Below are 115,343 nucleotides of genomic sequence, written 5' to 3' on the forward strand. Positions count from 1 at the left end.
CAATGCAAGCACTATGGCAAAACTCGAAAAACAGAGCATAAAAATAAGTGCTGCCATAGGCAATATTTGTCTACGAAGTAACGGCCATTCAAGTAATTTAAAATAGGTAAATGTTGAAAAATTAAGTTGTGCCGCTAACTGTCTTTGTTCTATCGCAACACTGTTTAATGTTTTGTAAAAGAGCACACAAGCATAAGGAAAATTCAAAAAAACATGAGCCAACAAAATACCTTGCAAGCCATAAATAGGAAATGAAAATGGGATATGCAGTACTTGGCAAATGTAAGCCAGTAAACCTTGTTGCCCATATACCGACAACAACCCTGTCACAACCACCAAAGCGGGTAAAATAAAGGTAATTGGCATTATTTTTATCAGTAACTTTTTACCTTTAAAATCAATAAAGGAGAGCGCCTTAGCCATTAATATTGCTGATGCCAGCGAAAGTATTGTCGATAACAAAGCTTGATAAAAAGTGATCCAAATAATATGAAGCACATAACTATCAAGATAAATCGTCAAATTTCCTGACTCTAAGGCAAATCGCCAAATAGCAATAAGTGCCGAGCTTAAAATGATGAGTATTAAGCTCGCTGCACTCATTCCGGGTAATAACGATTTAAATTTCAACATTGGCGATACGGATCTATTTACTAATTGCCGATTGCCATTCTCGAATCCAAGCTTTTTGATGTTTTTCAATCTCTGCCGGCTCAAATTCTAACGATTTATTGACTGAATTAATTTGCGCAAAAGCATTAGGTAGATCCGTTTTGATAATCGGATACATCACATTTTTCTCAGCAAATTGGTGTTGGACTTCAGGTGTCAGCAAATAACGTAAAAATTGGCGCGCTAGGTCAATTTCTTGACTGTATTTAATAATTCCGGCTACTTCAACTTGACGATAGTGCCCTTCATCAAAAATAGCTGCTTCGTAGTGATGCTCGTTTTCATTAATGATATGTGCCACTGGCGATGTACTGTAACTAAGTACAAAATCCGCTTCGCCTTTTAAAAACATACCATAAGCTTCGCTCCAACCTTTGGTGACTGTCACCGTGTTTTTAGCGATTTGTTGCCACGCTTCTGCTGCTTTATCTCCATAAACTTTTTTTACCCAAAATAGTAAACCGAGTCCTGGTGTACTGGTTCTTGGATCTTGGTAGATGATTTTCCAACCGGCTTTGTTTTCAACCAGTTCATGTAAAGAATGAGGTGGATTTTTGACTTTGTTATTATTGTAGATAAAAGCAAAATAACCAAAATCATAAGGCATAAAACTATCATCCCACCAATTGGTGTTGAGATTGTCGGGTTTAGCGATTTGATGAGGAATAAGAATATTCGCTTGTTTGGCTTGCTCTAATAGGTTGTTATCTAACCCTAAAATAACATCCGCATTCGTTTTATCGCCTTCAAGGCGAATACGATTTAAAACCGACACACCATCACCTAATGTCACAACCTCAAGTCGGCAATTGCATTGGGCTTCAAACCCTTTTTTGATTGCCTCACCGGGTCCCCATTGTGACATAAATGAATTATAGCTATAAACCGTCAAAGTCGGCAGTTCTGCATTGGCTAATGGGCTAAAAAGTGAAAATAAAAAAATAACAGGTAGTAAAAAGTTTTTACAAAACATTTTGCCTCCAAAGAAATAGGTAAAAGACAAAAGGTTTGAGCAGATATAATAACTCAAATCCCTCCGCTGGCATTATCCAGTTCAGGTTCGACGAGTTATGTCAGTCAATCTGACACTCTCAGCCCACTAGGGCACCCCGTTGAGAACGACATTAGTTTAGAGGGTGAAGGTATAATTGTAAATAGTTACCCTCAACGGTTGCCTACAAACTTATCTATGATTTTGGAAGAGAGTAACTGCGCTTGATCAAACTGATAGCTTTATAAAATTCCCGCTTAGCCCCATTTGTAATCAGAAAATCGATTTCTTGCTTATTTAAGGAGTGAGTGAGTTTTGCATATTCATCCAAAAGGATATTTTCACCATGATTATCATACTATTTTGTCAATTGTGAATCTGAGTTGTTGCAGATGGCCTTGAGCAAACACCGAAGTTGAAAAGAGCAAAAGGATATTAATAATCAGTTAGTTAAATAAATTTCGGCACCTGTTTTCTCTTTATTTTTTTATCTATTTTATAATTGAGTTGATAGATTACATCTAAATAAAAAAATTTTCGTTTATAAAAGAATCAGCTATTTACTTGTCCTTAACTAATCCCACAGTGACAATTTATCAATTTATCAGTATTATATTGGGCATTTTATTTTAATCGATTAGGTTCAGTGTGAATATTCAACAACTATTAACACAACGTGTTTCTCAAGCAATGATTATGGCGGGTGCTGATAAAAACTGCGACGCTTTAATCAAGCAATCAGCTAAAGCCCAATTTGGTGACTACCAAGCAAATGGTATCATGTCTACCGCTAAAAAATTGGGAATGCCACCACGAGCATTAGCTGAAAAAGTATTACAACATCTTGATATTGATGATATTGCCGATAAAATCGAGATCGCCGGTCCTGGTTTTATTAATATCTTTTTAAAAGATAGTTGGATTGCTGAACAAAACGAAGTCGCGCTAAATAGTGATAAACTGAATATTACTTTACCAGCCAAACCACAAACTATTGTGGTTGATTACTCTGCACCAAACGTAGCAAAAGAGATGCACGTCGGCCATTTACGCTCAACTATTATTGGTGATGCTAGTGTCCGAGTATTAAGCTTTCTTGGTCATAATGTTATCCGTGCCAACCATGTTGGTGATTGGGGAACCCAATTTGGGATGTTAATCGCCTATCTTGAAAAAATGGAAAACGAACATGCCAATGACATGGAACTTTCAGATTTAGAATCGTTCTATCGCGCAGCTAAAAAACATTACGACGAAGACGAAGCCTTTGCCGAAAAAGCCCGTAATTATGTCGTAAAACTTCAAGGTGGTGATCAATATTGCCGTGAAATGTGGCGAAAATTGGTGGATATCACCATGACACAAAACATTGCCACATATAAACGCCTTAATGTCACCTTATCGGTTGAAGATACAATGGGCGAAAGCATCTATAACAGTATGCTACCAGGCATTGTTGCCGATCTAAAACAGAAAAAATTAGCGGTTGAAAGTGACGGTGCCATCGTCGTATTTCTAGATGAATATAAAAATAAAGAAGGCGAACCAATGGGCGTTATTATCCAAAAACGTGATGGTGGCTATCTTTATGCAACAACCGACATTGCCTGTGTAAAATATCGTTACGAAACACTTCATGCTGAACGTATTTTATATTATACCGATTCACGTCAACACCAACATCTAGAACAAGTTTGGGATATCGTACATAAAGCGAAATATGTACCAGAATCCTTAAAACTTGAACACCACATGTTTGGAATGATGTTAGGTAAAGACGGCAAGCCGTTTAAAACTCGCTCAGGTGATACCGTAAAATTAAACGACCTGCTTGACGAAGCAACAGAGCGTGCAGAAGCACTAATTAAAAGTAAAAATCCCGATCTTTCTCCAACAGAACTTGCCAAAGTGATTGATGCAGTAGCGATTGGCGCAGTGAAATATGCCGACCTATCCAAAAATCGTACCACCGATTATGTTTTTGATTGGGATAACATGTTGTCATTTGAAGGCAATACTGCACCTTATCTACAATATGCCTATACACGCGTACTGTCGGTGTTTAGAAAATCAAATATCAACGAAGATAGCTTAACTGGTAATATCAATTTAGGCACGGACAAAGAGCGAACATTAGCAATTCGATTAATTCAATTTGATGAAACCGTTTCAACCGTTGCTGCAGAAGGCACACCGCATTTGCTGTGCGCCTATTTGTATGATATCGCCACCCTATTTTCTAGCTTCTATGAGCACTGCCCAATTTTGGCAGCCGAAAATGAAGACTTGAAACATAGCCGTCTAAAACTGGCATCTTTAACAGCAAAAACCCTTAAAACCGGTTTAGATATGCTTGGAATTAAAACGGTTGAAAAAATGTAACAAAACCAGCCACCGATATTGTTCAATATCGGTGGTATATCTCCACTTAAAAACATCTTAAAAATTTCAGCGTTTAAAATTGAGGGTAATTTTATAAAACCAAATTCATCCCCCAAAAATCCTCAACTTTTTGATATAAAAACACAACTAAACGCCACAGCTTAAAGCTGGATTATTCATATAAAACAATATTAAAAAGTTGGATTTAGAACCTCAAAAACCCCGCTCCTCAACTTTTTTTGTGATAAAACACCTCAAAAATAAACCCGCGGGTAATTCAAACGTCGCTAAGCCACAAAATCGCTTTTATGGCTAAACGACGTTGACTCGTAGCTTACTTTTAATCACCTAATACTATTTTTTATCAATCCCACCCCCGTCCTAAGGATTATGGACGAAGAAATAAAAACTAAGGATAGGCACAAAGTCCGTCGCTGCCTAAGAGGTTCTGCCTCATCACATTACCATTGTGCGTACCCACGATAACCTGGTCACGACCAATGGAGTCACTAGTCCAGAAAAAAAGTTCGAAGGCGGTGCCAACGGTATTATAACCCCACTCAGTGAAAAAACCCGAACCTATATGACGCATAAAACTATTACCAAATGAGGAAGGAGTGGCACTAGGTACAACTAAATCTTTACGAACTGCATTGGTTAAATCCTTTACGCGAGGCATTCGATAACCGATACCATTACACCAAGATAAGGCAGGAGAATAATTGCCATTCCAAGAAACACGGTGGACGAACCACTGCTTCAAAGTAAAACCATATTTAACAACTGGATTACCTTGACCATCACGACCGACCAACTCGAAGGTCTGAGGCAAAGAAGGTTTGGAAATACGACTAGGATTGTCTGAATTAATCTGGAATCTAGTAGCGGAAGGACCAGTTAAAGTAACACGAACGCTTGTAGCTGTAGAATTAGTCATTTTAACTGTGATACCACCCTGAGATATTGGAGGCCAATACAACGCCTGACTACTGCCACTAATAAGTAAATCAAAATACAATCCATTAGCACCAGTAGTAGGAAAGTTTTGACCGTAAGAGGATGGCTCATTTGACTGAGTGAGAAAACCCTTAGTAGGGTCCCATATCAAAGCTGGGCCAGCATAACCACCTGAATTAGGTCTGGCAAAACAAACCATCGGCGTAACGTTAGGATTGATGTAATAAATTACACTACTTGCACTGAAATCACTACGATTGGGAACGCCATAACGTGTAGATAATGTGCCGTTAGTACTTGATAAGGTAAACTTATAAGGTGCCTTACAAATTGTTGGCACAGTACTACGTGATACAGCTTGACCATATTTATCGACGATAGATAAACTTACAGAACCTGTAGCAGTAACGCCAGAATCACCATCTTCATCCCCCCAATAATTATAAGGCGTACCGATAAGTGCACTTAAAGCGACTGAATTAGTATTAGTAGGGACCAACATACGAATATCAGCAAAACTTTGACCTGCAACCGGTAAGACGATTGGGGTTATAGATGAAGAATTGGTAGAAGGCGTATAATGTTTACCATCAGATAGTGTAATACCAAGCAGATCGTTAGTATTAACAATACGAGTACGACCACCGTCGAAAGTCAGATAAGGTGCACTACCCTGTATCGCATTCCTAGTTGTCTGTGAAGTTAATGCGTGCCCCGAAAAAGGAAGAAAAAGAGCCACAAAAAAGACAATTTGCCGGGATAATTGAGAAAAGGATCGAAAAAAGGATCGCGTGAAAATTCGCAGAATTTCACTTGATTGAGTAGAAAAATAAACGTCAGTGGAAAATTTAAGATGGGAGCTGAACTTAGACGAATTTAAATTATAGGTTGGCCAAGTTGCCTGTTGCCTGTTGCCTGTTGAAAATTATAATGCATATGTGACAATCCTGTCAAGTATATTTATGATTTATTTAATATTTTTCTATTTATTGTTTTAGCTATCCCGCTAAAATTTTGTAAAAAGTATAGTGACTGAAAAAACACGGTGCAATACTTTTTTTACTTTAGATCGTTAACTTTCGTAAAGATTATCATGAAATAACATGGTTAAAAAATAACTACCTATTGTTTTAATTGGAAATATAGCATTTACAAAACCTTAGTAATTATAATTATTGATCCTGAGAAATTTTATCTTAGCATTTAGAATTAATGATGTTGATCATTAAATAATTTTTAAGTGAAATTTAAAACCTCAAAAACCCCTCTCCTCAACTTTTTTTCGATAAAATACCTAAAAAATAAACCCGCCGAGGCGGGTAATTGTAGCGCCACTTAGCCACAAAATCGCTATTTTATGGCTAAATGACGTTGACTCTTAGCTTACTTTTAATCACCTAATACTATTTTTTATCACTCCACCCCCGCCCTAAGGATTAAGGACGAAGAAATAAAAACTAAGGATAGGTGCAAAGCCCGTAGTAGTAGCTAGTGTAGTAGCCCCAATCCACAAAACCGTTTTTTGTGTTCACAAGAAACCGGTAGTAATCAGCATTCGGGTCACTAGTCCAGCACCAAACGCCGCTGAAGCCTACGCCGGAGTAATTGAGCGCATTGCCCCACTCCGTGAAAAAGCCTGAACCTATATGACGCATGTAATAATTTTCGGGTGCGGAAGGGGTGGCGCCAGAGATAGTAGGACTTTTACGAACTGAGTTGGTTAAATCCCTTACACGCGGCATTCGATAACCAATATTATTACACCAAGATAAAGTATCAGAATAATCGTCATCCCTAGAACCTCGGTTGACGAACCACTGCTTTAATCTAAAACCATATTTAACGACAGGATTACCTTGACGGTCACGACCGACTAATTCGAATGTCTGAGGCAAAGATGGAATAGAAACACGACCAGGATTTCTAGAATTATTATGCTGAGTTGTGGTAGCGAAAGGACCAGTTAAAGTAACGCGTACGCTTGTAGCTGTAGAATTAGTTATGGTAGCAGTGATACCACCACGAGACACAGGAGACCAAAACAACGGCTGACTACTACCGGTAATGAGTAGATCAAAGTACAGTCCATTAGCGCCAGTTGTAGGAAAGTTTTGACCGTAGTAGAGAGGGTCTGTTTTTTGTGTGAGAAAACCATTAGCAGGGTCCCACATAGAAGCCGGGCCAGCAAAATTACCTGTACCCACTTCCAAATTAGGTCTGGCAAAACAAACCACTGGTTCAGCCTTAGGATTGACGTAATAAGTCACACTACTGGCCCTGAAAGTACTACGATTAGGAACTCCGTAACGAGTAGATAATGTGCCGTTAGTACTTGATAACGTAACCCTATAAGGTGCCTTACAAATCTCAGGAACTGTACTACGCGATACAGATCGACCTCTTTTATCAAAGATAGATAAACTCAAAGAACCTGTAGCGGTAACGTTAGCATCACCATCATCATCCCCCCAATAATTATAAGGCGGACCGATAAGAGAACTCAAAGTGACTGAATTAGTATCAGTAGGAACCAACATACTTATGTCAGCAAAACTCTGACCTGCAACCGGCAAGACGATAGGTCTTGAAGAAGATGAAGTATTGGTTGAAGGCGTGTACTTAGTTCCGTCAGATAACGTAATCCTAAGCAGATCGTTAGTATTAACAACACGAGTACGACCACCATCGAAAGTCAAATAAGGTGCACTACCCTGTATATGATTTGCAGTTGTCTGTGAAGTTAATGCATGACTGGAAAAAGGAAGAAAAAACGCCACGAAAAAAACAATCTGCTGGGATAATTGGAAAAAACGAAAGGATCGGAAAAAAGATCCGAAAAACGATCGAGAAAAGGATCGCGGAAGTGATGGCGCGAAAATTCGCAGAATTTCACTTGATTGCGTGGAAAAATAAGTTTCAGTTAAAAATTTAAACTGGGAGCTAGACTTAGACGAATTTAAAAGATAGGTTTGGCAGACTGGCTGTTGGCTGTTGGCTGTTGAAAATTATAATGCATTTTAGACTATCCTGTCAAGTAGTTTTTTGATTTATTTAAAATTTTTAAGTTATGTTTTAGCCTAATAACTAAAACCGTGTAAAAAGTATAGTGATTGGAAAAACACGTTGCAACACTTTTTTCGCTCATTTGCGTTAACTTTAGTAAATAAGATCTAAAAAGGATCAAAATGATATTTGATTAATTCTTGTTTTAATTTAAGATGTTGCAATTACAAATCTTTAAAAATGTGATTATTGATCCTGAAAATTTTATCTTTGAGTTTAAAATCAATGACGTTGATCATTAAATAATTTTGAAATGGAATTTAGAAGATCAAAAACCCCACTCCTCAACTTTTTTATTAAAAAGATTATCTGTTTTCAACGCTTTTATGCTGTCTTTAGATATTATTTATTGGGATTAAGAATATTGTGTAAAAGGCGTTCACTGGGTTTAATGATTGTCTATTATTGTTATGACTTGGCATTTTCTAAAGATTTTACTAATTTTTCTGAATATCACCTTGATTAGTAAACATTGGCGTTAAATTTGGTCGCGCTTTGCTGAGTTTGGAATTAGCCCTTTTATTGCTTTGCCTTGATAAATTATTAAATTTGCAGTCAATACAGTATTATGACGGTATAGACTCCTCAATTATTTTTACATTGATAATGTTAATCTCATTTTTTCGACTCTCGTTAGTTATTATTAAATAATTAGTTAGCTAAGTTTGGGTTATTTGTTTAGAAACTATAGACTGTTGTATGGTGATTTGGTTGGGTTAAAATCTCAAAAATAATACTTTAACCATTTCATTTGTTTAAATATTTTTTAATTTAAAGTGCTTGATCTTATCATTCAAATGATTAGAATTCTCTGCAATTTATTCAAGATTAAAGTTAACTATTTATGACAAATTGTAATTTTGCAGTCCTAAACAATAATGAATGTAAAGTAGTTTGATCCTCCTTTTTGGGGGATTTTTTTTGTCCAATTAATTTTAAAAGTAACTCAATTGTAGAGGCCCATTATGACCGATAGTAAAACCCTGTTATCAACGAGTCGAGATCAAAGTTTAAAAGCATATTTGATGAATAAAATTAAGCAAAATGGTGGTTGGGTTAATTCACATATGCACGCAGACCGTGCTTTTACCATTACGGTTGATAGTTTTGATGTCTATCAAAAACAGACGTTGATTGAGAAATGGGATACGCTTGATAAAGTAAAAGCCGCTATGAGCGAAGATGATTATTATCGCCATTTTAGCATGGCTGTTGAGCGGATGATTGAGCAAGGTGTGTCAGCAATGGGGTCGTTTGTTGATATTGATCCGATTGCTGAGGAACGGGCGATTCGAGGTGCTCTGCGGGCGCGTGAGACGTATAAAAAAGATATTACCATTAAATTAGTGAACCAAACGCTTAAGGGTGTTATTGATAAAGAGGCGCGTTATTGGTTTGATAAAGGGGCTGATTTAGTCGATATTATCGGTGGCTTGCCTCGTCGTGATGAGCGTGATCATGGTGAAGGTATGGGGCTTCTCCATTTAGATGTGTTGATGCAAACAGGTAAATCATTAGGCAAAATGGTACATGTGCATGTTGATCAATTTAATTCATCAGATGAGATCGAGACTGAGCAACTTACCGACAAAACTATTGAGCATGGTATGCATGGTAAGGTGGTCGCCATTCATAGTATTTCGATTACTGCGCATAGTTTGGAATATCGCCAAAAACTTTATCAAAAAATGAAAGAGGCAAAGATGATGGTGATTGCTTGTCCATTTGCTTGGATTGATAGCCCTCGTCGTGAAGAACATGGCCCTACTCGTAATTCTTTAACGCCTGTGGATGAACTGGCTGCTGCGGGTATTCCTGTTGCTATCGGTACGGATAATGTGAGTGATTATATGTTACCTTTTTCAACCGGTAATATGTGGGAAGAGCTTAAATTACTCGTGACGGGTTGTCGTTATACTGATTTAGATAATGTGGTGAATGTTGCAACCAAAAATGGGCGAATGGTTTTAGGGCTTGAATAATTGCCTAGAAATCTGATTTTAAATTTTTATAAAATCTCACTTTTTGTGGGATTTTTTTGTTTATAGACGATAGTTTTCATTTCTCTTTATTTTTTTATTTTTAGCTTACTTACGTATCGTCTTTTCACTATTTAATCTGCTTTGATTAAAGTTGTAGAAATTTGAAGATAGATTATGCGTATAATTGTTTTAATTCATGGGTCTATTGATAAAAAGGGATCATCTTGATGAAAGAAGTTAAGACTGGTTGGCGGATTGATTTTTAACCCTTAAATAATATTTTATTTAAGGGTTAATCGCACTTTAAATGCGAGTTTTGCTTACGCGTTTATTCGTTCTTGGATTGAGTTTTACCCGTTTTGGAATGCGCTTTTCTGAGGTTGATTTGCTGGTAAAGCTTTTTACTTCCTCTGGTAAGCCTACTAATTGTCGTAAGTAATTAACCGAGTCTATGCCTAGTTCCATCCATGTCCCCCTAGATAAGCCTTTCGGTAAGGTGATATTACCATAGCGAATTCGGAGTAATCGGCTAACTTGGACACCTACGGCTTCCCACATGCGACGGACTTCTCGGTTGCGACCTTCAGTAATAACCACATTGAACCACTGATTTAAGCCATCCCCACCTTGTGGTTTGATGGAGTTAAATGCAGCTGGGCCATCTTCAAGCTGTACACCTTTGCGAAGTTGATTCAGTTGTTGGTCGGTAATATTGCCGAATACTCGTACCGCATATTCCCGTTCGATTTCATGCCTTGGGTGCATAAGGCGGTTGGCTAGTTCGCCATCGGTGGTGAAGAGTAATAATCCAGAGGTATTAATATCAAGCCGACCAATATTGATCCAGCGTGCGTTTTTTATTCGTGGTAATCGTTCAAATACGTTTGCACGACCTTGCGGATCATGGCGAGAGCAGATCTCCCCTTCTGGTTTATAGTAAGCCAGTACGCGACAGACTTCTTTTTCTTTGCTTCTTAACTGGACTAAGTGGCCGTTGATGCGAATTTTAGGGTTGGCATTGACGTCAACGCGATCACCTAGCGTTGCTATTTTACCGTCAACGCTAATTTTGCCAGCAACGATCATGGCTTCAATCTCACGACGAGAACCATTGCCTAAATTGGCTAATACTTTTTGTAATTTTTCAGAATTCAATTTTTTCATTTTGCCTCGCTACCTTCACAGGTATCTTTATCTAAAGTTGGTTTATTTTACCTTGGGTAAAAAACGTATATCGACATAATAACGTTTTGGGTTTGCTTCATCAATATAGACGGTTATTGTCTCTTGATTAATGAAAGGTTTTGGATCAAACCAAATGTTTTCACTTTTAAAAAGATGAATCTCATCGGGTGCTGTTCTGTCTTGCCACTGGCTATAAATGATGTAAGGAGAGCGACCTCGGACAGTTAATGAGGTATTTTTTTCAATCGAATTTATCTTGGCTTCAATTTGTCGGCCACTTGCTAGCAATGCACGTTTTAGTTTATTTTTTTTAGATTTAAAATAAAAATAACCACCACTTGTTAAAAATAGTAGGCTTGCGAGTATGCCTAAAATTATTTCTCCAAGCCACATTGAGAAAGTATCGTTAATTTTAGCATGATCAGCGTTTTGCGGATCATAGATAATATCAACCACATCACCTTTCTGATAAGCTGAAGGATTACTACCAACATTTGATTGAACCTTTCGGACTTGTTCCTGAGTATCAACAAATTGAAAGATAGGATAATAAGATACAGATCGATTGCCATTAGAATCTTTTGAATAGGACTCTTCAAAGTCAATAACGGTGCCGGTAGTACTTAGTGAAGAGTTAATAAAATTGATCTGTTTTATCGATAGATAGAGTACCAATGACATTAATCCAATACTTATAATTAAAATAAGTGCCATTATTTTCTTCATTTCTTTCCCTATATAATATTTAATTTTTTTTATTTAAAAGGTGAAGTATCACCACTTCCTTCTCGAATAATATCAGGATAATCGTGAGTTAGATCAATAACTGTGGTTGGTTGTTCGCTGATATAGCCACCATGAACGATGGCATCAAGTTGATGACCGATTTTATCTTCTATCTCTTCAGGATCAGACTGGGCTTCATTTTCGTTAGGTAAAATTAGCGTGGTGGTCATTAAAGGTTGTCCAAGTAATTCGAGAAGCGCTAAATCTATTTTATTATCGGGAATGCGTAGTCCTATGGTTTTGCGTTTTTCGTTCATTAAGCGTCGTGGCACTTCTTTACTTGCAGGTAAGATGAAGACGTATTTTCCTGGTGTATTGTTTTTTAGCAACCGAAAAGTGGTGTTATCAACGAACGCATAAGATGAGAGTTCGGATAGATCACGACACATTAAGGTGAAGTTATGGTGTTTATCAAGGTTGCGAATTTGGCAAATGCGATCTACACCATACTTGTTATCAAGCAAACAACCTAGCGAATAACCGGAATCAGTCGGAAATGCTATTACACCGCCGTCATTTAATATTTTGACAACTTGATCTAATAATCTTGTTTGTGGATTATCTGGGTGAATATAAAATGTTTGGCTCATAATATTCTTCTTTGTTGATTGCTGGTTAAAAAATGTGAGGAACGGGGTTTTTCATCACGGTTTAATTTATACCCAATCATGCCATATAGGTGTTACGCTACCCGGCAATGGTGTTGTTTTACCTAAATCAAGATAATTGACCAAATCATGAAAATCAGAGCCTTGCGAAGCCAATAACTCAAATTCATTAGCCAGTTTGGCTAGTTTTTGTAAATCATCTTGTGTTTGTCGGCTTTGTGAAACTTCAATCGCATCACCGCCGAATGTTTTAAATTCACTAATTAATAATTTTAATTTAGTTAGGGTCAAATCATAACGAGATGGGTGTGCTAATACAGCTTGTCCACCAGCAGAATGAATGGCATTAATCGCATCAGCAATACCGCAACAATTGGCCGGAACATAAGCATAACCACCTTTGCCTAGGTATTTTTTAAATGCTCGTTTCATATCTTTGACATAACCATTAGCCACTAAAAAGCGAGCAAAATGGGCTCGAGAAACGATATCGCCTTTCGAATATTGTTGGGCTTGTTGATAAGCGTCGTGAATATTGACTTTAGCCAATTTTTCACTAATGCTTATTGCTCGATCAATTCGGCCTTTTTCTTGGGCTAATAACAATTCAAGCAACTGCGAATTTTCAATATCGACATTCAATCCAACAATATGAATTTCGCTATTTTTCCATATCGTCGATATCTCTACACCGTAAATCAATTTTACTGGTAAGTTTTCACGCACGATAGTCTCTTTTGCTTCAGGCAAACCTTTGATCGTATCGTGATCGGTGATAGCTAGCATGTTGATTTGATTATCTGTAGCTCTTTTAACCAGTTCAGTTGGCGTTAAGATGCCATCTGATGCAGTTGTGTGCGAATGTAAGTCGACAATCACTTTTTTCTCGAAAATTATTTTTAAACGTGTAATATACCACACAATTTGCACGACCACTAAAAGGTATATTATGAAAGATCAAATTCAGCTTGCTCAGCAAGACACTCTTGCTATTATTCAGGAACTTTTAGAAGACGGTAGTGATCCACATGCTATGTATATTATTGAGCACCATATCTCATCACAAAACTTCGATCAGCTCGAAAAAGTGGCGGTAGAAGCTTATAAATTAGGCTATGAAGCAACAGATCCTGATGAGGATGTTGATGATGAAGGCAATGTTGTTATTGGTTTTGATATTATCGCTGAAAGTCCGTTAAATGCTGAGTCAATCAATAATCAAATTGCTCAGGTGATTACATTGGCAAACCAATTCGGGGTTAATTATGACGGTTGGGGAACCTACTTCGAGGATGGCAGTGATGATGATGCTGAAGATGTGGAAACTTTGCACTAATTAATCCCCTTCTTAATCACCCTTCAACTTTTTGGGATGTATTCTTATCCGCTAAAATAGCGGATAAGAATTATATTTTACATTTTTAAGCCTACAGCCCTACTGGTTCTTTTCTGATTTGGAGAGACACTACGAACCAATACATGTTCGACATTGTTAATGGCAACGGGTCCTTTATAACGCTGCCAACTTTCGCCTTGATTAGTTGAATATTCAATGGCTAATCCCGGATAGACGATATTAGCAATGAGTTTACCATTTTCAATTTTCGCCCCCGGTGTTGGTAAGCGATAAACAATTTTGGCTAAATCAAGTTTGGATAATTCGCGTTGTCCCACTAAATTAGCAAATAATGTCCAATCTTTAAGTAATTGGTTTTGATTGACATAATGCGTCGTTCCTTTCGAAAATTCACGATCTTTTTGGTAAGCAACTTCCCAATCAGCTTGATGCCATGCTCGTTCAGCGACCGCTATTAACCTTGGATATATCATATATTCCATCTGATTATCAGTACGAACAATTTCGCTCCATAGTTGTGCTGATAAGCCGTAACTGCCAGACCAATCTAACGTGCCTTTAGCATTGAATGGGTTTCCATCACGATCAACGGATGTTTCAGCATTTTGGGGTAAGTTATTTGGCGCGAAGCTAAATATTTTACGTTCATCATTAAAACGAGTAGCCCAATAATAACCGGGTTCTGACGTATTAACTTCGTAAGGAAAATCAAGATAAACATAATCAGGATTCGATATCACTATTTGATAACCTTTGTTGGTCCATTCACTCGCTGAATCAAAACCTCCCCAGTAAAGTGTGTCCCAAAAGTTAACAGTGACTTTATCGACAGCAAAGTCTTTGGCACTTTCGGCATATTTTACGCCGTCTTGCCATGCTTGCATGTGATTGATGCCATGATTTTTAACTATTTTACTGGCTTCAATAGCAAAATAACTCGGTAGATGTTTTATATCTTTGATGGTGCCTTGTTTAACCAATGTTTGGCAGGCTTGGGATTTTGCCCACGGTAGATCTTCAATGCTTTGATCGATTAAGCCTTTACCCGCCTCTTTTGCGTGGATATCTTGATATCCCGGACCAAGTCGAATATTTTTGGCTTCATCACCACCAAAGTGCCAAACAGTCAATGGTTGTCCTGCTTGGTTATGCATTTTGGCAATTTCAGTGATCACTTTATCGACAAAGCGTTTAGATGAATCTAAGCAAGGATTTAGGTAACTTTTTCGATCGTAAAATTGTACCGTTGTGGTATTTGAATCATCACTTGGATCAACTAAACGAAACTCATTAGCTTCTGCTTGTTTACCTTCTTGCATTAGGCGTTGATAACGTGCTTCCATAGACACAATTGCCGCTCTGGCATGTGCTGGCATATCAATTTCAGGGATCACCTCAATAAAGCGATCTTTAGCATATTTGACAATTTCAATGTAATCATCACGACTAAAGTAGCCACTACCTAAATTATCACTATCAGGTCCTGATCCTAATTGCGGTAATAGGCATTTGTTTTCGCTCAGATCATGACAACGCTTGCTACCGACCTCGGTCAATTCCGGAAGACCTGGGATCTCAATTCGCCACCCTTCATCATCACTTAGGTGAAAATGGAATTTGTTTAATTTATAACTCGCCATTTGATCGAGTAATCTTAACACCGCTTGCTTTGTTTTAAAGTTACGTCCGGTGTCTAACATAATGCCACGATAGTCAAAGCGTGGGTAATCTTCGACTTTTAGCATAGCAATGGTTGGGTTTTCGTTAACAGGAATCAACGATAAGATCGATTCTACACCATAAAAAATTCCCCGTTCATCAAAGGCAGTTATAGTCGCTTGCTTATCGCCAATATTCAGTTGATAAGCACCTGATACGCCATTTTTAAATTTGGTCGCATCAATATTTGCTAGAATCTTATAACCTTTATCCGTTAATGGGATATTTAAATTGTTAAATTGTTGATTGAGTACGGCTAAGCTGGCGTCATTAAGTCCTTTTAATTGAAGATGAATGCCATTTTTACCAAGCTGTATATCTTTTTCAGCAAGGGTAAGTTTCACCGGCGTTGGAATAATTTGCCCGCGCATGGCCTTTTTATCAAGTGGCTTAATATCGGCATTACGTTCAAATCGATTAACCGTCGTCATTAAAATATTATGATCATCGGGCGTGCGCTTCCACTGTTCACCAGTTAGGGAAACAAAATCATCCAATTCCGTATTACTGATCACTTTTGGTGTGGCGTCGGTTGATGTTACATACCAGCGAGGGATAACATCCGATTCGCTTAACTGCCAATACTCACCAATAATAGGTATATCTATGCTGGCTTTAGCCGGAAATCCGGTAAATTTTTCAGTTGGCTCTATTTTATGAAGATCACCGGTAAGATGAGTGATTTTGAATTGATCATTGTCAACCGCCAATATCATTCTGATACTACTAAAATAGATTGCCCAATCTTTGTCGTTGATAGCTTCGCCATCATTGTTTAACGAGATTGTGGCTTTGAAACAAGATGCCCAATCAGCACCTAAAATTGCACAATCAACACCATGTTCACCAGCTTGATTATCAACAATAGTATATTTGACACTAAGCTTTGAACTTATTTCATCAACAATTTTCTGAGAGGCGTAAGCCGAAGAAGCTACTCCAAAACTTAGCAGAGAAACGATTGAAGTAAACAATATTTTAGATTTTTTCATAATATTTCCCTATTTTTGCTTTGCTTGAAACACAGTGAAAGGTATTGTGACAATAAACTTGATATCTCGTTCATCTTGGAAAATGTTGCCATATCCACCACCCCAACTGTTGATATGATTTTCATGGTTATTATATTTGGTGTAATGTAATTGGAAAGAGGTGTCCTTAGCCCAAGTGTCTTGAATAGTGTAGCCTAAATCAAAATTGTAAGCTGATTCAACTAAGCGATTTTTTTGATTTTTTGCTATTGAATTTGGTTTTGCATCCCAACCAAAAGCATAAGATGCGCCCGTTCTCCAGCCGGTTAGATACGTTGATAGATTCCCTAAATCGTAAGTCACTTCAGCAAATAGGGCTTTTTCACCATTAGCATTAAAGTCCGATCGTGAGTTCCACCAAACATCTAGTCGTCCATTAGATGAAGCATAATCAGGCGTCATACGTTGTAAAAAGAAGCCTTGTTTACCTTCAGCCTTAATTGCTACCCCTTCAAGGCGTAGACCAACTGGTCCAACTTGGTAAGCTAATGTTGCCGCTTGTAACCATGCTAAGCCGTCATAGACCTTATCCCCTTTATGAGACTGGTCTTTAGCACCATAAAATTGATAACTCATGGTTAACGGATTATCAAGCATATCTGTTTTATAAGATGCTTTACCAAAATATTGATTCATGTAATTTTTGGCTTGACCAAAGGCGGTTTCTAACACTAAATCATTTTTAAAGTCATATTTCAAACCGGCTGAGTGTAGATAATCAATCTTCTTCCCTTTTCCCCATTGTTTAAATTCATAAAGGCGTTTGTACCATGGCGCTTTATATTTATCTGTCCACATATAAGACATCGATAAGGCACCAGCTTGATCAAAATCGAGCGTTGTGCCTAATTCAAAACCTCGATAAGTACCCGGTAATAAACTCCAGTGAGGGGCTAATAGTGTTTGACCAGATGGCTGAATAAAACCGGCTTTTAGCCAAAATAATTCATCTTGCTTAAAATTGACCTGTGCTTTATAAAAGCTCACACCACTGACATCTTTTTTCCAATCCTCACCCCAGCGGGTGCGTGCGCCACTAAAACCAATTTCATTAGGATGACCATTGCCACCGTTACTGACTTCCCATGCACCATATCCGCCCAGTTCAATACCAAGGTGATCAGCAATATAGCCTGATCTAAAATCTAAATTTGTGTTGAATGATGAGTGCCTGAGGTTTTTTTCATATTTATGTTCTTCAATATTTTTTCTTTCTCGATCGCGATTCCAAAAAAATACGTTACCGGTTAATGATGCATCATCAATAAATTCACTAGCATATTGAGCTTGTGCGGGGCATATGCTACTTAAAATGGTTATCGATAAAAAAAGTTTAGTAAAATGATTAAAACGATAGGGTAAACCAAGTGCATTATCCAGACTCATAATTTCATTCCCATATTTATATAACTGACCGCTAAATTGCTTTAATCGGATGCTATAAGCCAAACTAAATTCGTTATTACTTTGAATTGCTTTCTAAACTACGAAACATATTTAGGTGGAGATTGGACAAATATGCATTTTTATAATGCATAAACATATTTTAGTTCGCAAATTAATTAATCTAAATTCGTGATCTAAATCACCAAAATGATGAAAATTCGGCTTATTTTTGTGGGATTTTCGGCTCTTTTTTTATGTGATAAATTAATTAAGCTCTATTTTTTTGATGGTTTTTAAGTCATGAAATTATGGGCAGAATTAGTAATGAAATGAATAAGTTTAATGGGGTGAGTAATAGGTAAAAAAAGAGAAATGTATAACATTTCTCTTAGGAATTGATAGCGCAATTAGTTTTCAGTATCTAGCTCTTCAAAACTTTTTACTAATTCATCAATGGCTTTCATCTGTTTTAAGAATGGTTCAAGTTTTGCTAACGGTAATGCTGATGGACCATCACATTTTGCATGACTTGGATCAGGATGTGATTCTAAGAATAATCCGGCAATACCTACCGCCATCCCTGAACGAGCTAATTCTGTAACTTGACCACGACGACCACCTGACGCTGCTCCCATTGGGTCACGACATTGTAGCGCATGAGTTACATCAAAAATCACTGGCGAACCCTTGCTAACTTTTTTCATTACGTTAAAGCCAAGCATATCAACAACAAGGTTGTCATAACCAAAGCAGCTACCACGATCACAAAGGATAACTTGGTCATTACCCGCTTCTTCAAATTTTTCGACAATATTGCCCATTTGTCCTGGGCTAACAAATTGTGGTTTTTTGACATTGATTACCGCACCAGTTTTCGCCATTGCAACAACTAGGTCTGTTTGTCTTGCCAAAAAAGCGGGTAATTGAATAACGTCAACGACATCGGCAACGGGTTGGCACTGCTCTTCGGTATGAACGTCAGTGATAATTTTTATACCAAATTGCTGTTTTAATTCTTGGAAGATTTTCATCCCTTCTTCTAACCCAGGTCCTCGATAAGAGTGAACTGATGAGCGATTAGCTTTGTCAAAAGAGGCTTTGAAAATATAAGGAATATTCAGTTTATCGGTTACTGTGACATAATGTTCACAAATTTTCATGGCTAAATCGCGTGATTCAAGCACATTCATACCACCAAATAATACAAACGGTAAATCATTAGCTACCGTGATATTACCTACTTTTACTTTTTTTTGTTTAATCATAAACTCATTCCTAGTTAAGGTTTAAACCAACGACCAAGTGTGACTCTGTCATTGCCACTGTAATCGGTGAAGGTTTCGACTAATTGAAATCCGTGTTGTTTAAAAATAGTTTGCACCGCTAAGCCCTGTTTCCAACCATGCTCGATTAGCAGCCAACCATATTGATTTAAATGTTTAGTTGCGCCTTGTACAATGACTTTAATATCGGCAAGTCCATCATCTTCAGAAACCAATGCGCTACGAGGCTCATAACGAACGTCGCCTTGCGATAGATGAACATCGGTCGGGTCAATATAAGGGGGATTACTGGTAATCATAGAAAATTTACGATTTTTTATTGGTTTATACCAATCACCCAGTAAAAAGTAAACATTATTAACATCGATTTGCTTGGCATTTTTTTGAGCTAATATTAACGCATCTTTGTTTTTTTCGATTGCGGTAAATAAGCAATCAGGACGTTCAGTTGCCATGGCGATTGCTATCGCTCCGGTTCCAGTCCCCAAATCCAAGACTTCACAAGGTGCCTTTGGCAAATATTCTAAACCAAGTTCAACAAGCTTTTCAGTATCGGGGCGTGGGATTAATGTCGAGTTGGAGACATTAAATTTTAATGACCAAAATTCTTTTTCGCCCGTAATATAGGCAATCGGCTCACCTTCTTGACGTCTTTTTAAATAAGCATCTAACGCAATGACTTCATCGTCAGTTAATGATGTTTCACTAAAAGCCATTAAAAAGGTGCGTGTTCTATGAGTTACAAAACTCAATAAAATTTCTGCATCACGTTTTGGGCTTTCGCTTTCAGTTAAGGTTTGCGACGCAAATTTAAGCCATTCTAAATAGGTCATTCATCCTGTTCCGATAACGCTGCAAGCTGATCTGCTTGGTACTCTTGTACTATTGGTTCAATTAGCATATCTAATTTACCTTCCATCACTTCATCTAAGCGATAAATGGTAAGATTTATACGGTGGTCAGTAACCCGTCCTTGAGGATAGTTATATGTTCGAATACGGTCTGAACGATCACCCGAACCTAATAAGTTACGTCTGGTTGATGCTTCTTCTTGTTGACGTTTGCGCGCTTCGGCATCTTGAATACGTGCAACTAATACTGACATCGCTTTCGCTTTGTTTTTATGTTGTGAACGTTCATCCTGACATTCAACCACAATCCCAGTTGGAATATGGGTAATACGGATTGCTGAATCAGTGGTATTAACATGCTGACCACCTGCACCGGATGAACGGTAGGTGTCAATTTTTAAATCCGCTGGATTGATTTCTGGCATTTCTGCTTCAGGAATCTCAGGTAAAACAGCAACAGTACAAGCAGATGTGTGAATACGCCCTTGTGACTCAGTTTCAGGTACTCGTTGAACACGATGTCCACCTGATTCAAATTTTAAGTGGCCATAAACACCATCACCACTGACTAACATGATCACTTCTTTATAACCGCCATATTCACCATCATTTGCACTCATGATTTCAACACGCCAGTTGCGAGATTCCGCGTATCTTGTGTACATTCTGGCTAAATCACCAGCAAAGATTGCAGCTTCATCACCACCTGTGCCCGCTCTAACTTCAACAAAACAGTTGTAGTCATCATTCGGATCTTTCGGTAACAGGAGTACTTGTAATTGTTTTTCTTGCTGTTCAACTTGAGCCATGGCTTCATTTAACTCTTCTTGAGCCATTTCACTCATTTCAGGATCAGATAGCATCATCTTGGCAGTTTCGATATCTTCTTGAGTTTGCTGCCAATTAGCAAAGCACTTAACCACATCGGTTAATTGTGCATATTCTTTTGAAAGGGTTCGAAATCGGTTTTGATCGGCAATAACCGTTGCATCAGATAGTAATGCTTGAACCTCTTCATAACGCTCTTGTAGCGTTTCCAATTTACTGATAATTGAAGGTTTCATAACTCTATATATTTGATAATGATTAATTGAATTTGCCCGGCATTATATACTTAATTGCCTTTAAAATACAGTTTCTACTTACTTATGGCTAAGCTAAACAATATTGTTAATTGCACTGTATTGGTGAGGATATGATTATTAGATTGAATAAAAAATGTTACACGTGTCACAGATTTCAATTTTGGTCATTTTAAATTTACTTAACTCCATATAACATCATTTGTAAACGATGTCATCACGAATCAATAACGCTTTTATTAAGATTGAACCACCATTTTGCTTTAAATTTTGTTATCGCATACATAAAACTGTTGTTAAATATTATAACTATTCAAGGAGTTAATTTTATGAAGAAGATGTTTATGTGTAGTCTGATTGGGTTAAGTTCAATGGCAAATGCGGCTATTCAATGGGATACTCCGCAAGGACAATTAAAGTTATATGGAGACGTCGAATTTAATGTGGATGCCGCTAGTAGCAAACAGCAACTTAGCTCTTTGAGGGAGACTGCTGATAAAAAAAATAAACCTTCTGATAAAGATCGTTGGGATATCAATGGTCGTATATTGATTGGTTTAGATGGCTATCGTGAAATTAACAACAAAAACTTTGCTGGATTCGTGGTGCAACCCTTAGCAGATTTAGGTGGTGATGTGAATCTGGATGATGCGGCATTTTATTTTGGTCAGAAAAACGAGTGGAATATTAAAATTGGTCGTTATGAAGCTTATGATATGTTCCCGCTTGGACAAGATACCTTTATTGAATATTCAGGTAATACTGCCAATGATTTATATGAAGACGGCTTTGGCTATATCTATATGTTGAAAGAGGGTCGTGGACGTAGTAATAATGGTGGCGGTATTCAATTAAATACACCGCTATTTGATAATGTCAATTTTGAGTTAAATGCATTGGTCAATAATGGCGAGAAAATGTTTAATAAATCGGCTTATCATGGTTATGAAATTGATAAGAAGAAAAACGTGGTCTATTTACGTCCAGTTTTATCATGGAAAAATGAAAGCATTTCAACCGCAATTGCTGCCGAAACCAATGTGGTAAAAAATGCTTACGGTTATCATGATGATAACGGTAAATTCCGCGATCAATCACAAAGAACTGGTTATGGCGCGACTTTTTCATGGAACAATCAAGGCGATTGGGATGCAGCAGGATTCAGATTTAATGCCAGCTTTGCTTATATGAATGCTAAAGATGAAAAAGATATGACCATTGGCACAAATATTGTTTGGGAAAAAATCGGCTTAGGTTACTTATTTGCGAACAATGATATCAAAAAATTTAATCCATATAATCGTGTTAAAGATGGCCATATAAATAGCAAAGGTAAATATAAAATTCATACTGTTAATGCCTCATATCTAATTGATGATGTGTTAGATATGGATAATTTTAATATCTATTTAGGTGCTTATTGGTCATTACTTGATAGAAGTAAATCTCATGGCGATAACACCGATGATCGTTATGGTGCTCGTGTAAGATTTAAATACTTCTTTTAATTAGTTGAAGTAAATTCTCGATTAAGCCAGTTTAATGCTTATTTTTAAAACTGGCTTTTTTATTGCTTTTGGCTAGTTGGTGAAATGATCAACCAATTAATAATGATATTAAAATCAATTTTTTCTTATCAATCAGAAGACTCTCATTATAAAAAAGAATTTTAGCTACATTTTTATTTTCCATAATTTTGCTAAAAACACCTTCAAAAACCCCGCTCCTCAACTTTTTTTGATATCGTAATTTATCATTTTGCGAATCATTAGAGCATATTTAATAAATAGGATTGTTGAAATTATAATTTTTTATTCGTACTTTTCTGATAATGTGAAAAGATTTAGCGGTTAAAAATTGCAAGATATTAAAATCAAATCTTCCCTATCAATTAGAAGACAATCATTATAAAAAAGAATTTTAGCTACAATTTTATTTTCTATGATTTTGCAAAAAACACCTTCAAAAACCCCGCTCCTCAACTTTTTTTGATATCGTAATTTATCATTTTGCGAATCATTAGATCATTTTTAATAAATAGAATTGTTGAAATTGTAAGTTTTTATTCGTACTTTCCGATAATGTGAAAAAATTTAGCGGTTAAAAATTGCAAGATATTAAAATCAAATCTTCCCTATCAATTAGAAGACTCTCATTATAAAAAAGAATTTTAGCTACATTTTTATTTTCCATGATTTTGCAAAAAACACCTTCAAAAACCCCGCTCCTCAACTTTTTTTGATATTGTAATTTATCATTTTGCGAATCATTAGAGCATATTTATTAAATAGGATTGTTGAAATTGTAAGTTTTTTATTCGTACTTTCCGATAATGTGAAAAGATTTAGCGATTGAAAATCGCAGGATAATAAAGTAGGTTAGATTATTCTGATGAATTAGATAGTTATCTCCCCTTTTTTACTCATTTAATCGGGAAGTTTGGGATGTCAATGTTCTCAAGCAAGAAAAATAAAATGCCGTTAGTAAGCTAACGGCATTATTTCAATGATAAGAGTAGATATTACTTATTTTTTAACGGCCTTTGGATTAGGTAGATCGGTAACCGTACCTTCATACACTTCGGACGCGAGTCCAATTGATTCATGTAAGGTTGGGTGAGCGTGGATGGTTAGTGCAATGTCTTCTGCATCACAGCCCATCTCTACAGCAAGAGTGATCTCTCCAAGTAGTTCACCACCGTTCGCTCCAACTACCGCACCACCAAGAAGGCGATTATCGGCTTTGTTAAAGATTAGTTTAGTCATCCCTTCTGAACAATCAGACGCAATTGCTCGCCCTGATGCTGCCCATGGGAATATGGCGACCTCATAATCGATACCTTTTGCTTTCGCTTCTTTTTCAGTTAATCCTACCCAGGCAACTTCTGGCTCGGTGTAAGCAATGGATGGTATGGTTTTCGGATCGAAATAATGTTTTTTACCAGCTATCACTTCAGCTGCAACATGCCCTTCATGAACCCCTTTATGAGCCAACATTGGTTGACCCACAATATCACCGATCGCATAGATATGTGGAACGTTAGTTCTCATCTGTTTATCGACTTCAATAAAACCACGATCGGTCACATTTACTCCAGCTTTTTCAGCATTGATAAGTTTACCATTTGGCGCTCGACCTATCGCCACTAGTACTGCGTCGTAAGTGTGAGTTTCGATTGTTCCATCTTTCTTTTCCATGGTGACATAGATTGCATCATGTTTGGCTTCGACCGTATTTACTTTAGTTTCTAAGCGTAAGGTAAATTTCTTTTGAATTTGTTTGGTAAAGACTTTTATCACATCTTTATCCGCAGCTGGGATCACCTGATCTAGCATTTCAACCACATCCACTTCTGAACCCAATGCGTGATATACGGTACCCATTTCCAGACCAATAATACCACCACCCATTAACAGTAATTTTTTAGGAATAGTGGTTAATGCTAACGCATCGGTTGAGTCCCATATACGAGGATCGTCATGTGGAATGAATGGTAAGGTTATTGGTCGAGATCCTGCTGCAATAATAGCATTATCAAAGGTAATTTTAGTTATACCTTTGGCAGAGGTAACATCCATTGTGTGACTACCGGTGAATTGCGCTTCACCTTGAATCACATTAACTTTACGCATTTTGGCCATGCCTGCCAGCCCGTTAGTAAGCTGATTGATTACCTTTTCTTTCCAAGCACGAACTTTGTCGAGTTCTAACTTTGGCGTTCCAAAATGGATGCCATGTTCGGTGAGGGATTTTGCTTCATCCATCACTTTAGCAACATGCAATAATGCTTTAGAAGGAATACAGCCAACATTAAGGCAAACACCACCCAAGGTTGAGTAGCGTTCGACTAATGTCACATCTAATCCAAGATCGGCGGCACGGAAAGCAGCGGAATAACCCGCTGGCCCGGCACCTAATACAACAACTTGTGTTTTGATATCTTGACTCATAACTGATTTCCCCCCCTTACATCACTAGTCGACGTAAGTCGGATAAAACATTAACAATATGGCTTAAGAAGCGTGCACCATCTGCGCCATCAATCACTCGGTGATCGAAGGATAATGATAAAGGTAACATTAAGCGTGGTGTAAATTCTTTACCATTCCATACTGGTTTCATACTTGAGCGAGATACACCAAGTATGCCCACTTCTGGCGCATTTACAATCGGGGTAAATGATGTCGTTCCGATGCCACCAAGACTTGAAATAGTGAAACAACCACCTTGCATATCACTACCTGTGAGTTTACCGTCTCGCGCTTTTTTGGAGATTTCAGCAAGTTCACGTGAAAGTTCAATAATGCCTTTTTTATTTACATCTTTAAATACAGGAACAACTAAACCATTTGGCGTGTCAACTGCCACACCGATGTTGATGTATTTTTTAATGATAAGGGTTTGTGCATCTTCTGACAATGAACTATTAAAACGCGGATAAGCAGTTAAAGCACTCGCTACGGCCTTCATGATAAACACGAGCGGAGTAATTTTGAGGTCGAGTTTTTTCTTTTCTGCTTCAGCATTTTGTTGCTTACGAAATGCCTCTAGTTCAGTGATATCTGTTTCATCAAATTCAGTAACATGAGGAATCATCACCCAGTTTCGATGTAAATTTGCACCGGATACTTTTTGAATTTTGGTTAATGGTAAAGATTCAATTTCACCAAATTTACTGAAATCGACTTTTGGCCATGGTAATAATCCAGGGAATGCACCAGATGATCCACCGTTTTCAACTTGTTTTACGGCATTTTTGACATAGTTTTGGATATCTTCACGAAGTACACGATGTTTAGGGCCTGTAGGTTGGATTTTTGCAAGATTGATACCAAATTCTCTTGCTAATCGTCGAACTGATGGTGTGGCATGTGCGTAAGCATCGTTTTCTACAAATTCATTTGCAGTTGGTGCAGGTTTAGCAGTCTCAGCAACTGGTGCAGGAGCTTGAGCTTGAGCTTGAGCTTGAGCTTGAGCTTGAGCTTGAGCTGGAGCTGGAGCTGGCGCAGGTTCAGCTTTAACGGGTGCACTATTCGTTTCAAACTCCATTATTTTGGAGCCAGTTTTGACTTTATCACCAATTTTAACAGTGATGCTTTTTACTGTACCAGCTATAGTTGCGGGTACTTCCATTGAAGCTTTGTCACCTTCAACGGTGATGAGTGAATCATCAACTGAAACAGAGTCACCAACTTTAACTAATATTTCAGTCACTTCTACTTCATCGCCACCAATGTCTGGGACATTGACATCAACGACTTGGCTACTATTTTGTGCTGGCGCTGGTGCTGAAGCTGGAGCTGAAACTTCTGGAGCAGGCGTTTTTGACCCGCTTGCGCCCTCTTCGTCAAATTCCATAATACTAACACCTGTAGTCACTTTATCGCCAACTTTGACAATGATTGACTTCACAATACCAGCCTGTGGTGCCGGTATTTCCATCGATGCTTTATCGCCTTCAACAGTCAATAGTGATTGATCTACATCAACTTTGTCGCCGACTTTAACTAGGATTTCTGTTACTTCAACTTCATCGCTTCCGATATCAGGTAATTTTATTTCAATACTCATTATTTTTACCTCTTATGCAATACGTGGATTGAGTTTGTCAGCATTGATTTCGAACTTTTTAATCGCGTCTTCAACAATACTCGGTTGAATATCACCACGTTTAGCTAGTTCTCCTAGTGCTGCAATCACAACATAAGATGCATCGACTTCAAAATGATGACGTAAATTTTCTCGGCTATCACTACGACCGAATCCATCTGTACCGAGTACTCGGTAGCTTTCTGCTGGTACAAATCCTCGAATTTGTTCTGCATAAAGTTTCATGTAATCAGTGGAAACAACGGCAGGATTGTTATTCATTATTTGAGCAACATATGGCACTTTTGCTTCTTCGCTTGGATGTAACATGTTGTAACGTTCGCAATCTTGACCATCTCGAGCAAGTAAGGTAAATGACGTTACACTGTAAATGTCAGAACTGACGCCATAGTTTTTAGCAAGGATATCAGCCGCTTCACGAACATGACGTAGTATTGATCCAGAACCTAATAATTGAACTGTTGGTTTGCCTTGTTGGCCTTCAACGGTATCTAACTTATAAATACCACGACGAATCCCCTCTTCTGCACCTTCAGGCATTGCAGGTTGGGCATAGTTTTCATTTAGTGTGGTGATGTAGTAGTAAACATTTTCTTGTTCACCATACATACGACGTAAGCCATCTTGCATAATAACCGCGACCTCATAAGCGTAGGCTGGATCGTATGATAAGCAGTTAGGGATGGTTAATGCTTGAATATGGCTGTGACCATCTTGGTGTTGTAAGCCTTCACCATTTAATGTAGTGCGACCAGAAGTTCCTCCAATCATGAAGCCTCGAGCTTGTTGGTCACCCGCCGCCCACATTAAATCACCAATGCGTTGGAAGCCAAACATTGAGTAATAGATGTAGAAAGGAATCATCGGTAAATCGTTATTACTATAAGAAGTAGCAGCCGCTAACCATGATGCAGTCGCGCCACATTCGTTAATACCTTCTTGGAGAATTTGACCTTTTTCATCTTCACGATAGTAAGCAACTTGCTCTTTATCTTGTGGGGTATATTGTTGACCATGTGGGTTATATATACCAATTTGGCGGAAGAGACCTTCCATACCAAACGTACGCGCTTCGTCAGCGAGAATTGGTACTAGTCGCGGTGCTAAATCTTTATCTTTTAGCATGATGTTAAGTGCACGCACAAAAGCGATAGTGGTTGAGATTTCTTTAGATTGTGCTTCAAGTAATGGCGCAAATTCGCTTAAAGGAGGGATAGAAACCGTTCCTGAGAATTTAGTTAGTCGTGAAGGCACATAACCATGTAATGCTTGACGTCGTTCATGAATATATTTGTATTCCGGGCTATGTTCTTCGAATTTGATATAAGGTAATTTTTCGAGTGCTTCATCAGTAACTGGAATGTTGAAGAAGTCACGAACATGGCGAACGCCATCCATATTCATTTTTTTGACTTGGTGTGCAATGTTTTTCGCTTCTGCGGCTTCACCCATTCCATAACCTTTAATGGTGTGGGCTAAAATAACTGTTGGGCGATCTTTTGTCTCTTTTGCTCTTGCAAATGCAGCAAACATTTTTTCGGGGTCTTGACCACCACGGTTTAGTCTAAAGATCTCTTCATCAGACATATCTTTGACTAATTCAGCCGTTTCAGGATATTTTCCAAAGAAGTGTTCACGTACATAAGCGCCGTCTTTTGATTTGAAGGTTTGATAATCGCCATCAAGAGTTTCATTCATTAAACGAATTAATTTTCCTGATTTATCTTTTTGCAATAATTTATCCCAACGATCGCCCCAAAGTACTTTAATCACATTCCAACCAGCACCAGCAAACACACCTTCTAGTTCGTTCACTATTTTGCCATTTCCGGTTACCGGACCATCAAGACGTTGCAAGTTACAATTGATAACAAAGACTAAATTATCAAGTTTTTCACGTGTTGCAACTGTGATTGCACCTTTTGCTTCTGGCTCATCCATTTCACCATCACCTAAGAACGCGTAAACCGTTTGTTCAGTGGTATCTTTTAAACCACGATGGTTTAAGTATTTTAAAAAGCGAGCTTGGAAGATTGCACTAATTGGTCCTAACCCCATTGATACGGTTGGGAATTGCCAGAATTCCGGCATTAATTTTGGATGAGGATAAGATGATAAACCTTTACCGTGAACTTCTTGCCTAAAGTTATCAAGCTGTTCTTCAGTTAAACGACCTTCAATAAAAGCGCGTGAGTAGATACCCGGTGAGATATGACCTTGGAAATAGATTAAATCCCCACCATCTTTTTCATTGCGAGCACGGAAGAAATGGTTAAAACATACTTCATAAAATGTAGCAGCAGATTGGAATGATGCCATATGACCACCAAGCTCTAAATCTTTTTTAGAAGCTCGTAAGACCATCATAATTGCATTCCAACGAACAATTGAACGGATTCGTCTTTCAATTTCCCAATCACCTGGATATGCTGGTTGTTCTTCGACAGGGATTGTGTTTATATAGTTACTGGTTGAAGAACCAAATAGTAAAGGTACACCACCATCTCTAGCTTTATTGACAATCTGTTCAATAATATATTGAGCACGTTCGACGCCTTCTTCTCGAATAATAGAATCTAAACTTTCCAGCCAATCCTTTGTTTCGACTGGATCGATATCATTCATTTGCATGTCCGACATATAAAACCTCTTTTTTGTTTAAAAAATGCAGTTTTTGCTATCCTTAGCTATAACAGACGCCATAACTAAAATTATAAGCTTCAACTTTGCATTACGGATGCTTAATTGATATCAGTCTGCCAGTTTCCATTAAAAAGTAAAGCAAACCACCGCTCTGAAAAGAATGTTAATTCCTATTAAATTAATCAACTATTTCAATTATTAATATAAATAAAAAGATAATTATTTGATATAAGTCAAATTTAACTCATGAGATTGGAAAGAATACTGCGTTTTGAGTTATACCTTGAATAGTTAGCGGTTGTCAAGTTATAGTAAAATCTGCTATATAGTTGTTAATTTATTGTTAAATTAAGACTGAATTGACTGATAATATGCCAAGTAAAAACGTCATTATTAAAGAGTTAAACACTATGCCTTATTGGCATACTTATCAAGCTATGCATGATTTTACTCAGCAGCGTGATAAGCAAACTCAAGACGAGATTTGGCTAGTTGAACATCCTCCGGTTTTTACTCAAGGTAAGGTTGGAAAACCTGAGCACCTGCTTACTAAAACGGATATTCCTGTTGTGCAAACTGATCGTGGTGGTCAAATTACATACCATGCGCCTGGACAACAAATTATGTATATCTTATTGGATTTAAAAAGGCGTAAAATAGGTATTCGTGATGTCGTCAATTATTTAGAAAATAGTGTTATTCAAACATTAAAACACTATGAGATAGTCGCCTATTCAAAACAAGACGCTCCGGGCGTTTATGTCAATCAACAGAAGATCTGTTCTCTTGGATTACATATTAAGCGTGGCTGTACCTTACATGGATTAGCCCTTAATATCGATATGGATCTCACTCCTTTTAATTATATTAATCCATGTGGTTATGCTGGATTAGAAATGACGCAGTTGAAACAATATGTTTCAAAAATTGATCGCCAAGAGATTAACCATTTATTGACTGATTATTTTATTAATCAGCTACCAAACTATTAAGATGTGAATTATGCAAAATACTGAAATCCGCAGTTCAAAATATCGTGATGCCGAAAAAACGCGTCTAATTCCCTCAATCACTATAGAGGATACAGCTCCTTTAAAAAAACCTGATTGGATGAGAATTAAGTTGTCGGCAAATACAGAAAATATTACGCATATTAAAAATACGATGCGTAAACATGGGTTACATTCGGTTTGTGAAGAGGCTTCATGCCCTAACTTGGCGGAGTGCTTTAATCATGGGACCGCGACTTTTATGATTTTAGGGGATATTTGTACTCGTCGTTGTCCTTTCTGTGATGTTGCTCATGGTCGCCCTTTGCCACCAGACCGTGAGGAACCGAATAAGCTTGCGCAAACAATTCAAGAGATGAAATTGCGTTATGTTGTGATCACCTCTGTTGATCGTGATGACTTGAAAGATGGCGGAGCAAGTCACTTTGCTTCATGTACTCAAGAGATTCGTTCATTAAGCCCGAATATAAAAATTGAAACTTTAACTCCTGATTTTCGTGGTTGTGTTGATGAAGCCGTTGCGGTTTTAAGTGAAAACCCTCCGGATGTGTTTAATCATAATTTGGAAAATATTCCTCGTTTGTATAAAAAAATACGCCCAGGAGCAAGTTATGAGGGATCGTTACAATTACTTGAAACGTTTAAACAAAAACACCCCGAAATTCCGACAAAATCAGGATTGATGGTTGGTTTAGGCGAAACCAATGAAGAACTTATTCAGGTTTTAAAAGATTTGCGTAGCCATGGTGTTACCATGCTAACTTTAGGTCAGTATCTCCAACCAAGTAAGTATCATTTGCCAGTGGAGCGTTATGTTTCACCTGAGGAATTTGATGAATTAAAACAGATGGCGCTGGCTATGGGATTTACCCATGCAGCTTGCGGACCATTTGTGCGTTCATCTTATCATGCTGATCTACAAGCAATGGGAAAAGAGGTGAAGTAATATTCACCTCTTTGGAAAACATTGTTTAATTATCTACCACAATAAAATGACGATTTTCGGTGACAATTTGTAAGAATGTAGGTAAGTTTATCTTTTCATCTTTCAATTGATTACCGTTTAGATCATAGATTTTAGATCGTCCATACGCATCAATTACCACGGTTTTATTACCATAAAGCGCTGCAACCTGATTTTCACTTCCAGCTAGAATCCATTCACGCTCTTGAAATAGATTTTGACCTTGGCTATACTGTTTTGCAGGTGTAGTGACGTTGAGAGCATCTTGCATTAATGTTCTTAATATATCCGTTTCAGAAGTTATATTATCAACTTCTTTTGCCTCTTTACCTGGCCACGAAATAATTAATGGTACTTTTAAGGTATTTCGATTAAAGCTAATTTCATCATTACGTAAAGCAGATTTTTTAGCATCATCTATTTTTATGTCATTAGAACCGGTAATAATAATTATGGTGTTTTCGTATGCATTAGATAATGTTAAATATGCAATTAAAGATTCTAAATATTGGTCGAGTTTTTTTGCATCTGTTTCTAGTTCGGTTATTGGCATTTTTTTATTTTTGGCACCCAGTGAATATTGGATGACAGAAAATAGAGGAGCGTGGTTTTCGAGTTGATTTTGTTCATCATGCCATGCCATCCAATTATCAGTGGTTTGCTTGTTAGACTGTTTTTTACCATCTGGGGTAGTAAAATTAGACAATAATGCATAACGATAAAGTGGTTCAGAAAAACCATCAGCAGAAAATAGACCAACGTTATAATGTTGTTTCGTTACAGTTTCGAATAATACCGATGGCTTATGCCCTGCCAAGATACTATTATAATAATTCGGGTCAAGGCCATAGAATAATGAGAAGTTATTTAAGTAGGCTTGGCTACTTGCGCCATAATGATTAGTAAATTGTATATTTTGGCTAGCAAATTCTTTCAGCCAAGGCATATTATTGGCTAATAGTCGATCATTCCAGCCATTAATATCAATAATCAAGATATTCGGTTTATCTTGATTTTCATTAAATGAAATTTTATCGAGTGGGTATTCAATAGCGATCGCAAATGGGTTACCTTCTTGAATTGCGCGATTACGATAACCATTCTCTTCAATAAATCCATAACGCTCAAGAAAATGACGCGCCGTTAACGGATACGACAGCGGTAAGCTTGATCGTTGCATCGTAATTGGACGATAGAAGTTAGCATCGGCCCAAATATGAATCAAATGTGATGAGACAAAGCATAGAATAAAACCTATTACTACAGGTCTGGCAAAACGTTTGCGTTTACTTAAACTGCGTTGCTTTTTCCAACTCCAAATCGAGAATAATATTTCAACCAAAAGAATAAAGGGTATTAATATAAATGCACTATTGAGAAAAGATGCTTTATCCGAGGTAAATAGTTGCCAGATAGATAAATTTAGATGCATTCTAAAATGCGAGAAAACTTCAACATCAATAAGCAGTAAACTAATTCCTATCGTTGCAACGATAGTTGCAATAATCCTTTGCCATCGTGAAGAGTGAATAAGAAAACTTAACGGAAAAAGCAATATCAAATAAACAATGAAAGTAAGAAAACTAAAATGCCCAATCGCACTAATAATTGCATAAAAACGCCCCATGAATGTTCGGGGCCAATCAGCAATGAGCAAATATTGGCTACCAAGTAAAATGACTACCAGAATATTAAATAGCGTAAACCAATGCCCCCAACTAACTATCTGCGAGGTTTTATCGTCTTTGATATGATTGTTTTTGAGTTTGAGCATATTTAATTGTAGTAATTACCAAGAAAAACTTAATTGAAATTTACGTCACAGTTTAACTGATTTTTTAAAATCTTTCCGTAATTTTTTTAGCATAAAGCCTTTGGTTATTTGTTGGCGTTGCTATCGATACTTGTTATAATTTGCTTTAATAATATAGCTAATTAAAAAGATACTAACTTTGGCAATCAAACAACTCAACTCTCAAGAAGTCCAACCTAACGTAAATGACATTGTAAATAATAGCGATATTAAAACAAATTTATGCAGTGATGGATTAACCAATTTGTTATCGTGGCAACCTCGCGTTGCTGCTGCTGTATCCTTATTGTGCAAAAATCATAATACGCAGTATCGTTCACGCTTTGTGCTTTTAAAAGCATCTGAAAGCGAGCTTTTTTTTGATTTATTAAAGCAGTCGGTAAAGCGTAATCTCACAACGACCCATTTAGGTTATAGCTATTACTTTAGTGATAATAAAATTACCTTAACTGAAGCGAAAAGTAAGCAAGATAATTTTGCATCCCAAGATAATTGTCTATCAGCAACAATCGTTGATATGGAAAAACTATTTGGTTGTGTTAGGCAACCTGAAAATAGTCCAATCAAATTACAAGCTGGTTTAGTTCATGATGCTAATGGTGGTGTTTTAATTTTAGGATTGCGTTCACTGCTTGCGCAACCAGTAGTTTGGGCTAAGTTAAAACAGATGGTTCTGTCACAAACTTTTGAATGGTTTTCAGCTGATGATTCTCATCCATTACCATTATCTATTCCTGCCATGCCGTTGGATTTACGCATTATTTTAGTCGGAGATAGACTCTCTCTAGCTGAATTGCAGGAATTTGAACCAGAATTTTATTCATCATCTATTTACGCTGAATTTGAAAGTGAAATGCATATCACTGAACCTCAGCGAATTAATGATTGGATGAATTATTTACAATTTATAAGTCACCACTTAGCGCTACCCAAAATTGAGCAATCTGCTTTTGCTAAAATTTATAAACACGCAACAAGGTATACGGGTGATCAATATTATTTACCACTTAGCGTTGAATGGGTGCAATCGATTCTGCTAAATTCATCTTATTTTATAGAAAATCAGAATATTGATGCTTTAGCCGTCACAAAGGCTTTAGAACAAAAAGCATGGCGAGAAAATTATTTAGCTGAGCGGTTCCATGATGAGATTTTTACCAATCAAATTTTGATTGATACTCAGTCACAAGTGGTTGGGCAGATTAATGGGTTGTCAGTTATTGAATACCCCGGTTATCCAAAAGCGATTGGTGAGCCAACACGGTTAAGCTGTCTTGTCCATTTTGGTGACGGTGAATTAATTGATATTGAACGTAAAACCGATCTTGCTGGCAATATTCATTCTAAAGGGATGATGATTATGCAAGCGTTTATTATGTCTGAGTTTGCAATCAATCATCAACTTCCGTTTTCTACATCATTAGTATTTGAACAATCCTATAATGAGATTGATGGCGATAGCGCTTCACTGGCGGGGCTTTGCGCGCTGATTAGTGCGCTATCTAATCAACCTATCGATCAGCAATTAGCTGTGACAGGATCGGTTGACCAATTTGGCCATGTTCAATCTATTGGTGGCGTTAATGAGAAAATAGAAGGATTTTTTGCTGTTTGTCAGCACCAAGGTTTGACAGGCCAACAAGGTGTTATTATTCCTGCTAGTAATCAGCGCCATTTAAGCTTAAGCGATGACATTATTGAGGCAATTAATAATGATAAATTCTCTATTTGGACTGTCGAACATGTCGCCGATGCGCTCTATTTGTTAACTGGTATTCCTTACAAAGATGAGAATAATATTAGTCTTTATAAGTTGATTCATGCTCGTATGCAATCAATGCTAATTCAAGATAGAAGACGTGATGGTTGGCTTAGTCGCTGGAAAAAAATTGCAAAAAGTAACAATACACAATAAACTTGAGACCAAAATTTCATTGATGCGATTAATGAAATAATCATGTAAAACTTTACAGCTTAGGTTAATTATTAGTTTTTTAATCAATAATGATTCTATAAGCAATTATGTAATGACAACAAAATAAAAGGTTTTTTTATGACATTTGAACGTAAATCTTCGTATGATAAAGCAGATCTAATTAAATCAGGTAATAGTGAATTATTTGGTCATGATGGACCGCCATTACCGTCTGATTTGATGCTAATGATGGATCGCGTTATTGAAATGAATGAAGACGGTGGTAGTTTCGGTAAAGGTTATGTTGAAGCTGAGTTTGATATTAATCCTGATTTATGGTTTTTTAAATGTCATTTCAAAAACGATCCGGTAATGCCTGGTTGTCTTGGTCTTGATGCTTTATGGCAATTAGTCGGTTTTTATTTAGGCTGGATTGGCGGTAAAGGTAAAGGCCGAGCGCTTGGTGTTGGTGAATTAAAATTAAAAGGTCAAATATTACCTAATAACAAAAAAGTGACTTATAAAATTAATTTTAAACGTGTTATTAATCGTAAATTAATCATGGGAATCGGCGATGGTGAAGTTTACGTTGATGGTAAATTAATTTATGAAGCAACTGATCTTAAAGTTGGTTTATTTAAAGACACGTCTGAATTTTAATTCAATATAATCTTACACTCCTTGCTCACTATTATTAATTATTGATAATTAGCAAGGAGTAGCTTTTTTTACGCTACTATTTTAAGAAACAATCCGTAATGTATTTTTTAAGAAAATCTCTACTAATCCTCTTATTTGTTGTAATCGGTCAAGCACAAGCAGACTTTAATGGTAAAGTTGTAAAAGTAATTGATGGTGATACCGTTGATATATTAACAAATAAAAAAATTCGCGTCCGGTTACTCGATATTGATGCTCCAGAAAGACACCAAGCATATGGTAATGCATCAAGAAAATACTTAGCATCGTTGATTGCGGGTAAAACTGTTTATGTTAAAGAAAATAAAAAGGATATTTATCAACGGACATTAGGCGTCATCTATCTAAAACAAGTCAACATTAATGCTAAGATGGTGGAAAATGGCTTTGCGTGGGCTTACCGCTTCAAAGGCGTTGCTAGTAATAAGAATATGGTAAAGCTCGAATTAAAAGCTAAACAAAACAAAAAAGGACTATGGAAAGATAAACATCCAATAGCCCCTTGGGATTTTCGCTATCGTAAGAAATAATAGCGTCTAAACAATGACTTTATTTTTTAGCTGGGATTGAAGCTTCTAGTTGTTTTAATACTTCAGTTGCTTGTTTACAGCCTTCTTCTTGATTTGCAGCAGGCATTGCTGAAATTTGTTGTTTAGCTGTTTCTAAATTTTGTTTGATCATATCTGTTTGTTGTTTAGTTGCAGCATCTTCAGGAATGGCTTTAACAAAGCTATCAACTTTTTCAAAGTAAGTTTTGCAAGATTCTGATAACTCAGCCATAGCAACAGAAGATAAACCTAATAATGCAACAGATAATACTAATTTTTTCATTGTTTCTTTTCCTTAAAATTATAAATATTTAGAACATAAAATATGTTATTGAATTACTTCGGAGGGATAATATAAGAATTGCTAAGGAAAGTCTATAATTTAAATGTAAAAACTCTTATCAGTATTTGAATACTGATAAGGTTATATGAGAATACAATTAGATAATTGTAACATCAGCAGCAGCAGGGCCACGAGGACTATCTTGGATAGAGAACTCAACTTGTTGACCTTCGCCTAAAGTTTTAAATCCATCGCCAGAGATTGCAGAAAAATGAACAAACACATCTTTACTTCCATCAGCAGGTGAAATAAAACCAAAACCTTTACTTTCATTGAACCATTTAACTTGACCAGTTTTTTTAGACATAAAAATCTTCCTATAAATAAATTAATTACAGCCATCAAAGGCGAAACATTAGAACATAAAACCTAGACTACTTATTAACAAACAGAAGAGAAGACTGAAGAGAACTAATACAAATGTGATTAAAGTAAACTACAAACTGCATAAATCTAAATGTTACAAAATATATCTGCATGTAATATGCTGATGACTATTAACTCATAAATAGATGACTAACACAAGCAATGATTTGCTATTATTTACAATTAAAAATGAAATGAACAATAACTATTTGTTATTGTTCATGTTAACAATCTTTAATTTTTTGACAAATCTTTGGATTTTTGAATTGAAGCCTCTACTGCGTCAATGATAGCTGCTCGAAAGCCTTTTTCCTCAAGTACTTGCACGCCTTCAATTGTAGTACCGGCTGGTGAACAAACCATATCTTTTAATTCACCTGGATGTTTTCCTGTCTCCAGCAATAATTTAGCTGAACCCATCACTGTTTGTGCCGCAAATTTGTAAGCTTGTTTTCTAGATAAACCACCTTTAACTGCACCATCAGCCAATGCTTCAATGAACATAAATACAAATGCAGGAGAAGAGCCACTTGCCCCAACTACGGCATCAATTAAGTATTCAGGTACAACTTCTGTTTCACCAATACAATTTAATAAAGTTTCAACAATTGTTAATTCTTGATCAGTAATTTCTGTATTAGGTGTGATAGAACACATAGCGGCATTAACTAAAGCTGGAGTATTTGGCATAACTCTAACAATTTTTTGTTCATAGCCTACACATTGCGCAATAGTTTTAATCGTTACACCGGCGGCAATCGAGATAACAATAGTATCTTTTTTTAACTCTTTTTGAATATCATTTAATACATCCACAATAACATTGGGTTTAACTGCTATGAAAACAATATCTGATTCTCGTGCAACATCTTTTGCCGATTCTAAATTATTTATTGAATGAGTTTGATTAAGTGCTTGGCCCTTTTCGGGATGAGGATCATAAACGTAAATTTGCGTTCTCGGCACGATATTACTTGCTAAAATACCTTGTAAAATAGCATTCCCCATATTACCAATACCGATAAGACCTATACGCTGTTCCATTTGTTTATACCTTTATGAATGAAATACTATAAAGATTATAAAATAAATTTTTGAATAAAACTTATAAAATTTACGAGTAAAAAGAAGACGAAATTTTTACTATTTAACTTAATCCAGCATTAATTGCATACCAACTTGTTGACCTGTTTGCATTAATGATAATATCTGCCTTGTTTTACCCTCGTTGATCAAATTGCTGACGGCTGGGGTGTTGATCAGAACTTCAAAAATAGCTTTTCGACTTTGTTTATAAGGTATTAATTTTTGACAGACTATCGCTTTTAAACTATTTGATAGTTGAGTGCGAATTAATGCACGTGTTCCCTCTTCAAAGACATCAATAATACGGTTGATTGTCTGTATTGCGGTACGTGTGTGCAATGTAGCAAGAACTAAATGACCGGTTTCAGCAATAGTTAATGCAGCTTGAATGGTCTGTTTATTGCGTAATTCACCCAATAAAATGATATCTGGATCTTGCCTTAATAAACTATCAATTGCATCACCAAAATGGTTAATTTCGCGTTGTTGTATAAGTGATTTATCACTTTGATAAATGAACTCAATAGGGTCTTCTAATGTGATAATATGTTTAGCTAACGTCTGATTTATATGATTAATTAATGCAGCTAAAGTTGTCGATTTTCCACTACCTGTTGCGCCAGTAACTAAGATAATTCCAGATTCTGCTTTTGCTAATTCATTTAGTACATCAGGTGCCTGAATATCAGTTAAGCTTGGTATTTTTTGCTTAATAATTCGAAATACGGCTGAAATACCACGTTTTTGAAAAAAAATATTTACCCTAAAACGGCCTATATCTTCAAGATGATAACCAAAATCAATTTGTCGATGCTGTTGTAATAGCCCCTTTTGATCGTCATTTAATAGATTAAATAAATCAATTTCAAGTTTTTGTGGCGATAATTTATCTTGCGCAATAGGTTTTAGCTCACCATTAATACGAATCCACGGTTTTTCACCACTAGAAAGATGCAAATCAGAAGCTTTTTGCGTTACACTAAAAGCCAACATTGAATTTATCATTTTCACTCACTATCCATTAGTTTATTGGGAATTAATATGAATACAGTACATGACAATTTAATCAAGATTAAAAATGAAATACATAAAATTGCCTTAGATTGCGATCGAAATCCCAATACAATTGAACTTATTGCAGTAAGTAAAACCAAGCCGGTCACATTAATCGCTCAAGCAATTGATGCAGGCCAATTAGCCTTTGGTGAAAATTATGTTCAAGAAGGTGTTGAAAAGATTGCTTACTTTAATAAAAATATGCCGGATACCCCGATTACTTGGCATTTTATCGGGCCATTGCAATCAAATAAAACTAAGCTAGTTGCTGAAAATTTTGATTGGATGCACACCATTGAACGTTTCAAAATTGCTCAGCGTTTAAATGATCAGCGACCTACAGATATGGATAAGCTAAATGTTCTTATTCAGGTAAATATTAGTAATGAAGAGAGTAAATCTGGAATTGCAGTAGATGAAGTCGCCGATTTGGTTAAGCAGATAATTACATTACCTAATTTAAGGTTACGTGGCCTTATGGCTATCCCCGAGATAGAAAATGATTATGCCAAACAACTTGAGGTATTTGAACAGATGACTCAGCTTTTAGAATCATTGAAAACGGATTATCCTTTTTTAGATACATTATCAATGGGCATGTCAGGCGATATGAAAGCAGCTATTGTTGCAGGCAGTACAATGGTTCGCATTGGTAGTGCAATCTTTGGTGCACGGCAATATGTGTGATATATTGCAGATCATTTTAGATTTTAGGAGTATTAAATGATTTCGTTAATCTTCTTAGGAAGGGCTATTTTCACTATTTGCTTATACATACTTATTCTACGTTTGTGGATGCAGTATGGGCGAGTAAATTTTCATAATCCCTTTACTCAATTTATTGTTCGTATTACCCAACCGATTATTGGTCCAATGCGAAAACTTATTCCATCTATTGGCCTTATCGACACGGCGACATGGATTCTCTTTTATGCAGTTGCATTACTAAAAATTATGTTTATTTTCCGTTTTGAGGGATATAACGCACCGTTGTTTAGCCCTTATTACTTATTATTCGCCTTGGCTGCAATGGCTCATGCGGTTGGACACCTCATTTTTTGGTTATTATTATTTAGAGCTATTTTAAGTTGGGTTAGTCGTGGACAATCTTATACTGATGAATTACTTGCTCAATTAACAGAACCACTTATTGCACCTATTCGGCGCATTATACCGCCATTAGGTATGATTGATATTTCATTTATGATATTTGTTTTTATATTAATGTTTTTAAACTTATTAGCTGTCGATTTTCTTGGAAATTTATGGCTTATACTATAAAAATAAAAGAGAGCCTAGGCTCTCTTTTTAAATAATATGATCTTCCCAACAAATCACATCTTTTTCATACACAATTCGATTTTTGACTGATATTTTTAATTTGTGCATTAACTTTTTATTTCCAACAATTAATGGGTGCCATTGCGGTAACTGCCCTGTTTCTGAAAAATAACGATAAGCGCAAGTTGCTGGTAACCACTCAATTGTCAGTAAATTTTCTCTTGTTAGCTTGATGCAATCAGGCTCATATTTAAAACGGTTGTGGTAATGTCTGCACTGGCAGGTATTTGAATCAAGCAAATTACATGCAACATTGGTATACAGTATTTCGTCAGTATCCTCGTCCTGTAATTTATTTAGGCAACATTGGCCACAACCATCGCATAGTTGTTCCCACTCGTCATCACTCATTTGATCTAAAGTTTTATATTCCCAAAATGGTTCAATCATACTTTAAAATCGTCTTCATTTAACATTTGTAAGAAAAATCCATCCGCTTTAATTTTTTCCTCAATTTCCTGTGCTGTTCCTACCACAAAACGCCGTTTACCATCGAGTAAGACTTTCATGACAAAAGCTGGCGTGCCAAAAATTGACATAATTTTTTCAGGAATTGGAGAGAAATCGTTCTCTTTTTCCATATAAAGATAACAATTTTCTTTTTTTGTGCTTCTATAAATATAACACCACATCATAAACTAAAATCCTATTTCTCAATTATCTCAGGCTATTTTGCAAATAGACACCTGCACCAAATAATCCCGGATCTTTATGAGTAATCACATAAACAGGAATTTTTTTAACTAAATAAGACATACGACCTTTATGTTCAAATGCTTCTCTAAATGGTGATGATTTAAAAAATTCTATAAATCTAGGCACAATACCGCCAGCAATATACACACCGCCTTGAGTATTAAGTGTTAAAGCTAAATTACCCCCAAATCGCCCCATAAAAGTACAAAAATGAGTTAATGTTTCTGAGCAAATTGGGCAACTATTTGATAATGCTTTATTCACAATAATATCTGGGGTGATATCTTCAACTGGTTGATTATTGATCTGTAACAAAGCTTGATAGATATTAACAATACCATTACCCGATAAAAAACGCTCTGAAGAAACTCGACCAAATTTTTTTCTTAACTGAGCTAAAATTCGATCTTCTTGTTCATTAACCATAGGTAATTCTGTATGACCACCCTCGCCTGATAGGCTAATCCAATAACCATTAACTTTAACTAAATGAGAAACCCCTAACCCCGTTCCGGCACCATAGATTGCTATTGGATAATCAAGATTCGGCTCCTCACCACCAATTTTAACCACATCTTGCGCGGATAATTGAGGAATAGATGTTGAAACTGCAGTAAAGTCATTAATTACTTCTAACTTAGTTAGTTTAAGTTCTTTGATAAGTTCTGAACGAGAAAACGACAAATTATTATTAGTCATTTCAATCAAATCACTTTCATTGATTGGGCAAGCTATGGCAATGCAAGCCATATCCACTGTTACCGCTTGGGATTTCAAATAGTTTTTAATTAATTCAAGTAGTACATCATCTTTTGAAATGAGGATTTTAGTTATTGCGGATAATTCATTAGTTGCTAAATCATAAAGTGCAAAACGAGCGTTGGTTCCACCAATGTCCGTAACTAGTGCATATTGACTCATGTTATTCCCTTTTTCTAAAAATAAAATCTTTCTATATGAACAATAGTTCAATAAATATTAAAAATAAAACTGGCAATATTATGGACTATTTATAATGATTTAACTAGATTGCTTTAACAGAATTTACTATTACCGCTAACAAAATTGTTAGCGGGTAATTTTTAAAAAGTTGAAAGGAAAATAACCACTAAAGCCATTTTTTGAGTTTAAAGTAAATGTAAGGAGCGACCCCTGCTATTAACATCAACAATAAAGATAATGGATATCCATATTCCCATTTTAACTCAGGCATATTTTCAAAGTTCATACCATATGCTGATGCAACTACTGTTGGTGGTAAAAATACCACAGAAACAACCGAGAAAATCTTAATTATTCTGCTTTGTTCAATATTTATAAAGCTAGTAGCTGCTTGCATTAAAAAGTTAACCTTTTGGAATAATGACTCATTATGGGGTACCAATGATTCAATATCTCGAATAACTTCTCTCGCTTGTTCTAACTGTTCAACAGGCATCTTAGCACGACGAACTAAATAGTTAACCGCACGCTGACTATCCATTAAACAGAGACGTACTTTCCACGCCGTATCTTCGAGCTCAGCTAAGGAAGTAATCGCTTCATCATAATGCTCTTGAGCGGAACGATCCATAATAATTAAGCTCAATTCTTCTAGCTCACTATATATGTTTTCAATTTGATCGGCTAACTGTTCAACTTTAACTTCAAATAAATCTAATAAAACTTCATACGGATTCCCATCATTCATTCCCTGATAACGAGAACGCATTCGGTATAGTCGAAACGCAGGTAAATCGCGTTCACGCAATGTAAATAAACGTCCATTATGCACTGTAAAAGCGACGGTAGAGTTACCGGCACGATCTTCTGCATCTTCATAAAAAAAGAAGGAGTGAACATGTAGTCCTTCATTATCTTCGAAAAAACGAGCTGATGCTTCAATATCGTCTAATTCGATACTTGTTGCTAAATTTTGACCTAAATTGGTCAGGATGAATTCACGATCAGCTTCTTCCGGCTCGATCAAGTCAATCCAAGTCGCATTCTTTATATCGCCTTCATTAATTTTTACTAATTGTTTGTTTTTTAATCCAAACGCATTAATCATAAGGCCTCCAGCAGAAAAATGTTTAAGATATGAAATGGGTGGCATTATACTCGTTATAGGCAAAAATTCCTATGTCTAAGCCAATCTTTCTGAATTTTTAAAATTTGGATACAAACTTCCAAATTTAAATTAAATTCGGTGATGTTATTTCAGTCTCATGTTACAATAGCGCAATTATATATATGCAATTGTTAGGAGTTTATAATGGCAACCCGAGGAATTAATAAAGTCATTTTAGTTGGTAATTTAGGTCAAGATCCAGAAGTACGTGTCATGTCAACTGGTAATACTGTCGCAAATTTTAATGTTGCTACATCAGAAACTTGGAAAGACAAGCAAACTGGCGAGAATCGAGAAAAAACAGAATGGCATCGAATTGTCGTATTTGGTAAATTAGCTGAAATTACTGGTGAATACATTAAAAAAGGAACACTCGTTTATATTGAGGGGCAACTACAAACTCGTAAATGGCAAGACCAATCAGGTCAAGATCGTTACACTACAGAAGTTGTTATCAACCCTATTGGTGGCGTATTGCAAATTTTAGGTAACCGCCCTAATAATGACTCTTATAATGAAGGTTCAAAAAGTTGGGGACAAAGTGCAAATAATACATCCTCTGCGCCAACTACTCCTGCAGCACCTCGTGCTTCATCAACTGCACCAGCAAGTCAACCAGCTATGCCAGAACCACCAATGGATTTCGATGACGATATTCCGTTTTAATCGTTATTTACTCAATTCGTTTTTATATAGGCGTATAAATTACGCCTTTTTCAAATAATATTGCATTTATACCTCTTGCTATACCAAGCACCACTGGTCTAGGAACTATTTCGATGATTATCAGTATGTCCTCAACTTTGAAAAGTGGGGGATATAACCTATCAACTTGGGTAGTTTATGCATCATCTATTCCATTACTATTATGTATTATTTTATAGTTCTGTATGCGTAGCGCAGGCAACATAATGCGGTTTATGGGAAAAAGTGGCATTGAAGCCACTTCAAGAATTATGGTTTTTTTATTGGTTTGTGTGGGTACCCAGTTTATTATAAATGGTGTTAAAGAATTAATATTAAGCTTTCCAAATATTTGAGGAGCGCTATTTTTCATAGCTATTTTACAGATTTGGAATGTTTTTAATCATTTCAACCCGCATTAAATAATCATATAGTGGTAATAGTTGTTTAAAACCTTTAGCAAGTTTATCCGCTAAGTTACCATCTAATACATCTTCAATATGATTATTGGTTACCATCACGGCAAGATTTTTTCGGTTGTACCATGTCGATATTTTTTCATCTTTGATTAAAGGTCTTTTGTAAGACTCACCAACTAATTCAAATGGCTTTTTAACACAGCGAATAACTTTTAGAAATTTTTCGGTATCATTTAAAATTTCTTCACGAAATATATCCATAGTCTGTTTCGATGCACAATAATAACCTAATCCGTAACGATAACAATCTGGACTGATTTCAAAAAAATAGGCTGGCGCCTCTTTCCAATCACGATTTGGGCGTTTGAAAGTTAACCATAGTCGGCTACGATATAACGATTTGTCTTTTGAGAATCGAGTATCACGATGAATACGAGATATGGTTTTACCAATAGCGGGACGCGTTTCAAACCACTCATCAATTTTTAGCATAGCTGGCGTTAACTGCTCAACTAATAATCTAAAAGGTTTTACTAAATCATTGTCATAAATAGCTCGGTGTTCATCAAACCAAGCCTTACTATTATTAATCCATGCATCTTGTAAAAAGTTTAATCCTGCCTGAGTAAAACCTGTAAACGTTGCCATCATCTACTCCTTAAATAATGTTCTTACTTTTTCTAAATCTTCTTGAGTATCGACACCAATTGCTGGAGGTTCTTTAGCTACAGCGACATGAATTTTTTCACCATACCAAAGTACACGCAGTTGTTCTAGCATTTCAATTGACTCTAATGCCGAAGGTGCCCATTTTATATACTGCCTAATAAAACCAGCTCGATAAGCATAAATTCCTATATGACGTAAATAAAAATCGCCAATTTGATCTACCTTACCTTGCTCATTTAAATTAGCAAAACGGTCTCGCTCCCAAGGAATAGTCGCTCTTGAAAAATAAAGTGCATAACCATCTTTATCTGTCACGACTTTTACTGCTCCCGTATTGAACGCCTCTTCAACGCTATCAATAGGAACAGCTAACGTTGCCATGCCAGTTTTGAATTTCACTAGATTTTCGGCTACCTGATCAATAATAACTGGGGGAATCAAAGGCTCATCACCTTGAACATTAACGATAACTTCATCATCAGCAAATTTGTAACTATCAATTACTTCCGCTAACCGTTCTGTACCGGAATTATGCTTATCGCTAGTCAGAATTACTTCACCATTATAGCTTTTGACTACATCAAATACTTGTTGGTTATCAGTTGCAATAATTACTCGATTAGCTGACGATTTTTTAGCCTGCTCCATAACTCGAATTATCATTGGTTTGCCATGAATATCTGCAAGCGGTTTTCCTGGCAAACGACTTGAAGCATATCTTGCAGGAATAATTACCGTAAAACTCATAAAATTACCTCTAAACTTTTTTATTCTTTATCACAATGAGATGGAACTAATTGCTTTGCTTCGCTTGCTAATAAAACCGGAATACCATCTTTAATCGGGTAAACCAGCCGATCTTTTTGGCAAATTAATTGTTGATTTTGCTTATCATACTCCAATTGACCATGGCATATAGGACAAGCAATAGCGCTTAATAGAATCATTTTTTTTCTCTTAGTGATTTTTTTTCTACAAACAGTGAATAAATCTTATCAATAGCTTGATTTGGTATTACTGCATCAATGGGTAAATACCACCAGTTAGGTAATGCAAATTGACGACATTTTACTGCATCTTTTTCAGTCATTAAAAGTGTTTGATTATTTTCTACTACTTTCTCTAATAACGGAAGTGTAAAATTCTGGTGATCAGCAAAAGATTCTGTATGAGCTAAATCAGCTTTCATTTTAATTAACATATCAAAAAAACGCTTTGGATTACTGATACCTGCAATTGCACAAATACGATGAAGTGATGACAATTCACATTGTTGGTTAGTTAAGAGATTAACTACATGACCAGGTAATAATTGCATGATGAAGGTTTTATCTGGAAATTGATTTACTATATCACCTGTGCTATCTCCATTGATTATAATTAAATCAACCGATTTTAATCTTTCTCTTCTTTCTCGCATAGGTCCAGCAGGTATCCACCACCCATTACCAAATTGGCGTTTCCCATCTACCACAACAATCTCAATATCACGAGCTAACGCATAATGCTGTAGACCATCATCGGTTAAAATCACATCCAATTGATAAGATTCTAATAACGCTTTAACTGCGTCAACTCGTTTTGGCGCGACTGCTACCGGTATATGGGTTCGCTGAAAAATTAATACAGGCTCGTCACCGGCTTGTTCAGTTCCAGTATGTTCATCTAAGACTAATGGATAGTGATCAGATTTTCCACCATAACCTCGCGAAACTAATCCTACTTTTAGCCCTTTAGATTTCAACGCCTCAATTAAACTAATGGCAAGTGGCGTTTTACCATTACCACCCGCCGATAAATTTCCAATAACAATAATTGGAACAGGAGACTGCCATGATTTTAATACACCAAGTTTGTATAGTTGACGACGAACGGAAGCAATAAATCCATATAATAATGAAAATGGCAGTAGCAACCAAAATGATTTATTTTTACCATACCACAGTTTTTCAATCATCATATCGCCTGCTATTTTCAATCATTTTTAAACCTTTAGTGACCCTATTTAAAGTACTTCCCTTATTTTACTCATAAAACGGTAAACTACCAAACCAATCATGATACCATCTTGGATTAATGTCATGTCGCAACGTTTTTTGCTGCCATGAAGTAGGATAAAAAAACAGACTTATTTGCCCCTCTCTTCCTGTAACAAAATAATTAATATTTAACTCTTTATAACGAGCAGTGATTTTATTTGAAGGGAGTTGCCAAGGGTTATAACGTGAGGTTGAAGTTAATGCATTAACTGGATTAACGTAGTTTAAAAATGGGTAACTTGACGAAGTATTACTACCATGATGTGGAGTCTGTAATATTGTTGAAGATAAATTTTTCTTATGTTGCATAACTAAATCATACTCTTGCCTTCGTTCTAAATCACCGGTTAACAGCACTGAAAATCGACCATCAGTAAGTTGTATTACACACGAATCATCATTTTCCGTGTTATCAACTAATTTAGTCGGCCATAGCACTTTAAGATTTAAGTGTTTCCAATAAAAATTATGCTTAGCTAAGCAATTATAATCATTGCGTAAACTTAAAGATGAACTCATAAGCCAGGCATTGGGATAACGTTGTTGTAAATAGGATAATCCTCCAATATGATCATTGTGACTATGGCTAATAATAATTCCTTCAAGCTGGAGGTTATGCCATTGCAGAAAAGGAGTAATAATTTGCTCTGCTGCTGAGCTGTTTTCCCATTTTGCACCCGTATCATATAAAATAGCTGATTCACCATTGTGAATTACAATAGCAAGACCATGCCCAACATCTAGCATATCCATTCGCCAAAGATAATCTGGTTGTTTATAGAATGGAGAAAAAGCCAGCGTCAAAATAATGAAAAGTGTAAAACTAAACCTTCGCCAAACTGCTGCTCTTATTATTATAAAGGCTAACCAACCAATAAAGCTTAGAAAGTAAAAATCCATTGAGATAGTTAACCACATATAATTTAGACAATCTAAACAATGAAATAACCATTCAAGCGAATATTGGGCAACAAACCAAAACCATAAAGCAAGATAAAAACAGTTGATTAAACTAAATACTAGTCCCAGTAAAATTGCTGGGAAAGTAATTAGAGAGATAATAGGAATAGCAATCAAGTTAGCAACCAGTGAAACAACGCTTATACCATGAAAAACATACAATTGGATTGGTAGAAGTAATAGTGTCAAACCAAATTGTAAATGTAATAATCTAAATAAATACCACCGTTTTTTATTTTTCATCGCGTTAGGTAGTGGTAACCAATCAAACAAAAAAATTAAACTAACAACAGCATAGCAAGACAACCAAAAACTTTCGGACAATATCATTAACGGATCAATAATTAATAGTAATGCAATAATACGATTAACTTTTTGCCATGCACTTATTTGATTATTCTTATAACGCAAATATATCCAAATCGATAAAGCAAAAATCGCTCGTAATGCTGGTGGATTAAAGCCGGTTAACCACGTATAACCAATACTGCACAACCAACCTACTATAATCGGTAGGAAGAAATAAATATAACGTTGTGGTAAGCAAAAAACGAATCCTTTAGTTATCCCAAAGCAAATATAAAAGACTAATAGAATATGCATTCCAGAAATAGCCATTAAGTGAGCAACACCTGTTTGCATCATTGTTATTCGATTATGAGTTTCAAGTTGTGAGCGATCACCAAAACCAAGTGCTAATAAAATATCTCGATAACTAAATAAATTAATATAAGGTAGGCATTTATCTGCAATGAGTTGTCGAAAATTAGATTTATCCTCGATTAGAACTGATTTGATGACTTTGGCTTTTAATAAAGATTTATTGGCTATCGCAAATCGTTGTTTATCAAATCCTCCTTCATTTAAATAACTATGGACTACTTTAGTTTTTATGGTTAATTGCCAAATTTGTCCAGCTTTTATTAATTCGGGTTGTTCCCAATAGATAATGACAGGTATGGGTGAAGGCAAAGGTTGATCGGAAATATTGGTAATTGAAAATTTTACATAATGGGGAGTCATGGTTTGAATTTTAGCAGGAGCCTGTGTATTAATACTTTCAACTTTTGCCGTTATTGCTAATGTTTGGTCAATATAAGGTTCAATTGAACTGAGATATTGCTTTGCTATAGCGGTCGACCAGAGAAAGCTTAATCCAAGGATGATTATAAAAGTAAAATAACGTTGAAATTTAGCCGCTAAAATAATCAGTGTAAAAGCTAAAATATACCAATCTTGATCATTGGGTAACGATGGTAAAAAAATTAATGGAATGCTACCTAATGAAATTGCTATTGCCATTAAATCTATTGAACACCGCATCAACTTCTACTTCTTATATTGACTAAACAGCCAATCTAACATGCTCAGATTTTTTTGAAGTTAATTTATAATTAATATTAGATCTCTATTCCAATTTACAGATAACTCTTTCACTTTTTATATTAAAGAAAATAACTTATTCAATAACAAAAAAGCCTTTGATTTTACTCAAAGGCTTTTTTGTTATTAACTAAATTTAATTATGCTTTAGCTGCATTATTTACGCGTTCACGTAGCTCTTTCCCTGGTTTGAAATGAGGAATATATTTGTGTTTAACTTCAACATTTCCACCTGTTCTAGGGTTTCTTGCTTTACGTGGAGCACGATAATTTAAGCTGAAACTACCAAAACCGCGGATTTCAACACGATCGTTAGTCTCCATCGCTAATGCGATTTGCTCAATAATATCTCTAACAGCATCATCAACCAGTTGCACAGGAAGGTGTGCCCGCCAGTTGACTATTTTTTCAGCTAAATCGGATCTGTTCATGGTCACTCCTAATTTAATTTATGTAGTATATAATTTATTCATTTTATACCACAAAAGAAAAAGAGGGCAAGCCCTCTTTACTCTTTCAATAGATATTTTTTACTCAGTTTTTGACGCAGCTTTGAATGCTTCAGCCATTGCGTTAGTAAATGACGCATCTTCTTGAGGTGCAGTATTATTTACAGCAGCAAGTGCTTCTTTCTCATCAGCTTCATCTTTAGCACGGATAGATAAAGAAATTGCACGAGTTTTACGATCGATATTTACAATCTTCGCTTCAACTTCATCACCAACGTTCAATGCAGTAGTTGCATCTTCAACACGTTCACGAGCAATATCTTGTGCTTTTAAGTAACCTTCGATACCTTCAGCAATTTCGATTGTTGCACCTTTAGCATCAACAGCGGTAACTTTACCTTTAACAATTGATCCTTTTTTGAAGTTAGATGCAAAACTGCTGAATGGATCGTCTTCAAGTTGTTTGATACCTAATGAGATACGTTCACGCTCAGCATCAACTTGTAAAACAACGGCTTCAATATCATCACCTTTCTTATAAGCTTTAACTGCTTCTTCACCTGGCATATTCCAAGAAATATCAGAAAGATGAACTAAACCATCAATACCACCGTCTAAACCAATGAAGATACCAAAGTCAGTGATTGATTTGATCTTACCGCTAACTTTATCACCTTTATTGTGTGCTTCAGCAAATTGTAACCATGGATTTGGTTTACATTGTTTAAGACCAAGAGAAATACGACGACGTTCTTCATCAATTTCAAGAACAACAACTTCAACTTCATCACCTAAGCTAACCACTTTAGATGGGTGAATGTTTTTGTTAGTCCAATCCATTTCAGAAACGTGAACTAAACCTTCAACGCCAGTTTCGATTTCTACGAAACAACCGTAATCAGTTAAGTTAGTTACTTTACCAGTTACTTTAGTACCTTCTGGGTAACGTTTAGCGATTGAAACCCATGGATCTTCGCCTAATTGTTTTAAGCCAAGAGAAACACGTGAACGATCTTTATCGAATTTAAGAACTTTAACAAGTAATTCTTGACCAACTTCAACCACTTCACTTGGGTGTTTAACACGTTTCCAAGCCATATCAGTGATATGAAGTAAACCATCAACCCCACCAAGATCAACGAATGCACCGTAATCAGTAAGATTTTTGATGATACCTTTAACTTCAGAACCTTCTTGTAGATTTTCAAGAAGTTGTTCTCTTTCTGCGCTATTTTCAGATTCAATTACTGCACGACGAGAAACAACTACGTTGTTGCGTTTTTGATCTAATTTAATAACTTTTAATTCGATTTCTCTATTTTCAATATGAGAAGTATCGCGTAATGGACGAACATCAACAAGCGAACCAGGTAGGAACGCACGAACGCCATTAAGATCAACCGTAAAGCCACCTTTAACTTTACCATTGATAACACCTAAAACGGTTGCAGCATCTTCAACTGCTTTCTCTAATGTTAGCCACGCTTCATGACGTTTAGCTTTTTCACGAGATAAAATTGTTTCACCAAAGCCATCTTCAATTGAGTCAAGAACAACGTCAACAACGTCGCCAACTTGAACTTCTAATTCGCCTTGGGCATTTTTAAACTGCTCTACTGGAATTGCTGATTCAGATTTTAAACCAGCATCAACTAAAACAACATCTTTGTCGATTGCAACGACAGTACCACGGATCATATTACCAGAACGAGTGTCTAGTTGATTTAAAGACTCTTCAAAGAGTTGAGCAAAAGATTCAGTCATATTTTATTTACTTTAAGTTTAATTTAACGTCCACATTACTTCATGTCTTGTGGGGTTGTTTACGATACTCCACTCATCCTTGTAATGGAGCTTGGTTCACGCCAAAGTTTAAATATAAACTTACAGCGCAAGTTTTTCTTTAATATACATAACAGATTGATTAAAAACATCTTGAATTGAAAGCGATGTTGTATCAATTATTAGTGCATCAACCGCAGGCTTTAATGGCGCAACAACTCGATTACGATCTCGTTCATCTCGCGCGGTTATCTCCTGCAAAATTTCGGCGAATTTAGCATGAATTTGCTTATCTTGCAACTGTTTCATTCTTCTTTCTGCCCTTGATTGTGCACTAGCATCAAGAAATAGTTTAACTGGGGCATCAGTAAATACCACTGTCCCCATATCACGACCATCAGCAACTAGCCCTGGCATCTGTCTAAAGTCACGTTGTCGCTGTAATAAAGCAACTCTAACTTCATTTATTGACGCAACTTTTGAAGCGGCTCCACCAGTCTCTTCTGTTCTTATCTCGCGAGAAACATCCACATCATCTAACAAAACTTTCACATCATCACTACTGGTATCAAACGTAAGCGGCAGGTTAAGAGCCAATGTTGCTAATTGTTTAGCATCATCTAAAGCAATATTTTGTTTCAAAGCAGCAAGTGCAAGCACACGATAAATTGCACCAGAATCTAAAAGGTGCCACTTAAAATGATTCGCTAATGCTTGACACAAAGTGCCCTTGCCAACTCCACTTGGTCCATCAACAGCAATAACCGGAATATTTTTAGTCATGTTATATTTCGCTTAATCGTTTAAATTGTTCAAAATAATCAGGAAAGGTTTTCATTGTGCATTTTGGGTCTAAAATTGTGACTGGAGTATCAGACAGTGCAACTAATGAAAAACACATTGCCATACGATGGTCATTGTAAGTTTTAATATCAGCATGATTTAATTTAATTGGAGGAATAATTGTAATATAGTCATCCCCTTCCTCAACGGTCGCACCTACTTTACGTAGCTCGGTTGCCATTGCTGATAAGCGATCCGTTTCTTTAACACGCCAATTGTAAATATTTCGAATAGTCGTTGGACCTTTAGCGAATAACGCAGTAGTTGCAATGGTCATTGCTGCATCAGGTATATGGTTCATATCCATATCAATACCATTTAATTCATTGCGAGTACATTCAATATAATCATCAGCCCAAGTGATTTTAGCGCCCATCTTTTCAAGCACATGTGCAAACTGGGTATCGCCTTGTAAACTCTTTATACCAATACCTGTTACGCGAACAGTGCCACCTTTGATTGCTGCAGCAGCTAAAAAATAAGAGGCTGAAGAGGCATCACCCTCAACCAAATAATGGCCTGGTGATTGATAAGTTTGATTAGCTTTAATGATAAATTTTTGATATTTTTCATTAATAACCGAAACACCAAACATCTCCATCATTTTTATCGTGATATCAATATAAGGTTTAGAAACCAGATCACCAATAATAGTAATTTCAGTATCGTTGGCAGCTAGCGGTGCAGCCATTAAAAGTGCGGTTAAGAACTGGCTTGATACCGAACCATTTACCTCAATCTTTCCACCGGTGAAACCACCATGGATATGTAATGGAGGATAACCTTCGTTTTCAAGATAATCAATCTTAGCCCCACCTTGACGCAAAGCATCAACCAAATGGCCAATTGGACGCTCTTTCATACGAGGTTCGCCGGTTAATACAATATTGTTATCAGCTAAACACAACGCAGCGGCTAATGGACGCATAGCGGTCCCAGCATTACCTAAAAATAGCTCTAATGGATGAGTAGAGTGTAATTTGCCACCTACTCCTTCAATATCACAAATTGTTCGATCACTTGATAATTGATATTTAATATTCAAAGCTTTTAAAGCATCAAGCATATAGCGCACATCGTCACTATCAAGTAAATTAGTTAATCGTGTTTTACCATTGCTAAGTGCAGACAAAAGTAAGGCACGATTTGAAACACTTTTAGAACCAGGTAGATTAATCGTACCACTAAATTTTTTTATCGGTTGTAATGTTAAAGATAACATAGTAACTCTCTTTAATAATTTCAATATTCTTTAGAATTTATCTAAGGTGGCTTTCAATAAATTTATCGCTTGCTGATCTTTGGCACTATCTTGCCACAATTTATCAAATAAATGACGATAACGCTTAATCGCATCTTCTGATGAAGTTATTGAGGCGATACCAGTTGTAATATTAGGTAACTCACCTAATCTAAACGGGCTCATAGCTAAAGCTAACGCATTATCATTTTGATAAAATATTTGGAAAGCAATAGATGGAATAGCTTGCTCAGTAATAGCAATTGTTGGTGCATAAGCTTGATCTTCAATTAATTCGATTAAATGATAGACCTCCTTGCGCGCCAACAACATTCTTTCAGACTTTTTACCCGGCGAAATAGTCAGATTGCCAACTAAGCCGATATGCAAAAACCGTTCAACATTACGTAAGCTAATTAAATTAATTACTTTAGGGACAGATTGATAAAACTGAGTTTTGCGATCATGTAAAATAGATAAAGAAGTCGCATATCTTTCAGCTTCAATATTATCACTCGATTCTCTTAACATCATCCCTAAATGAGACAAATAATCAGGCGAAGTTAAAAGAAAAGAAAAGGGATCGAAATGAGAAAAGATATGAGTGGACTGCTCTTCGAGTTGACGCATACGCTCAAAAAAACCATCACCACTTGAATAATATTCTGTATCAATGCCAAGTAAACTAGCAAATGACGTATCTAACAAAGAAGCTAATCGTTCAAGCGTTTCTATTTTAACGATTTCGCCTTTTTCTAAACGGTAAACCGCAGCTCTTGAGATCCTAAGACTTTCAGCAACCTCTTCAGCCCTAAGAGAGGCAGCGATACGATAAGCTCGTAACCGCTGTCCGATAGCAAAATAATCAGTCGATCCAGTAATCATAATTTACTCAAACTATTGGGATTTCGGCAGTGTACCATATGATAAGTACAATGCCAATTTAATGTAATGATATTTCAGATCGAATCTATGTTTAAGAATATTATTTTAACAATTCGTCTTGTAACGATGATGCATTTTTGAACTCAGTATAATCGGTAATCGCTTCAGGTTGTTTTTTACCATCCTCTGGTTGACCTAATACTTGCGATGCTATTACCAAACCTTTTTGTTCAATAACTGCACTTTTATAAAATTCAATTAAATCCTCTTTAGTGAGTTTCTTAAGTAACTCTATTTTTTTATCACGCGAATCGAATTGGAAACGAGATAAGCGATAGTCTGATCTCAAACGATCAAACTCTTCATCTAAAGATTGTGGTGGCATTGTCTGCTCTTCGATGATACTTCTCTTATACTCCTCAACATCATCATTAGATAATGCTTCTAGTTTAGTTAACATTGTTGGATAAAACGCTTGGTAACGTTTTAATAAATAAGCAGGATCATATTGATTACTTTGAACAGCAAACCCTAGTCCTACTGATTCACTTATGTATGATGGAAAAACACCAACCAGATAACCTAATTGTTCATTGCTACGCAGTTGATCAAAAAACCAAGAATACATAATGTTAGCTAAAGTATATCCAACTATTTGACTCTTAGTGGATTCATAATTGATTGGAAAATAGGTCATTAACAACGCATTATCTGTGCTTTTTGCTTGTTGGGTTATTCTAGCTGTAAAGGCAGTTTTAATTTTAATATCATCTAATGGTGTAAATTCAACATCACGCTTTAAAGTCTTTTGAATGGCATGATAAAGATCTAATGAATCTTCATTTGAGATATTACCCAAACTAATCATATAAGGAACTGATTGAGTCATCAAACTATCGCGATAAGCTTGAACATCACTTACAGTGATATTATTGGTAATTTGTCGTCTTTCACCTCGCTCATAATAGTGAGGCATTTTAGATAATGCGAGAACAGGCTCTGACGCTAAACGCACACTTTCAAAATGGTCAGCTCCATCAAGTCGTTGAAGATACCATGATTTAGCTAATTGTAGATTTTGCTCATCAATGGTCACTTGGCGATAACTATTAAGAATAGCTAAAACCATATCCGGTAAATGTTGATTAAAACCATTAGCGGTTACCATCAAACCATTATCAAGACCCGTTGATAATGATATTCCAGCATTACCTGCTTGAAATTGTAATTGCGTCAAATCTCGACTCACGATGTAATCAAGCAACTCAAAAGCAACTGACGATTTTGCATCTTTAAACGCCTGATTATTGCGTAAAGAAACAGCAATTACAGCCTTAGGATCGTTACTAAAGTGACGACTAACAAAATGGATATGATTACCCCGTTTACTAAATGTAGCGGGTTGAATCTGATCATTATTTTGTTTCACAATATCAAAGTTATCAGGAATATACGGATTCAACTCAGGCAAACTAAAAGAAAACGCTTTACCTAAATCGGTCCAAGTTGTTTTTAATTCATCAGTAATATTATCAACTTTATAAGGTGCATTAAGAAAATAGGCCGTTTTATCTGTAGTTTGATTTGGGGCAATTAACCACACACGAGCATTTTCTGGAGTAAAACTTTTGATTCGATTGATAACCGCATCTTTATTCAAATGTTCAGCAACATAATCAGAATCTAATACATTTTTAACTGGATAAAGAAGCATCTGATCAGATAACCATTCTACATAAGACATATCACGGTTAACATCTTTATACTTAAAGGATAAAGCAAAGACCTTTTTTATCTCATCATAATACGCATCAGAAATACCTTGCTTCTCAATTAATTGTAAATAATTAAAAATCGCAGCAATAACCTTATCTTTCTGAGCTAAGCCTTCATCGGTTAAAATAACATTAATATTAAATGTGCCACTATTACCATAATATTTACTATCACTAGTGGCTTGAATGGCTTCAACTAAGCCCTGTTTTTGTAGCTGATCAGCTAACGTATTTTTACTATTATTACTGATTAGATAAATAAGGTACTCATTAGTCTTATCAGAAAATTTGTCGATATCATTTTCAATCGGAAATTTTAACGACAACATTTTTCTAGGTTGTGCTGGTATCATAGTAATTTCTTTACCAGTAAACTCCTGAGTAACAGCTTGTTGAGTAATTGGCGAAACAGTTATATTTTTATTAGGAATTTGACCATAAGTAGATTCAGCCAACGCTTCTAAATTTTTGATCGGTTGATTACTATAAATAACCCCAACCATAATATTAGCTGAATAATATTTATCATGAAAATTAACCAATGCATCTTGCAATTTACTATTATCTTTATCACGTAAAGTTTCTAAATTCCCACCAGAAAATTGTGATGCCGGATGATCCGGATTAATCGTCTCAGCGTCAACCTGCTGAATTCGAAAACCATCACTAGAGCGGTATAACGTCATCTCAGCATTAACAGCATTACGTTCTTTATCAGCAAATTTAGGATCAAAAATTGGCTCAGCAATGGCATCGGCTAAATAATCTAACGCCTTATCAATTACACTATTTTCAACTTCAAAGAAAAATGCGGTGCGATTACCGCTAGTTGTCGCATTGTAGTTACCAGCATGTCGAGCCAAAAATTCTGTAAAACTTGATGGTTGTGGATATTTTTTCGAACCCATTAACACCATATGTTCTGTGTAATGGGCTAAGCCTTGTTGAAGGGCTGGATCATATAATGAACCAACAGGCAATGCGATAGAGCCGAGTGATTTGGTTGCCTTAGGATCGGAAACTAATAACACACGCATTTTATTATCAAGTTCAATCACTTCATATTGACGATCATCTCGTTCGCTTTGGTGAACTTTATCTAATAAAACAGAATGATCATGCTTATTTTCAATAGCAAATGAATTGTTAAAAGAAAAAAGAGTTAATGCAGTAAAAAATAGTGTTCTTGTTTTCATATTATTCATAGAATTCTTTCCAAATAAGCGTTCATTATATTCCGAATTAATAAATAAAACGATTAAAAACCAACAATAAAAGGACATATGTCAAATTTCAAAAAACATACTTAATTTTTATATGTATTTTATTATCTGTTTCATATATAATTCGGCCCAATACGTTTATCGTATTAATCTAGTAAAAATACGTTAGACGCTACTCAGTCCCAAACTTTCCCAAATTTGTCGATTTTATCGACGCATAAAGATACACATTAGTTTTTGATATTTAGAAATAATTTAATGGATTAAGGTAATTATATGTACTATAAGTTTGTCTTAATTGTCAGTATTTTGTTTTGCAGTTATCAAACATTAGCAACCACAAATAGAGATAATGATGCAATAAAAGCAGATCAATTATTAAAAGAAAGTATTGATGCGAAAAAAACACAAAATTTTGAATTAGCAATATCAAAATTAATAAAAGCGAATCAACTACAGCCAAATAATTCCGATATTCTTGTCCAACTAGGTTTCAATTATTACGCACTAACTCAGTTAGAACAAGCAAAAAAATCGTTTGAATCCGCACTTGATATCGCCCCCAATTACGTAGATGCGCAATATGGTTTAGTTAGTGTTGTTTTAGCAAAAGATCCTAACCATCCCGAAAAAGCCAAATTGTTGCTTGATAAGTATTTAAATCTAACACCTAATGACGAACAATTACTGTCCCTACAGGCAAACATTGATAACATAAAAAAAAATACACATTACTGGAATATTGTTCTATCTGGCACACATAGTCGATTATCTAAATCTTTGCCGAATTGGAATGAAGTGGATTTAGCACTATCTTATCGGCTATCACAGCAAAATACCATAACCGGCCATTTTACCCAAGCAAACCGTTTTCATAGCAACGACCAAAAAATAGGCCTCACTTATTGGCACACATTCAACAATAAAGCGTATGGTTATCTATCAGGTTCTGTCGCCACATCTAAAAAATTTTACGCAACATATACAATAACAAGCGGTGGGGATTATCAATTATTTTCCCCGTATAATGATGAAATAAATTCATTCCATATCACCCTCGATGCAAAGTTGGACCACTATAACGATGGCAACATTAAAACTATTTCACCGGGTATTGAACAATTTTTCTTTAATGATCGTTTATCCATAGCAGGTAAATGGTACAACACATTTGATCAAGACAACCATCATATGAGTGGTTATTTATTTAAAACCACCATATCACCTACAGAAGAATTACATCTATTTGCAGGATATGCAAATAGTCAAGAAACATCCGACCGTTCGATAAAATTTAATCGTTCATTAATTAAAGTCAAATCTCATTTTATTGGATTGTCATATGACATATCTAATTCAATAACTGGGTTTGTAAACTATAATAATGAAGAAAGAGTTCAAACCAACCACAGCCGTAAGTTATATACTAAAAAAACACTAGGATGTGGAATAAAATGGACATTCTAACTCGATACCTAAATTTATATAATGCCTGTTTCATTTTTATTAGCTTTATTGTATTGATAGTAACCATTGCAATTTACATCAAACGTGAAATTCAATTTAGAAGACACAAGAAATTAAAATTACAATTGCTAAAAATTTACAAAAAAGCATTGAAAACTGGTGATGAATCTTATTTTAAGCAAGAGATAACAAAAAAATTATCGCTAAATTGCGTAGCAATAATTGCTGCCTATTTTTTCGAGAAACATCGCGAAAAACATATTTTAACTTATTTTGATCTGGAACCATTCCAAAATAAACTTAGGTTACTATTAAAAAAAGGCACAATAAAACAGAAAATTGATGCAGCTAACATGTTAGCATATTATCCTTGCGAAAAAACGAATCAAGCGTTAATTCAGGCTTGTAACAGTTCTCGTCAAGAAGTCGCCATTGCTGCAGCATTGAGTCTAGTTAAAAACGCTTCAGGTATTTCGATAATTCAGATAATTATTACGCTATTTAACAAGATACCGCAAAAAGGCGTATTTTGCTTTTTTAGGCTTTTACCTTCTAATAAATTTCTAGAGCTTGAATCGCTAATCAATTGTGAAGAGTTTGCCAATCACCAATTTTTTACTATCTTAAAAAAAATTTCTAAGAACTACATTACCCCCTACTTTATTCTTGCAAAAGAAGATGAGCGTACTTATATGCAAACTTTTTTTGAAAACTTACTGGAACTACAAACAACACCACAAGGGATTATACACAGTTGTTATCTTCTTAATTTCATTAATGAAGAATGTTACATAAAGAAATCATTAAGCATTGAAAAACTAATAACAGAACATTTTGATTTAAAAAGCAAACTATTTATCGATAAAAATTAAATAATTCTTAAAGCAAGAAATGTGGGTGAAACAATGAGTGATTATATAAACAACATAATGATGTTCGGTGTTAAATTCTTAGTTATAACGATAATGCTAATTGGATTAGTGCAAATATTCATCTATTTTGTGCAGCTACTAGTAACAATTTATGTGTTACTTAAAAATCCAAACAAAGAGAGAAAAATCCAGACCGAAAATGACGGTATTTCACATCCAATTACCATCATTTTACCAGCTTATAATGAAAGTGTAACTATAATTGATAGTATCGAATCAACATTAGCAACTCATTATCCTAATGTTGAAATGATAGTTGTAAATGATGGCTCAACGGACAACACTTTTTCAAAAGTGAAAGAATACTTTGATTTACAACCTATTGCGCATCACTTAAATGAACGTAATCAACTCTCTCATGCTAAAATAAGAGATGTTTATGTATCAAAAAAAGATAGCCGGCTTCGAGTTATCGATAAAGAAAATGGTGGCAAAGCAGACGCACATAATGCAGCAATTAATTTAAGTAATTCCCCAATTATCTGTCTTATAGATGCTGATTCAATTTTAGCACCTGACGCCATTAACAAAGCTGTAGTCCCTCTAATTGACGACCCAAAAACAGTTGCAGTAGGTGGAGCTGTGCGAGTTGCTAATAGTTGTTCTATTAGAAATGGAATAATATCTAAAATCAATTTATCTAAAAGATTCATCGTACAAATTCAAATTCTTGAATATATGAGAGTATTTCTCTTGGCAAAAATTGCTTGGAATCATTTTAATACTTTACCGATAATTTCAGGTGCATTTGGTTTATTTAGACGAGATTTTGCAATAAAGGTCGGTGGTTTTTGTGTCGGTTCTGTTGGTGAAGACTATGATATTACTCTAAAATTGCACAAATATATTTATGACTCTAATGTTGATTACAAAATTGATTATGTACCAACCGCCATATGTTGGACCCAAGTGCCTGAAAAATGGAAGGTATTAAAAAACCAACGTATACGATGGCATATAGGCGCACTACAAACTTTTATAAATTTTAAGTCGTTAACTTTTAAACTAAAATATAAAAAGTTAAGCCTTATGCTATTACCTTTTTCAATATTAACCGATATTTTAGGTCCAATTGCTGAACTGCTAGGGTACTTTTTAATACCGCTGATTTGGTCTCTTGACATGATAGATAGCAACGTAATGTTATCTTATTTTTTAATTGTTTTTGGATACAATAGCCTTATAAGTGCTTTTGCTATAGCGATTGATGGTGTGTTATTATCAGGATTAGATAAAACTAGATATCTACTAAAACTATTTATTACTGCATTACTAGATAACTTTGGTTATCGACAGTTATACCTATATTGGAAGCTTAAAGGCTATGCTAGATTAATAAAAGGCAATTTATCTTGGGGAAAAATGGAGAGGGTAAAATTTGACAAATAAACTTAAAATCATCTATTTATTATTTGTGATAAGTTTTATGAGTCCTGCAACATTTGCTGAAAATTTAGCATTAAATATTAGCTCCATCAATTTAAAACATTGGTATTACTTAAGTACTCATGAAATCAAAAAAAGTGCTACCTTAATATTAAAGCTACTTGAAAAAAAAGATTTCATAAACACTAATTCGGTGCTTAAAAATGCCAATGTCTATTCAAATATTAATCAATTAAATGCGGATAAGATGAAGTCAAATTATACCTCTTTGCCCAATCAATATAGATCCGATATCAATATTTCGATGTGGAATTGGCAAACTGAAAATTGGATTCATTCACCAAGTCAATTTCTGACTAAACTAAAACAAAAAGGTATTAATCAAGTTTATCTCCAATTGAATATTGTAAATGGGCATATTCAAAATCAAGATAAGCTATTTCAGCTACTTGATATCGCAGCTAAAAAGAAAATGAGCATTATTGCTGTTGAAGGAGCACCTGATATGATTACTGATTCAGGTTTAAAAAATGCCATTGAACGCAATAAAGTCATTAAAAAGTTATGCCAAATACACAATCCTTGTCTTGCGGGAATTCAATATGATATTGAACCATACTTATTGGCTGAATATGCACAAAATAAAAGCCACATTTGGCAAAGATGGAATAATGCAATAAAAACATTAAGCGAAACTTGGCATGATAAAATTGAAATAGTCTTGCCATTTTGGTTACTTGATATAGAAGACGGAAAAAATATAGTCGAAAAGACACTACCATATAGCTCAAAATTAATTATTATGGCTTATCGCACAAAGTTAGCACAAATTTATACGATTTGTTCTCAATGGCTAACTTGGGGAGAGCTCAACAATAAAAAAATTGTTATCGCTCTTGAAAGCAGCATTATTGAAGATGAAACATCAGAAAATTACAATCAATATCCACAAAGTGACGAATTACAAACCACAAGCTTAAATCAATCTATTAGCTTTATGGGGGAAGAAAAAAAATTATTTAGCACGATTAACCAGCTATCAACCTATTTTTCTCAATGGTCATCATTTGAACGATTTGCTTTGAATGGTTTGGAAAGTAAATAAAAGAGACAGCGTCTCTTTTATTACATAGCATATTAATGTTCGCGAGTTTTTCTGAACTCAACATCCGGATAACGTTCTTGGGTTAAATTTAGATTAACCATACTTGGTGCAATATAAGAAAGATTATCACCACCATCTAAAGCCAAATTCTGTTCACATTTGCGTTTAAAGTCTTCAAGTTTCTTAGCATCGCTACACTCAACCCAACGCGCAGTGGTGACGTTTACTGGCTCATAAATTGCTTCAACGTTATATTCAGATTTCAAACGGGCAACCACCACATCAAACTGTAACACCCCAACTGCCCCAACAATTAAATCATTATTAGCAATTGGTCGGAATACTTGAACAGCCCCTTCTTCTGAAAGCTGAACTAAACCTTTTAACAATTGTTTTTGTTTAAGTGGATCTTTTAAACGAATTCGACGGAATAATTCCGGTGCAAAGTTAGGAATACCAGTAAATTTAAGATCTTCACCTTGGGTAAACGTATCACCAATTTGAATCGTACCGTGATTATGCAAACCAATAATATCACCAGCATAAGCTTGCTCAACATGATCACGATCGCCTGCCATAAAGGTTAATGCATCAGAAATATTAACATCTTTAGCAATACGAACATGGCGTAACTTCATACCTTTTTCATATTTACCTGAAACAATGCGCATAAATGCAACACGGTCTCGGTGTTTAGGATCCATATTTGCTTGGATCTTAAATACAAAACCGGTAAATTTTTCTTCGCTTGCTTCAACTTCTCGTTTATCTGTTTGCCGAGGCTGTGGTGCTGGCGCCCAAGCGGTTAGACCATCAAGCATATGATCTACACCAAAATTACCCAACGCAGTACCAAAAAACACAGGCGTTAAATCACCAGACAAAAATGCATCTAAATCAAACTCATTTGATGCACCTTGCACTAATTCTAATTCATCACGAAGTTGTTGGGCCAAATCATCACCAATGGTGCTATCAAGTTCAGGATTATCTAATCCTTTAATGATTCTAACTTCTTGAATGGTATGACCTTTACCGGTTTGATAAAGATAAGTTTCATTTTTAGCTAAATGATAGACCCCTTTAAATAACTTGCCACAACCAATTGGCCAAGTAATTGGGGCGCACATAATATTAAGCTCGTTTTCAACTTCATCTAGCAACTCCATCGGATCACGAATATCACGGTCGAGCTTATTCATAAAAGTTAAAATAGGTGTGTTTCGTAAACGTGTAACTTCCATTAATTTACGCGTTCTGTCTTCGACACCTTTTGCTGCATCAATCACCATCAAACAACTATCAACTGCGGTTAAAGTTCGATAAGTGTCTTCCGAAAAATCCTCATGCCCGGGGGTATCAAGCAAGTTTACCAAACAGTCATTATAAGGAAATTGCATAACGGAGGTCGTAATTGAAATACCACGCTGTTTTTCCATCTCCATCCAGTCTGACTTAGCGTGCTGCGCATTAGCACCACGCCCTTTTACTGTTCCCGCAGTTTGAATGGCTTGTCCAAAAAGCAAAACTTTTTCAGTAATGGTTGTTTTACCGGCATCGGGGTGAGAGATAATTGCAAAAGTACGACGAGCATTCACTTCGTCTAAATAAGCTTGTTCTGTCATAAAATTAATTAATTTAGCTAAGCAAAAAAATGATGCGGTATTCTAGCAGGTCTCTATCTATATTGCCATTGATGAACGCTATTTTGCTATTTGCCTGATATCTATGCATAATAGAGCAAATAAAATCGAAGATGATATAATTAATCAATTATAACGGTGTCTACGCTAAATATTTCTCAATAATTAAATAGATATGAATATTCGTGACTTAAAATTGTTTTTACATCTATGTGATACATGTCATTTTGGAATAAGTGCCGATGCTATGCATGTAAGCCCTTCCACCCTTTCAAGGCAGATCCAGCGCCTTGAAGAACAATTTGGTCATCGATTATTTATCCGCGACAACCGGCAAGTTCAAATTACCCACGAAGGTGAAAAAGTAAAACACTTTGCCCAACAAGTCATTAATCTACACCAACAATTAAAACAAGAACTAGACCAAGCCGATCAACGATTAGTTGGTGAATTAACCTTATTTTGCTCGGTCACAGCGGCTTACAGCCATCTACCTGAAATACTTGATCGCTTTCGCCTACACTACCCATTAGTAGAAATTAAACTATCTACGGGAGATGCAGCCGATGCTGTAGAAAAAATTCAATCTCATCAAGCTGATTTAGCTATTGCAGGTAAACCCAAACAACTACCATCTGGTGTTGAATTTATTAAATTAGGTGAAATTGAAATGGTATTACTCATACCTAAACTTAATAGTTCATTCAGTGACAAATTGCATCAAAAAGCACCAGATTGGCATAATATCCCATTCATATTGCCTGAGCACGGTCCAAGCCGACATCGAATAGATTTATGGTTTAAACAACAAAAAATCATCAGCCCCAAAATTTATGCAACGGTAGCTGGGCACGAAGCCATTGTCTCCATGGTTGCTTTGGGATGTGGTGTGGCTTTATTGCCTAAAGTGGTAATGGAAAATAGCCCTGAAAGAGTAAGAGAACGCATCACAGAATGGTCAACCAATTTAATGGAACCGTTTGATGTTGGCATCTGTGTGCAAAAAAGACGATTATCAGAAAAAATTATTTCAGCATTTTGGATTATTAGTAACCCAAATTTACCAACCCAATAATAAATTATATAATAAACTGTAGTTAATGAGTAATAGCAGTTAAGCAAAATGTAGGGAATGAATGTAATGCCAATAAAATTAAAAAAAACAAGCACGTTATCCACCTTACTCTTTTTAACAATATTTTCAAATCCTAGCGGTGCTGAATTAGGTGATCCTGCAAACCAAAATCCAATTAATCATAAACCCCAATGGTTGGTTGTTCATAGCTCAAACTACTATGATGGTGATAGTGATGATCTTGTTACCGCTGGAATAGGGTTTACTGCCTTATCGAAAATGATCCAAAAGGTCAATTATGCCGATCCATCAAATCCAACCACCCAAGAATTACGCCGTGCAAAATTAAATCGATTTATTGATACAAAAACCGGAGAAGGCTCTCTATTTGGATTCAAAAGTGAAGAATTGTCGCCTTTATTTGATGGAAAAATTGCAGGCACAGAAATTTTAGCCACCATAAAAGATGAAAATGTTGGCTTACTATTACAAGTTCCCATCGATTTTAATAAGAAAAAACCCTGTATTGTTGCCGTACCAGCTTCTGGTTCTGATGGACTATATAACGCCAAAGATATACAAATCCGTGGATTGTGGGCTCTTAAACATAACTGCGCAGTAGTTTATAACGACAAAGGTTTAGGTACTGGTATTTATGATATTACCAACGAACAAGGCTTTACTGTTGATGGTCAAGTTGCTAAGGACAACATACTCTTCAAGCCAACTATACAAAATCAAAAAGAGTTTATCAAAAATAATCCGCACCGTTATGCAGTAAAACAGCTCCATTCAAAGCAAAATCAAGAAGCAAAATGGCCAACATATACCTTCTATTCAATTGTTTTCGCCTTGTATGAATTAAACGAACTATTTCCAGAACCAAATAATCTTTACTTTAACGATACTAATACCATCATATTAGTCTATGGAGCTGAGGATGGTGGAGCTGCGGCACTTAAGCTAGCTGAATTACGTTTAAGAAGTAGAATTAATGGTGTGGTTGCAGTTAATCCACAAATTCAAACAAGTTTAGTAAATAGTAACGAAAACATAAGCTCTCGTTCATTACCCGATTATAGCTCCTATGGGGCACTTTATATTCCTTGTGCCATACCGGCAATTGAACCGAATAAACAGGACAAATACGTCCCCGATGCCTCTAAATATCTTTTTTCACAAAACCGTTGTGATGCATTAAAGCAAGCCAACTTACTATCAACCGGCACGCCGAAAGAGGCATTAAACAAGCTGTATGATTATGGTTGGAAGCCTGAAATGAGCATCCAATTACCTTATTTCTATCTTAATGAATCAATTGCCTACCCTTATAAATATATTAGCGCCTATGGTCGATATGATGTAACTGAAAACATGTGTGACTTTTCAGTGGCAAGTACCCAACAAGACCCATATTACAATTCTGGTGAAGTAAAACCACTAAAACAAGTCAATTTTGCCGAAATTTGGGGATTATCTAGTGGCCAGTTACCAATCTGGGCCAACCCTGATGCCACAGCTATTGACCTTGTTGAAAATAAAGATGTCACCTCTCCTCGACGTGAATGGTATTCAAGTTCTACCATTGAACATCAAATAGATTATGGAACTAAAGGTGCCATCTGTTTAAGAGAAAAAATAAAAGATCCACGCGTGATTAAAGGTTTAAAAGAAGTCCAGGCAACAGGTAACTTAAACAAAGTCAAAACCTTTATTGTTCATGGTAAAAATAACCCTAAACAACTTATCGACTACACATCTCGACCTTATGTTGCATTAAACAGTAAAGTGGAAGGAAAAGAGTCACAACTCCGTTATATTGAAGTTGAAAATGCAAGTTATCTTGATGGCAAAGCGCCTTTTGACAATACGCTATTACCTATTGACTATTATGGTGATGAAGCCATGGAATGGTTATGGGCTAATATAACCAATCAAACCACTTTACCGGAAAGCCAAATCATTCGCACAAAACCGAGAGGAGGCATAAGTGGACAAGCGCCACAAGCTACGGCTGAAAATCTAATCCCAATATCGCAAACTCCAGATACCAACAATCTAATCACTGTCGATAATGGCAAAATTATATTTCCGCAATAAAATCAAATTCACAAATGACTATCGAACAAATCAAGTACGATTCGATAGTCATTTAATCATCTATATTCGATACTTTAATAAGTGAACACATTTTAGGATAAAGCTCGAAAAACAATGTTTTGAGTGGCGTATAATTTTGTTCAAAATCAATAAAGGTATCGCTTAATAGATAGAGCTTAGGTCGACGCTTTGCCATACCGTTTAAAACTTTACCAATAAAATCTACCGAGGCATAATTTACCAACCATTCACCACGCCACATTGCCCCCATAAAATCTTGATAATCAACTGGGTAATTTGCGATATAAGGCTGAATCTGCCGCTTAGTAAAGGTATTAAATGATGAAAGAGATTGCTTAGCGTTAAATTCCACCCAATATTTTGACAAAAAATGGTCCCAAATAATATCCAAAGTGATCGGTGCAACACGTTGATGTGATTGTCGAAAAAGCAATTTAGCTTGCTTAACTTCAGCAAAACTATCAATCAAACGATCAATCCTACGATGTAACATAATCCCATCAGAAATCTCTTTAGGATATTGTCGATAAGCATCACCTTTAACAAAATCAGCAACTGTATTACCAATCAACGAACTATTCGCCAAGGTTGCCAAATGTAAATGTGCAAGAATATTCATGGCTAATCTCGATGTTTAAACTCCCCTTCAGCAAAACCTTCTCGCCAATAACTAGTAATGTGGACCGAACTAGGTTGCAAATCGACATATTTATCTTTAATTGCCTGACGTAATTGCCGAGCAAGCGAACACTCTAACCCGCCCCAAAACAATAGATTATCCTGCTGACTCAAATCCCAACTCATCACCGCATCAACTAATTGATTAGGATGATTGGCATCTTTAATCAACCATTGAACAGTTAAATCAGATGGCAGTTCAACGATATCGCTCTTATGATTAACCTCAATAAAAGCAACTGCTTTATGATTTGCAGGTAAATGTTCAAGGGTATAACAGATGGTTGGCAGAGAAGACACATCACCCATCAAAATCAAATATTGATTATCAAATTCTAACTTACCTGCTGTCCCAACTATACCGATTTGATCGCCCACTTTTGCCTGTTGAGCCCAAACCGTCGCTAAACCGCTGTCGTGAATCGCAAAATCAATCACAATTTGATTGGACGACTCATCATAAGCACGAATACTATAACTGCGAGCAAACTGTCGAACTTTATCACTCACTAAAATTTTATTATTTTCATCTAACATCGGAAAAACAATTTCACCGGTTAACGGATCAGCAAATAACAACTTTAAATGAGGGCAAATCCAATTCGGATTAACTGCTAAAGGCTTATCACAACTAAAATGTAACCGAAAGTAACTCTCTGACGGCCTTTCAACTTTAATCACCGTCAATAAAGCATTAATAATGTATTTTTTTGATTTTTCGTGCATTTGGTGTTCTCTTCTATTCCTCTAATATCGCATCACTATCATACAACATAATTGAAATAAAAAAGGGGAATTTTTAATCACGAGAAAGAGAAAAAAAACCACCCTAAATGGGTGGAATCTAAATCAATTGCAAGTATTAAAAGCGTAAGGCTCCAAACGCCCCACACCAATCCTGATCGAATTTAACCACAGCAGCATCGACGGCCGGATCTGAAATAAACAGCTCCGCCACATCCACAGGCAAGGTAATTGACTGACAACCGGCAAGCATGCAATCTAAAGCTTGTCTTGGCGTTCTAAAACTGGCTGCTAACACCATCGATTCAGGGCAATGCAAATCTAACAGCGCTTGTAGCTCATAAACCGTATCTTTACTATTACCACCTTGGGCATCAATACGATTGACATAAGGAGCAATATATTTTGCCCCAGCAAGCGCAGCCAAAAAGCCCTGACCCGCACCATAAACGGCCGTACCTAAAGTTGGAATACCCTGCTTGGTCAACTCCTTAATCGCCATCAACCCCTCGGCATTAACCGGGATTTTAGTCACAATCGATGGAATGACTTTACGAAGTTGCTCAGCTTCCTTAATCATCTCTTTAGCATTATGAGAAAGCACTTGCGCGAATAACAACTTATCAGAACCCAGAAAATCTTGTAATTCAGATAACAAATCAAAAATTGGCTTACCCGATTTAGCGACAATACTTGGATTAGTGGTAACCCCCTTTATTGGTAAAATTGCAGCTAAACGCTTAATTGCTGCAACATCGGCTGTATCTAAATATAATTCCATACCCACTCCTAATTAAATGCTTAATTGATGAGTAGCATAGTAAAAAAAAATTTAATTCAAGCCTAGAAGACAAAATCTCTATTTACTGGACTTTTGTACGATAAATAGCAAAATGCGATCTCGATCACATTTTTAATAATAATTAATAACACATTAAATTAAATAAATTTTTCAACTTTAACTCTACAAGCTATAATTAAACCAACTGCACATTACTTGGTTTACTAACAATATGACCACAAACCTAAAAAACGTATTAACTCAGCTCACTAACCAACAAATCAACCACCTCTATTTTGCCAATAACCAACAAACGGCACCGCTACATGCTTATCAAGTTGATTTTCCGAGGATCGAAGTGATTATAGAAGGTCAACAGCTTATGCAATGGGCTGACAGCAATGGCAAAATAATGACACAACAACTTGAAGTTAATGATCTGCTCTACATTACCGCTAACAGTTGGAACAAACCTATCCGCACAACCCCAATCACCTGGTTAAACATCTTATTTGGTAAACAGCAAATTGGCATCAGCATTGTTTATTGGGACGGCAACCAATTAATTCCGCTAGCACAAACCAACATACCAAGGCGAGGTCCACGAGTTGGCACCTTTATTATTCAAGCGCTATCTGAATTGACTTGGCAAAATCAACCACAAACTCAAACCGGCTACTACTTGATTCAAAGCCTGCTTAGTAACACCCTAGATTTACTCAATGCCGACATAAAAACCGCATCAAAAACCACCAGCTTATTCGAAGCAATACGCCAATATATTGATACTCATTTTCGGGAAGATATAAGCCGTGAATTTCTAGCTAAAATGTTTTATATCTCACCCAACTATTTATCCTATCTATTCAAAAACGAAGGCAAAATTGGCTTAAATGAATATCTCAACCATATCCGGATAGAGTACGCAAAATCACTACTTAAAGATTACGACTTAAACGTCAAAGAAATCTCGCTTGAAGCGGGTTTTAAAGATAGTAACTACTTTTGCCGAATTTTTAGAAAAAAAACCGAACGAACACCCACTGAATATCGACGGCAATATCATAGTAAATTATCGGAAAAGTAAACTCAGTTAATTGAAAGTAAGACAGAAGTTTCTAATTGCAAGCAATTAAGGAGCCCAAAAACCCCGCTCCTCAACTTTTTTACTATAAAAACAAAAAAAATTAGTCCTAATCAAGACGGTGTTTTAAACACTTCAAGTCAACTATCTAATGGACTTATTGCTATCTCCAGTTTATTTACTCAAGTAATATGAACTATCGAATAAAAGTTAAGGAGAAACACAAAGTCCGTTGTAGTTGCGAGATCGGTCCACGAATAGCGTATTACCGTAGTACGAGCCCACAACAAACGGCTGATTATATGTAGGATTGGTATCAACTGTCCAATAATTTTTAAAGGAAAAATTGGCTTGTGAGTAATTTTTCATCAATCCCCACTCGGTAAAAAATCCTGCGCCGATTATACGCTGATAATAATTATCGATTGAAGAAGGAGTTGCACCGACTGAACCTCTACATTCATTATTTAAAGTACTATTTTCAGCACAAAAAGCATTAGTTAAATCTTTAACCTTAGGAACTTTGTAACCGATACGTTTACACCAAGATAATGTATTAGCATAATTGTCTTCAAAAGTACCTCGGTTGATGAACCACTGCTTTAACTCAAACCCATACTTAACAACTTCATTACCTTGGCTGTCACGACCGATTAACTCGAAAGTCTGAGGTAAGGAGGGGCTTGGTATATTTCCAGGATTTTTAGCTCTCCATTGTGATGAAGTTGCAACAGGGCCAGTTAATGTAACACGAACCCCTGTATTTGATGAATTTGTCATAGTAGCGGTAATACCGCCATGGGAGACCGTATCCCAAGTTAATGGCTGATGATTACCAGCAATAATTAAATCAAAAAACAAATTGTTAGCGCCTGTAGTGGGGAAGTTTAAATTATAAGATGACGAAATAAAAGACTGTGGAATAAAACCCTTATCAGTTTTCCACATAGTAGTTGGACCAGCATAACTATAATTACCGTAAGTTGTATCTGGCTTGGCAAAACAAACCGTTGGCAATTCTTTAGGATTAATATGATAAGTAACACTATTAGCATTAAAAGTACTACTATTAGGAATGCCATAACGAGTAGTTAATGTTCCACTTGTATTAGCTAATGTAACACGATAAGAACCATTACACAGTGATGGCACTGTATCACGTGATAAGAATATATAGTCTTCATCAACAATATACAAATTTAGGTCACCAGTAACTGAAACATCAGCATCTCCATCATCATCGCTCCAATAATTAAAAGGCGCAGCAATAAGAGTATTCAAACCAACTGAATAGCTATTCCTTGGCATTAACATATCAATATCAGAAAAGCTTTGACCAGCTACAGGCAATTCAATTGGGATTGTTGACGAATTATTTGTTGAAGGTGTGTATTTATCCCCATTAGAAAGAGATATCCATAACAGATCGTCAGTATTGATGGCTCGCGTGCGCCCTTCATCAAATGTTAAATAAGGCGCATTCCCTTGAATCGCATTTGATGTTATAGAAGTTAATGCATCACAAGAATACGAAGTTATAAACAAAAAGCCATACGACAAAAGCATTTGGCGAGATAATATGAAAGCATAATATAATCGTTTGGAAGATATTTGCAATGATCTACATAACGATCTTAAAATTTTGACGATTAATAAACTAGAGTTAAAAAAAAGACTTTTTGAGCTTAAATTAAGTAAGTGTAAATTATAAATTGAACAGATTTGGTCTTTGAAATTGCATATCATAACAAATACCTTATCAATTAAGTTTTATTTAAATTTTTATTTTTATCTACTGCTCCTTAACTAACAATAACTTCTCATTAAAATACTACTTACTAAACTGCGAGTAAAGGATAAAAATCTCCCACCCTATGCGCAATGTATTTCATTACTAAATAATTAATACTGTAACATTCTATCTTACAAATAGACATTTTAACAATGAGAATTGTGATTTTATAATACAACACATTCGTCAATAAAATCCATCATAGCCTAAAGGCCGATTATTGATATGCTTTACAAAATCGTTTTTTAACGCTTGGCTACATTGACTCTTTGAGTCAGCTAACTCATAACAACTTAAGGCTATATTTTCTCAACCACCTTCATTGAGCTTACAATTAGGCACAGCAAAACTCTAACCTGTAGCAGGCAAAACGATGGGGGTTGCAGATGAAGAATTGGTAGAAGGCGTATATTTAACACTATTAGATAACGTAATACCGTTCAGATCATTTGTATAAACCGTTCGAATACAACCATCATCAAACGTTAAATATGGAACATTACCGTGGATAATATTTGAAGTTTGTTTGGTTAATGCATAGCTGGAAAAAAAGACAGACAGCAAAATAGCTAAAATAGTCTGCCTGAATAATTGAGGAATTATCGCGTTTGAGATCTCTTGTATAAACGCCTTAAAAACATGCAAAACATCGGCATTTAACTCCATTTAATTTATAATATATATTTGCAATTAACATAGTGATTTGATTTATTTTATTTTTATGCCTTCTGTTTCATCTTTTAGCCATTAAGCTAAAATTGGGTAAAAAGTATAATCGCCACCCAAAATTGGATTTTTCAATTCGTTAACGAATATACTTTTTATATTTCCACCTCGCTAATGGCACTAAGGATAAGTGCAAAGCCCTACCGATTTATCATACGAGGGTTCAGCCCAATGTATATGACCATCTGTAGGAAAAACGACGAACCGACTCAAACTTTTTTCATCACTGGTCCAGTACCATCGGACGGCGTCAAAGTTGGTTCGATCATATTTGCCTATATTACCCCACTCCGCAAGCAAGCCTGCACCAATTGTACGCATATAATAATCACCTGATGATGAAGGTGTACCACCAGTAATTTCATAACGTTTTGCATTAGTTAAATCTTTAACTCTAGAAAGGCGATAACCAATACTTTTACACCAGGATTCCATGCTAGAATAGGTGTAATAGCTTTTACCTCGGTTGACAAACCATTGTTTTAATGTAAAACCATATTTAACGATAGCTTTACCTTTACTATCTCGACCAACTAACTCGAATGTCTGAGGCAAAGTAGGCTTAGTAATAGGACCTGGATTGCCGGAATTCCATTGGGATTGAGTTGCAACAGGGCCAGTTAAGGTAACTCGTGCGCTTGTAGCTGTAACATCAGTCATAGTAGCAGTGATACCACCATGCGAAACAGGAGCCCAAGATAGTGCCTCAGTATAACCAATCCGCAAATCAAAGAACATGTTGTTAGCTCCAGTAGTTGGAAAGTTTTTACCATAATCTAATGGGTTAGTTGACTGAGGGAAAAAACCAAGAGAAGGATTGAAAATTTCAGGAGGACCTGCTTTTACACCACCCTCTCCCTCATAAGATAAGCTTGGGCTGACAAAACAAATATCAATACCCACAGGTTTGACATAATAAGTGACATTATTGGAATTAAGACTACTACTATTTGGAAGACCATAACGAGTGCTTAATGTACCACCTATAGCCTCTAATACAATCCGATAAGGTGCACCACAAGACGTTAGCACTGTATTGCGCGATGATATAGTTCTACCGATTCTATCATAGATAGATAACCTTAAAAAACCAGAAATATTAATATCACCATCACCATCACCATCATCCCAATAAGGAAGTAGAATTCTGTCTAATTCGACTGAATCTTCTCCTCTTGGGATGAACATATTTATATCAGAAAAGCTTTGACCTTTAGCAGGTAACTCAATTGGTGTTGAAGATGATGAAGTATTGGTTGTAGTCGTGTATCGCTTTCCGTTAGATAACGTAATATTGAGCAGATAATCAAGATCAAGAGTACTAGTCCGGCCACCATCGAAAGTTAAATGCGGTGGATTACCATGAATCATATTCGTGGTTTTAGAGGTTAATGCATGGCTAGAATAAAAAGGTATTAACAAAAAGCCAAGCGGTAAAAAGATCTGCCGAAATAATTTAGATCTGAGAGTTGATCGGAATGATCTAAATGACGATCGAAATAACGATCGGTGCAACGATTCACTATGCGATCTTAAATTTTCGTCGATTAATAAACTGGAGTGAAAAAAAAGAGGTTGAGAGTTTAAATTTGGTGAATTTAAATTATAGGTTGGCCAAGTTGCCTGTTGCCTGTTGCCTGTTGAAAATTGTAATACATATTCGACTATCCTGTCAAGTAAATTTTTGATTTATTTACTATTTTATGTTTGTTGATAAAATTTTAGCTATTCAGCTAAATTGATCCGAAAGTATAATAACTGGAAAAATATGACGCAATAAATTTTTTACTTTATATTGTTAACTTTTGTAAATGCGATCAAAAAAAGATCCAAATAATTATTGGCTAAATTTTGGTTTAATTGATAAATATCAACTTTATAAATCTTTAAAATTATAGTTTTTAATCCAGAGAAAATTTAATTTTATTTAAATTTTGTTTATTTATTGATTTCTAGGTAGAGATTTAAATGCCAAAAACCCCGCTCCTCAACTTTTTTTGATTATCATTTTTCGCTCTTCTTGATCAAAAAACGTCCACGCAACAAAACGGCTAATTTTTTGCCCTTGAGCCATAGAGACAATTTTATATTCAGTTGCCACTTTTAGTTGTTTTTTTATTTTGCTTAGCGTCTCTTTTTTCGATACCAATGAGGTAAACCACAGGCATTGCGTTTTGTATTTGATACTCTCTTTTATCATTCTAGTGATAAATGCACTTTCTCCCCCTTTGCACCAGAGTTCAGCGTGTTGTCCACCAAAGTTGAGGATGAGATTATCTTTCGTTGAATTTACTTTTCCCAACTTTTTAAGTTTAGTGTAAGCACTTGCATGTGCTTCTTGTTCGGAGGAGTGAAAAGGTGGATTGCATAGGGTGGCTAGGTAAAATTCTTTAGGTTGAATGATATTTTCAAAAATAGCTTTGTTGTCAGGTTGTAAGCGACATTGTAATGTGTTTTTTAATAGATCATTAGATTGTGCTATCAATGAAGCAATTTTAATTGATGTTGGATTGATATCACTACCAACAAATGACCAACCATACTCTGCACAACCAATAATTGGATAAATAATATTCGCCCCAACCCCAATATCTAAAATGCGAACCTGTTTACCTGTAGGAATTTGGTTATCTTGCGCTAACAGATCGGCAAGATAGTGTATATAATCTGCTCGCCCCGGAATTGGCGGACATAGATAGTTGTCAGGAATGTCCCAATACGAAAGTTGATAATAGTGCAATAATAGCGCTTTATTTAGCATTTTGACCGCAGTAGGATCAGCAAAATCAATCGTTAACCGTCCATATTGATTAGGCTTTACAAAATTAGATAGCTCGTTCAATGTTTTGATAAGTAAATCAAATGGATAACCATTAATGTGTTTATTGCGGTGGTGTAAAGCTGTTTTTTTGATTGATTGCATGGATGATCCAACATAGAGAATTAATCACTATTATAACGTTTTTGAGCAAATTTGTGAAAATAGCGAGAGATTTTATGCTTCAAAAACCCCGCTCATCAACTTTTTTTATAATCGTTAAGTTATACGATTGTGGATGATTCGAAAATTAATTTTGAATTTGTTATAATCATCCACTTTAAATCCAACCGATAATACAATGAAAAATCTAAAAAAATTTTTGATATTCCCTTTTTTGAGTTTAATGCTTATGTCTTTTGATTCCTATGCGAGTGAGTTTAATGGACAGGCATTATCATTACTTTGGGTGATCCCTTTTGTTGGAATTTTGTTATCGATTGCTTTATGTCCACTATTTTTAGCCCGATTATGGCATTATCACTACGGTAAAGTTGTTGCCGTTTGGACGTTATTATTTTTGGGGTTTGCGCTGGTTTCATTTGGTTTAACGACAACAATTGAACTAACAGTACACGCCATTGTTCAGGAGTATATTCCTTTTATATTATTACTTTTGGCTTTGTTTACGGTTTCCGGTGGCATTCTGATTAAGAGTGATAAAATCAGCACACCAAAATCCAACGTTATTTTACTGATGATTGGCGTTGTGCTTGCTTCAATTATGGGAACAACTGGCGCTGCGATGTTGATGATTCGTCCACTACTTCGAGCTAATCGTCAACGGCAGTATGCTGTACACACGGTAATATTTTTTATCTTTTTAGTTGCCAATATTGGCGGTGGATTAACGCCTTTAGGCGATCCACCGTTATTTATTGGTTTTTTAAAAGGTGTCGATTTTTTCTGGACAGTTAAGCATATGCTGTTGCCTGTTGTGTTTACATCTGGGTTATTGCTAATTATTTATTATTTTATCGATCATTACTATTACGTTAAGCAGTATGGTGTGAATAGCAATCCAATTAGTGCTAAGCCTGTTAAGTTATATGGTCTAAATAATCTTGTATTATTATTGGCTATTATTGCTAGCGTGATTTTGTCTGGTGTGTGGCATTCATCGATAAGTTTTACTATTTTAGGTTCACAAATCGCATTACAAAATTTAGTTCGTGATGGTCTTTTTATTGCTATTACGATAATTTCAATAATGATTACCCCAAAACAAGTTCGAGCAGGCAACGAATTTAATTGGGAGCCGATAAAAGAGGTTGCTAAGTTATTTATTGGGATTTTTATTACTATTGTGCCTGTGCTAGCGATTTTACGTGCGGGTAATGATGGTGCGTTGGCTTCGGTCATTTCATTGGTGACTAATGACCAAGGTGCGCCAATAAATAGTATGTATTTTTGGTTATCAGGATTGCTATCCGGATTTTTAGATAATGCACCAACTTATCTGGTCTTTTTCAATCTTGCTTCGGGTAATGCTAGTAGCTTAATGACGACGTTTGAAAGCACTTTACTGGCCATTTCAATGGGCTCGGTATTTATGGGCGCTTTAAGTTATATTGGTAATGCCCCTAACTTTATGGTTAAAAGCATTGCGGATCAAAATAAAATCAATATGCCTAGCTTTTTTGGTTATATGAAGTGGTCAATCGGGATTTTGATTCCGGTTTTTATTATTGATAATTTGGTGTTTTTTGTGTTTTTTTAAGAAATGACTCTTTTTAGAATTCCCCAAGTAAAGTGCGTATTATTTTTACTTGGGGTGAATGTTAATTAGTCTTATTTAAAAGAAATATTTAAAACGGACCCTTGCGCCATAACGATTATCGTTACCTCCTCCTTGTTTTTCATCGCGCTCTAATCTAGATAAGTAAGTCCCTAAATAGATATTGAAGTTATCCATATCCATCACATTTGAAATTAAGTATGAGGCATTGACAGTATGTAATTTATATTTACCTTTAGCATAAATTTCACCATCACCTCGATAATTTGTATTAAATGCTTTTATATCATTGGCAGCATAGATGTAACCAAGACCAATACCTTTCCAAATACCATTGATACCCGCGGTAAAATCTTTTTCTTGTTCGGCATCTAAATAGGAGATGCTGCTATTGAGCAGTAATCCCTCAGATGATTTATCAAAATCACCTGCACTATTCCAACTCATCGTTAAGCCATACCCATTACGTTTTGACTGATCATGCCATTTGCCGTTTATATCATGATAACCATAAGCGTTATTAACAACATTACGCTCCATTGCTAGAGCTGCTGATATATCATTATTTCGGTAGGATATGATGGGACGTAAGTAAACGACGTTTTTATCTTTTTGCAACTTATATCCATGATAACGGCTATGATCAAATAAGGAGGTACCATCTTTTACCATCGCATTAACTTGCAAGTTCAAATCCCCCAACTCTTTGGTTAATTCGATTGCACCGCCGTTACTGCTACGCCCTCTACCCTCTTTCATCATATAGATGTAACCAAAACCATCACTATATAAATCGTTGGCAGTATTGCCAGAATATTCTATGAAGGTATCTTGCCCAAGTGGGAACATGTCATAAGCTTCATAGCGACCAATTCGTAGGCGCCAATCATCTTTTTTACCAAAATAGAAACTAGCATCATCTAGGTTAACTTTACCTCCCATGTCAGCAAGCGGTTGCACCGAGAATCCTGCATAGTTCTGATTCGCTAATTCTCTTTTCCCATCCAAGCCGAATAAAATACGGCCATTTATATCCCACTGATCTGTGTCATTAGCATCAAAGTCTTTGTTTGCCGATGTTCTAAGTGAGGTTAACTGCTTTTTTTTGCTTGCAGCATCAATATTAAATTCGACATCGCCATAAAGTTTAAGTGTTCCTTGTTCGGTCTGCCATTCAATGGATGCTAATGCGGATAAAGAATAGAAACAGCAGACTCCAGCTATTATTTTTAATTTCATCGTTATTTCCTTTTAATGTAAATTGATTAAACTTTTTGTTCATCATTAAGATTTTGGTTTCGGGCATCTAATTCAGCTCGAATTGAAGTATAACTGTCATCAAGTTTGTAGAACTTAGCTATCCAAATCATCGAGGCAATAATTAAAATGGCAGGTAAATATAAGTAACAGAGTTTGATTGCAAAAAGCGCACTTGGTACTTGAACTGCATTGGCAACATATCCACCAGATGAGAGTAAAAAACCGGTAATAGCACCAGCACCTGCCATCGCCACTTTGCCAAAGAATCCATTGATTGATGTCAAAATTCCGGCAGTATTAATACCGGTTTTCCATACACCATAATCAACCGGGTCAGCCTGCATTGAAAAATAAATAGCAAGGCGTTGCCCAGCACCGAGTGATAAGATAACCGCGCCGATGATAAGACCAAGATGATTCACGCCCGATAACATCATTATTCCCATACCAATTAAGTTGATAGCGCTTGAAAATAGATAGACATGTCGTTTTTTCATCTGATTGGCTAAGAATGGTACGGTAAGTGTGCCAATTAAGGGGACGAAAGTTGATATTCCCGCAATTATTGCGGTAAGGTTTTCGCTTTGTACGTAATAGTTGAAGAAATAGACTAAGGAGCCAGTTTGTAAAAAGAATGCGCCCCACATAAGAAAGATGTTAGTTGCAAAGATTTTCCATGGGTTGTTGTCTTTTAAACCTTTCCATGCTCTAGTTAAGGTCATTCGCTCTTGTTGTATAGTGATTTTTTCCTCAACATTTTTAAAACTGACTATCAGAAAGAAAGTCGCAATAATCCCAAAAACAATAGCGGTATATAAAAAGCCATGTGTTTGATCACCATTTCCCAATGTCGCAACTAGCGGTAATGTTGCAACTGCAACAATCGTTGAACCTAAGGAACCTAATAAAATTCTTACTGAAGATAAGGTTGTTCTTTCTAATGAATCCGCAGTTAAAAATGGCAACATTGCACTAAATGGTATGTTGACCAAGGTATAGATAAAAGAGAGGCAAAGATAGGTGATAAAGGCATAGATTAGTTTACCTGTCGTTCCAAAATCAGGCACATAGAAAACTAAAATACACAATATGCCAAACGGTATTGCGCCGATTAATAGCCATGGACGACAACGTCCCCAACGTGTGGATGTATTATCGATAACTAAGCCCATTAAGACATCAGCAACACCATCAACCAGCCGGGTAACTAAAAACATTAGACCGACATAATAAGCGGGTAGTGCCATTACGTCCGTATAAAAATACATAAGATATAATGAGATTAATTGCCATACTAAATTACAAGATAAGTCAGCAATCCCATAACCTATGCGTTGCCGCCAAAGAGAAAATAATGAATTGACCATTTTTTTATTCCTTATAAATTTTTAGTTAAAGTTTATTTTGTCGAATAAACCAAGCCGGTGTGCAACTCCAAGCATGACAGTAGCTATTGATGATTTTGCTACCATACGGTGAATAATTAAGGTCGTTTGGATCAAACAATTCCCAAAATGTATCTGCCCCAAATTCGACCATTTTTCCCCAATATGCTTTAATCTCATCAATGGCTTGTTGTTTCATGCCTGTTTTGAACAAGGCTAAGATGTAGTGATGTCGTAAGTAAGGCGTGTTCATGCCGATTTCTGGTGGAGTTGTTATTAATTGGGTTAATAATTTTTGTTGATGAGCTAAATCGCCTACATCAGCTAAAACCATCCAAATTTGTGTGGCGTAACTAATTTGTTTTTGTTCTCCGCTGGTGTAAAAACCGGCTTGCTCGTCCCATAATGTTTGTGCTGCTCTTTTAACCAAATCTAATTTTTGGTTAAGCGCCTGAGTTATATCAGGTTGAAAATGTTGGGAAAGTCGACATGCTTTGTCTAAACAGTAAATTAAAACACCTTGAGAAGCGCCTTGCTTATTGAGTTTTTCGTGCCAATCAATAAATGACCACCAATCATCACTATCTTGAACTAATCCTTGCGCGTCACAACGTTTTAGATTTATTTCAATTTGCTGTAATGCGATCGGCCATAGCTCTTTAACCGTTTGTCGATCATTAGTTTGATTAAAGTAGTCATAAAGGACATCGACAAAAAGAAGTGAGTAATCAAATAAGAACGTATCGTCAGCAATAATGTCAGGTTTAACAAAGACATTAGAGGAAACCAGACCATCTTCCCGACGATGGCTAGCAAAGAGGTATAAGCATCTGCGGACTAAATCGTGCTGTTGAAAAGTGACGTTGTTCACTAGGGCTTGTAAGCGTAAATCGCCTAACCACAGTCTTCTATCTCTTTTCGGACCATCCTCGAATACGTCTTGCATACAATTTCGAAGCGTGTGAATGGAGACTTGATCTATCTTCGTTAATAGCGGATCTGATGATTGATAGCTAAGACAGTGTTCTGGTGCTGAACTGACTGTGTTAAAAGTTATATCTTTAAATAAAATTTGGTATTTAGGCGATAGTGAGACAACATCTATTTTTAAGTATCTAAAGCAGTAGCGTCGAGATAAGTTGATTTTAGAGGGTAAAATATCAATGTATTCATCATGCTGTTGTAACCAGCTTTTGCTAAGCCAACCTTGATATTGACTGAATGGTTCAGCAATTTCACACAGTGTTTCACCAAATGTTAATTTTATATGCGCAGGAGCATCAGGAGGGCTACCAGTGGATTCGCACAAGAAAGAGAGGTAACCAACATTGTGTTGACCAAAATCAATTATAAAACTATCACCTGAATGAAAACTCTGATTGAGATAATCATTTGCATCACTCACTATTTTTGATGACCAATGATGAATAGCACTTGGATCATTGATGAGCGAAATAATCTTTTGGGGTGAGATCTTTTTTTGATAAATCTTTGGTTGTAATTGCTTTGCTTTCAGAATAAATGCATTATCTTTTACCATAACTGCATCAATATTTTTTTGAATTGCTTGTGCCATATTCTTCTCCTATAGAAAACATTTAGGAGTATAGCTATGCAAAACAAAAGCTAGCCACTAAGATACTGCCAGATTGCGTTTATAAATGGCAATATTAAAAAGCTTATACCGAGCAAGTTCACATTTTTAAGATTATTATTTTTTATCTCATGTTTAATTACTTTATTGTATTTATATGACGGATAAAAATTGTCTTTTATTTAGCGGGATACCTTGATAATAAGTTACCGTTGTAAGGATATAATCAATATGTATACTTTAAAAATTGACACTTATTTTAATCATAAATCAGATAAATTAGCGCTTTATAAGAGTGACCCTGAGGACAACGGTTGCGAGCATAATCATGAGTTCGACGAGTTAGTGATTGTTGAGCACGGTCATGGTTTACATGTTATTAATGGTAAGCCATTATTTATTCAACAAGGTGATGTTTTTTTAGTTAGGGGGCATGATTACCATTTTTATGATGATCTCGGAACGCTAAAGCTAACTAATATCCTGATTAATCCCAATCAGAATTTTACTTTTTTGAAGAATATGGAGGAGCTATTAAGGCCTATCTCCGCAAGTGATTTAAGTTCTTATATTTGGTTAGCGCCTAATATTCGTAAAGAGTGTAATTCTGTTATTGATCAGTTATTTAATTTAAATAATTCAATTGAGCATCGTGAGTATCTGTTTTTTAAATTGCTTATTATCATTAAGCAATATCAACGTCAGTCACAACAAAATAATACCCGCTATAAACTCCATCTTTTACTTAACCATCTTCAAGAAAATTGCTTTGATGAATATGATTGGAACAATATAGCACAAACGTTTCATTTAACAACGCGTACGATGTTTAGGCATATTAAACAAGCAACCGGCCTAACTCCTGAAAATTACATCAGACGATTACGGTTAATGTCAGCAAGATTAAAGATTAGAGAAAGTGATATGACTATTACCCAAATATCATTACTTTGTGGTTTTGTTAATAGTACTCATTTTACTACACTGTATAAAAAAACGTTTGGTATCACGCCATCTGAAGAGCGAAAATTTAACTAGATTTTAATATGGTTGGGTTTTAAATAACGATTAAGGATTTAAGTACTTGTGACAGTTTACACTGTCACAAGCATTAACTTAATTATTCAACGGATATTTGAGCCATGGGCTTTCTTCGGAAGTGGTACTTTGAGTGTAGATATCAAATAGACCAGAAAGCGATGCATCATCAGGCTGGTACACAGCACGACCTAGCATATAACTTTGACCAAATTCTTTCCAATTGGCAAAATTTTCTTTAACCGTTGGTAAAACTGAGTTAATCGATTGCCATGCTTGATCTTTGCTAATATAGCCCGCTATATAGCTTGCTCTGGCAATATAAACTAGGCGTCCTAAATCCCATGCAATTGAACCTCGTAGTAAAATTTGACGCAATTCGTCTTGGTCTTCAGCGACTTTGTTTTCAATCAGCATTGAAGATACTTGATCTAATCTTGAGCAATAGATTGTAATAATATCACGGTAATCTTCTGGAACTTGGTCATCAATACAACTTTGCCACTGCTCTTTAGGTACGTTTAGATAAATTTCAATCGCTATATCAATGAGTTTGTGAGTTGATCCAAAAGAGGATAAACATTCAGTAGCACTTTCCGGAGAAGTAACATCCCAAGCTGAACTTAAGCGATATCGCTGTTCTTTTTTACCAGAGTTTCGTGCATCACTTTCTAAGCTATCCCAACAAAACATATGCTGCTCAGCAATAATAAGTCCAGCTGATAATGCATTTTGCTGGTCAACTGTCAGTTGTTCAGTTTTTTGAGAATTTTGGGGAAAAGATTTGTGTTTTAAAGTTTTAATGAGAATCGTAATCACTCTATTGTATCGTACAAGTAGTGACACTAAAAGAATCAAAATTACAATTAATATTTCCATATGAACATCTTCTTTTTGACATAAATCAATTTAAATAAGCTGTGAGATAATAATACATAACACCTGCTAACAAGATAAATTTTTAGAAAAGTTTTGTAAAAAATTAAGCTGTTTCGTTGTTATATTGATAATTTTTTGAATGAAGTGGTTTTAAAAATGTGAAGCTTCGCACATTTTTAATAAAAATTCCTGTATAGCTATAATTTATTGCCAAAATATTATATTAGCTGTCCAAATTTTAAAGGTGAGATTTCGATTTACTTTTTAGAATGTGGTTGTAGATTTTTATAAGGAGTGAGGTTCAAAATGATTGAGATGTTACTTGATAAAGATTTTTTTTCGTCTAGCGATCAAAATATCACCGTTGAGCCTCGGGCGCCTCAACCCGTCTACCCTGAACATACGCATAATTTTAATGAAATTGTTATTGTGACAAGTGGATATGGAAAACATATTTTAAATGGGCGACTATTTGATTTATATCCAGGTATGATGTTTTATATTAAGGCTTCGGACTGCCATTTGTATGAGAACGTTAATAATCTACATTTGACCAATATTTTATTTAGAGATCCTGAGAATTTTCATTTTATTAATGGGATAAATCAGTTAATTCCAAATCCTGATCCGATTCATTCTCATTACTTTTTTGATAAAAAATCTGATGAAAATATTCAATCGATTATTAAGCAATTGACGCAAAATCAATCAAGTGCTGTACAGGAAAGTTTATTTTTACAATTACTACTTATTTTTAATAAGAATTTTTATGTCAATGAAGGTTCTGGATCATCTGATAATCGCGTTAAGCAGTTGTTGCGTTGGTTACAGATCAATTTTAAGGAGCAAATTGATTGGGAACAGTTAACGGCACAATTTTCATTGTCATTGCGCTCTTTTCATAGGAAGATGAAAAATGAGATTGGCATCACGCCTCAAAAATATTTAATAAAGTTGCGGTTAGCTAATGCTTATACTCAGTTAATTTATAGCAATAAATCTATTACAACCATTGCGCAAGAATGTGGTTTTAATGATAGTGCTTATTTTTCTACCTGTTTTAAACAAGAATTTACGTTTTCGCCACAAGCATTACGTAATAACCCAGATAAAGGTTATCATTAGTTGTTTTACTAGTAAGTCAGGAACAGTTTATGGAAAGATGTTTGCGTTTATATAAACAAGATTATTTTATTTCAAAGATGAATACTGTTACTGTCGAAAAACGTGATCATCAACACCCTTTTCCTTTACATGATCACGATTTTTATGAAATTGTGATTGTTTGTTCAGGTAATGGTTTGCATTATTGGAATGATTATATTTATCCAATTACCAGTGGTGATATTTTATACATTAATCCCAAAGATGTGCATGGTTATGAGTCAGTTAATGATCTAAAATTGGATAATATTTTATATTTGAGAGAGTCACTTTTTTTATTATCGACTATCGAGTCTTATTTACCTAAAGTGACAGCCAAACATAATGAGCGTTCTTGGCGAGTTCAACCTTCATACCTTAAACTTTTATCTCCTCTTATCGAAAAATTAGCTATCGAATCAAAGAAAAATAATTTAGCCTCCGTACATTTATCTGAGGCACTTTTTCTGCAATTAGTTATTTTGTTAGACCGGATAAAACAAGCACCAAAGGTAACGGAGCCGACTGCTACTCATCAGTTGGATTTATTGTTTACCGCGCTCCATAACAGTATTGCAACACCATTTAATGTTGATGTTTTTTGCAAGGAAAATCATATTGCAAGCCGTTCACTTAGTCGTTTATTTAAAAGCCAAACAGGGATGACCATTAGTGGTTATTTACAAAAAAGGCGATTATGTGATGCCATGTCTTTACTTCGTAATACTAATTATTCGATTAGTATGATTGCTGCTGAGTGTGGTTACGATGATAGTAACTATTTTTCATCAGTGTTTAAAAAGCAAACTAATCAAACGCCTTCAGAGTACCGGGCTAAATTTAATGATAAGAAGTGCTAGGTGAAGGTAGATTAAATATATATTCAATTTACTCTCTTTTAGGCTTTAAAAGAGAGTAATGTTTTATTCTAAATAAAAGACTTCTGCTAATGATTCACTAATTGGGCTGTTGTCTGGGTTGCTTGGCATGATATCTTTCATAAACGCCCACCATTTTTGACAAGCTGCTGTTTTAGCTACTGCATCCCATCGCTCTTCTGATTCGATTTCAACATAAGCAAAAAGTAGACTTCTTTTGCTGTCTAAAAATATTGAGTAATTGTGAGCGCCATGGGCTTTTAGTTCTTTTACCAGCTCGGGAAAGATTTCGTCATGCCGTTTTTTATATTCAGCATGTTTGTCAGGATGGACCTGCATTATGCTTGCTTTTCTTATCATAATAGCTCCTTTTTAATGAATTAGGTTAAATTTGCATTTAACCTATTTCATTATCACGTGTACATTCAATTTTTATTGGTAAATAGAATGATATAATTGCTCAATTTCTTTTACGTTAGTATCACGCGGATTGCCTCCGGTACAAACATCATCAAAAGCAGCTTGAGCTAACGCAGGGATATCCTCAAGTTTTACGCCAATATCTTTTAATGTAGGAGGGATACCAACATCTATGTTAAGTTGTTTAACAGCATCGACAGCAGCTTTTCTTGCTTGTTCGATCGTCATTTGTTCTGTTTTAGCCACTCCCATCGCTTTAGCAATATCACGATATTTTTCACCAGTAAATTCAGCATTGTAAGCCATGATATGAGGTAAAAGTACCGCATTAGCTACACCGTGAGGAGTTCCATAAAATGCTCCAAGTGGGTGAGCCATTCCGTGAACTAAACCTAATCCCACATTTGAAAAGCCCATGCCAGCAATATATTGGCCTAATGCCATGTCTTGAGAACCTTTTGCAATCCCTTTTACTGAGTCACGTAATGAACGAGATATGACTTCTATTGCTTTAAGATGGAACATGTCTGATAGTTCCCAAGCGCCTTTGGTTATATAACCTTCAATGGCGTGAGTTAAGGCATCAACACCTGTTGCTGCTTTTAAACTCGCTGGCATACTTGTCATCATATCGGAATCTATGATTGCGACAACTGGAATATCGTGAGGGTCAACGCAGACAAATTTACGTTTTTTCTCTTCATCGGTAATGACGTAGTTAATGGTCACTTCAGCTGCTGTACCTGCTGTTGTAGGAATAGCGATTGTGGGTACTGCTGGTTTTTTCGTTGGCGCTACCCCTTCAAGACTACGAACATCAGAAAATTCTGGATTGTTGATAATAATACCGATCGCTTTTGCGGTATCTTGTGGTGAGCCACCACCAATTGCAATTAGATAGTCGGCACCAGATTGTTTGAAGACTTCAACCCCTTTTTGAACAATACCAATCGTTGGATTTGGCATGACTTCATCAAATATTTGATAAGCAAAGCCATTGTCATCTAATAGTTTTGTTACTTTAGTTGCTACTTGGAATTTAATTAAATCTTTGTCAGTAACGACTAATGCTTTTTTAAAACCCCGTTTTTTTACTTCATCTACGATGTGGCTGATTGAACCAGCGCCAAAGTAAGACGTTTCATTTAGAATCATTCTATAAGCCATAATGTTTTCCTTTTAATTCGTCATGCCTAAACCAACAATGTTCGCTGCAACAATGATAACTAAGCAGCCAATACAAAGTATTCGTACTGGTTTTTTGCCAGTACCAAACCACTCTTTTAGTGCTAATCCAACAATACCACCACAAAGTACATAGAAACTCATATGTAACATCCAACTCATGAAACCATATTCAGTTGGAATATTTGCATGACCCCAAGCATAGAAGAAGAATTGGAAATACCACATTGCGCCACCTAAAATGGCAAATAGTATGTTGCTAATAAGTAGGGATTTGGCAACTGAGATATCTTTTTTAAATGAAAGTTCTTTTTTAGCGCAGAGTCGACTAATACAGAAACCTAGATTAATAATTGCACCACCACCCATAATAATGACATAGCTTGGGAGAGCTACGTATAGATGGTCTACGCCAAGTTCGGCAGCTTTTTCGTGCATTGGTACTGCTGCACTCATGGCAAATGACATACCAGCAGAGAAGATACCACACATGATGGCAAGAAGAAGTCCTTTCTTTAAATTAAAATCTTCAACTTGTACTCCGAGTGTTTTTTCTTTCAATAAACCCGCATAAGTTACGATAGCGACACCAATAACCGCAACAACGACACCTAATAATGTCATTTTTCCGCCAGTTGAAGCCAATAATTCACCAAATTTACCTTGTAGTATTGGCGTCATTAGCGTACCAACGATTAAGGTTATGCCAATCGCAATACCTATACCCATCGACATGCCTAAATAACGCATTGTTAATCCGTAACCAATGTTACCTACTCCCCACATGGCGCCAAATAAGAAAACTGGAATTAATATATCTGAACTAAACGATCCGTAATAAGACCAAAAGTCAGGCAATAAGAAGTAACTAATTGACCATGGCAATATGATCCATGAAAATAGTCCGGCTATTGACCACATGGTTTCCCATGACCAATTTTTTACTTTTTTAAGTGGTGCGTAAAAACACGCAGCAGAAGCGGCACCAACAAAGTGCCAAAATATGCCTAAAATAATTGAACTACCCATATATTTATCCTTATATTTTTGAAATATAATTTGATATTTTTATTAGTAGCTTTTACTGTTTTAATGCTTCTTCCATTGGGTTCACATCAAAACGCTCAGCTAATAATCTGAACTCTTCCGTGGATATGGTTTGACGTTTTCCTCCCATTGATAGGACTTTTACAAGAACTTCTGCTGATTTTTCAGCTGTATCAATCAAGCCGAAAGCTTCATCTAACGTTGGTCCTGTTCCAAATACACCATGGAAAGCCCATAACACTAAACTATGTTTTGCCATCTGTTTTGCAGTGGCATAACCAATTTCGTCTTTTCCTGGAACCATCCAAGGAACGACACCAACACCATCTGGAAATACAACTAAACATTCGGTACTCATTTCCCACAACAATCGCGTTATTACCGCAGTATCAAGTTCTAGGACATAAGTTAATGCAATTAAATTGGTCGCATGACAGTGCATGATCACGCGGTCTTTTCCTTGGCTTTGTTCGATTCTTACAATATGTGATTGCAGATGAGCAGCGAGTTCAGAAGTCGGTAATCCACCATTTATTAATCCCCACATGATGTAATAACCCTTGCCTTGTTCATCAATTTTGACAATGGCTAACGTATCAGCAGGATCTAAAATGACATTGCGGAAAAACTTACCTGATCCTGTGACAATAAAGTACTGGTTAGCAAGTTTAGTCACATCTTGTGTTAACGATACGTGACGGGGATTTTTATAAAAGTCACTTTGAAAAGAGACCACATCACTTTCAAGTAATCTTAAGCTAACATTACCACCATTACGCTCATCCCATCCTTTTAACCACATATCGTAAGTGGCTTTGATCATCCCTTTTACAAACCAAGAAGAAAGAATCTGTTGCATTTTGTTTTCCTTATGATCGTTTAGTTAAAACTGTTGTTTCATATTGACGAACTTCATCTAACCATCGGCTACCAACTGGGACGTCATTCAATAAACAGTACTGATCCCAAACTGCTTGCCAAGGTAATGATTTTTGTTCTTCGAGTAATGCTAGTCGTGAAGTAAAGTCACGATCGTGTTCATATTTTTTTAATTGTTCGGTAGGTTCTAATAGTGCTTTTAACAAGCATTTTTTCATGTTGCGAGTGCCAATTACCCAAGCGGCAATACGGTTTATAGAGGCATCAAAGAAATCTAAACCAATATGTACGCGGTCAAATAGTTTGTTTCGAATGATTTCGCTCGCGATATTTTGAGTTTCATCATCAAAGAGCACTACGTGATCACTATCCCAACGCACTGGACGGCTAACATGTAGTAAGAGATGTTCAACAAAAGGCATTACGGCAGAAATTTTGTCTGAAATGACTTCAGTTGGATGGAAATGTCCAGCATCTAAACATAGTGCAGTTTTACGTGATGTAGCATAAGCGAGATAGAATTCATTTGATCCAGCAGTATAAGATTCAAGACCAATACCGAACAATTTACTTTCGACTGCATCAATGTGATATTTTTGATCAATCTTTTCTCGAATAATTTCATCCAATGATTCAACTAAATGTTGTCTTGGTGCAAATTTATCGACAGTAATGTCTTTCATTCCATCTGGTAGCCAGATATTCATGACTGATGGTGTACCTAATTCTTTACCAAAATATTCTGATACTTTACGACAAGCTTTTCCGTGATCTATCCAGAATTGACGAATTTCTGGATTAACATGAGTAAGAGTGCCTTCGTTACTCAAAGGGTGTGAAAAATATGTTGGATTGAAATCTAGACCAATCTGATGTTTTTTAGCCCATTTGACCCAATTGGCAAAGTGTTCTGGTTTGACTTCATTACGATCGACTTTTTGATCTGATTCTAAATAAGAAGCATGTAGATTTAATCGTTTTGGTCCTGGTATAAGGCTAAAAGCTTTATCTAAATCTGATCTTAATTCATCTGCATTACGAGCTTTACCCGGATAATTACCTGTCGCTTGTATACCACCAGTCAATTCACCTTCTTGCTTTTCAAAACCAGCAACATCATCGCCTTGCCAGCAATGTACAGAAATCGGTAATTTTGCCATTGCTGCTATAGCAGCATCTGTATCCACACCGATTTCAGCAAATCTTGCTTTAGCGATCTGATAGGCATTTTCAATTGCGCTCATGAAATACTCCTTAATAAATATAAAATTTTTCTATAATTGGTTAATTACTTTTGGGTTGATAATATTTAGTGTCAAAATTCTGTGAAATGAGTTGTCTTAATGCGTTAACATCAGCAATTTCACCTAATGAAATTAACTGGTAACCCACATTGCCTAAGGCTGATGATTCAATGGGACCTGCGGTAACATTGACATTGCATAAGTCAGCACATAACTGGTTTAAAAAAGCATTTTGGCAACCACCACCGACAATATGTAATGTGTTAATTGGTTTACCACTTAGCATCGATAATTCGTTTAATACATCTCGATATAGATGTGCTAGGCTGTCAAAAATACATCTCACCAATTGAGGGAGATTTTTAGGAGCCTGACCAATGTTTTCTAAACATACCTGTTTGATGGTTTCTGTCATATCATCAGGATTTAGAAACCTTGGATCATTAGGATTAATGAGAAAAGCAAAAGGTTGCTCTTGTTTTGCCAATGTGATTAATTGATTGATATCTTTGACTTCGTGTTCAGAACAAACGCGTTGGAATAACCATAATCCCATGATGTTTTTTAACACTCGATAATTACCATTAACACCACCTTCATTGGTAATATTCGCTTTTAACGCTTCTTTTCCTGTGAAAGGTTGTTTAGATTCCAATCCCATAAGTGACCAAGTACCTGAACATAAATAAGCACTATGTTGGTCCATTAATGGCGCAGCAATAACAGCACTGGCAGTATCATGGCTTGCAATTGCAATTACTGGAATACGATCGCCCTTGGCACTTTGCCAATATCCAACTTGGTTTCCGGGCATACAAATATCACCAAACCATTTACGTGGTATGCCTAGATAATCAAGTAGATCTTTGTCCCAAGTTTGAGTTGCAACATTAACAAGTTGGGTTGTGGTGGCATTGGTATATTCACGATTTAAAACACCGGTCAATCGATAAATCAGATAATCAGGAATCATCACAAAATCAGATACTTGCGATAGCCAAGATGGTGATTCAAGCATCATAGCTTTGAGTTGATAGAGTGTATTGAAGGTTAAGAATTGAATTCCGGTTTTTTGATAAATATTTTCTGTTCCAATTTCATCTTGTACCTTTGACATGATATTGTCAGTACGATGATCGCGATAAGAGTATGTCGGTCCGACGATTTGGCCTTGCTTGTCAAGTAATACATAATCAACGCCCCATGTATCTATACCAATACTATCGAGTTTGATTCCTTGTTGAATAATTTTGTTTAATCCATTTAAGATTTCTTGTTCTAAATAGTTCAAATCCCAACAAAAATTTTTACCATCACTTTTATACCCATTACTGAATCGGTGGATTTCTGTTAATGTGATTTTTTGAGATTGATAACTCGACAACATAACTCGGCCACTAGATGCACCTAAATCAATTGCAGCAATATATCTATCTGCCATTATAACTACCCTCAATTTTGCTAATGGGGATAGTCTAGAGAACTATTTTGATAGACACTTTTAATTGACTGCCATTGTTAGTGAAGTTTGGCAAAATTTTTAAAATGCTTGTGATCTTTGCCACAAAATATGAATTAAGTTGTGCTATTTATACTTTCAGAATAAATATTGATATAATGCATTATTTCGAAAATAATTTGAGAGCTATCTATGTTAAATCAGTTAAAAGCAATTATTCAGTATCTTCTTCCAAAACAATTATTAACTACCCTATTTGGTTGGTTAGCTAACAGACGTTTAGGAAAAGTCACTACATGGATGATTATCGGTTTTTGTAAATTATATAAAATCGATTTAATTGAAGCTAAATTGACTGATGCTAAAGAGTACAAAACGTTCAATGACTTTTTCGCTCGTGAGCTAAAAGAAGATGCGCGAACAATCGATGATGCGGCAAATAGTATTGTAATGCCAGCAGACGGGATAATTAGTCAATTTGGTAACATTCAAGATAATCTTCTTTTGCAAGCTAAAGGACATTTTTATTCTTTAGAATCCCTGCTTGCTTGTCATCCTGATATGATTAAGTTTTTTAAAAATGGATCTTTTGCGACTACCTATTTATCACCTAAAAACTACCATCGTTTTCATATGCCTTGTGATGGTATATTGCGTGAGATGATTTATGTTCCTGGCTCGCTATTTTCAGTTAATAAAGCAACAACAGAAACTATTCCTAATATTTTTGCTCGAAATGAACGTGTAATTTGTCTATTTGAAACTGAATTTGGACCAATGGCACAAATTATGGTTGGGGCAACGATTGTAGGAAGTATTGAATTAAATTGGGAAGGCGTTATTACGCCTCCTCGCGACGGCATAATGAAACGTTGGACTTATTCTGGTCAGATTAAATTAGCGAAGGGTGAAGATATGGGTTGCTTTAAATTAGGTTCAACCGTTATTACGCTGTTTGCTTCAAATGCTGTTGAATTTGACAGCCATCTTAAACTTGGTGACGTTACTCGTGTAGGTCAAAAACTAGCTGAAAGGATCTAACTTTATGTTGATGCGTGGTTTTTTGGGTGGAATATTACTCCTTCTGTCTTGCTTTGCTTTTGCTGAAGAATCAATACCCAATATTGATAATGAAGATCAGCTTACCGAAGTTATTGCTAAGCTTAATGAAAAAAATGAAGATCTTCGTCAGAATATGGAGTATCAAAAAGCACATTTAACCAGCATCATCAATGAACAAAATAATATTAATACACAAATTTCCCATGTTCAAAATACGCTCGCAACCCTTGCTGAACAGGGCGAATGGTTAAGTTTTTCAACAGCATTAGGTGAAACTCTTCGCCAACAGTTATTACGATTACCTGAAAAACCTAAATCACAACCCCTTGATGCTGAAATCGCAGAAGCCAAAGTTCAGCAACTCAATTATTCAAATACCTTAGCTAGGCTAGATAGTTACCCTACGTTACCAAGTAATTTGAATAATCTAAAATCAGCTAGTCAATATCGCCGTTTATTAAGAGAACAAAGTGAGCTCATCAAAACGTTGATTTCGGGTACTGATACCACGATTCTTGAACTAACTAAATTAAAAATATCAAATAAGCAACTAACCAATGCTATCGATGAGGTTAATGATGCTGCACACCGTTACTTTTTCTGGGTTGCTGACGTCAATCCCGTTTCATTAAGTTTTATTCTTGATTTAGCCAGAGATGTAGTTTATGTCACCGTTCAAATTGATACGCTGTCACAACTATATAATGCTGGTGTTGAAGTACTTAGTGCGCCAAAACCATTGTTTTTCCTAGTATTATCTTTATTGTTTGTATTTGTACATTTCAAAATGCGAGGAAAATATAACGCTTTCTTAAATAAATCGGCGGCTCGGGTTGGTAAAGTCACCCAAGATAGTTATTCACTTACTTTGGAAGTGATTGTTTTGTCATTAATTATGGCATTGCCGGTTCCTATTTTATGGGCAGCTTTGGGTTATGCTCTTCAAATTAACTGGGATTATCCTGTAGCCGTTGCTCTAGGCTATGGCGTTAATGCTGCTGCTCCAATTTTGTGGGTGTTTATTATCACCGCGCATTTTGCGTCTCAAAATGGGCTATTTATTACTCATTTTGGCTGGTCAAAGAAAAATGTCCGTCAAGCTATGAAATATTATCAACTGTCGGTTTGGGTGGTTATCCCTTTAGTAATGGTTGTAATGAGCTTTGATCAGTTTAACAACCGTCAATTTGCAGCAACTATCGGTCGTACCGCATTCATTATTCTCTGTTTTGCACTCGTATTTATGACTAATTCTATTCATCGCGCTGGAGTTCCACTTTATATCGATAAAAAAGGATCTGGCGATAATTTATTAAGTCATATTCTGTGGTTTGTGTTGTTGAGTGCACCATGGTTAGCCATTATTGCTGCTTGTTTAGGTTATTTATCGACAGCTGAAGTGTTATTAGGACGATTAGAAGCTTCGGTCATTATCTGGTTTGGCTTGTTAGTGGTCTATTTTATGATACGCCGTTGGATGTGGATACAAAAACGACGAATTGAATTTGAACGTACAAAACAACGTCGATTAGAACGTATGCAACGCGCTAAAGGAATTGAAGAAGATCTCACCCCATTAAATGATAATATGGATGAACCTGTTATCGACTTAGATGCGATCAGTGCCCAATCATTACAACTAGTCAGGTCAATTATTATGCTAACTGCTTTAATTAGTATGATTTTACTTTGGTCTGAACTTCATTCCGCTTTTGCCTTTATGAATAATATCAAGCTATGGGGAACAAGTACCATTATTAATGGCAACGAAATTGAACAACATATTACCCTAGGTGCTGTCTGTATCGCGATCTTGGTTATGACCATTACTGTTCAGTTAGTAAAAAACTTACCTGCGCTGCTTGAGTTAGGCATTTTACAACATTTAGACCTCGCACCCGGCACTGGATATGCCATTTCAACCGTATCAAAATATATTATTTTGATGGTTGGTTGTATGATTGCTTTTTCATTTATCGGGATTGATTGGTCTAAGATTCAGTGGTTAATAGCGGCATTAGGTGTTGGTTTAGGATTTGGTTTACAAGAGATTTTTGCTAACTTTATTTCTGGCTTAATTATTCTGTTTGAAAAGCCGGTGAGAATTGGCGATACCGTAACTATTCGTGATTTAACAGGTAACATTACCAAAATTAATACTCGTGCAATAACGATTGTTGATTGGGATCGTAAAGAAATTGTTATGCCAAATAAGGCTTTTATTACTGAACAATTGGTCAACTGGTCTTTATCTGACTCAATTACTCGTATTGTGTTAACTATACCCGCTACGATTGATGCCGATAGTGAACTGGTTATGAAGCTATTACAACAAGTTTCAGAGGAGTGTGAATTTGTTCTTAACGATCCTGAACCGCAAGTTTTTTTAGTGGATATTCAAGAAGGTATTCAATTATTTGAGCTACGTGTTTTTGCAGCTGAAATGGGACATCGTATGAAATTACGTAGCTCAATACAAAAATTGATTCTTGAAGCTTATCGCCAACATAATTTGACATTGCCATTCCCACCTTTACAAACCAATTTAGAAGCGCTTGGTCGCAAAAGTGGGCGTCGTAGTTATACAATTGGTACCATTTAACCAAACAAGGTTTCTAACCATGGCACCCCAAATGCACCGGGTGCCAATAAAACAAATGCCCAGATTGGTGCTGAAGCAATATTGGCAATATTGAATTTTGTTGCTGGCATATGCATTGTTCCTGCAATTAATGGAACGATTGCACGCAATGGTCCAAAGAATCGACCAATAAACACGCCGAAAGTACCGTATCGCAGGAAAAATTGTTCAGCACGAAATATCATTTTTGGGTATTTATTTAAAGGCCATGAAGAGATTACCTGTTGGTGATAATGTTTACCTAACCAATAAGAGATAAAATCCCCTACAATGGCACCTAATGATGCCGATATCAAAACAGGGACAAACGAGATCACCCCTGTTCCCACTAATGCTCCTGCACCTAATAAAATTGCTGTAGCAGGTACCAGCAATGAAATAATCGCTAATGACTCGCCAAACGCTAATATGAAAATAATTGGCAATGCCCAAATTTGATGATGCTCAATAAATTGCATAATAGTATGCGTAATCTCATTTAATGACATAATTTTTTAGCTTCTATTTTTTTAGAATAACTCATTTTAACACAACAAAAGCAGTATAGTTCGACTAATCATTGGTAGAAACTAACAAAAGTAATAAGTTAAATGACAGGCTTTTTATTGATATCAACCTCAGTTATTATAATTGGAATTAAATTGCTAATAATGATGAGACATACCATGACAGTAGGCATTGAAAAATGTAATGTGAATAAATTTAAACAAGGTCAATTACAACCATTGCAAGAAGATACTGTCGCAATTGAAAAACCTGTTGCGCTTATTTATAACGGTATTTCTCACGTGGTAATGATGGCAACACCCAAAGATCTTAATTATTTTGCTATTGGCTTTTCATTAACAGAAAAAATCATCGAGTCTGTTGATGAAATTTATGGTATTGAGATCATCGATACTAAGCAAGGCATTGAAGTCCATATTGAGCTATCTTCACGACGTTTTATGCAATTAAAAGAAAAACGTCGAAATTTAACTGGTAGAAGTGGCTGTGGAATTTGTGGTACCGAACAGATAGAGCAAGTTTGCCAGTTTATTCCCCCCCTTTCTTTGAACGATAAAATTCATCTTTCTGATTTTGAACAGTCCCTTAATTATCTGAAGAAGGTTCAAACTGTGGGCAGCCAAACTGGTTGTACTCATGCTGCGGTATGGTTAGATTTAAACGGTAATTTTATTGTTGGATTTGAAGATGTGGGCAGGCATGTCGCTTTAGATAAGCTATTAGGCTATCGTGCCACATTTCTACGAAATCAAAATTTAAAAGGTGTAATTCTTGTTTCAAGTCGGGCAAGTTATGAAATGGTACAAAAAACAGCCCGTTGTGGAGTCGAGATCCTCTTTGCCGTTTCAGCAGCAACTTCTATGGCGATTGAACAAGCTAAACAGTGTCAGTTAACATTAGTTGGATTTTTTAGAGATACTCAAGGTGTTATTTATTCTACTAAAGAACGTATTCTCAAATAATATGCAGTTTTTATTTAAATTAATTAAAAATTAATCGATATTAATTATCACAATAAAAACAATATATTAACTTTTTTATACGAAGATATCACATTCCACGTCTTTCTTTATTGGTCGAAGATCATCATAATATACGCTAAAAATAAAAATGACTTTGTTTTTATTATAGATTACGTGAACTTTTTCTATTTATGATTTTGATCACACAGTTTTATCAATTAAGTAGCTACTAAAATTTGAAAGGATAGTGTTATGCATCAAACAGCAGATATTCAACAAGCAGTTAACTATATTCAACAACACACAGACAAAAAACCAACAATCGGGATTATACTTGGATCAGGTTTAGGTCCTTTTGCCGATACTCTTGAAGATGCCATTCATATTCCTTATGACAATATCCCTCACTTTGCTAAATCTGCTGCTGTTGGCCATGCAAATGAATTAGTGATTGGTAAATGCGGTGATAAGACTGTTGTCGCAATGAAAGGCCGTTTTCATTACTATGAAGGTTTTTCATTAGATCAAGTTACCTTCCCTGTGCGTGTAATGAAAATGCTAGGCGTTGAAAAACTAATCATTACCAATGCTTGTGGCGCAGTCAATACTAGCTTTAAGCCAGGGGATTTAATGATAATCACTGATCACATTAACTTAACAGCCAATAATCCATTAATGGGGCCAAATAATCCTGAATTAGGGGTTCGCTTTTTGGATGTAAGCGAAGTTTATAATAAGCAATTAAGAGCAACAGTTAGCGAAGTAGCCAAGGAACTAAATATCACATTACAACAAGGTGTTTATGCTTGGTGGACAGGCCCAACTTATGAAACCCCAGCAGAAATCAGAATGATCCGTACCCTTGGTGCTGATGCGGTTGGTATGTCTACGGTTCCTGAAGCAATTATTGCTCATCACTCTGGCATTAAAACTATCGGTATTTCATGTTTAACTAATATGGCTTGTGGCATTTTAGATCAACCTTTAGGGCATGAAGAAGTGATTGAAACAGCTGAACGCGTTAAATCAACTTTCTTACAATTGATAACTAAAACAATTGCGCGTTTTTAATTTGTATAATTTCACATCAGCAGTTCACTTTATTTTGGATATAAATAATGAACATGAAGCATAGATTACAAGTAATGATGTTTTTCCAATATTTTATTTGGGGAAGCTGGTTGACAACTTTTGGTATTTATTTAATCAATACGTTGCATTTCTCTGGTGCAGAAGTCGGTCTGGTTTATAGCACTAAAGGCTTTGCGGCATTATTTATGCCGTTTATTATTGGAATAATTGCGGATAAATTTATTCCACCAAAATACTTATTTATGCTTTGCCATACTGTTTGTGCTATTGCACTATTTTATGCGGCAACCGCAACAACACCAATTCAACTTTATTGGTTGATGCTTATCAATGCAATGGCTTTTATGCCAACAATTGCATTATCTAATTCAATTAGTTATCACTGTTTAGATAAAAGCAATTTAGACTCTGTTACCGTTTTTCCAAAAATTCGTGTTTTTGGGACAATAGGCTTTATTATTGCTATGTGGACAATCAGTTTACTAAAATTCGATATTAGTAATGCACAGCTCTATATTGCTTGTGGTGCGTCTGTGATTTTGGTTATCTACAGTGCGACTTTACCTGATATTAAAGTCATCACTAATCAACAACAATCATGGATTTCACGCCTTGGTTTAGATGCGTTTGTATTATTGAAAAACCCAGTAATGTCGATATTTTTTCTCTTTTCGATGCTATTAGGGGCTATATTACAAATCACCAACACCTTCGGCGGAGCATTTTTGAAAGATTTTGGTAGAATCCCAGAATTTCAAGATAGCGTGATTGTACAACATCCAGCAATATTATTATCAGTGTCACAAATGGCTGAAGTTGCCTTCATTTTGACGATCCCATTTTTTCTCAAGAAATTTGGAATCAAAAAAGTCATAATAATCAGCTTAATCGCTTGGACACTTAGATTTGGCTTTTTTGCCTATGGTGATCCAACGCCATTTGGTTTTGTATTATTGATGTTATCAATGATTGTATATGGTTGTGCTTTTGACTTCTTTAATATTTCAGGCTCTATCTTTATTGAGAAAGAAGTTAACTCTAATATACGTGCGAGTGCCCAAGGGCTATTTATGACGATGGTTAATGGTATTGGTGCGATTATAGGTTCTTTCATCAGTGGTTTTGTCGTTGATATCAATACTCATGATGGATTAAAAGATTGGCACTCAATATGGTTAATTTTTGCGGCTTACGCATTAATTTTAGGTTTTGTTTTTTATTTTACCTTTAATTATAAACAATCTGCGAAGTAACATCTTATCAATATAAATAAGGGATACATAGTCCCTTATTTATCCTCTGTTTTTTTTGAGTATTACCATACCGTAAAAAATAGTGACATAAAGCCGCAATATATAGCTTGTCGGCTATGATTGTTTTATGCGCCAATTATTGGCGATAAATATAGTTTTAAAAGTAATGAGATTTTAGTATGAAAGAAAAATTTTTTGGTGGTTTATTAGTTTTTTTAGGTGCATGTAGTTTTGGCGTTCTCTCTTCTATTGTAAAAACCGCTTATCAATCAGGTTATACCCTCGGACAAGTTACTGGTGTTCAATGTTTTTTAGGTATGTTGATATTATGGGGGATACATCTGATTGTAAAAACGCTCAAACAACCAAAGATTAAAAATAAAAAAACATTAACCCCAAAATGGAAAGTATGTGCTGTAGGTATATTTCCCGGATTAGTGGGTATTTGCTATTATCAATGTGTACAGTTGGTGCCAGCATCAATTGCGATTATTTTGCTTATGCAATACTTATGGATTAGTGTCATTATTGATTTTGTTATTTTTAAAAATAGACCTTCACCACTTCAATTAGTCACAGTCGTTATCATAATTGTTGGTAGTTGTTTTGCTGCTGGTCTTTTTAATCAAGCTATTGAATTAAATTTAACAGGTTGTTTATTTGGTTTTCTAGCAGCGCTTATGTATTCGCTTTTTATTACAACTAGTAGCAATATCGGCAATGAATTACCAAAATTAGAGAAAAGTGCCTTGATGATAACCGGTGCTTGTATTGTGACTTTCTGTATTTTTCCGCCACTATTTTTCTTTGAACTCAGTATTGACGATAAAATTTATCAACTCGGATTTTTATTGGCCTTATTAGGTACGGTCTTACCCCCTTTTCTATTTTCAGTCGGTATGCCTAAAATCGGCATTTCGTTGAGTGCGATTTTATCCGCTGCAGAACTGCCTGTAGCTGTAACCTGCTCTTATTTTTATTTAAAAGAATCGGTCTATTTGAATCAATGGATTGGAGTAGTGATTATTTTGTTTGCAATCGCCTTACCAAATCTAAAACATTTAAAGAAATAATATTCAATAAATTAAGTGTGGTTATCCACACTTAATTATCTTCAAACAGATCTTGTACTTAACTTTTTAACCAATAGTCTAAAGATTCTTTACAGGATTCTTTTGTTACTCACAAATATTATAACGTTAAGCATAGGCTGATTTTATCTATCGTGGAGATACAATAAGTTACCCTGCTCCCCATTATTTTATCCTGAAGAATATTTGACGTGATAACAATTAGTATATTGTAATAATTTCGAGCTCAAAATCGCTCGAGTGAAAAGAGCAAAAAAAATAATCAGAATGCCAATAATATTTTTCACCGTTATTCTGCCCATTAAAATAATGAAATGTTTAAATAATCTCGCTAAATTAAATTAACAATATATCATTTATCAAATACTGGACAAAAATATAAAAAAATACTAGTATTTAATAACCTGAAAAACAGTAATGTTATTGATAAAATAGTTTATGTTTTTTAAGGTATTTTTTACATCTTTAAAATAAAGTCTTTACCGAGGTTGATACATTTTGTTATTTAGTTTATTTAGTTAAATAAAGTAGAAATGAAGTAATATTATCTTTTGGTATTTAAAAATTTATTGATCGTCCCAATATAAAGTAATATATTTTTATCTTAAAAATATTTTGCATCACCAAGAGTTAATTATTTTCTAAAAATATTTTCTAGTAGAGTAATAACGAAAGAGTTTAAGTCCGATATACGATAAATTAGTAGTTGAGTTTATCCCTTTTATTGCAAACATTTTCAAGAAGATTTGATACTTCTTAAATGGACTTATATCAACCAATGATTGGATTGAGGTATCAATATGCCCCCTAATCTATATTCTAAGACAAATATTTTATCAAGATGAATAGCTTGACTGAGTGATAAATGTTTAGTTGTAAGAAGTCTTATTTATTTTAATCCAGATAGAGTTTATTTAGTTAATCTTTGATTTGTAGATCATAATTGGTATTTTTTTAATTAGTTTTTTCAAAATATTATGGAGGGTACTGAAAAAATAGCCGGTTTAAATAAGCTAGTAATTAGTCTGATAGGCTTATAGTAATCGTATGGTCTTTTTTGTAAAAAAACCACAAGTTTTAATAGTCAGTAGTAAATAGCAGTATTTTAAAAATCTTAATTGATTTTTATTTATAAACATAAAGTTATACAGATATACCTTGGCAATGAGTGTTTATTATCAAATTTATTGTTCTATTTTTACCCTGAATTAAAAAGGAAGTTACAGAATGAAGACATATAAAAAGCCATTATTTACCTTAGTGCACAGTAATGATGCTATTCCTGAACACAAAACTTTAGCTTATTTAGATTCAACATTAAATGATTATACCGATCACATCGACGAAATTATTGGTTTACGTATCAAGGAGTTAAAGCTACACCATTCTGAATACAGGGAACATAATAATGACACTAATAAGAAATCAGGTTTTTCATTTATTTTCCCTGAAATATTTGAATCAGAACACCATAAAAAACAGATTGGCATGTTAAAAGAAGAGATGTTGATTGCCAAAGAATCCAATAAAGTTATGGAATTACTTAGTGATCGTTTAAAAGAATTTGCCAAATTTTACCCAGAAATACAACTTAATTTAAATAATGTTCAACTATTACCAACTAAATTTAAAGAGTACCTTTTTGCTCCACCTTTAGTCTTAACCGAAGATAATGCAATTATGCTTTGGGATGACTAGAAAAAAACTTAACAATAATTAATAAGCTAAAAATCTACAGTAGTAACATACTGTAGATTTTTTTTATTTATAGTTTTATATATTAACTATTAAATGCGCTTTCTCCGTGACTATTAATATCAAGTCCTTCACGTTCATATTCTTCTGAAACTCGTAAACCAACTGTAATATCAGCGATTTTATAAGCAATGAAGGCAATAATTGCAGTCCAAATTACACAGGTAATCACACTCATTAATTGTATGCCAACTTGACTAGCCATAGTAACGCCTTCGGCAAAGCCTATACCACCCAGTGATTCGGAGGTAAATACTCCAGTTAATATACAGCCAACAATACCACACACGCCATGAACGCCAAATACGTCGCAAGTATCATCTACTTTTAAGACTCTTTTTAAAGATGATACGCCCCATACTCCTGCAAAACCACAAGCAAGCCCAATTAACATTGCTCCACCAACACCAACAAAGCCAGCAGCAGGTGTTACACCAACTAATCCAGCTATTACACCCGATGCAGCGCCTAAACATGATGGTTTGCCACGTAGTATCCATTCGGCAATGGTCCAGGCGAGTACGGCTGCGGCTGTTGCAGCTACGGTATTGATGAAGGCTAGCCCAGCGATTTCGTCAGCGTGTGTTGATGATCCTGCATTGAATCCAAACCAACCAATATATAATATTGCGGCCCCTAAATAAACATAAGGTAGGTTGAATGGTTTTAATGGTTCACGGTTATAGCCAATACGGCTTTTAAGCATATAAGCACCTAATAGACCGGCAACAGCTGCATTGATGTGCACAACGGTTCCGCCAGCGAAATCCAATGCACCTTCATCACCAAGGATACCACCACCCCATACCATGTGTGCCATCGGAATATAGGAAAAAGTAAACCATAACACCATAAAGATAAGGACAGCTGAAAAACGGACTCTTTCAGCAAACGCACCTAAGATCAAACAACAAGTAATACAAGCAAATGAACCTTGGAATGCAATCCAAATTAGTTCGTAAATCGAACCTGAAATATCAGTAATACCAACATTAACCAATAAGAATTGCTCAAAATTGCCGAAAAACCAGTTACCTTCACCAAATGCTAATGAATACCCATAAGTAATCCATAATACAGCAATTAAAGAAAAGGTGACTAAGACTTGCGATAACATGGATAGCACATTTTTAGATCGTAATAATCCGCCATAAAAAAATGCGATACCAGGCACAGACATAAATAACACTAATGCAGTACAAATCATCATAAAACCATTATCGGCTTTATCCGCAATTTCCACTTCGCCGGCAAAGACAGGACTAGTTAACATCAAACCTAAAGAGAGAATAATTTTCTTCAACATAATGATATCCTTATTGATTGTTATAGTGCTGACTCATCAGTCTCGCCGGTACGAATTCGAACTACGTGTTCTAATGGCGTAACAAATATTTTGCCGTCGCCTATTTTTCCGGTATAAGCAGCTTTTTTAATGGTGTTAATGACTTCATCGAGTAATTCATCGCTAATGGCTAACTCTATTTTTACTTTTGGTAAAAAGTTAACATTGTATTCAGCGCCTCGGTACAGTTCGGCGTGACCTTTTTGTCGACCAAAACCTTTAACTTCAGTAACAGTTAAACCAGTAACACCTATATTGGATAGTGATTCCCTAACCTCTTCTAATTTAAAAGGCTTAATAACTACAGTGACAAATTTCATCCATTACTCCTTATAACTATTAATCTTATTAAAGTTAATGCAAAGGGCGTGCCAAAAATTAAAAAGAGGGTGATTAATATTGTGAAATACTTAAAATGAGTAAAGGTTATTAGTTGCTATTTAAAAAAAGTTGAGGAACGGGGTTTTTGACGCTGAAAATAACCTCATTGTCGCACTAATATGGTGCTTGTGCTTATTTTTGGTGCTGTTTTAAATGTGCCAAATTAGAATGTTACCATTAATTTTCGATATTCATCATAAGCAAAATGGTCGGTCATACCGCTGATATAATCCTGAATTAAACGACAACGATAGTAAAATTCCCAACAATCAAAGTGTTGATTGTCTATCTGCTCAAGTGCTTGTTGATAAGCTACGCAATGTTTTGCTGATAGTTTGTGATACAACCGAGTTTCGATAGGATATTTTTTGTGATTACCTGTTTTGACTAATTTTATAAAATCATCAGTAGGCATAGCTAAAAGTGGGCTGTAGATCTCTAGCAATCCAGTAATGATTCGGTAACCTTGCAGTTCGATATTTTCAACCGTTTCATGGTTAAAGATGTGTTCAAAGCCAACTGTTTTGAAGATACTAAGTAATTTATATTCCGCACCATGATCTTCAAGTAGAGCATGATTAAAGGAACCATGATAAATTGCTTCGATGTTTTCGATAAATCGTTCAGCTGCATGAGGCACGAGTTGACCAATGGTATTTACGCGCAGATACATAAAAAACTGGTCGATACCTATCGCTTCAAATTCATTCTTTTTCAAATTTTCATAAGGGCGATTCACAACTTCATCAAATAAATCACCTTTTTTAACGGGTCCCCATGCTTCTTTTAAATAATGATAAAGCTGCTGAACAGTTAAAATTTTCTTTTCTACAGCATCTTCAAGATCGGCGATACAGTAGGAAATATCATCTGCTGCTTCCATAATATAAGTGAGCGGATAACGATGGAAAGGTTGGATATCAAGTTGTTCCGAAAGTGTTTTAATAAAAGACTCTTCAGATAGATAATACCCAGGTTTTTTCATTAAGTAATTAAATTCATCAGGTATAGGATCAGACCAATAAGCTGGTTTCGAATATTTAAGAATTGACGCAATTTGCGAGTAAGTTAAATTGAGTCGTAAAATCGTATGAACTAATCGAATCGCTTGTGCATTACCCTCAAAATTAGAGAGATCTTGGCGTATTTTCAATTTTAATGATTGAGTTGATTGATCATCTGTATCCTGAATATTAAGCACTGAGTAGCATGACGTTTTATCTATACCTAAACGCATACCAAACCAATGATTGATTGCCGCTTCACCAAAGTGACCAAATGGTGGATTACCTATATCATGCATTAAGCAAGCCATTTCAACTAGGCTTTCAATTGACATAACTGAATTTTCAAGGCCAAAAGCTTTTAATTGTCCAGATATATTAAGTCGATAAATAATCTCTTTTACAATATAACGACCAACTTGTTGTACTTCCATTGAATGAGTAAGGCGTGTTCGAACGACAGAATTACGCTCTAACGGAAATACTTGTGTTTTTTGTTGTAAACGCCTAATGGCAGCAGAATTAAGGATGCGACCACGATCACTTTCGAAAAAGCGTAAAACCGAGTAATCATCAAATGCTTCACGCGGTTTACTTGCATATCGTTGATAATTAATTTTTTTACTAAAGTCGATCATATCGCAGTCCCTTGATTTAATCAGCTATAATTTTTGTTTTGCCCACGCTATTGGTTGACTATATTCCGCTGGTAATAAAAAGGATAATTGGTTTAATGCTTCAATTAATTTTGGACTATAGTTATGAGTTAGGTTGATGTGTCCAACTTTTCGCCCTGCTCTTACTTCTTTTTCATACCAGTGTAGATGCGCTAAATCAACTGATAACCATTTGAGATTAAAATCTGTTCCAATCAAATTCACCATGACCGATGGGCAAAAAACATCCGGTTTAGGCATTGGTAGTCCTAAAATTGCCCTTAAGTGTAATTCGAATTGGCTAATAGATGCCCCATTTTGGGTCCAATGCCCGCTATTATGTACTCTTGGCGCTAATTCATTAATTAGTAAGTTATCCCCAATAACAAAACATTCCATCGCCATAACGCCTACATAATTGAGTTTATGCATGATGCTTGAAAGCATCTGTTCAGCTTTATTCTGCAATGTATTATTTTTACTAGGAATGGCAACACTCATTTTTAAAATGCCATCTTGATGGAAATTATTTGTTAATGGATAAAAGACAGTTTCACCTTTGGCATTTCTGGCACCAACTAGTGATAGCTCTTCTTCAAAAGGAATGGCTTGTTCAACAATAGCATGTTGATAAACATCATCTGGAATCGAATCGTGAGCAGTTATGCGCCATTGGCCTCGACCATCATAGCCACCTGTTCGACGTTTAACGATTAATAAATCACCCAAATTTTTAAATAAATTCGACCAATCATTTTCATTATTAAGCGGGTACCATTTAGCCGTAGGTAAGTTAAGCTCATCAAGTAACTGCTTTTGACTTAAACGATCTGCTATTATTGGAAATACATCTCGATTAATGAAGTGGGGGTGGATAGCTAAGAGTTGAGTAAACGTTGTTTCGGGCCAACGCTCAATTTCAGCAGTAATGACTGAACTTTGATAAGGGATGGTTGCAGGATCAACATCCAAGCCAACTGGATAGACATGGATTCCTAAAGGTTCACCAGCCTGTCTAAGCATTCGTCCTAGCTGGCCATTTCCTAAAACACAAACAGATTGCATTGTCATATTAAATATCGACTCTCGGATCAGGATTACTCAAAACTTCATCAGTTTGACTCAATCGCCAATTTGATAAACGTAGATAGATCTCTGGGTTATGCAATGCTAGAATTTGTGCAGCTAATAAAGCTGCATTTGCCGCTCCAGCTTTACCTATAGCTAAAGTACCAACAGGAATACCTTTAGGCATTTGTACGATAGAATAAAGGCTATCAATACCACTAAGCGCTGCACTTTGAACTGGAACACCTAACACTGGTACTAGTGTTTTCGCCGCTAACATACCAGGTAAATGCGCAGCCCCACCTGCTCCAGCTATGATCACATCAAAACCTCGTGATTTGGCATTTTGCGCAAATTCAAACAATTTATCAGGTGTTCGGTGTGCAGAAACAATTTCGACATGATAAGCAATGGTTAAAGTATCTAAGATATCCGCAGCATGTTGCATGGTACTCCAATCACTTTTCGAGCCCATTACAATGGCAATTTTAGGTTGAGTATGCATAAACGTTTATAGGAAGATATAAAATATTAAGTGTTCAAAGTATACACTAAAATTAAATGAATGGGCTAGCAAGAAGTAAGGTTGATTATCAATAAGTTAAATTATCAGATTGAGAATATCCGCCAAGATTATGACGGATAATTATCTGTATATTACGGACTCACTGCCGCAACAATTTTTATTTCAATTAAATACTCTTTTTTCATTAACCCTGCATTAACGGTACAACGAACAGGCGCTTTTCCTTTTGCTACCCATTCGTCCCATGCTTTGTTCATGGCAGAAAAATCGTTTTTGTTTACTAAAAATAGTGTAGCATCAAGAATGCGAGTTTTATCACTATTTGCTCTAGCCAAGATGTGATCTATTTCAGCTAATGCACTTTTAGTTTGTATATAAGCATCATCACTCAAATCAGTTGGAACACTAGTATAGTAAATTACATTGTTATGAATTACTGCTTCTGACCACCTTTCCGCAGGATCTATTCGTGTTATTGTCATTATATTTTCCTTAAAGACTATTTATTAAGATACCTTTATAAAATCCGAACGCAATTTTTTAATCTCATCACGTAATACACCTGCTTTTTCAAATTCAAGATTCTGAGCAGCTTCGTACATCATGGCTTCAAGTTCTTTAACTCTTGCCTGAACTTCTTTTATTGAAACATAATTATACTGACCACCTTGTTCAAATGCTTGAATTTTAGCCGTTGATTTTTTAGTGCTTAAACCTGCATCTAAGATATCTTTGATTTCTTTACGCACTGATTTTGGTGTAATTCCATGTTCCTGATTGAAATCTTCCTGTTTTTTACGACGCCTTGCAGTTTCATCAATAGTGAGTTGCATTGCTGGCGTAATTTTATCAGCATATAATATTGCTTTACCATTAACATTTCGAGCTGCGCGTCCCACGGTCTGAATTAATGAGCTTTCTGAACGTAGAAATCCTTCTCGGTCAGCATCTAAAATTGCGACTAATGATACTTCTGGGATATCTAATCCTTCTCGAAGTAAGTTAATACCAACTAATACATCAATCTTACCTAAACGCAAGTCGCGAATAATTTCCATTCGTTCAACAGTGTTAATATCAGAATGCAAATATTTAACATTGACATTATGTTCTGATAAATAGTCTGTCAAATTCTCAGCCATTCGCTTAGTCAATGTTGTCACAAGAACGCGTTCGTCTTGGTTTATGCGTAATTTAATTTCAGACAAAAGATCATCAACTTGAGTAGCCACAGGCCTAACTTCGATGATTGGATCTAATAATCCTGTAGGTCTTACCACTTGTTCGATGATTTCACCTGCTGATTTTTCAATTTCATATTTAGCAGGTGTTGCCGAAACATAAATTGTTTGTGGCATGATATTTTCAAATTCTGTAAATTTTAATGGTCTATTATCTAAAGCCGAAGGTAATCGAAAACCGTATTCAACCAGATTAAGTTTTCGCGATCTATCACCATTATACATTGCACCCAATTGTGGGATTGCTACATGCGATTCATCAATAAACAATAAGCCATCAGCAGGTAAATAATCAAATAATGTTGCTGGCGGATCGCCTGCATTTCGTCCTGCTAAATAACGAGAATAGTTTTCTATCCCAGAACAATAACCAAGCTCTGTCATCATCTCAATATCAAATAGTGTGCGTTGAGTTAATCGTTGCTCTTCTAATAGACGATTATTGTCCAACAATACTCTTTGGCGTTCTTGAAGCTCTTGCTTAATTTCAACAATTGCGTCATCCATGATATTTCTTGGTGTGACATAGTGTGTTTTTGGATAAATAGTAATACGTGGTACTTCATTAATTGCATTACCTGTTAATGGATCAAATATGACTATTCTTTCAACTTCATCATCAAAAAGCTCAACACGCACTGCATGTTCATCTGAATCAGCTGGAAATATATCAATCACATCGCCACGAACACGAAAAGTACCGCGACTAAAGCCAATTTCATTACGTGTATATTGTAATTCTGCTAAGCGCGTTAATACTGCGCGTTGGTCAGTAATCGTCCCTCTTGCCAAATGTAATATCATTGACATGTAAGTTTCAGGTGCACCTAAACCATAAATAGCCGATACCGAAGCAACGATAACAACATCACGGCGTTCTAATAATGATTTGGTTGCCGATAGTCTCATTTGTTCAATGTGCTCGTTAATCGATGCATCTTTCTCTATAAATGTGTCTGTAGACGGAACATAAGATTCTGGCTGATAATAATCATAATAAGAGACGAAATATTCCACCGCATTATCTGGAAAGAACGCTTTCATTTCACCATATAGTTGAGCAGCCAAAGTCTTATTAGGCGCTAAAATAATTGTTGGGCGATTATGCTTTGCAATAACATTAGCCATGGTAAAAGTTTTACCAGATCCTGTTACTCCTAATAATGTTTGATGCGCAATTCCATCATCAAGATTTTGATTTATACGATCAATTGCTACCGGCTGATCACCTGCTGGTTTAAAATCAGAACATAATTTAAATTTTCTCATTACATCGCAACCTAAAATTTCACCTATTAATAAAAATTATCCCCAAAAACACTTGACCTTTAAAAATGTTATATTTTTTGTTCAGTTAAGTTAAAAGTTTGTTAAGACATTATTAAAACTATACCTTGATTTATCGTAACGTTATGATTAATAATAATTATTAAAATCATGGCTAAGTTGTAATCAAATTAAATAAAAACCTGATAGACATTGAAGTTAGCACACTTTTCAATTAACTATTCACAGACTTATCCACAGGCAACGGGGATAACTTGCTAAGTATAATCAATATAGACTTTTTTGAATTTTTAGCTTAAAAAAACGCCACTAAAAAAAAGTTTTTTTATTGATTATTTCTATTTTTAAGTCTTATTTTAATAGTCTATAACTAATCCATTATTTGATACGCTCAATTTTATATTGATAGCCAACAGTATCATTTGGCACAAAAGTTAATCGATGAGTGATGCATTTTGGTGCATCTTCTGCATGATGTGAAACAAACAATAATTGTGTACGACCTTTATCGATTAAATTATCAATCCAATTTTTTACTAGTTCTCTATTTAGATGATCCAGCCCTTGTAGCGGTTCATCTAAGATAAGTAATGTTGGATGTTTCACTAAAGCTCTCGCTATCAATACTAATCGCTGTTGTCCCCAAGATAATGATTGAAAGGGTTTATCGGCTAAACCAGTCAAATCTAGTAATTGTAACCATTGCTTAACTAACTTTGCTTGTTTATCACTAATCGCTTGGTAGACCCCAATTGAATCAAAGTACCCCGATACCAATACATTTTCCACACTCAAGCTAACTCGATAGTCAAGGTGAAAACTACTACTGACATAACCAATATGACGTTTAATATCCCATATTGTTTCGCCAGACCCTCGTTTTCGCCCAAATAGCGTCAAATCATTACTATAACCCTGAGGATGATCGCCAGTTATTAGACTTAATAATGTCGATTTACCTGCGCCATTTGGACCAATGATCTGCCAATTTTCATTCGCTTTTACCAACCAACTAAGTCCATTAATAATTGCCTTTCCATCATATTGAACATGACCATTATTTAATATAATGCGGTCTAATGTATCGGGTAGTTGAATGGGTGTTTCATCCGGTTCGGGTAAAGTAAAGTTTGATAGCTGTTCTAAATTCGCAAGTTGCTTGATGGCTACGTCATTTAATATGGTGTCTTTGGATCCAAATTTCAATAGCTGGCAGTTAGCAAGTATTCCAATATTTTTTACAAATATTGGGATTTCATTAAAACGATTCAACACCATTACAATCGTAATATTTTTTTCAGAGAGTTGTTTAAGTTTTTCAGCTAGGTTTGCTCGAGATGCAACATCTAAACCATCAAACGGTTCATCTAAAATTAGCAGTTCCGGTCGGCTCATTAATGTGCGACATATCAATGTTTTGCGTGTTTCACCGGTTGAGAGATATTTAAAGCGACGATCTAACAGATGTTCAATACCAAATTGTCGGGCTAAATGTTCGCAAAGTTCGGCATCTTGATTAACTTCTTGAATAATTTCTGCTGTAGTTAATCCAGTATCATCTTCGTTGTCACTAAGCATATCGGTATTATTGCGTTTCCATTCATCATCTATTATTTTTTGAAGTTGCTCAAATGAGATATGCGCTATTGATTTAAATTGATTGATAACTTTACCCGACAATAACGGTTGATTACCAGCTAATGCTTTAGCCAATACCGACTTGCCCGAGCCATTTCGACCTACAAAAGCGACAATGTCACCACTATTGATAGTCAATGATTCAATTTTAAAAACGTTGAAATCACTTATTTTATATACTGCATTTTCAATTTGTAACATAAATACCTCAAACTGCTAGACTAATGTGGCAACAATGATGTTCTGGGGATGGATGGATATGGTAGTTTTTTGGCCTTCGGTTAATTTTAGATGATTAATTTCACTGGTTGATTTATTAGCATAAAGCATCATACCGGAAGGTAATGAAAATGAGATCTCAGATAATTGACCATCGCTTACTATTTTTTCAACTTTAACTCTTAATTGATTTTCATTTAAATCATTCAATTCAATCAAAGGTGCTTTAATCAATAAAAGAACAGTTTTATCAATATTCAATTTTAAACGCGCAATACTTTGTTGAGTTATATAAGCTTTTAATTCAGTTTGGTTATCACTTAATTTTACTTTTACAAACCCAGCTATATTGTTAGTTTCAATGCTCGAAACATTGCCATAGATTTGATTACGGGCGCTAGTCTGTAATGATAATTTAGCGGTTATTTTTAATATATCATCAAGAGGAATATTGTCGTCATTTAGAATATTAAAAGCATTATATTGGAGTTGAGTTAAGAGATCATAAAGCTGAATAAACCTTACCGCATAAGCGCTAAGTTTTGTACCTCCGCCATTTTTACCACCCGTTGCTGTTATTAAAAAAGGTTTTGGTGATAACTGATTGATTTCGTTTATCGCATCCCAAGCAGTTTTATAGCTAATACCGACTTTTTTAGCCGCTTGGGTTAGTGAGCCAGTTAGTTCTATTGCTTTTAATAAGGCAATTCGTCTGGGATCAGTAAATAATTGCTGATTTATGTTTAAAGTTAATAATATTTCTGGTGACAGCATTACTTTATGCCTTAATTGAATAAACAAGCTACTTTCAATAAAAAAGTAAATCTATTGTAGACGTTTTTTTCTTTTCCTTCAAAAAATGTCCTTAGCCATATTCGTAAAGAATAAAAATAGTGTACTGCTTAAAGTTTGATTGTACTTTATTAATAAATTTTGATAGCATCGCTATATAGTTCATTATATAACGAATGTGAGGAATAAAATGCGTAGAATCATTGGTGTATCACTATTTATAGTAACTTTACTCGTCAGTTTAACAACATCTGCCACCCAAAAAATTACGGTATTTGCAGCAGCATCACTTACTAATGCAATGCAAGATATTGCAACTTCTTACAAAGATGCAGAAATTGTTTTCTCATTTGCTTCATCTTCTGTATTAGCCAAACAAATTGAACAAGGGGCACCTGCTGATATATTTATGTCTGCTGACCAAAAGTGGATGAATTATCTTATTGAACACAAAGTTGCAACAGATAAACAGAATTTGTTAAAAAATGGATTAGTATTGATTGCTCCAAAACAATCTAAATTAGAAAAGGTAGAAATTAATGCAAATACTGATTGGCAAGCCATTTTACCAAAAGGAGAAAGGTTAGCTGTTGGTGATCCTGACCATGTACCTGCAGGGCTTTATGCTAAGGAATCTTTAACCAATTTAGGCGTATTTGATAAATTATTGCCTCAAATGGCGCCAGCAAGTAATGTCCGTGATGCATTAATGTTAGTTGAGCGTAATGAAGCTGCATTAGGTATTGTTTACAGTACTGATGCGAAAGTAAGTGATAAAGTGAAAATTATTGGTAGCTTTCCCGCTGAGACATTTACACCAATTGAATATCCGATCACATTACTTAAACCTGAAGCAAAAGAATTTTATCAATATTTAAGTTCTGAAACTGCCAAAAAGATTTTCCAAAAATATGGTTTTATCACTGAATAGAATTTAAACAAGATGATGTTAACTGAGTATGAATGGCAAACATTGCTGTTAAGCTTGAAAATAGCAGGAGCAGCAATTGTCTTTAGCCTTCCAATAGGTGTGTTGACAGCTTGGATTTTAGCAAGATGTCAATTTATCGGTAAATCACTATTTGATAGCATTGTCCATTTGCCTTTAGTGTTGCCTCCAGTAGTATTAGGCTATCTTCTACTCTTAACAATGGGGCGCCATGGCTTTATTGGCGAATGGTTAGATAAATATTTTCATTTAAGCTTTAGCTTCAATTGGCAAGGTGCAGCTTTAGCTTCTGCTGTGGTTGCGTTCCCGCTTATGGTTCGATCGATTCGATTAGCAATTGAATCGATAGATTCACGTTTAGAAAATGTAGCTCGAACTTTAGGTGCTAAACCATTTCGAGTCTTTATGACGGTCACGTTACCATTAGCTTTCCCTGGGATTTTAATGGGAGTCGTGCTCGGTTTTGCTCGTTGCTTAGGTGAATTTGGCGCGACAATTACCTTTGTATCAAACATTCAAGGAGAAACACGCACCCTTCCATTAGCAATGTACACCTTATTACAAACCCCAGATGGCGAGTCAGGAGCATTACGACTTTGTATTGTTTCGATCATTTTATCTTTAGTTGCCTTATTCGTTTCAGAGATGCTAAATCGTTGGCATAAAAAGAAATTAACAGGATAGCGATAATGTTAAATATCAATGTAAGCAAAAAACTTTCCTCGTTTGTTTTCGAATTTAAACATGAAATTAACTGCCAAGGTGTGACTGCTGTTTTAGGGGTTTCTGGTTCGGGAAAATCAACACTTATCAACCTTATTAATGGTTTAATCAAACCTGATAATGGTTATATCAATTTAAAACAAGATAGTTTAGTCGATACAGAAAAACATATTTTTGTCACACCAGAGAAAAGACAAATTGGTACTGTTTTTCAAGATGCACTACTTTTTCCTCATTATAAAGTAATCAAAAATTTAACTTATGGGGCACGATCGTTAAATACAGAAAAATTTGATGATATTGTCAATGTGCTCAATATTGGTTCACTACTTGATCGTTATCCAGCGATGCTGTCAGGTGGTGAAAAACAGCGAGTTGCTATTGGTCGAGCTTTATTAACCAACCCCAAATTATTATTGATGGATGAACCTTTATCCGCTTTAGATATGCCCCGTAAAAAGGAGTTATTAAACTATATTAATAAACTAGTGAGTGACTTGAACATACCTATTATCTATGTCACCCATAATATTAATGAAGTCAAACGTATTGCTCAGCATGTAGCCCTGTTAGAACAGGGGAAATTAATAGACTTTGGTACGACAGAACAAATATTACAAAGTAACTATTTGAAAGACTGGCTATAAAGCTTTAATGTAGTACTATTCTCTTCTTGTTTTATATATGAAACACCATCATGCCAAGCACCTAATACTATTCTGGTTACTGATTCACCATTAATGGTTAGATGATGGGTTGCAGGT

General features: G+C 35.6%; 97 protein-coding genes, 2 pseudogenes and 1 riboswitch (2 of these 100 only partly in view). Of the genes and pseudogenes, 34 read left to right on the top strand and 65 right to left on the bottom strand.

Annotation, left to right across the window (positions count from 1 at the left end; translation table 11 throughout):
* Both thiP and thiB read right to left on the bottom strand, forming a co-directional pair.
* A protein-coding gene (gene thiP, locus J3U09_RS02145) for a thiamine/thiamine pyrophosphate ABC transporter permease (RefSeq protein ID WP_267356945.1) crosses the window boundary here: on the bottom strand, window positions 1-633 show its beginning. 948 nt of this gene lie to the left of the window's left edge; 633 of the gene's 1,581 nt are visible here — the first part of the coding sequence; the start codon lies at window positions 631-633; the stop codon falls past the left edge of the window.
* A 13-nt stretch (window positions 634-646) separates the two neighbouring features.
* Entirely contained in the window at window positions 647-1,645 is a 999-nt protein-coding gene (gene thiB, locus J3U09_RS02150; RefSeq protein WP_267356946.1) for a thiamine ABC transporter substrate binding subunit, read from the bottom strand.
* Window positions 1,646-1,685: 40 nt separating this feature from the next.
* Window positions 1,686-1,794: riboswitch (TPP riboswitch) on the bottom strand.
* 517 nt (window positions 1,795-2,311) lie between these two features.
* Between thiB and argS the strand changes: the two genes are divergently transcribed.
* Entirely contained in the window at window positions 2,312-4,045 is a 1,734-nt protein-coding gene (gene argS / locus J3U09_RS02155; protein WP_267356948.1) for an arginine--tRNA ligase, read from the top strand.
* 409 nt (window positions 4,046-4,454) lie between these two features.
* On the opposite strand, the gene J3U09_RS02160 is transcribed toward argS, so the two are convergent.
* Together J3U09_RS02160 and J3U09_RS02165 are read right to left on the bottom strand one after the other, a co-directional pair.
* The gene (locus J3U09_RS02160; protein WP_267356950.1) at window positions 4,455-5,741 is read right to left on the bottom strand and encodes a hypothetical protein; all 1,287 of its coding nucleotides are present in this window, start codon (window positions 5,739-5,741) and stop codon (window positions 4,455-4,457) included.
* A gap of 718 nt (window positions 5,742-6,459) precedes the next feature.
* Window positions 6,460-7,779, bottom strand: coding sequence for a hypothetical protein (locus tag J3U09_RS02165; protein WP_267356952.1), 1,320 nt, complete (start codon window positions 7,777-7,779; stop codon window positions 6,460-6,462).
* A 1,251-nt stretch (window positions 7,780-9,030) separates the two neighbouring features.
* Between J3U09_RS02165 and J3U09_RS02170 the strand changes: the two genes are divergently transcribed.
* Window positions 9,031-10,047 (top strand): amidohydrolase family protein, encoded by a 1,017-nt coding sequence (locus J3U09_RS02170; protein ID WP_267356954.1) that lies wholly within the window; start codon window positions 9,031-9,033, stop codon window positions 10,045-10,047.
* A gap of 303 nt (window positions 10,048-10,350) precedes the next feature.
* Here the strand turns inward: J3U09_RS02170 and rluB are convergent, their stop codons facing one another.
* From rluB to rnm, 4 genes are all read right to left on the bottom strand, one after another.
* Window positions 10,351-11,211: a 23S rRNA pseudouridine(2605) synthase RluB gene (gene rluB / locus J3U09_RS02175; RefSeq protein ID WP_267330904.1), complete on the bottom strand. Its 861-nt coding sequence runs from the start codon at window positions 11,209-11,211 to the stop codon at window positions 10,351-10,353.
* 42 nt (window positions 11,212-11,253) lie between these two features.
* Window positions 11,254-11,958 carry a DUF3592 domain-containing protein gene (locus J3U09_RS02180; protein ID WP_267330903.1) on the bottom strand — a complete coding sequence of 235 codons (705 nt, stop codon included), beginning with the start codon at window positions 11,956-11,958 and terminating at the stop codon, window positions 11,254-11,256.
* A 29-nt stretch (window positions 11,959-11,987) separates the two neighbouring features.
* Entirely contained in the window at window positions 11,988-12,608 is a 621-nt protein-coding gene (locus J3U09_RS02185) for an L-threonylcarbamoyladenylate synthase (RefSeq protein ID WP_065561914.1), read from the bottom strand.
* 66 nt (window positions 12,609-12,674) lie between these two features.
* A complete protein-coding gene (gene rnm / locus J3U09_RS02190) occupies window positions 12,675-13,547 on the bottom strand; it encodes an RNase RNM (RefSeq protein ID WP_267356956.1) in 873 nt (290 codons plus the stop codon).
* A gap of 28 nt (window positions 13,548-13,575) precedes the next feature.
* Here rnm and rraB point away from each other — a divergent pair, with 28 nt between their 5' ends.
* A complete protein-coding gene (gene rraB / locus J3U09_RS02195; RefSeq protein WP_065561915.1) occupies window positions 13,576-13,962 on the top strand; it encodes a ribonuclease E inhibitor RraB in 387 nt (128 codons plus the stop codon).
* A gap of 77 nt (window positions 13,963-14,039) precedes the next feature.
* Here rraB and J3U09_RS02200 read toward each other — a convergent pair whose 3' ends face one another.
* From J3U09_RS02200 to prfA, 5 genes are all read right to left on the bottom strand, one after another.
* The gene (locus tag J3U09_RS02200) at window positions 14,040-16,694 is read right to left on the bottom strand and encodes a beta-N-acetylhexosaminidase (RefSeq protein WP_267356957.1); all 2,655 of its coding nucleotides are present in this window, start codon (window positions 16,692-16,694) and stop codon (window positions 14,040-14,042) included.
* 9 nt (window positions 16,695-16,703) lie between these two features.
* Complete coding sequence (locus tag J3U09_RS02205) at window positions 16,704-18,119, bottom strand: OprD family outer membrane porin (protein ID WP_267356959.1); 1,416 nt, start codon at window positions 18,117-18,119, stop codon at window positions 16,704-16,706.
* A gap of 407 nt (window positions 18,120-18,526) precedes the next feature.
* Window positions 18,527-19,381: a 3-deoxy-8-phosphooctulonate synthase gene (gene kdsA, locus J3U09_RS02210; RefSeq protein WP_065561962.1), complete on the bottom strand. Its 855-nt coding sequence runs from the start codon at window positions 19,379-19,381 to the stop codon at window positions 18,527-18,529.
* 17 nt (window positions 19,382-19,398) lie between these two features.
* The gene (prmC, locus tag J3U09_RS02215; protein WP_267337542.1) at window positions 19,399-20,235 is read right to left on the bottom strand and encodes a peptide chain release factor N(5)-glutamine methyltransferase; all 837 of its coding nucleotides are present in this window, start codon (window positions 20,233-20,235) and stop codon (window positions 19,399-19,401) included.
* Window positions 20,232-21,317, bottom strand: a complete 1,086-nt coding sequence (gene prfA, locus J3U09_RS02220) for a peptide chain release factor 1 (protein ID WP_065561918.1) — start codon at window positions 21,315-21,317, stop codon at window positions 20,232-20,234. The genes prmC and prfA overlap by 4 nt, the downstream gene beginning before the upstream one ends.
* A 347-nt stretch (window positions 21,318-21,664) precedes the next feature.
* On the opposite strand from prfA, the gene J3U09_RS02225 reads away from it, so the two are divergent.
* Window positions 21,665-22,843: a carbohydrate porin gene (locus J3U09_RS02225; RefSeq protein ID WP_065561919.1), complete on the top strand. Its 1,179-nt coding sequence runs from the start codon at window positions 21,665-21,667 to the stop codon at window positions 22,841-22,843.
* A gap of 1,017 nt (window positions 22,844-23,860) precedes the next feature.
* Here J3U09_RS02225 and lpdA read toward each other — a convergent pair.
* From lpdA to aceE, 3 genes are read right to left on the bottom strand one after another with little or no spacing between them, the layout of a single operon-like run.
* Window positions 23,861-25,285, bottom strand: a complete 1,425-nt coding sequence (gene lpdA / locus J3U09_RS02230; protein WP_065561920.1) for a dihydrolipoyl dehydrogenase — start codon at window positions 25,283-25,285, stop codon at window positions 23,861-23,863.
* A gap of 16 nt (window positions 25,286-25,301) precedes the next feature.
* Window positions 25,302-26,906: a pyruvate dehydrogenase complex dihydrolipoyllysine-residue acetyltransferase gene (aceF, locus tag J3U09_RS02235; protein WP_416380020.1), complete on the bottom strand. Its 1,605-nt coding sequence runs from the start codon at window positions 26,904-26,906 to the stop codon at window positions 25,302-25,304.
* 12 nt (window positions 26,907-26,918) lie between these two features.
* Window positions 26,919-29,585: a pyruvate dehydrogenase (acetyl-transferring), homodimeric type gene (gene aceE, locus J3U09_RS02240; RefSeq protein ID WP_267356961.1), complete on the bottom strand. Its 2,667-nt coding sequence runs from the start codon at window positions 29,583-29,585 to the stop codon at window positions 26,919-26,921.
* A gap of 374 nt (window positions 29,586-29,959) precedes the next feature.
* Between aceE and lipB the strand changes: the two genes are divergently transcribed.
* A complete protein-coding gene (lipB, locus tag J3U09_RS02245) occupies window positions 29,960-30,580 on the top strand; it encodes a lipoyl(octanoyl) transferase LipB (RefSeq protein ID WP_267330897.1) in 621 nt (206 codons plus the stop codon).
* 10 nt (window positions 30,581-30,590) lie between these two features.
* Window positions 30,591-31,544 (top strand): lipoyl synthase, encoded by a 954-nt coding sequence (gene lipA / locus J3U09_RS02250; protein ID WP_065734553.1) that lies wholly within the window; start codon window positions 30,591-30,593, stop codon window positions 31,542-31,544.
* A gap of 25 nt (window positions 31,545-31,569) precedes the next feature.
* On the opposite strand, the gene J3U09_RS02255 is transcribed toward lipA, so the two are convergent.
* A complete protein-coding gene (locus tag J3U09_RS02255; RefSeq protein ID WP_220224890.1) occupies window positions 31,570-33,336 on the bottom strand; it encodes a DUF3413 domain-containing protein in 1,767 nt (588 codons plus the stop codon).
* A gap of 178 nt (window positions 33,337-33,514) precedes the next feature.
* Here J3U09_RS02255 and J3U09_RS02260 point away from each other — a divergent pair, with 178 nt between their 5' ends.
* The 3 genes from J3U09_RS02260 to J3U09_RS02270 all read left to right on the top strand — a co-directional run bounded on the left by J3U09_RS02260 (window position 33,515) and on the right by J3U09_RS02270 (window position 36,519).
* Window positions 33,515-35,290, top strand: a complete 1,776-nt coding sequence (locus J3U09_RS02260) for a Lon protease family protein (RefSeq protein WP_267330894.1) — start codon at window positions 33,515-33,517, stop codon at window positions 35,288-35,290.
* Window positions 35,291-35,428: 138 nt separating this feature from the next.
* Window positions 35,429-35,950, top strand: a complete 522-nt coding sequence (gene fabA, locus J3U09_RS02265; RefSeq protein WP_065561925.1) for a bifunctional 3-hydroxydecanoyl-ACP dehydratase/trans-2-decenoyl-ACP isomerase — start codon at window positions 35,429-35,431, stop codon at window positions 35,948-35,950.
* Between the two features lie 98 nt (window positions 35,951-36,048).
* Window positions 36,049-36,519 carry a thermonuclease family protein gene (locus J3U09_RS02270; protein ID WP_065561926.1) on the top strand — a complete coding sequence of 157 codons (471 nt, stop codon included), beginning with the start codon at window positions 36,049-36,051 and terminating at the stop codon, window positions 36,517-36,519.
* A 19-nt stretch (window positions 36,520-36,538) separates the two neighbouring features.
* Here J3U09_RS02270 and J3U09_RS02275 read toward each other — a convergent pair whose 3' ends face one another.
* The 4 genes from J3U09_RS02275 to J3U09_RS02290 all read right to left on the bottom strand — a co-directional run bounded on the left by J3U09_RS02275 (window position 36,539) and on the right by J3U09_RS02290 (window position 39,337).
* The gene (locus tag J3U09_RS02275; RefSeq protein WP_220224893.1) at window positions 36,539-36,820 is read right to left on the bottom strand and encodes a DUF5339 domain-containing protein; all 282 of its coding nucleotides are present in this window, start codon (window positions 36,818-36,820) and stop codon (window positions 36,539-36,541) included.
* Between the two features lie 157 nt (window positions 36,821-36,977).
* The gene (locus tag J3U09_RS02280) at window positions 36,978-37,187 is read right to left on the bottom strand and encodes a cold shock domain-containing protein (RefSeq protein ID WP_034909833.1); all 210 of its coding nucleotides are present in this window, start codon (window positions 37,185-37,187) and stop codon (window positions 36,978-36,980) included.
* A gap of 293 nt (window positions 37,188-37,480) precedes the next feature.
* Entirely contained in the window at window positions 37,481-38,290 is an 810-nt protein-coding gene (proC, locus tag J3U09_RS02285) for a pyrroline-5-carboxylate reductase (RefSeq protein ID WP_267356964.1), read from the bottom strand.
* Window positions 38,291-38,398: 108 nt separating this feature from the next.
* On the bottom strand, window positions 38,399-39,337 hold the full coding sequence (locus J3U09_RS02290; protein ID WP_267357075.1) for a type IV pilus twitching motility protein PilT: 939 nt from the start codon (window positions 39,335-39,337) through the stop codon (window positions 38,399-38,401).
* A gap of 36 nt (window positions 39,338-39,373) precedes the next feature.
* Here J3U09_RS02290 and J3U09_RS02295 point away from each other — a divergent pair, with 36 nt between their 5' ends.
* Together J3U09_RS02295 and J3U09_RS02300 are read left to right on the top strand one after the other, a co-directional pair.
* Window positions 39,374-40,075 carry a YggS family pyridoxal phosphate-dependent enzyme gene (locus J3U09_RS02295; RefSeq protein WP_267356966.1) on the top strand — a complete coding sequence of 234 codons (702 nt, stop codon included), beginning with the start codon at window positions 39,374-39,376 and terminating at the stop codon, window positions 40,073-40,075.
* 36 nt (window positions 40,076-40,111) lie between these two features.
* On the top strand, window positions 40,112-40,669 hold the full coding sequence (locus J3U09_RS02300; protein ID WP_267356968.1) for a YggT family protein: 558 nt from the start codon (window positions 40,112-40,114) through the stop codon (window positions 40,667-40,669).
* Window positions 40,670-40,696: 27 nt separating this feature from the next.
* On the opposite strand, the gene J3U09_RS02305 is transcribed toward J3U09_RS02300, so the two are convergent.
* From J3U09_RS02305 to corA, 4 genes are all read right to left on the bottom strand, one after another.
* Window positions 40,697-41,119 (bottom strand): YcgN family cysteine cluster protein, encoded by a 423-nt coding sequence (locus J3U09_RS02305; protein WP_065561932.1) that lies wholly within the window; start codon window positions 41,117-41,119, stop codon window positions 40,697-40,699.
* Window positions 41,116-41,364 (bottom strand): YcgL domain-containing protein, encoded by a 249-nt coding sequence (locus tag J3U09_RS02310; protein WP_081299438.1) that lies wholly within the window; start codon window positions 41,362-41,364, stop codon window positions 41,116-41,118. Before J3U09_RS02310 ends, J3U09_RS02305 begins: the two co-directional genes overlap by 4 nt.
* A gap of 22 nt (window positions 41,365-41,386) precedes the next feature.
* Entirely contained in the window at window positions 41,387-42,346 is a 960-nt protein-coding gene (locus tag J3U09_RS02315; RefSeq protein WP_267356970.1) for a glucokinase, read from the bottom strand.
* Window positions 42,347-42,533: 187 nt separating this feature from the next.
* On the bottom strand, window positions 42,534-43,475 hold the full coding sequence (corA, locus tag J3U09_RS02320) for a magnesium/cobalt transporter CorA (RefSeq protein ID WP_065734620.1): 942 nt from the start codon (window positions 43,473-43,475) through the stop codon (window positions 42,534-42,536).
* A 204-nt stretch (window positions 43,476-43,679) separates the two neighbouring features.
* Between corA and ssb the strand changes: the two genes are divergently transcribed.
* The gene (gene ssb, locus J3U09_RS02325) at window positions 43,680-44,201 is read left to right on the top strand and encodes a single-stranded DNA-binding protein (RefSeq protein WP_267352665.1); all 522 of its coding nucleotides are present in this window, start codon (window positions 43,680-43,682) and stop codon (window positions 44,199-44,201) included.
* A gap of 59 nt (window positions 44,202-44,260) precedes the next feature.
* Window positions 44,261-44,575, top strand: a pseudogene (locus J3U09_RS10955) (MarC family protein).
* A 24-nt stretch (window positions 44,576-44,599) separates the two neighbouring features.
* Here J3U09_RS10955 and J3U09_RS02330 read toward each other — a convergent pair.
* The 11 genes from J3U09_RS02330 to ptrA form a co-directional block, all read right to left on the bottom strand.
* The gene (locus J3U09_RS02330; protein WP_416379955.1) at window positions 44,600-45,289 is read right to left on the bottom strand and encodes a DUF2461 domain-containing protein; all 690 of its coding nucleotides are present in this window, start codon (window positions 45,287-45,289) and stop codon (window positions 44,600-44,602) included.
* Window positions 45,290-46,054, bottom strand: coding sequence for a 3-deoxy-manno-octulosonate cytidylyltransferase (gene kdsB / locus J3U09_RS02335; RefSeq protein ID WP_065561937.1), 765 nt, complete (start codon window positions 46,052-46,054; stop codon window positions 45,290-45,292).
* Window positions 46,055-46,074: 20 nt separating this feature from the next.
* Entirely contained in the window at window positions 46,075-46,254 is a 180-nt protein-coding gene (locus J3U09_RS02340; protein WP_220224904.1) for a Trm112 family protein, read from the bottom strand.
* Window positions 46,251-47,264 (bottom strand): tetraacyldisaccharide 4'-kinase, encoded by a 1,014-nt coding sequence (gene lpxK / locus J3U09_RS02345; RefSeq protein WP_416380027.1) that lies wholly within the window; start codon window positions 47,262-47,264, stop codon window positions 46,251-46,253. Before lpxK ends, J3U09_RS02340 begins: the two co-directional genes overlap by 4 nt.
* Before the next feature lie 67 nt (window positions 47,265-47,331).
* A complete protein-coding gene (locus tag J3U09_RS02350) occupies window positions 47,332-49,629 on the bottom strand; it encodes a DNA internalization-related competence protein ComEC/Rec2 (protein ID WP_267356973.1) in 2,298 nt (765 codons plus the stop codon).
* A 200-nt stretch (window positions 49,630-49,829) separates the two neighbouring features.
* Window positions 49,830-50,120 (bottom strand): integration host factor subunit beta, encoded by a 291-nt coding sequence (ihfB, locus tag J3U09_RS02355; RefSeq protein ID WP_065561940.1) that lies wholly within the window; start codon window positions 50,118-50,120, stop codon window positions 49,830-49,832.
* A 99-nt stretch (window positions 50,121-50,219) separates the two neighbouring features.
* A complete protein-coding gene (gene rpsA, locus J3U09_RS02360; RefSeq protein WP_065561941.1) occupies window positions 50,220-51,902 on the bottom strand; it encodes a 30S ribosomal protein S1 in 1,683 nt (560 codons plus the stop codon).
* A gap of 120 nt (window positions 51,903-52,022) precedes the next feature.
* Window positions 52,023-52,703 carry a (d)CMP kinase gene (cmk, locus tag J3U09_RS02365; RefSeq protein ID WP_065734567.1) on the bottom strand — a complete coding sequence of 227 codons (681 nt, stop codon included), beginning with the start codon at window positions 52,701-52,703 and terminating at the stop codon, window positions 52,023-52,025.
* 1 nt (window position 52,704) lies between these two features.
* Window positions 52,705-53,985 (bottom strand): 3-phosphoshikimate 1-carboxyvinyltransferase, encoded by a 1,281-nt coding sequence (gene aroA, locus J3U09_RS02370; RefSeq protein WP_267356975.1) that lies wholly within the window; start codon window positions 53,983-53,985, stop codon window positions 52,705-52,707.
* A gap of 30 nt (window positions 53,986-54,015) precedes the next feature.
* Window positions 54,016-54,888 (bottom strand): helix-turn-helix domain-containing protein, encoded by an 873-nt coding sequence (locus J3U09_RS02375; RefSeq protein WP_065734569.1) that lies wholly within the window; start codon window positions 54,886-54,888, stop codon window positions 54,016-54,018.
* A gap of 100 nt (window positions 54,889-54,988) precedes the next feature.
* On the bottom strand, window positions 54,989-57,868 hold the full coding sequence (gene ptrA, locus J3U09_RS02380) for a pitrilysin (RefSeq protein ID WP_267356976.1): 2,880 nt from the start codon (window positions 57,866-57,868) through the stop codon (window positions 54,989-54,991).
* 294 nt (window positions 57,869-58,162) lie between these two features.
* On the opposite strand from ptrA, the gene J3U09_RS02385 reads away from it, so the two are divergent.
* The 4 genes from J3U09_RS02385 to J3U09_RS02400 are packed head-to-tail and all read left to right on the top strand — an operon-like array spanning window position 58,163 to window position 62,776.
* Entirely contained in the window at window positions 58,163-59,353 is a 1,191-nt protein-coding gene (locus tag J3U09_RS02385; protein WP_267356978.1) for a YaiO family outer membrane beta-barrel protein, read from the top strand.
* Window positions 59,341-60,225, top strand: coding sequence for a hypothetical protein (locus J3U09_RS02390; protein WP_267356980.1), 885 nt, complete (start codon window positions 59,341-59,343; stop codon window positions 60,223-60,225). The genes J3U09_RS02385 and J3U09_RS02390 overlap by 13 nt, the downstream gene beginning before the upstream one ends.
* 33 nt (window positions 60,226-60,258) lie before the next feature.
* Window positions 60,259-61,674 carry a glycosyltransferase family 2 protein gene (locus J3U09_RS02395; protein WP_220224913.1) on the top strand — a complete coding sequence of 472 codons (1,416 nt, stop codon included), beginning with the start codon at window positions 60,259-60,261 and terminating at the stop codon, window positions 61,672-61,674.
* 37 nt (window positions 61,675-61,711) lie between these two features.
* Entirely contained in the window at window positions 61,712-62,776 is a 1,065-nt protein-coding gene (locus J3U09_RS02400; RefSeq protein WP_267356982.1) for a hypothetical protein, read from the top strand.
* Window positions 62,777-62,808: 32 nt separating this feature from the next.
* Here the strand turns inward: J3U09_RS02400 and prfC are convergent, their stop codons facing one another.
* Entirely contained in the window at window positions 62,809-64,401 is a 1,593-nt protein-coding gene (gene prfC, locus J3U09_RS02405) for a peptide chain release factor 3 (protein ID WP_065561949.1), read from the bottom strand.
* 193 nt (window positions 64,402-64,594) lie between these two features.
* Between prfC and ilvY the strand changes: the two genes are divergently transcribed.
* Window positions 64,595-65,494, top strand: a complete 900-nt coding sequence (ilvY, locus tag J3U09_RS02410) for an HTH-type transcriptional activator IlvY (RefSeq protein WP_267352675.1) — start codon at window positions 64,595-64,597, stop codon at window positions 65,492-65,494.
* Between the two features lie 66 nt (window positions 65,495-65,560).
* Window positions 65,561-67,594, top strand: coding sequence for a 3-hydroxybutyrate oligomer hydrolase family protein (locus J3U09_RS02415; RefSeq protein WP_267356984.1), 2,034 nt, complete (start codon window positions 65,561-65,563; stop codon window positions 67,592-67,594).
* A gap of 52 nt (window positions 67,595-67,646) precedes the next feature.
* Here the strand turns inward: J3U09_RS02415 and J3U09_RS02420 are convergent, their stop codons facing one another.
* From J3U09_RS02420 to fsa, 3 genes are all read right to left on the bottom strand, one after another.
* Window positions 67,647-68,234 carry an ACP phosphodiesterase gene (locus J3U09_RS02420; RefSeq protein ID WP_267356986.1) on the bottom strand — a complete coding sequence of 196 codons (588 nt, stop codon included), beginning with the start codon at window positions 68,232-68,234 and terminating at the stop codon, window positions 67,647-67,649.
* Between the two features lie 2 nt (window positions 68,235-68,236).
* Window positions 68,237-69,019, bottom strand: coding sequence for a siderophore-interacting protein (locus J3U09_RS02425; protein ID WP_267356988.1), 783 nt, complete (start codon window positions 69,017-69,019; stop codon window positions 68,237-68,239).
* Between the two features lie 136 nt (window positions 69,020-69,155).
* Complete coding sequence (gene fsa, locus J3U09_RS02430; protein ID WP_267356990.1) at window positions 69,156-69,818, bottom strand: fructose-6-phosphate aldolase; 663 nt, start codon at window positions 69,816-69,818, stop codon at window positions 69,156-69,158.
* Between the two features lie 232 nt (window positions 69,819-70,050).
* Here fsa and J3U09_RS02435 point away from each other — a divergent pair, with 232 nt between their 5' ends.
* Complete coding sequence (locus J3U09_RS02435) at window positions 70,051-70,905, top strand: AraC family transcriptional regulator (protein WP_065734578.1); 855 nt, start codon at window positions 70,051-70,053, stop codon at window positions 70,903-70,905.
* Between the two features lie 207 nt (window positions 70,906-71,112).
* Here the strand turns inward: J3U09_RS02435 and J3U09_RS02440 are convergent, their stop codons facing one another.
* The 4 genes from J3U09_RS02440 to rlmF all read right to left on the bottom strand — a co-directional run bounded on the left by J3U09_RS02440 (window position 71,113) and on the right by rlmF (window position 76,343).
* Window positions 71,113-72,447, bottom strand: a complete 1,335-nt coding sequence (locus J3U09_RS02440; RefSeq protein WP_267356992.1) for a hypothetical protein — start codon at window positions 72,445-72,447, stop codon at window positions 71,113-71,115.
* Window positions 72,448-73,045: 598 nt separating this feature from the next.
* A complete protein-coding gene (locus tag J3U09_RS02445) occupies window positions 73,046-73,360 on the bottom strand; it encodes a hypothetical protein (protein ID WP_267356994.1) in 315 nt (104 codons plus the stop codon).
* 180 nt (window positions 73,361-73,540) lie between these two features.
* Window positions 73,541-74,842, bottom strand: a complete 1,302-nt coding sequence (locus tag J3U09_RS02450; RefSeq protein WP_267356996.1) for a hypothetical protein — start codon at window positions 74,840-74,842, stop codon at window positions 73,541-73,543.
* A gap of 565 nt (window positions 74,843-75,407) precedes the next feature.
* On the bottom strand, window positions 75,408-76,343 hold the full coding sequence (gene rlmF / locus J3U09_RS02455) for a 23S rRNA (adenine(1618)-N(6))-methyltransferase RlmF (RefSeq protein ID WP_267356998.1): 936 nt from the start codon (window positions 76,341-76,343) through the stop codon (window positions 75,408-75,410).
* A gap of 247 nt (window positions 76,344-76,590) precedes the next feature.
* Between rlmF and J3U09_RS02460 the strand changes: the two genes are divergently transcribed.
* Window positions 76,591-77,958 carry a sodium:proton antiporter gene (locus J3U09_RS02460; protein ID WP_267356999.1) on the top strand — a complete coding sequence of 456 codons (1,368 nt, stop codon included), beginning with the start codon at window positions 76,591-76,593 and terminating at the stop codon, window positions 77,956-77,958.
* A gap of 75 nt (window positions 77,959-78,033) precedes the next feature.
* Here J3U09_RS02460 and J3U09_RS02465 read toward each other — a convergent pair whose 3' ends face one another.
* From J3U09_RS02465 to J3U09_RS02475, 3 genes are read right to left on the bottom strand one after another with little or no spacing between them, the layout of a single operon-like run.
* The gene (locus tag J3U09_RS02465; protein WP_065562541.1) at window positions 78,034-79,215 is read right to left on the bottom strand and encodes a carbohydrate porin; all 1,182 of its coding nucleotides are present in this window, start codon (window positions 79,213-79,215) and stop codon (window positions 78,034-78,036) included.
* 26 nt (window positions 79,216-79,241) lie between these two features.
* Window positions 79,242-80,603: an MFS transporter gene (locus J3U09_RS02470; protein WP_065562542.1), complete on the bottom strand. Its 1,362-nt coding sequence runs from the start codon at window positions 80,601-80,603 to the stop codon at window positions 79,242-79,244.
* Window positions 80,604-80,628: 25 nt separating this feature from the next.
* Window positions 80,629-82,197, bottom strand: coding sequence for a hypothetical protein (locus J3U09_RS02475; RefSeq protein WP_267357000.1), 1,569 nt, complete (start codon window positions 82,195-82,197; stop codon window positions 80,629-80,631).
* Window positions 82,198-82,446: 249 nt separating this feature from the next.
* Here J3U09_RS02475 and J3U09_RS02480 point away from each other — a divergent pair, with 249 nt between their 5' ends.
* A complete protein-coding gene (locus J3U09_RS02480) occupies window positions 82,447-83,253 on the top strand; it encodes a helix-turn-helix domain-containing protein (protein WP_267357001.1) in 807 nt (268 codons plus the stop codon).
* A 78-nt stretch (window positions 83,254-83,331) separates the two neighbouring features.
* On the opposite strand, the gene J3U09_RS02485 is transcribed toward J3U09_RS02480, so the two are convergent.
* Window positions 83,332-84,132 (bottom strand): DUF1266 domain-containing protein, encoded by an 801-nt coding sequence (locus tag J3U09_RS02485; RefSeq protein ID WP_267357002.1) that lies wholly within the window; start codon window positions 84,130-84,132, stop codon window positions 83,332-83,334.
* A 306-nt stretch (window positions 84,133-84,438) separates the two neighbouring features.
* Here J3U09_RS02485 and rhaS point away from each other — a divergent pair, with 306 nt between their 5' ends.
* Window positions 84,439-85,257 (top strand): HTH-type transcriptional activator RhaS, encoded by an 819-nt coding sequence (gene rhaS, locus J3U09_RS02490; RefSeq protein WP_081303373.1) that lies wholly within the window; start codon window positions 84,439-84,441, stop codon window positions 85,255-85,257.
* A 29-nt stretch (window positions 85,258-85,286) separates the two neighbouring features.
* Window positions 85,287-86,135, top strand: a complete 849-nt coding sequence (locus J3U09_RS02495) for a helix-turn-helix domain-containing protein (protein WP_267357003.1) — start codon at window positions 85,287-85,289, stop codon at window positions 86,133-86,135.
* A gap of 63 nt (window positions 86,136-86,198) precedes the next feature.
* Here J3U09_RS02495 and rhaM read toward each other — a convergent pair whose 3' ends face one another.
* The 6 genes from rhaM to rhaB all read right to left on the bottom strand — a co-directional run bounded on the left by rhaM (window position 86,199) and on the right by rhaB (window position 92,369).
* On the bottom strand, window positions 86,199-86,513 hold the full coding sequence (rhaM, locus tag J3U09_RS02500) for an L-rhamnose mutarotase (RefSeq protein ID WP_267331362.1): 315 nt from the start codon (window positions 86,511-86,513) through the stop codon (window positions 86,199-86,201).
* Window positions 86,514-86,585: 72 nt separating this feature from the next.
* Window positions 86,586-87,740: a lactaldehyde reductase gene (fucO, locus tag J3U09_RS02505; protein ID WP_267357004.1), complete on the bottom strand. Its 1,155-nt coding sequence runs from the start codon at window positions 87,738-87,740 to the stop codon at window positions 86,586-86,588.
* A gap of 12 nt (window positions 87,741-87,752) precedes the next feature.
* Window positions 87,753-88,787, bottom strand: coding sequence for an L-rhamnose/proton symporter RhaT (rhaT, locus tag J3U09_RS02510; protein WP_065562549.1), 1,035 nt, complete (start codon window positions 88,785-88,787; stop codon window positions 87,753-87,755).
* A gap of 52 nt (window positions 88,788-88,839) precedes the next feature.
* Window positions 88,840-89,664: a rhamnulose-1-phosphate aldolase gene (gene rhaD, locus J3U09_RS02515; RefSeq protein WP_065562550.1), complete on the bottom strand. Its 825-nt coding sequence runs from the start codon at window positions 89,662-89,664 to the stop codon at window positions 88,840-88,842.
* 10 nt (window positions 89,665-89,674) lie between these two features.
* Window positions 89,675-90,928 (bottom strand): L-rhamnose isomerase, encoded by a 1,254-nt coding sequence (locus tag J3U09_RS02520; protein WP_065734588.1) that lies wholly within the window; start codon window positions 90,926-90,928, stop codon window positions 89,675-89,677.
* Between the two features lie 40 nt (window positions 90,929-90,968).
* A complete protein-coding gene (rhaB, locus tag J3U09_RS02525) occupies window positions 90,969-92,369 on the bottom strand; it encodes a rhamnulokinase (RefSeq protein ID WP_267357005.1) in 1,401 nt (466 codons plus the stop codon).
* Between the two features lie 210 nt (window positions 92,370-92,579).
* On the opposite strand from rhaB, the pseudogene asd reads away from it, so the two are divergent.
* Together asd and mscM are read left to right on the top strand one after the other, a co-directional pair.
* A pseudogene (gene asd / locus J3U09_RS02530) lies at window positions 92,580-93,425 on the top strand (archaetidylserine decarboxylase); the annotation flags it as partial.
* A 7-nt stretch (window positions 93,426-93,432) separates the two neighbouring features.
* Window positions 93,433-96,051 (top strand): miniconductance mechanosensitive channel MscM, encoded by a 2,619-nt coding sequence (gene mscM, locus J3U09_RS02535; protein ID WP_267357007.1) that lies wholly within the window; start codon window positions 93,433-93,435, stop codon window positions 96,049-96,051.
* Here the strand turns inward: mscM and J3U09_RS02540 are convergent.
* The gene (locus J3U09_RS02540) at window positions 96,048-96,578 is read right to left on the bottom strand and encodes a DedA family protein (protein ID WP_267357008.1); all 531 of its coding nucleotides are present in this window, start codon (window positions 96,576-96,578) and stop codon (window positions 96,048-96,050) included. The genes mscM and J3U09_RS02540 overlap by 4 nt on opposite strands.
* A gap of 177 nt (window positions 96,579-96,755) precedes the next feature.
* Here J3U09_RS02540 and fdhD point away from each other — a divergent pair, with 177 nt between their 5' ends.
* The 5 genes from fdhD to J3U09_RS02565 all read left to right on the top strand — a co-directional run bounded on the left by fdhD (window position 96,756) and on the right by J3U09_RS02565 (window position 102,693).
* The gene (fdhD, locus tag J3U09_RS02545; protein ID WP_267352688.1) at window positions 96,756-97,559 is read left to right on the top strand and encodes a formate dehydrogenase accessory sulfurtransferase FdhD; all 804 of its coding nucleotides are present in this window, start codon (window positions 96,756-96,758) and stop codon (window positions 97,557-97,559) included.
* 252 nt (window positions 97,560-97,811) lie between these two features.
* The gene (locus J3U09_RS02550) at window positions 97,812-98,630 is read left to right on the top strand and encodes a purine-nucleoside phosphorylase (RefSeq protein ID WP_267352689.1); all 819 of its coding nucleotides are present in this window, start codon (window positions 97,812-97,814) and stop codon (window positions 98,628-98,630) included.
* 47 nt (window positions 98,631-98,677) lie between these two features.
* Window positions 98,678-99,904: a nucleoside permease gene (locus J3U09_RS02555; RefSeq protein ID WP_065734593.1), complete on the top strand. Its 1,227-nt coding sequence runs from the start codon at window positions 98,678-98,680 to the stop codon at window positions 99,902-99,904.
* 179 nt (window positions 99,905-100,083) lie between these two features.
* Window positions 100,084-100,977, top strand: coding sequence for an EamA family transporter (locus tag J3U09_RS02560; protein ID WP_267342836.1), 894 nt, complete (start codon window positions 100,084-100,086; stop codon window positions 100,975-100,977).
* A gap of 1,245 nt (window positions 100,978-102,222) precedes the next feature.
* Window positions 102,223-102,693, top strand: coding sequence for a hypothetical protein (locus J3U09_RS02565; protein WP_267357009.1), 471 nt, complete (start codon window positions 102,223-102,225; stop codon window positions 102,691-102,693).
* Window positions 102,694-102,775: 82 nt separating this feature from the next.
* On the opposite strand, the gene amtB is transcribed toward J3U09_RS02565, so the two are convergent.
* The 9 genes from amtB to J3U09_RS02610 all read right to left on the bottom strand — a co-directional run bounded on the left by amtB (window position 102,776) and on the right by J3U09_RS02610 (window position 112,889).
* Entirely contained in the window at window positions 102,776-104,056 is a 1,281-nt protein-coding gene (gene amtB / locus J3U09_RS02570; protein WP_267338329.1) for an ammonium transporter AmtB, read from the bottom strand.
* Between the two features lie 20 nt (window positions 104,057-104,076).
* On the bottom strand, window positions 104,077-104,415 hold the full coding sequence (gene glnK / locus J3U09_RS02575; protein WP_267352691.1) for a P-II family nitrogen regulator: 339 nt from the start codon (window positions 104,413-104,415) through the stop codon (window positions 104,077-104,079).
* Window positions 104,416-104,639: 224 nt separating this feature from the next.
* Entirely contained in the window at window positions 104,640-106,118 is a 1,479-nt protein-coding gene (gene dgt, locus J3U09_RS02580) for a dGTPase (protein WP_267352692.1), read from the bottom strand.
* Window positions 106,119-106,142: 24 nt separating this feature from the next.
* Window positions 106,143-107,201: a 5-(carboxyamino)imidazole ribonucleotide synthase gene (gene purK / locus J3U09_RS02585; protein WP_416380028.1), complete on the bottom strand. Its 1,059-nt coding sequence runs from the start codon at window positions 107,199-107,201 to the stop codon at window positions 106,143-106,145.
* Between the two features lie 7 nt (window positions 107,202-107,208).
* Entirely contained in the window at window positions 107,209-107,709 is a 501-nt protein-coding gene (gene purE, locus J3U09_RS02590; RefSeq protein ID WP_267338327.1) for a 5-(carboxyamino)imidazole ribonucleotide mutase, read from the bottom strand.
* 152 nt (window positions 107,710-107,861) lie between these two features.
* Window positions 107,862-108,212 carry a RidA family protein gene (locus J3U09_RS02595; protein WP_267330200.1) on the bottom strand — a complete coding sequence of 117 codons (351 nt, stop codon included), beginning with the start codon at window positions 108,210-108,212 and terminating at the stop codon, window positions 107,862-107,864.
* A gap of 24 nt (window positions 108,213-108,236) precedes the next feature.
* A complete protein-coding gene (gene uvrB / locus J3U09_RS02600) occupies window positions 108,237-110,240 on the bottom strand; it encodes an excinuclease ABC subunit UvrB (RefSeq protein ID WP_065562566.1) in 2,004 nt (667 codons plus the stop codon).
* A gap of 396 nt (window positions 110,241-110,636) precedes the next feature.
* Window positions 110,637-112,097 (bottom strand): molybdate ABC transporter ATP-binding protein ModF, encoded by a 1,461-nt coding sequence (gene modF / locus J3U09_RS02605; protein ID WP_267357013.1) that lies wholly within the window; start codon window positions 112,095-112,097, stop codon window positions 110,637-110,639.
* A gap of 15 nt (window positions 112,098-112,112) precedes the next feature.
* Window positions 112,113-112,889 carry a TOBE domain-containing protein gene (locus J3U09_RS02610; protein ID WP_267357015.1) on the bottom strand — a complete coding sequence of 259 codons (777 nt, stop codon included), beginning with the start codon at window positions 112,887-112,889 and terminating at the stop codon, window positions 112,113-112,115.
* Window positions 112,890-113,097: 208 nt separating this feature from the next.
* Between J3U09_RS02610 and modA the strand changes: the two genes are divergently transcribed.
* Genes modA through modC form a run of 3 tightly spaced genes read left to right on the top strand, consistent with a single transcriptional unit; the run spans window position 113,098 to window position 115,226 of the window.
* The gene (gene modA / locus J3U09_RS02615; protein ID WP_218058406.1) at window positions 113,098-113,838 is read left to right on the top strand and encodes a molybdate ABC transporter substrate-binding protein; all 741 of its coding nucleotides are present in this window, start codon (window positions 113,098-113,100) and stop codon (window positions 113,836-113,838) included.
* Window positions 113,839-113,850: 12 nt separating this feature from the next.
* The gene (gene modB / locus J3U09_RS02620; protein WP_065562570.1) at window positions 113,851-114,540 is read left to right on the top strand and encodes a molybdate ABC transporter permease subunit; all 690 of its coding nucleotides are present in this window, start codon (window positions 113,851-113,853) and stop codon (window positions 114,538-114,540) included.
* Between the two features lie 5 nt (window positions 114,541-114,545).
* The gene (gene modC / locus J3U09_RS02625) at window positions 114,546-115,226 is read left to right on the top strand and encodes a molybdenum ABC transporter ATP-binding protein (protein WP_267357017.1); all 681 of its coding nucleotides are present in this window, start codon (window positions 114,546-114,548) and stop codon (window positions 115,224-115,226) included.
* Here modC and J3U09_RS02630 read toward each other — a convergent pair.
* A protein-coding gene (locus J3U09_RS02630) for a UDP-2,3-diacylglucosamine diphosphatase (protein ID WP_267357019.1) crosses the window boundary here: on the bottom strand, window positions 115,205-115,343 show its 3' portion. 614 nt of this gene lie beyond the right edge of the window; only the last 139 of its 753 coding nucleotides appear in the window; the start codon falls outside the window, past its right edge; the stop codon is at window positions 115,205-115,207. The genes modC and J3U09_RS02630 overlap by 22 nt on opposite strands.

The sequence above is a fragment of the Gilliamella sp. B2889 genome, assembly GCF_026536885.1.
GTDB classification, from domain to species: domain Bacteria; phylum Pseudomonadota; class Gammaproteobacteria; order Enterobacterales; family Orbaceae; genus Gilliamella; species Gilliamella apicola_E.

Coding starts and splice junctions, on each gene's coding strand:
- thiB (WP_267356946.1), bottom strand. CDS start 1,645: ATGTTTTGTAAAAACTTTTTACTACCTGTTATTTTTTTATTTTCACTT.
- J3U09_RS02170 (WP_267356954.1), top strand. CDS start 9,031: ATGACCGATAGTAAAACCCTGTTATCAACGAGTCGAGATCAAAGTTTA.
- rluB (WP_267330904.1), bottom strand. CDS start 11,211: ATGAAAAAATTGAATTCTGAAAAATTACAAAAAGTATTAGCCAATTTA.
- J3U09_RS02180 (WP_267330903.1), bottom strand. CDS start 11,958: ATGAAGAAAATAATGGCACTTATTTTAATTATAAGTATTGGATTAATG.
- J3U09_RS02185 (WP_065561914.1), bottom strand. CDS start 12,608: ATGAGCCAAACATTTTATATTCACCCAGATAATCCACAAACAAGATTA.
- rraB (WP_065561915.1), top strand. CDS start 13,576: ATGAAAGATCAAATTCAGCTTGCTCAGCAAGACACTCTTGCTATTATT.
- J3U09_RS02200 (WP_267356957.1), bottom strand. CDS start 16,694: ATGAAAAAATCTAAAATATTGTTTACTTCAATCGTTTCTCTGCTAAGT.
- J3U09_RS02205 (WP_267356959.1), bottom strand. CDS start 18,119: ATGAGTCTGGATAATGCACTTGGTTTACCCTATCGTTTTAATCATTTT.
- prmC (WP_267337542.1), bottom strand. CDS start 20,235: ATGACCTATTTAGAATGGCTTAAATTTGCGTCGCAAACCTTAACTGAA.
- prfA (WP_065561918.1), bottom strand. CDS start 21,317: ATGAAACCTTCAATTATCAGTAAATTGGAAACGCTACAAGAGCGTTAT.
- J3U09_RS02225 (WP_065561919.1), top strand. CDS start 21,665: ATGAAGAAGATGTTTATGTGTAGTCTGATTGGGTTAAGTTCAATGGCA.
- lpdA (WP_065561920.1), bottom strand. CDS start 25,285: ATGAGTCAAGATATCAAAACACAAGTTGTTGTATTAGGTGCCGGGCCA.
- aceF (WP_416380020.1), bottom strand. CDS start 26,906: ATGAGTATTGAAATAAAATTACCTGATATCGGAAGCGATGAAGTTGAA.
- aceE (WP_267356961.1), bottom strand. CDS start 29,585: ATGTCGGACATGCAAATGAATGATATCGATCCAGTCGAAACAAAGGAT.
- lipB (WP_267330897.1), top strand. CDS start 29,960: ATGCCAAGTAAAAACGTCATTATTAAAGAGTTAAACACTATGCCTTAT.
- lipA (WP_065734553.1), top strand. CDS start 30,591: ATGCAAAATACTGAAATCCGCAGTTCAAAATATCGTGATGCCGAAAAA.
- J3U09_RS02255 (WP_220224890.1), bottom strand. CDS start 33,336: ATGCTCAAACTCAAAAACAATCATATCAAAGACGATAAAACCTCGCAG.
- fabA (WP_065561925.1), top strand. CDS start 35,429: ATGACATTTGAACGTAAATCTTCGTATGATAAAGCAGATCTAATTAAA.
- J3U09_RS02270 (WP_065561926.1), top strand. CDS start 36,049: ATGTATTTTTTAAGAAAATCTCTACTAATCCTCTTATTTGTTGTAATC.
- J3U09_RS02275 (WP_220224893.1), bottom strand. CDS start 36,820: ATGAAAAAATTAGTATTATCTGTTGCATTATTAGGTTTATCTTCTGTT.
- J3U09_RS02280 (WP_034909833.1), bottom strand. CDS start 37,187: ATGTCTAAAAAAACTGGTCAAGTTAAATGGTTCAATGAAAGTAAAGGT.
- proC (WP_267356964.1), bottom strand. CDS start 38,290: ATGGAACAGCGTATAGGTCTTATCGGTATTGGTAATATGGGGAATGCT.
- J3U09_RS02290 (WP_267357075.1), bottom strand. CDS start 39,337: ATGATAAATTCAATGTTGGCTTTTAGTGTAACGCAAAAAGCTTCTGAT.
- J3U09_RS02295 (WP_267356966.1), top strand. CDS start 39,374: ATGAATACAGTACATGACAATTTAATCAAGATTAAAAATGAAATACAT.
- J3U09_RS02300 (WP_267356968.1), top strand. CDS start 40,112: ATGATTTCGTTAATCTTCTTAGGAAGGGCTATTTTCACTATTTGCTTA.
- J3U09_RS02305 (WP_065561932.1), bottom strand. CDS start 41,119: ATGATTGAACCATTTTGGGAATATAAAACTTTAGATCAAATGAGTGAT.
- J3U09_RS02310 (WP_081299438.1), bottom strand. CDS start 41,364: ATGATGTGGTGTTATATTTATAGAAGCACAAAAAAAGAAAATTGTTAT.
- J3U09_RS02315 (WP_267356970.1), bottom strand. CDS start 42,346: ATGAGTCAATATGCACTAGTTACGGACATTGGTGGAACCAACGCTCGT.
- corA (WP_065734620.1), bottom strand. CDS start 43,475: ATGATTAATGCGTTTGGATTAAAAAACAAACAATTAGTAAAAATTAAT.
- ssb (WP_267352665.1), top strand. CDS start 43,680: ATGGCAACCCGAGGAATTAATAAAGTCATTTTAGTTGGTAATTTAGGT.
- J3U09_RS02330 (WP_416379955.1), bottom strand. CDS start 45,289: ATGATGGCAACGTTTACAGGTTTTACTCAGGCAGGATTAAACTTTTTA.
- kdsB (WP_065561937.1), bottom strand. CDS start 46,054: ATGAGTTTTACGGTAATTATTCCTGCAAGATATGCTTCAAGTCGTTTG.
- J3U09_RS02340 (WP_220224904.1), bottom strand. CDS start 46,254: ATGATTCTATTAAGCGCTATTGCTTGTCCTATATGCCATGGTCAATTG.
- lpxK (WP_416380027.1), bottom strand. CDS start 47,264: ATGATTGAAAAACTGTGGTATGGTAAAAATAAATCATTTTGGTTGCTA.
- J3U09_RS02350 (WP_267356973.1), bottom strand. CDS start 49,629: ATGCGGTGTTCAATAGATTTAATGGCAATAGCAATTTCATTAGGTAGC.
- ihfB (WP_065561940.1), bottom strand. CDS start 50,120: ATGAACAGATCCGATTTAGCTGAAAAAATAGTCAACTGGCGGGCACAC.
- rpsA (WP_065561941.1), bottom strand. CDS start 51,902: ATGACTGAATCTTTTGCTCAACTCTTTGAAGAGTCTTTAAATCAACTA.
- cmk (WP_065734567.1), bottom strand. CDS start 52,703: ATGACTAAAAATATTCCGGTTATTGCTGTTGATGGACCAAGTGGAGTT.
- aroA (WP_267356975.1), bottom strand. CDS start 53,985: ATGTTATCTTTAACATTACAACCGATAAAAAAATTTAGTGGTACGATT.
- J3U09_RS02375 (WP_065734569.1), bottom strand. CDS start 54,888: ATGATTACTGGATCGACTGATTATTTTGCTATCGGACAGCGGTTACGA.
- ptrA (WP_267356976.1), bottom strand. CDS start 57,868: ATGAATAATATGAAAACAAGAACACTATTTTTTACTGCATTAACTCTT.
- J3U09_RS02385 (WP_267356978.1), top strand. CDS start 58,163: ATGTACTATAAGTTTGTCTTAATTGTCAGTATTTTGTTTTGCAGTTAT.
- J3U09_RS02390 (WP_267356980.1), top strand. CDS start 59,341: ATGGACATTCTAACTCGATACCTAAATTTATATAATGCCTGTTTCATT.
- J3U09_RS02395 (WP_220224913.1), top strand. CDS start 60,259: ATGAGTGATTATATAAACAACATAATGATGTTCGGTGTTAAATTCTTA.
- J3U09_RS02400 (WP_267356982.1), top strand. CDS start 61,712: ATGAGTCCTGCAACATTTGCTGAAAATTTAGCATTAAATATTAGCTCC.
- prfC (WP_065561949.1), bottom strand. CDS start 64,401: ATGACAGAACAAGCTTATTTAGACGAAGTGAATGCTCGTCGTACTTTT.
- ilvY (WP_267352675.1), top strand. CDS start 64,595: ATGAATATTCGTGACTTAAAATTGTTTTTACATCTATGTGATACATGT.
- J3U09_RS02415 (WP_267356984.1), top strand. CDS start 65,561: ATGCCAATAAAATTAAAAAAAACAAGCACGTTATCCACCTTACTCTTT.
- J3U09_RS02420 (WP_267356986.1), bottom strand. CDS start 68,234: ATGAATATTCTTGCACATTTACATTTGGCAACCTTGGCGAATAGTTCG.
- J3U09_RS02425 (WP_267356988.1), bottom strand. CDS start 69,019: ATGCACGAAAAATCAAAAAAATACATTATTAATGCTTTATTGACGGTG.
- fsa (WP_267356990.1), bottom strand. CDS start 69,818: ATGGAATTATATTTAGATACAGCCGATGTTGCAGCAATTAAGCGTTTA.
- J3U09_RS02435 (WP_065734578.1), top strand. CDS start 70,051: ATGACCACAAACCTAAAAAACGTATTAACTCAGCTCACTAACCAACAA.
- J3U09_RS02445 (WP_267356994.1), bottom strand. CDS start 73,360: ATGGAGTTAAATGCCGATGTTTTGCATGTTTTTAAGGCGTTTATACAA.
- rlmF (WP_267356998.1), bottom strand. CDS start 76,343: ATGCAATCAATCAAAAAAACAGCTTTACACCACCGCAATAAACACATT.
- J3U09_RS02460 (WP_267356999.1), top strand. CDS start 76,591: ATGTCTTTTGATTCCTATGCGAGTGAGTTTAATGGACAGGCATTATCA.
- J3U09_RS02465 (WP_065562541.1), bottom strand. CDS start 79,215: ATGAAATTAAAAATAATAGCTGGAGTCTGCTGTTTCTATTCTTTATCC.
- J3U09_RS02470 (WP_065562542.1), bottom strand. CDS start 80,603: ATGGTCAATTCATTATTTTCTCTTTGGCGGCAACGCATAGGTTATGGG.
- J3U09_RS02475 (WP_267357000.1), bottom strand. CDS start 82,197: ATGGCACAAGCAATTCAAAAAAATATTGATGCAGTTATGGTAAAAGAT.
- J3U09_RS02480 (WP_267357001.1), top strand. CDS start 82,447: ATGTATACTTTAAAAATTGACACTTATTTTAATCATAAATCAGATAAA.
- J3U09_RS02485 (WP_267357002.1), bottom strand. CDS start 84,132: ATGGAAATATTAATTGTAATTTTGATTCTTTTAGTGTCACTACTTGTA.
- rhaS (WP_081303373.1), top strand. CDS start 84,439: ATGATTGAGATGTTACTTGATAAAGATTTTTTTTCGTCTAGCGATCAA.
- J3U09_RS02495 (WP_267357003.1), top strand. CDS start 85,287: ATGGAAAGATGTTTGCGTTTATATAAACAAGATTATTTTATTTCAAAG.
- rhaM (WP_267331362.1), bottom strand. CDS start 86,513: ATGATAAGAAAAGCAAGCATAATGCAGGTCCATCCTGACAAACATGCT.
- fucO (WP_267357004.1), bottom strand. CDS start 87,740: ATGGCTTATAGAATGATTCTAAATGAAACGTCTTACTTTGGCGCTGGT.
- rhaT (WP_065562549.1), bottom strand. CDS start 88,787: ATGGGTAGTTCAATTATTTTAGGCATATTTTGGCACTTTGTTGGTGCC.
- rhaD (WP_065562550.1), bottom strand. CDS start 89,664: ATGCAACAGATTCTTTCTTCTTGGTTTGTAAAAGGGATGATCAAAGCC.
- J3U09_RS02520 (WP_065734588.1), bottom strand. CDS start 90,928: ATGAGCGCAATTGAAAATGCCTATCAGATCGCTAAAGCAAGATTTGCT.
- rhaB (WP_267357005.1), bottom strand. CDS start 92,369: ATGGCAGATAGATATATTGCTGCAATTGATTTAGGTGCATCTAGTGGC.
- mscM (WP_267357007.1), top strand. CDS start 93,433: ATGTTGATGCGTGGTTTTTTGGGTGGAATATTACTCCTTCTGTCTTGC.
- J3U09_RS02540 (WP_267357008.1), bottom strand. CDS start 96,578: ATGTCATTAAATGAGATTACGCATACTATTATGCAATTTATTGAGCAT.
- fdhD (WP_267352688.1), top strand. CDS start 96,756: ATGACAGTAGGCATTGAAAAATGTAATGTGAATAAATTTAAACAAGGT.
- J3U09_RS02550 (WP_267352689.1), top strand. CDS start 97,812: ATGCATCAAACAGCAGATATTCAACAAGCAGTTAACTATATTCAACAA.
- J3U09_RS02555 (WP_065734593.1), top strand. CDS start 98,678: ATGAACATGAAGCATAGATTACAAGTAATGATGTTTTTCCAATATTTT.
- J3U09_RS02560 (WP_267342836.1), top strand. CDS start 100,084: ATGAAAGAAAAATTTTTTGGTGGTTTATTAGTTTTTTTAGGTGCATGT.
- J3U09_RS02565 (WP_267357009.1), top strand. CDS start 102,223: ATGAAGACATATAAAAAGCCATTATTTACCTTAGTGCACAGTAATGAT.
- amtB (WP_267338329.1), bottom strand. CDS start 104,056: ATGTTGAAGAAAATTATTCTCTCTTTAGGTTTGATGTTAACTAGTCCT.
- glnK (WP_267352691.1), bottom strand. CDS start 104,415: ATGAAATTTGTCACTGTAGTTATTAAGCCTTTTAAATTAGAAGAGGTT.
- dgt (WP_267352692.1), bottom strand. CDS start 106,118: ATGATCGACTTTAGTAAAAAAATTAATTATCAACGATATGCAAGTAAA.
- purK (WP_416380028.1), bottom strand. CDS start 107,201: ATGCAATCTGTTTGTGTTTTAGGAAATGGCCAGCTAGGACGAATGCTT.
- purE (WP_267338327.1), bottom strand. CDS start 107,709: ATGCATACTCAACCTAAAATTGCCATTGTAATGGGCTCGAAAAGTGAT.
- J3U09_RS02595 (WP_267330200.1), bottom strand. CDS start 108,212: ATGACAATAACACGAATAGATCCTGCGGAAAGGTGGTCAGAAGCAGTA.
- uvrB (WP_065562566.1), bottom strand. CDS start 110,240: ATGAGAAAATTTAAATTATGTTCTGATTTTAAACCAGCAGGTGATCAG.
- modF (WP_267357013.1), bottom strand. CDS start 112,097: ATGTTACAAATTGAAAATGCAGTATATAAAATAAGTGATTTCAACGTT.
- J3U09_RS02610 (WP_267357015.1), bottom strand. CDS start 112,889: ATGCTGTCACCAGAAATATTATTAACTTTAAACATAAATCAGCAATTA.
- modA (WP_218058406.1), top strand. CDS start 113,098: ATGCGTAGAATCATTGGTGTATCACTATTTATAGTAACTTTACTCGTC.
- modB (WP_065562570.1), top strand. CDS start 113,851: ATGATGTTAACTGAGTATGAATGGCAAACATTGCTGTTAAGCTTGAAA.
- modC (WP_267357017.1), top strand. CDS start 114,546: ATGTTAAATATCAATGTAAGCAAAAAACTTTCCTCGTTTGTTTTCGAA.